Origin of the sequence: Klebsiella sp. 2019SCSN059, assembly GCF_021739525.1 — a bacterium.
GTDB lineage: Bacteria > Pseudomonadota > Gammaproteobacteria > Enterobacterales > Enterobacteriaceae > Klebsiella > Klebsiella quasipneumoniae.
Window position 1 is genome coordinate 1 of sequence record NZ_JAKKOM010000014.1, and the last position, 109,899, is coordinate 109,899.

General features: G+C 56.5%; 123 protein-coding genes, 2 tRNA genes and 5 pseudogenes (1 of these 130 only partly in view). 45 read left to right on the top strand and 85 right to left on the bottom strand.

From position 1 onward, the window contains the following. Positions 1 to 29: 29 nt before the first annotated feature. From L2I46_RS15540 to L2I46_RS15710, 35 genes and pseudogenes are all read right to left on the bottom strand, one after another. Positions 30 to 230: pseudogene (locus tag L2I46_RS15540) on the bottom strand (helix-turn-helix domain-containing protein); the annotation flags it as partial. 77 nt (positions 231 to 307) lie between these two features. Further along, a complete protein-coding gene (locus L2I46_RS15545; RefSeq protein WP_236948001.1) occupies positions 308 to 586 on the bottom strand; it encodes a hypothetical protein in 279 nt (92 codons plus the stop codon). A gap of 10 nt (positions 587 to 596) precedes the next feature. Beyond that, positions 597 to 3,128, bottom strand: a complete 2,532-nt coding sequence (locus L2I46_RS15550; RefSeq protein ID WP_236948002.1) for a right-handed parallel beta-helix repeat-containing protein — start codon at positions 3,126 to 3,128, stop codon at positions 597 to 599. A 23-nt stretch (positions 3,129 to 3,151) separates the two neighbouring features. Beyond that, positions 3,152 to 3,730: a tail fiber assembly protein gene (locus tag L2I46_RS15555; RefSeq protein ID WP_236948003.1), complete on the bottom strand. Its 579-nt coding sequence runs from the start codon at positions 3,728 to 3,730 to the stop codon at positions 3,152 to 3,154. Continuing rightward, positions 3,730 to 4,515 carry a tail fiber protein gene (locus L2I46_RS15560; protein WP_236948004.1) on the bottom strand — a complete coding sequence of 262 codons (786 nt, stop codon included), beginning with the start codon at positions 4,513 to 4,515 and terminating at the stop codon, positions 3,730 to 3,732. The genes L2I46_RS15555 and L2I46_RS15560 overlap by 1 nt, the downstream gene beginning before the upstream one ends. After that, a complete protein-coding gene (locus L2I46_RS15565) occupies positions 4,515 to 5,288 on the bottom strand; it encodes a DUF2612 domain-containing protein (RefSeq protein ID WP_071570708.1) in 774 nt (257 codons plus the stop codon). Before L2I46_RS15565 ends, L2I46_RS15560 begins: the two co-directional genes overlap by 1 nt. Next, positions 5,285 to 6,484: a baseplate J/gp47 family protein gene (locus L2I46_RS15570; RefSeq protein ID WP_236948005.1), complete on the bottom strand. Its 1,200-nt coding sequence runs from the start codon at positions 6,482 to 6,484 to the stop codon at positions 5,285 to 5,287. The genes L2I46_RS15565 and L2I46_RS15570 overlap by 4 nt, the downstream gene beginning before the upstream one ends. Next, positions 6,484 to 6,837 (bottom strand): hypothetical protein, encoded by a 354-nt coding sequence (locus L2I46_RS15575; RefSeq protein ID WP_025269942.1) that lies wholly within the window; start codon positions 6,835 to 6,837, stop codon positions 6,484 to 6,486. The genes L2I46_RS15570 and L2I46_RS15575 overlap by 1 nt, the downstream gene beginning before the upstream one ends. 1 nt (position 6,838) lies before the next feature. Beyond that, on the bottom strand, positions 6,839 to 7,492 hold the full coding sequence (locus L2I46_RS15580; RefSeq protein WP_236948006.1) for a Gp138 family membrane-puncturing spike protein: 654 nt from the start codon (positions 7,490 to 7,492) through the stop codon (positions 6,839 to 6,841). Between the two features lie 51 nt (positions 7,493 to 7,543). Then, positions 7,544 to 8,074 carry a KilA-N domain-containing protein gene (locus L2I46_RS15585; protein ID WP_130970119.1) on the bottom strand — a complete coding sequence of 177 codons (531 nt, stop codon included), beginning with the start codon at positions 8,072 to 8,074 and terminating at the stop codon, positions 7,544 to 7,546. 234 nt (positions 8,075 to 8,308) lie between these two features. Next, positions 8,309 to 8,764: a hypothetical protein gene (locus tag L2I46_RS15590; protein ID WP_236948007.1), complete on the bottom strand. Its 456-nt coding sequence runs from the start codon at positions 8,762 to 8,764 to the stop codon at positions 8,309 to 8,311. A gap of 2 nt (positions 8,765 to 8,766) precedes the next feature. Beyond that, the gene (locus tag L2I46_RS15595; RefSeq protein ID WP_236948008.1) at positions 8,767 to 9,105 is read right to left on the bottom strand and encodes a hypothetical protein; all 339 of its coding nucleotides are present in this window, start codon (positions 9,103 to 9,105) and stop codon (positions 8,767 to 8,769) included. Further along, positions 9,105 to 10,169, bottom strand: a complete 1,065-nt coding sequence (locus L2I46_RS15600) for a hypothetical protein (RefSeq protein ID WP_236948009.1) — start codon at positions 10,167 to 10,169, stop codon at positions 9,105 to 9,107. Before L2I46_RS15600 ends, L2I46_RS15595 begins: the two co-directional genes overlap by 1 nt. A 2-nt stretch (positions 10,170 to 10,171) precedes the next feature. Continuing rightward, positions 10,172 to 10,474, bottom strand: a complete 303-nt coding sequence (locus tag L2I46_RS15605) for a phage baseplate plug family protein (RefSeq protein ID WP_088403099.1) — start codon at positions 10,472 to 10,474, stop codon at positions 10,172 to 10,174. After that, complete coding sequence (locus L2I46_RS15610) at positions 10,475 to 11,050, bottom strand: phage baseplate protein (RefSeq protein ID WP_088403098.1); 576 nt, start codon at positions 11,048 to 11,050, stop codon at positions 10,475 to 10,477. Continuing rightward, positions 11,050 to 13,056, bottom strand: coding sequence for a lytic transglycosylase domain-containing protein (locus L2I46_RS15615; RefSeq protein WP_236948010.1), 2,007 nt, complete (start codon positions 13,054 to 13,056; stop codon positions 11,050 to 11,052). Before L2I46_RS15615 ends, L2I46_RS15610 begins: the two co-directional genes overlap by 1 nt. Further along, positions 13,046 to 13,198 (bottom strand): DUF6889 family protein, encoded by a 153-nt coding sequence (locus tag L2I46_RS15620; RefSeq protein ID WP_016244729.1) that lies wholly within the window; start codon positions 13,196 to 13,198, stop codon positions 13,046 to 13,048. The genes L2I46_RS15615 and L2I46_RS15620 overlap by 11 nt, the downstream gene beginning before the upstream one ends. A gap of 41 nt (positions 13,199 to 13,239) precedes the next feature. Next, a complete protein-coding gene (locus L2I46_RS15625) occupies positions 13,240 to 13,659 on the bottom strand; it encodes a phage tail assembly chaperone (RefSeq protein ID WP_110225340.1) in 420 nt (139 codons plus the stop codon). A 3-nt stretch (positions 13,660 to 13,662) separates the two neighbouring features. After that, positions 13,663 to 14,106 carry a DUF3277 family protein gene (locus L2I46_RS15630; RefSeq protein ID WP_023312781.1) on the bottom strand — a complete coding sequence of 148 codons (444 nt, stop codon included), beginning with the start codon at positions 14,104 to 14,106 and terminating at the stop codon, positions 13,663 to 13,665. Positions 14,107 to 14,115: 9 nt separating this feature from the next. Beyond that, positions 14,116 to 15,261: a DUF3383 family protein gene (locus L2I46_RS15635; protein ID WP_236948011.1), complete on the bottom strand. Its 1,146-nt coding sequence runs from the start codon at positions 15,259 to 15,261 to the stop codon at positions 14,116 to 14,118. Between the two features lie 3 nt (positions 15,262 to 15,264). Continuing rightward, the gene (locus L2I46_RS15640) at positions 15,265 to 15,807 is read right to left on the bottom strand and encodes a phage neck terminator protein (protein WP_023158904.1); all 543 of its coding nucleotides are present in this window, start codon (positions 15,805 to 15,807) and stop codon (positions 15,265 to 15,267) included. Continuing rightward, on the bottom strand, positions 15,800 to 16,186 hold the full coding sequence (locus L2I46_RS15645; RefSeq protein WP_236948012.1) for a head-tail adaptor: 387 nt from the start codon (positions 16,184 to 16,186) through the stop codon (positions 15,800 to 15,802). Before L2I46_RS15645 ends, L2I46_RS15640 begins: the two co-directional genes overlap by 8 nt. Next, positions 16,186 to 16,692 carry a hypothetical protein gene (locus L2I46_RS15650; protein WP_021312707.1) on the bottom strand — a complete coding sequence of 169 codons (507 nt, stop codon included), beginning with the start codon at positions 16,690 to 16,692 and terminating at the stop codon, positions 16,186 to 16,188. Before L2I46_RS15650 ends, L2I46_RS15645 begins: the two co-directional genes overlap by 1 nt. Beyond that, the gene (locus L2I46_RS15655) at positions 16,689 to 17,108 is read right to left on the bottom strand and encodes a DUF4054 domain-containing protein (RefSeq protein WP_236948013.1); all 420 of its coding nucleotides are present in this window, start codon (positions 17,106 to 17,108) and stop codon (positions 16,689 to 16,691) included. Before L2I46_RS15655 ends, L2I46_RS15650 begins: the two co-directional genes overlap by 4 nt. After that, positions 17,077 to 17,358 (bottom strand): STY1053 family phage-associated protein, encoded by a 282-nt coding sequence (locus L2I46_RS15660; protein WP_236948014.1) that lies wholly within the window; start codon positions 17,356 to 17,358, stop codon positions 17,077 to 17,079. Before L2I46_RS15660 ends, L2I46_RS15655 begins: the two co-directional genes overlap by 32 nt. Before the next feature lie 39 nt (positions 17,359 to 17,397). After that, on the bottom strand, positions 17,398 to 18,339 hold the full coding sequence (locus L2I46_RS15665) for a DUF2184 domain-containing protein (RefSeq protein WP_038435199.1): 942 nt from the start codon (positions 18,337 to 18,339) through the stop codon (positions 17,398 to 17,400). A gap of 11 nt (positions 18,340 to 18,350) precedes the next feature. Next, positions 18,351 to 18,845, bottom strand: coding sequence for a structural cement protein Gp24 (locus L2I46_RS15670; RefSeq protein ID WP_000528476.1), 495 nt, complete (start codon positions 18,843 to 18,845; stop codon positions 18,351 to 18,353). A gap of 3 nt (positions 18,846 to 18,848) precedes the next feature. Further along, the gene (locus tag L2I46_RS15675; protein ID WP_236948015.1) at positions 18,849 to 20,051 is read right to left on the bottom strand and encodes a DUF2213 domain-containing protein; all 1,203 of its coding nucleotides are present in this window, start codon (positions 20,049 to 20,051) and stop codon (positions 18,849 to 18,851) included. A 51-nt stretch (positions 20,052 to 20,102) separates the two neighbouring features. Then, positions 20,103 to 20,675, bottom strand: a complete 573-nt coding sequence (locus L2I46_RS15680; protein WP_236948039.1) for a phage minor head protein — start codon at positions 20,673 to 20,675, stop codon at positions 20,103 to 20,105. Between the two features lie 55 nt (positions 20,676 to 20,730). After that, on the bottom strand, positions 20,731 to 22,182 hold the full coding sequence (locus L2I46_RS15685; RefSeq protein WP_087653643.1) for a DUF1073 domain-containing protein: 1,452 nt from the start codon (positions 22,180 to 22,182) through the stop codon (positions 20,731 to 20,733). Positions 22,183 to 22,419: 237 nt separating this feature from the next. After that, positions 22,420 to 23,820, bottom strand: coding sequence for a PBSX family phage terminase large subunit (locus tag L2I46_RS15690; protein WP_021312714.1), 1,401 nt, complete (start codon positions 23,818 to 23,820; stop codon positions 22,420 to 22,422). Further along, on the bottom strand, positions 23,771 to 24,259 hold the full coding sequence (locus tag L2I46_RS29645; protein WP_021441335.1) for a hypothetical protein: 489 nt from the start codon (positions 24,257 to 24,259) through the stop codon (positions 23,771 to 23,773). The genes L2I46_RS15690 and L2I46_RS29645 overlap by 50 nt, the downstream gene beginning before the upstream one ends. Before the next feature lie 345 nt (positions 24,260 to 24,604). After that, the gene (locus L2I46_RS15700; RefSeq protein ID WP_236948016.1) at positions 24,605 to 25,072 is read right to left on the bottom strand and encodes a lysis protein; all 468 of its coding nucleotides are present in this window, start codon (positions 25,070 to 25,072) and stop codon (positions 24,605 to 24,607) included. Continuing rightward, positions 25,069 to 25,599 carry a lysozyme gene (locus tag L2I46_RS15705; protein WP_236948017.1) on the bottom strand — a complete coding sequence of 177 codons (531 nt, stop codon included), beginning with the start codon at positions 25,597 to 25,599 and terminating at the stop codon, positions 25,069 to 25,071. Before L2I46_RS15705 ends, L2I46_RS15700 begins: the two co-directional genes overlap by 4 nt. 2 nt (positions 25,600 to 25,601) lie before the next feature. Continuing rightward, entirely contained in the window at positions 25,602 to 25,850 is a 249-nt protein-coding gene (locus tag L2I46_RS15710) for a phage holin (protein ID WP_004146526.1), read from the bottom strand. A gap of 349 nt (positions 25,851 to 26,199) precedes the next feature. Between L2I46_RS15710 and L2I46_RS15715 the strand changes: the two genes are divergently transcribed. Then, positions 26,200 to 26,724 carry a hypothetical protein gene (locus L2I46_RS15715; RefSeq protein WP_219193103.1) on the top strand — a complete coding sequence of 175 codons (525 nt, stop codon included), beginning with the start codon at positions 26,200 to 26,202 and terminating at the stop codon, positions 26,722 to 26,724. Between the two features lie 467 nt (positions 26,725 to 27,191). On the opposite strand, the gene L2I46_RS15720 is transcribed toward L2I46_RS15715, so the two are convergent. The 19 genes and pseudogenes from L2I46_RS15720 to L2I46_RS15805 all read right to left on the bottom strand — a co-directional run bounded on the left by L2I46_RS15720 (position 27,192) and on the right by L2I46_RS15805 (position 35,297). Then, positions 27,192 to 27,267 (bottom strand) — tRNA-Phe (locus L2I46_RS15720). Between the two features lie 9 nt (positions 27,268 to 27,276). Next, a tRNA-Asn gene (locus L2I46_RS15725) sits at positions 27,277 to 27,348 on the bottom strand. 627 nt (positions 27,349 to 27,975) lie between these two features. Then, positions 27,976 to 28,575, bottom strand: coding sequence for a hypothetical protein (locus tag L2I46_RS15730; protein ID WP_236948018.1), 600 nt, complete (start codon positions 28,573 to 28,575; stop codon positions 27,976 to 27,978). Positions 28,576 to 28,586: 11 nt separating this feature from the next. Further along, a pseudogene (locus L2I46_RS15735) lies at positions 28,587 to 29,216 on the bottom strand (phage N-6-adenine-methyltransferase); the annotation flags it as partial. Then, positions 29,209 to 29,517 carry a Ref family recombination enhancement nuclease gene (locus tag L2I46_RS15740; RefSeq protein WP_236948020.1) on the bottom strand — a complete coding sequence of 103 codons (309 nt, stop codon included), beginning with the start codon at positions 29,515 to 29,517 and terminating at the stop codon, positions 29,209 to 29,211. The pseudogene L2I46_RS15735 and the gene L2I46_RS15740, both read right to left, overlap by 8 nt. 166 nt (positions 29,518 to 29,683) lie before the next feature. Further along, positions 29,684 to 29,866, bottom strand: coding sequence for a hypothetical protein (locus L2I46_RS15745; protein WP_032430154.1), 183 nt, complete (start codon positions 29,864 to 29,866; stop codon positions 29,684 to 29,686). A gap of 382 nt (positions 29,867 to 30,248) precedes the next feature. After that, on the bottom strand, positions 30,249 to 30,518 hold the full coding sequence (locus L2I46_RS15750; RefSeq protein WP_032430153.1) for a hypothetical protein: 270 nt from the start codon (positions 30,516 to 30,518) through the stop codon (positions 30,249 to 30,251). A 46-nt stretch (positions 30,519 to 30,564) separates the two neighbouring features. Then, positions 30,565 to 30,753 carry a DUF551 domain-containing protein gene (locus L2I46_RS29750; RefSeq protein ID WP_442910095.1) on the bottom strand — a complete coding sequence of 63 codons (189 nt, stop codon included), beginning with the start codon at positions 30,751 to 30,753 and terminating at the stop codon, positions 30,565 to 30,567. Then, a pseudogene (locus tag L2I46_RS29755) lies at positions 30,726 to 30,804 on the bottom strand (DUF551 domain-containing protein); the annotation flags it as partial. The gene L2I46_RS29750 and the pseudogene L2I46_RS29755, both read right to left, overlap by 28 nt. 230 nt (positions 30,805 to 31,034) lie before the next feature. Next, entirely contained in the window at positions 31,035 to 31,247 is a 213-nt protein-coding gene (locus tag L2I46_RS15760) for a hypothetical protein (protein ID WP_004141386.1), read from the bottom strand. Then, complete coding sequence (locus tag L2I46_RS15765; protein ID WP_336886846.1) at positions 31,247 to 31,750, bottom strand: ead/Ea22-like family protein; 504 nt, start codon at positions 31,748 to 31,750, stop codon at positions 31,247 to 31,249. Before L2I46_RS15765 ends, L2I46_RS15760 begins: the two co-directional genes overlap by 1 nt. 18 nt (positions 31,751 to 31,768) lie before the next feature. Next, complete coding sequence (locus tag L2I46_RS15770; protein ID WP_236948022.1) at positions 31,769 to 31,927, bottom strand: ead/Ea22-like family protein; 159 nt, start codon at positions 31,925 to 31,927, stop codon at positions 31,769 to 31,771. Continuing rightward, on the bottom strand, positions 31,920 to 32,711 hold the full coding sequence (locus L2I46_RS15775) for a ParB/RepB/Spo0J family partition protein (protein WP_236948023.1): 792 nt from the start codon (positions 32,709 to 32,711) through the stop codon (positions 31,920 to 31,922). Before L2I46_RS15775 ends, L2I46_RS15770 begins: the two co-directional genes overlap by 8 nt. Further along, a complete protein-coding gene (locus L2I46_RS15780) occupies positions 32,704 to 32,925 on the bottom strand; it encodes a hypothetical protein (protein ID WP_023158880.1) in 222 nt (73 codons plus the stop codon). The genes L2I46_RS15775 and L2I46_RS15780 overlap by 8 nt, the downstream gene beginning before the upstream one ends. After that, the gene (locus L2I46_RS15785) at positions 32,925 to 33,320 is read right to left on the bottom strand and encodes a hypothetical protein (protein WP_048334528.1); all 396 of its coding nucleotides are present in this window, start codon (positions 33,318 to 33,320) and stop codon (positions 32,925 to 32,927) included. Before L2I46_RS15785 ends, L2I46_RS15780 begins: the two co-directional genes overlap by 1 nt. A gap of 26 nt (positions 33,321 to 33,346) precedes the next feature. Continuing rightward, positions 33,347 to 34,396 carry a hypothetical protein gene (locus tag L2I46_RS15790; protein ID WP_048334526.1) on the bottom strand — a complete coding sequence of 350 codons (1,050 nt, stop codon included), beginning with the start codon at positions 34,394 to 34,396 and terminating at the stop codon, positions 33,347 to 33,349. Further along, positions 34,393 to 34,647, bottom strand: a complete 255-nt coding sequence (locus L2I46_RS15795) for a hypothetical protein (protein WP_064169005.1) — start codon at positions 34,645 to 34,647, stop codon at positions 34,393 to 34,395. The genes L2I46_RS15790 and L2I46_RS15795 overlap by 4 nt, the downstream gene beginning before the upstream one ends. Positions 34,648 to 34,660: 13 nt before the next feature. Then, positions 34,661 to 35,086 (bottom strand): toxin YdaT family protein, encoded by a 426-nt coding sequence (locus tag L2I46_RS15800; protein WP_048334524.1) that lies wholly within the window; start codon positions 35,084 to 35,086, stop codon positions 34,661 to 34,663. Next, complete coding sequence (locus L2I46_RS15805) at positions 35,070 to 35,297, bottom strand: Cro/CI family transcriptional regulator (RefSeq protein WP_023158876.1); 228 nt, start codon at positions 35,295 to 35,297, stop codon at positions 35,070 to 35,072. The genes L2I46_RS15800 and L2I46_RS15805 overlap by 17 nt, the downstream gene beginning before the upstream one ends. 79 nt (positions 35,298 to 35,376) lie before the next feature. Between L2I46_RS15805 and L2I46_RS15810 the strand changes: the two genes are divergently transcribed. Together L2I46_RS15810 and L2I46_RS15815 are read left to right on the top strand one after the other, a co-directional pair. Then, the gene (locus L2I46_RS15810; RefSeq protein ID WP_032430161.1) at positions 35,377 to 35,781 is read left to right on the top strand and encodes a helix-turn-helix domain-containing protein; all 405 of its coding nucleotides are present in this window, start codon (positions 35,377 to 35,379) and stop codon (positions 35,779 to 35,781) included. Positions 35,782 to 35,984: 203 nt separating this feature from the next. Next, positions 35,985 to 36,203 (top strand): hypothetical protein, encoded by a 219-nt coding sequence (locus L2I46_RS15815; protein WP_236948024.1) that lies wholly within the window; start codon positions 35,985 to 35,987, stop codon positions 36,201 to 36,203. On the opposite strand, the gene L2I46_RS15820 is transcribed toward L2I46_RS15815, so the two are convergent. Beyond that, positions 36,169 to 36,363, bottom strand: a complete 195-nt coding sequence (locus L2I46_RS15820) for a hypothetical protein (RefSeq protein ID WP_071844745.1) — start codon at positions 36,361 to 36,363, stop codon at positions 36,169 to 36,171. The genes L2I46_RS15815 and L2I46_RS15820 overlap by 35 nt on opposite strands. A gap of 473 nt (positions 36,364 to 36,836) precedes the next feature. On the opposite strand from L2I46_RS15820, the gene kil reads away from it, so the two are divergent. From kil to L2I46_RS15860, 9 genes are all read left to right on the top strand, one after another. After that, complete coding sequence (gene kil, locus L2I46_RS15825; protein WP_087849213.1) at positions 36,837 to 37,130, top strand: host cell division inhibitory peptide Kil; 294 nt, start codon at positions 36,837 to 36,839, stop codon at positions 37,128 to 37,130. A 72-nt stretch (positions 37,131 to 37,202) separates the two neighbouring features. Further along, complete coding sequence (locus L2I46_RS15830) at positions 37,203 to 37,424, top strand: hypothetical protein (RefSeq protein WP_123640128.1); 222 nt, start codon at positions 37,203 to 37,205, stop codon at positions 37,422 to 37,424. Between the two features lie 7 nt (positions 37,425 to 37,431). Continuing rightward, positions 37,432 to 37,659, top strand: coding sequence for a ParE family toxin-like protein (locus tag L2I46_RS29760; RefSeq protein WP_023158871.1), 228 nt, complete (start codon positions 37,432 to 37,434; stop codon positions 37,657 to 37,659). Continuing rightward, positions 37,656 to 37,880 carry a hypothetical protein gene (locus L2I46_RS15835; protein WP_023312753.1) on the top strand — a complete coding sequence of 75 codons (225 nt, stop codon included), beginning with the start codon at positions 37,656 to 37,658 and terminating at the stop codon, positions 37,878 to 37,880. Before L2I46_RS29760 ends, L2I46_RS15835 begins: the two co-directional genes overlap by 4 nt. After that, positions 37,877 to 38,233 carry a hypothetical protein gene (locus L2I46_RS15840; protein WP_087849212.1) on the top strand — a complete coding sequence of 119 codons (357 nt, stop codon included), beginning with the start codon at positions 37,877 to 37,879 and terminating at the stop codon, positions 38,231 to 38,233. Before L2I46_RS15835 ends, L2I46_RS15840 begins: the two co-directional genes overlap by 4 nt. Beyond that, the gene (locus L2I46_RS15845; protein WP_236948025.1) at positions 38,230 to 38,616 is read left to right on the top strand and encodes a hypothetical protein; all 387 of its coding nucleotides are present in this window, start codon (positions 38,230 to 38,232) and stop codon (positions 38,614 to 38,616) included. Before L2I46_RS15840 ends, L2I46_RS15845 begins: the two co-directional genes overlap by 4 nt. 65 nt (positions 38,617 to 38,681) lie before the next feature. After that, positions 38,682 to 38,897 (top strand): excisionase family protein, encoded by a 216-nt coding sequence (gene xisR / locus L2I46_RS15850; RefSeq protein ID WP_023297262.1) that lies wholly within the window; start codon positions 38,682 to 38,684, stop codon positions 38,895 to 38,897. After that, positions 38,897 to 40,183, top strand: coding sequence for a site-specific integrase (locus L2I46_RS15855; RefSeq protein ID WP_236948026.1), 1,287 nt, complete (start codon positions 38,897 to 38,899; stop codon positions 40,181 to 40,183). Before xisR ends, L2I46_RS15855 begins: the two co-directional genes overlap by 1 nt. Before the next feature lie 97 nt (positions 40,184 to 40,280). Continuing rightward, a complete protein-coding gene (locus L2I46_RS15860) occupies positions 40,281 to 40,907 on the top strand; it encodes a glutathione S-transferase family protein (RefSeq protein WP_032455238.1) in 627 nt (208 codons plus the stop codon). A gap of 2 nt (positions 40,908 to 40,909) precedes the next feature. Here L2I46_RS15860 and L2I46_RS15865 read toward each other — a convergent pair whose 3' ends face one another. Continuing rightward, on the bottom strand, positions 40,910 to 42,019 hold the full coding sequence (locus L2I46_RS15865) for a PQQ-dependent sugar dehydrogenase (RefSeq protein WP_236948027.1): 1,110 nt from the start codon (positions 42,017 to 42,019) through the stop codon (positions 40,910 to 40,912). A gap of 115 nt (positions 42,020 to 42,134) precedes the next feature. After that, positions 42,135 to 42,518: a biofilm formation regulator BssR gene (bssR, locus tag L2I46_RS15870; RefSeq protein ID WP_023288972.1), complete on the bottom strand. Its 384-nt coding sequence runs from the start codon at positions 42,516 to 42,518 to the stop codon at positions 42,135 to 42,137. A gap of 371 nt (positions 42,519 to 42,889) precedes the next feature. Between bssR and L2I46_RS15875 the strand changes: the two are divergent. Both L2I46_RS15875 and rimO read left to right on the top strand, forming a co-directional pair. After that, positions 42,890 to 44,131 (top strand): annotated as a pseudogene (locus L2I46_RS15875) (oligosaccharide MFS transporter). 235 nt (positions 44,132 to 44,366) lie between these two features. Beyond that, positions 44,367 to 45,692 (top strand): 30S ribosomal protein S12 methylthiotransferase RimO, encoded by a 1,326-nt coding sequence (rimO, locus tag L2I46_RS15880; protein ID WP_117132614.1) that lies wholly within the window; start codon positions 44,367 to 44,369, stop codon positions 45,690 to 45,692. A 1,035-nt stretch (positions 45,693 to 46,727) separates the two neighbouring features. On the opposite strand, the gene gsiD is transcribed toward rimO, so the two are convergent. From gsiD to iaaA, 5 genes are all read right to left on the bottom strand, one after another. Beyond that, on the bottom strand, positions 46,728 to 47,639 hold the full coding sequence (gsiD, locus tag L2I46_RS15885) for a glutathione ABC transporter permease GsiD (protein ID WP_023288969.1): 912 nt from the start codon (positions 47,637 to 47,639) through the stop codon (positions 46,728 to 46,730). Position 47,640: 1 nt separating this feature from the next. Continuing rightward, entirely contained in the window at positions 47,641 to 48,561 is a 921-nt protein-coding gene (gene gsiC / locus L2I46_RS15890; RefSeq protein ID WP_004886274.1) for a glutathione ABC transporter permease GsiC, read from the bottom strand. 72 nt (positions 48,562 to 48,633) lie between these two features. Then, positions 48,634 to 50,175 carry a glutathione ABC transporter substrate-binding protein GsiB gene (gene gsiB / locus L2I46_RS15895; protein WP_236948028.1) on the bottom strand — a complete coding sequence of 514 codons (1,542 nt, stop codon included), beginning with the start codon at positions 50,173 to 50,175 and terminating at the stop codon, positions 48,634 to 48,636. A gap of 32 nt (positions 50,176 to 50,207) precedes the next feature. Continuing rightward, positions 50,208 to 52,067 (bottom strand): glutathione ABC transporter ATP-binding protein GsiA, encoded by a 1,860-nt coding sequence (gene gsiA, locus L2I46_RS15900; RefSeq protein ID WP_236948029.1) that lies wholly within the window; start codon positions 52,065 to 52,067, stop codon positions 50,208 to 50,210. 16 nt (positions 52,068 to 52,083) lie between these two features. Further along, positions 52,084 to 53,025, bottom strand: coding sequence for a beta-aspartyl-peptidase (gene iaaA / locus L2I46_RS15905; protein ID WP_060592325.1), 942 nt, complete (start codon positions 53,023 to 53,025; stop codon positions 52,084 to 52,086). A gap of 235 nt (positions 53,026 to 53,260) precedes the next feature. Between iaaA and moeA the strand changes: the two genes are divergently transcribed. The 6 genes from moeA to L2I46_RS15935 all read left to right on the top strand — a co-directional run bounded on the left by moeA (position 53,261) and on the right by L2I46_RS15935 (position 61,146). After that, positions 53,261 to 54,496 carry a molybdopterin molybdotransferase MoeA gene (gene moeA, locus L2I46_RS15910; protein WP_050532939.1) on the top strand — a complete coding sequence of 412 codons (1,236 nt, stop codon included), beginning with the start codon at positions 53,261 to 53,263 and terminating at the stop codon, positions 54,494 to 54,496. Beyond that, the gene (gene moeB / locus L2I46_RS15915; RefSeq protein WP_023288964.1) at positions 54,496 to 55,251 is read left to right on the top strand and encodes a molybdopterin-synthase adenylyltransferase MoeB; all 756 of its coding nucleotides are present in this window, start codon (positions 54,496 to 54,498) and stop codon (positions 55,249 to 55,251) included. The genes moeA and moeB overlap by 1 nt, the downstream gene beginning before the upstream one ends. A 156-nt stretch (positions 55,252 to 55,407) precedes the next feature. Beyond that, positions 55,408 to 56,307 carry a glycyl-radical enzyme activating protein gene (locus L2I46_RS15920; protein WP_032455231.1) on the top strand — a complete coding sequence of 300 codons (900 nt, stop codon included), beginning with the start codon at positions 55,408 to 55,410 and terminating at the stop codon, positions 56,305 to 56,307. 5 nt (positions 56,308 to 56,312) lie between these two features. After that, on the top strand, positions 56,313 to 58,745 hold the full coding sequence (locus tag L2I46_RS15925; protein WP_048334507.1) for a formate C-acetyltransferase/glycerol dehydratase family glycyl radical enzyme: 2,433 nt from the start codon (positions 56,313 to 56,315) through the stop codon (positions 58,743 to 58,745). Between the two features lie 179 nt (positions 58,746 to 58,924). After that, a complete protein-coding gene (locus L2I46_RS15930) occupies positions 58,925 to 59,740 on the top strand; it encodes a Cof-type HAD-IIB family hydrolase (protein ID WP_236948030.1) in 816 nt (271 codons plus the stop codon). Positions 59,741 to 59,880: 140 nt separating this feature from the next. Next, positions 59,881 to 61,146, top strand: coding sequence for a DUF1479 domain-containing protein (locus L2I46_RS15935; protein WP_044521849.1), 1,266 nt, complete (start codon positions 59,881 to 59,883; stop codon positions 61,144 to 61,146). Here L2I46_RS15935 and L2I46_RS15940 read toward each other — a convergent pair. After that, positions 61,143 to 62,216, bottom strand: coding sequence for a LacI family DNA-binding transcriptional regulator (locus L2I46_RS15940; protein WP_050533138.1), 1,074 nt, complete (start codon positions 62,214 to 62,216; stop codon positions 61,143 to 61,145). The genes L2I46_RS15935 and L2I46_RS15940 overlap by 4 nt on opposite strands. Positions 62,217 to 62,516: 300 nt before the next feature. Here L2I46_RS15940 and L2I46_RS15945 point away from each other — a divergent pair, with 300 nt between their 5' ends. Together L2I46_RS15945 and L2I46_RS15950 are read left to right on the top strand one after the other, a co-directional pair. Beyond that, entirely contained in the window at positions 62,517 to 63,818 is a 1,302-nt protein-coding gene (locus tag L2I46_RS15945) for an MFS transporter (RefSeq protein WP_004886240.1), read from the top strand. Positions 63,819 to 63,833: 15 nt separating this feature from the next. Beyond that, the gene (locus tag L2I46_RS15950) at positions 63,834 to 66,197 is read left to right on the top strand and encodes a glycoside hydrolase family 31 protein (RefSeq protein WP_048297124.1); all 2,364 of its coding nucleotides are present in this window, start codon (positions 63,834 to 63,836) and stop codon (positions 66,195 to 66,197) included. Positions 66,198 to 66,572: 375 nt separating this feature from the next. Here the strand turns inward: L2I46_RS15950 and L2I46_RS15955 are convergent, their stop codons facing one another. Then, positions 66,573 to 68,165, bottom strand: coding sequence for an ABC-F family ATPase (locus L2I46_RS15955; protein ID WP_023288955.1), 1,593 nt, complete (start codon positions 68,163 to 68,165; stop codon positions 66,573 to 66,575). A gap of 48 nt (positions 68,166 to 68,213) precedes the next feature. Here L2I46_RS15955 and L2I46_RS15960 point away from each other — a divergent pair. Both L2I46_RS15960 and ldtB read left to right on the top strand, forming a co-directional pair. Further along, positions 68,214 to 69,129: pseudogene (locus tag L2I46_RS15960) on the top strand (tyrosine-protein phosphatase). 177 nt (positions 69,130 to 69,306) lie between these two features. Continuing rightward, positions 69,307 to 70,221 carry a L,D-transpeptidase gene (gene ldtB, locus L2I46_RS15965; protein WP_032428696.1) on the top strand — a complete coding sequence of 305 codons (915 nt, stop codon included), beginning with the start codon at positions 69,307 to 69,309 and terminating at the stop codon, positions 70,219 to 70,221. A 147-nt stretch (positions 70,222 to 70,368) separates the two neighbouring features. On the opposite strand, the gene L2I46_RS15970 is transcribed toward ldtB, so the two are convergent. The 4 genes from L2I46_RS15970 to mntR all read right to left on the bottom strand — a co-directional run bounded on the left by L2I46_RS15970 (position 70,369) and on the right by mntR (position 74,284). Then, positions 70,369 to 71,085 (bottom strand): GntR family transcriptional regulator, encoded by a 717-nt coding sequence (locus L2I46_RS15970; RefSeq protein ID WP_032455224.1) that lies wholly within the window; start codon positions 71,083 to 71,085, stop codon positions 70,369 to 70,371. A 68-nt stretch (positions 71,086 to 71,153) separates the two neighbouring features. Beyond that, complete coding sequence (locus L2I46_RS15975; protein WP_023288951.1) at positions 71,154 to 72,530, bottom strand: glycoside hydrolase family 1 protein; 1,377 nt, start codon at positions 72,528 to 72,530, stop codon at positions 71,154 to 71,156. Between the two features lie 171 nt (positions 72,531 to 72,701). Next, entirely contained in the window at positions 72,702 to 73,814 is a 1,113-nt protein-coding gene (locus L2I46_RS15980; RefSeq protein ID WP_102002249.1) for an anion transporter, read from the bottom strand. Beyond that, the gene (gene mntR / locus L2I46_RS15985) at positions 73,811 to 74,284 is read right to left on the bottom strand and encodes a manganese-binding transcriptional regulator MntR (protein WP_004886216.1); all 474 of its coding nucleotides are present in this window, start codon (positions 74,282 to 74,284) and stop codon (positions 73,811 to 73,813) included. Before mntR ends, L2I46_RS15980 begins: the two co-directional genes overlap by 4 nt. A gap of 185 nt (positions 74,285 to 74,469) precedes the next feature. On the opposite strand from mntR, the gene mntS reads away from it, so the two are divergent. Continuing rightward, on the top strand, positions 74,470 to 74,595 hold the full coding sequence (mntS, locus tag L2I46_RS15990) for a manganase accumulation protein MntS (protein ID WP_023288948.1): 126 nt from the start codon (positions 74,470 to 74,472) through the stop codon (positions 74,593 to 74,595). Positions 74,596 to 74,863: 268 nt separating this feature from the next. Next, complete coding sequence (locus L2I46_RS15995; RefSeq protein WP_048334498.1) at positions 74,864 to 76,444, top strand: phosphoethanolamine transferase; 1,581 nt, start codon at positions 74,864 to 74,866, stop codon at positions 76,442 to 76,444. A 96-nt stretch (positions 76,445 to 76,540) separates the two neighbouring features. Here L2I46_RS15995 and ompX read toward each other — a convergent pair whose 3' ends face one another. Continuing rightward, complete coding sequence (gene ompX, locus L2I46_RS16000; protein ID WP_004886207.1) at positions 76,541 to 77,053, bottom strand: outer membrane protein OmpX; 513 nt, start codon at positions 77,051 to 77,053, stop codon at positions 76,541 to 76,543. Between the two features lie 351 nt (positions 77,054 to 77,404). On the opposite strand from ompX, the gene rhtA reads away from it, so the two are divergent. The 6 genes from rhtA (at position 77,405) to ybiO (ending at position 84,006) form a co-directional block, all read left to right on the top strand. Next, complete coding sequence (gene rhtA / locus L2I46_RS16005; protein ID WP_023288946.1) at positions 77,405 to 78,292, top strand: threonine/homoserine exporter RhtA; 888 nt, start codon at positions 77,405 to 77,407, stop codon at positions 78,290 to 78,292. Between the two features lie 237 nt (positions 78,293 to 78,529). Continuing rightward, positions 78,530 to 79,033 carry a DNA starvation/stationary phase protection protein Dps gene (gene dps / locus L2I46_RS16010; protein WP_004886200.1) on the top strand — a complete coding sequence of 168 codons (504 nt, stop codon included), beginning with the start codon at positions 78,530 to 78,532 and terminating at the stop codon, positions 79,031 to 79,033. Positions 79,034 to 79,449: 416 nt separating this feature from the next. Beyond that, positions 79,450 to 80,196 carry a glutamine ABC transporter substrate-binding protein GlnH gene (gene glnH / locus L2I46_RS16015; protein WP_004886198.1) on the top strand — a complete coding sequence of 249 codons (747 nt, stop codon included), beginning with the start codon at positions 79,450 to 79,452 and terminating at the stop codon, positions 80,194 to 80,196. Between the two features lie 125 nt (positions 80,197 to 80,321). Beyond that, entirely contained in the window at positions 80,322 to 80,981 is a 660-nt protein-coding gene (gene glnP / locus L2I46_RS16020) for a glutamine ABC transporter permease GlnP (RefSeq protein ID WP_002895837.1), read from the top strand. Continuing rightward, a complete protein-coding gene (glnQ, locus tag L2I46_RS16025; protein ID WP_004212183.1) occupies positions 80,978 to 81,700 on the top strand; it encodes a glutamine ABC transporter ATP-binding protein GlnQ in 723 nt (240 codons plus the stop codon). Before glnP ends, glnQ begins: the two co-directional genes overlap by 4 nt. 110 nt (positions 81,701 to 81,810) lie before the next feature. After that, positions 81,811 to 84,006 carry a mechanosensitive channel protein gene (gene ybiO, locus L2I46_RS16030; RefSeq protein WP_236948031.1) on the top strand — a complete coding sequence of 732 codons (2,196 nt, stop codon included), beginning with the start codon at positions 81,811 to 81,813 and terminating at the stop codon, positions 84,004 to 84,006. Here the strand turns inward: ybiO and rlmF are convergent, their stop codons facing one another. Further along, positions 84,007 to 84,921: a 23S rRNA (adenine(1618)-N(6))-methyltransferase RlmF gene (rlmF, locus tag L2I46_RS16035; RefSeq protein WP_072421347.1), complete on the bottom strand. Its 915-nt coding sequence runs from the start codon at positions 84,919 to 84,921 to the stop codon at positions 84,007 to 84,009. It abuts the gene before it with no gap. 96 nt (positions 84,922 to 85,017) lie between these two features. Between rlmF and L2I46_RS16040 the strand changes: the two genes are divergently transcribed. From L2I46_RS16040 to ybiJ, 4 genes are all read left to right on the top strand, one after another. Beyond that, complete coding sequence (locus L2I46_RS16040; RefSeq protein WP_023288943.1) at positions 85,018 to 85,632, top strand: flavin reductase family protein; 615 nt, start codon at positions 85,018 to 85,020, stop codon at positions 85,630 to 85,632. Between the two features lie 141 nt (positions 85,633 to 85,773). Next, positions 85,774 to 86,034, top strand: a complete 261-nt coding sequence (locus L2I46_RS16045) for a DUF1471 domain-containing protein (RefSeq protein ID WP_032455234.1) — start codon at positions 85,774 to 85,776, stop codon at positions 86,032 to 86,034. A gap of 21 nt (positions 86,035 to 86,055) precedes the next feature. After that, entirely contained in the window at positions 86,056 to 86,322 is a 267-nt protein-coding gene (locus L2I46_RS16050; RefSeq protein ID WP_023288941.1) for a DksA/TraR family C4-type zinc finger protein, read from the top strand. A 285-nt stretch (positions 86,323 to 86,607) separates the two neighbouring features. Beyond that, the gene (ybiJ, locus tag L2I46_RS16055; RefSeq protein WP_004176772.1) at positions 86,608 to 86,868 is read left to right on the top strand and encodes a DUF1471 family protein YbiJ; all 261 of its coding nucleotides are present in this window, start codon (positions 86,608 to 86,610) and stop codon (positions 86,866 to 86,868) included. Positions 86,869 to 86,977: 109 nt separating this feature from the next. Here the strand turns inward: ybiJ and ybiB are convergent, their stop codons facing one another. The 8 genes from ybiB to L2I46_RS16095 form a co-directional block, all read right to left on the bottom strand. Then, positions 86,978 to 87,946 (bottom strand): DNA-binding protein YbiB, encoded by a 969-nt coding sequence (ybiB, locus tag L2I46_RS16060; protein WP_032455217.1) that lies wholly within the window; start codon positions 87,944 to 87,946, stop codon positions 86,978 to 86,980. 29 nt (positions 87,947 to 87,975) lie between these two features. Further along, entirely contained in the window at positions 87,976 to 90,132 is a 2,157-nt protein-coding gene (gene dinG / locus L2I46_RS16065; protein WP_048334490.1) for an ATP-dependent DNA helicase DinG, read from the bottom strand. Positions 90,133 to 90,324: 192 nt separating this feature from the next. Further along, on the bottom strand, positions 90,325 to 91,674 hold the full coding sequence (rhlE, locus tag L2I46_RS16070; RefSeq protein WP_023288938.1) for an ATP-dependent RNA helicase RhlE: 1,350 nt from the start codon (positions 91,672 to 91,674) through the stop codon (positions 90,325 to 90,327). 215 nt (positions 91,675 to 91,889) lie between these two features. Next, positions 91,890 to 92,882 (bottom strand): transketolase family protein, encoded by a 993-nt coding sequence (locus L2I46_RS16075; RefSeq protein WP_117132620.1) that lies wholly within the window; start codon positions 92,880 to 92,882, stop codon positions 91,890 to 91,892. Continuing rightward, positions 92,882 to 93,727 carry a transketolase gene (locus L2I46_RS16080; protein ID WP_048334488.1) on the bottom strand — a complete coding sequence of 282 codons (846 nt, stop codon included), beginning with the start codon at positions 93,725 to 93,727 and terminating at the stop codon, positions 92,882 to 92,884. The genes L2I46_RS16075 and L2I46_RS16080 overlap by 1 nt, the downstream gene beginning before the upstream one ends. Before the next feature lie 13 nt (positions 93,728 to 93,740). Further along, positions 93,741 to 94,490, bottom strand: coding sequence for an SDR family NAD(P)-dependent oxidoreductase (locus L2I46_RS16085; protein ID WP_072421942.1), 750 nt, complete (start codon positions 94,488 to 94,490; stop codon positions 93,741 to 93,743). 50 nt (positions 94,491 to 94,540) lie between these two features. Continuing rightward, complete coding sequence (locus tag L2I46_RS16090; protein WP_236948032.1) at positions 94,541 to 95,875, bottom strand: MFS transporter; 1,335 nt, start codon at positions 95,873 to 95,875, stop codon at positions 94,541 to 94,543. Positions 95,876 to 96,163: 288 nt separating this feature from the next. Then, positions 96,164 to 96,301, bottom strand: a complete 138-nt coding sequence (locus L2I46_RS16095) for a hypothetical protein (RefSeq protein ID WP_032428692.1) — start codon at positions 96,299 to 96,301, stop codon at positions 96,164 to 96,166. On the opposite strand from L2I46_RS16095, the gene L2I46_RS16100 reads away from it, so the two are divergent. From L2I46_RS16100 to L2I46_RS16125, 6 genes are all read left to right on the top strand, one after another. Then, positions 96,293 to 97,216 carry a LysR substrate-binding domain-containing protein gene (locus tag L2I46_RS16100; RefSeq protein ID WP_065804727.1) on the top strand — a complete coding sequence of 308 codons (924 nt, stop codon included), beginning with the start codon at positions 96,293 to 96,295 and terminating at the stop codon, positions 97,214 to 97,216. The two genes, L2I46_RS16095 and L2I46_RS16100, sit on opposite strands and share 9 nt — an antisense overlap. Before the next feature lie 73 nt (positions 97,217 to 97,289). Further along, positions 97,290 to 97,949 carry a transcriptional regulator CecR gene (gene cecR, locus L2I46_RS16105; protein WP_236948033.1) on the top strand — a complete coding sequence of 220 codons (660 nt, stop codon included), beginning with the start codon at positions 97,290 to 97,292 and terminating at the stop codon, positions 97,947 to 97,949. Then, positions 97,949 to 98,944, top strand: a complete 996-nt coding sequence (gene hlyD, locus L2I46_RS16110; RefSeq protein WP_023288931.1) for a secretion protein HlyD — start codon at positions 97,949 to 97,951, stop codon at positions 98,942 to 98,944. Before cecR ends, hlyD begins: the two co-directional genes overlap by 1 nt. After that, positions 98,937 to 100,676, top strand: a complete 1,740-nt coding sequence (locus L2I46_RS16115; protein WP_236948034.1) for an ATP-binding cassette domain-containing protein — start codon at positions 98,937 to 98,939, stop codon at positions 100,674 to 100,676. The genes hlyD and L2I46_RS16115 overlap by 8 nt, the downstream gene beginning before the upstream one ends. Beyond that, positions 100,666 to 101,799, top strand: a complete 1,134-nt coding sequence (locus L2I46_RS16120) for an ABC transporter permease (protein ID WP_065804724.1) — start codon at positions 100,666 to 100,668, stop codon at positions 101,797 to 101,799. Before L2I46_RS16115 ends, L2I46_RS16120 begins: the two co-directional genes overlap by 11 nt. A gap of 129 nt (positions 101,800 to 101,928) precedes the next feature. After that, positions 101,929 to 103,035, top strand: coding sequence for an ABC transporter permease (locus L2I46_RS16125; RefSeq protein WP_023288928.1), 1,107 nt, complete (start codon positions 101,929 to 101,931; stop codon positions 103,033 to 103,035). Here L2I46_RS16125 and L2I46_RS16130 read toward each other — a convergent pair. After that, a complete protein-coding gene (locus L2I46_RS16130) occupies positions 102,997 to 103,407 on the bottom strand; it encodes a YbhQ family protein (RefSeq protein ID WP_012542390.1) in 411 nt (136 codons plus the stop codon). The genes L2I46_RS16125 and L2I46_RS16130 overlap by 39 nt on opposite strands. Positions 103,408 to 103,538: 131 nt before the next feature. On the opposite strand from L2I46_RS16130, the gene L2I46_RS16135 reads away from it, so the two are divergent. From L2I46_RS16135 to L2I46_RS16145, 3 genes are read left to right on the top strand one after another with little or no spacing between them, the layout of a single operon-like run. Next, entirely contained in the window at positions 103,539 to 104,300 is a 762-nt protein-coding gene (locus tag L2I46_RS16135) for an endonuclease/exonuclease/phosphatase family protein (RefSeq protein ID WP_023288927.1), read from the top strand. Then, positions 104,297 to 105,541: a cardiolipin synthase ClsB gene (gene clsB / locus L2I46_RS16140; RefSeq protein ID WP_023288926.1), complete on the top strand. Its 1,245-nt coding sequence runs from the start codon at positions 104,297 to 104,299 to the stop codon at positions 105,539 to 105,541. Before L2I46_RS16135 ends, clsB begins: the two co-directional genes overlap by 4 nt. Beyond that, positions 105,538 to 106,503, top strand: coding sequence for a lysylphosphatidylglycerol synthase domain-containing protein (locus tag L2I46_RS16145; RefSeq protein WP_023288925.1), 966 nt, complete (start codon positions 105,538 to 105,540; stop codon positions 106,501 to 106,503). Before clsB ends, L2I46_RS16145 begins: the two co-directional genes overlap by 4 nt. 789 nt (positions 106,504 to 107,292) lie before the next feature. Here the strand turns inward: L2I46_RS16145 and L2I46_RS16150 are convergent. The 6 genes in view from L2I46_RS16150 to moaA are tightly spaced (at most 45 nt apart) and all read right to left on the bottom strand, a layout consistent with a single transcriptional unit that may run on beyond the window. Continuing rightward, a complete protein-coding gene (locus tag L2I46_RS16150) occupies positions 107,293 to 107,997 on the bottom strand; it encodes a Bax inhibitor-1/YccA family protein (RefSeq protein ID WP_236948035.1) in 705 nt (234 codons plus the stop codon). Between the two features lie 45 nt (positions 107,998 to 108,042). Next, positions 108,043 to 108,495, bottom strand: coding sequence for a molybdopterin synthase catalytic subunit MoaE (gene moaE / locus L2I46_RS16155; protein ID WP_101861841.1), 453 nt, complete (start codon positions 108,493 to 108,495; stop codon positions 108,043 to 108,045). Position 108,496: 1 nt separating this feature from the next. After that, positions 108,497 to 108,745, bottom strand: coding sequence for a molybdopterin synthase sulfur carrier subunit (gene moaD, locus L2I46_RS16160; RefSeq protein WP_032455202.1), 249 nt, complete (start codon positions 108,743 to 108,745; stop codon positions 108,497 to 108,499). Next, complete coding sequence (moaC, locus tag L2I46_RS16165; protein WP_004886142.1) at positions 108,738 to 109,226, bottom strand: cyclic pyranopterin monophosphate synthase MoaC; 489 nt, start codon at positions 109,224 to 109,226, stop codon at positions 108,738 to 108,740. The genes moaD and moaC overlap by 8 nt, the downstream gene beginning before the upstream one ends. A 3-nt stretch (positions 109,227 to 109,229) precedes the next feature. Beyond that, the gene (gene moaB, locus L2I46_RS16170; protein ID WP_023288921.1) at positions 109,230 to 109,742 is read right to left on the bottom strand and encodes a molybdenum cofactor biosynthesis protein B; all 513 of its coding nucleotides are present in this window, start codon (positions 109,740 to 109,742) and stop codon (positions 109,230 to 109,232) included. Positions 109,743 to 109,765: 23 nt separating this feature from the next. After that, positions 109,766 to 109,899: the 3' end of a GTP 3',8-cyclase MoaA gene (gene moaA, locus L2I46_RS16175; protein ID WP_032455201.1), read on the bottom strand. Its footprint extends 856 nt past the window's final position; 134 of the gene's 990 nt are visible here — the last part of the coding sequence; its start codon lies beyond the right edge, outside the window; it ends in the stop codon at positions 109,766 to 109,768.

Below are 109,899 nucleotides of genomic sequence, written 5' to 3' on the forward strand. Positions count from 1 at the left end.
TGTAGTATTTTCCCCTTGAGTGTGCCTGCTCAAGGGGATTTTTTATCGCCGTATTGTACTGGCAAATATTTGTAAATCGTCTTCACTCCCACGCCTGTCACATCAGCCACCTGCTGCCGGGTTGCGCCGTTCTCCAGCATCCGTCTCGCACGATCGACAACCTCCGGTGTCATTACCCGCCGTCGCCCGCCTATGCGCCCCTGCTCTCTCGCCGCAGCCAGGCCAGCGCGGCAGTTACGGTAATTTCCATTACTGGAGCCGGGACGATAACGCCCCGGCTTCAGGCTTGATGAATTTTTTAGCGGGATTAACTGGCATTTTCCAGTGATTGCTGCAGAGAGGTTTCCCCTTCATCCAGAGGACTGCCCGTGCCGGAGTAAGTGAATGCATGCTCGCCGTATCCGGGCATCTCTCCGCCAGGAACAGCGATGCTGTAGCGTATCGTACAGCGGTCTGCACTCAGCGATATAATTGATACCGCTGAGTACGTTACGTCGATGCTCTCCTGAGCGATTTGCAGCGCTGCGCCGCCCAGTGACGGATACGTTTTTAATGGCGTGACGGTTTTTGATAGCGTAAAACCCATAGTTATTACCTCACACAAAATGTATTTCGATTGAATAGGCTGTATACAGCGAATTGTTATTACTGGAATTTAAATAAATCGCGTGTTCGCCTGCTGACAACTGCGCAATATGCTCCATATAATTCGATGCATCTGTTGCGGTATTCACTGAATCCGCAGTCAGCCACGCTATCAGGTAGTCCGCCGTGGTGCCGTCCGCAGTGACCAACATATTCCCCGTCTGACTCAGGCCAATTGTTCTGACCAGAACCTTGCTGACCCGCATGGTTTTTGGCAGCAATATTTTGCTGGCGTAATTTGGGTTTGAGACGCTGGCGCGTGCTGTTAGCGAGTTCACCCTGACTATCTGTGTTGGCTCGAATGCGGCGGCAAAATATTTAGCATTCGCCACCTGGACATATGACGTGGCGCCGTCATTATATTTGTTCCCGGCCACTTTATATCCGTAGGTTGACCGGTTGAAATCAAACCAGACCGCGGCTCCCGTTATTGAGTTATCCAGATATTTTTCGTGGGCATCGCCGTTCGCAGCTGTGGCGTATGTCGTCGTCGTTTTCAGGGCGGTATTAATCCCCGTAATGACGTTTTTTGAAATCTCCACTCCGTCACAGGAACCCACGACGGTACTGTCAGAAACCCTGACTCCCTGGCAACTGGATTTGGTAAACGCCGTCCCGGTGTGGATTAAATCGTACTGTTCAACCCCCGTCAGAGCTTTGTCAACCGTAACAACCAGAACCCCTCTCTGCTGTGTATCACGATACACGCCCCACCGGGTAACTGATGTATCCAGGGCGATACTCGTTATCGTATATAACACCCCATTAATATAGAACGTACTGCCAGCCGACAATGAAGCAAAACGGTTAAACGCGTAGGTATAAAATTGCTTATCTGCCACAACCTGCAACACGATATCCCACGGGTCATACTGAATGTCCTGCGTAAATTCATCATCGACGACTAAGGTGTTGAAGGCCCCGAGGTAGCCCTGAACCGAATCTGCAGGTAGCGATTGCACACAATTGTAAATTTCATTGTGTGCAATGAAATTCCCTGACTGATTGCCATATACCGTATTCCTGTTAACGCCGTATATTCCTCGATAACAGTTGTAAATCTTATTATCCATTATCTGCGTATTGGATATATTCCATGCCAGAACAATGCCGACCCCTGATTTTTTTATAACATTATATGAAACAATATTATTATCACCGATCACATCGGCGAATCCATTCTCGCATTCAACACCATCTAAACAGATGTCTTCAATCTCACAGTGAACAACCTTGCAATGACTACTCTTACGAAAAATGTTAATACCACTCTGGCGAGCTACATCACGCACTGTTGAATACTGCACCGTACCATTTGTACAACTCTCACCATGTATTCCGTAATCCCAGGTGTGTAAGACGTTCACATTGTTCAGTAGATAGGTATCAGTATTATAAATCAGGATACCCTTATCCCCAGGCTCTGTACGACCAACCTCATCTACTGTCTGGTCGTTCATTTTGGAGCCGATAACTCTAACACCATCGACAGTTAAATTATCGCAATTATCAAACCAAACTACAGCATTATACCAGCGGCTGTAGATTTCCCAGTCATCACGACGCTCTTTAGCGGAGATGGTAAACCCGTCATGAGAATTGATAGTCAGATTTGCCGTATCACTTTTATGGATAGCACCAGTGACCTGATGATACCCATATCCCTCCAGGGTGAAACCGTCCTCCAGTACGTCAAATAACGCACGCATCCTTTCAGTGACGTCAGCCCCATCCCCACCAGTCAGGCCCGCATCATGGGTTGACAGGGTTTTATTTTTTATTTTTCGGCACCACCCGTTAAAAATAGTCACGCCATTATTAACTGCTGACAACGAACTGACGTAATAGAATTCTCCGCCGCCCAGAGGTTCGTCATTAGCCGTTAATTCATAATAGGAATCCAGTAAGACCCTCTCACCATCATTACCTGGGAGGGCCGCCAGTGCTGCAACGCTGCTAACCTGACCAACCAGTTTAAAGCCGTCGCCTGAACCCAGGTTTTGGCGAAGCGTATCGCCATCCATCAGAACGAAGTGAGTCACATCATTCGCAAAGCTGGTTGCGTCGGTGCCGGTCGTCGTAAATCCGACATCTGTAGTGGCATTCAGGCGGTAGTACTGATCGTTATACCGGATGTACTGGTTACGGGCACTGAACTGAAACGGTCCGTCTTCATAGTCGCCCAGGAACACGTAACCGGAGCTATCAAGAAAAGCCTGGAATCGGTTTTCTTTATCAGCCTGGGAGGCATCAAAAGTGGTTTCCTGTTCGACTATCTGGGTGGAAAAACGAGACTCAAAGTCACTCAGTTTTACCGTAAACGCAGACTCCAGTCCGAACCATGACATACGGCTACGACCGAGCCGATCACTCCAGAAAGAGGATGTAATATCGTTCAGGGCAAGGTCCAGATTCTGAGCGTTATCAAAAACGTTGCGCATGTCTGCCGACGGGACCGGATCCCGCGTTAAATAAAATGGCATAGGGGTATTACCTCAGAAACAGATCAGGCAGGAATTTCAGGCCAGGCGATATCGGGAGCGGTAGATGTATCAATGCGGCTTAAAGCGACGCGGTATTTTTTCCACGCAGTCAGCTGCATGACTTCTTCATTGGTCTGGATACCAAGCTCTACAGCGTCGTTTAGAGGGGCTATTTTTGCGTTTGCCTCTCGCATCAACTCGGTTAACAGATCAATAGCACTACTCACTTCAGCCTGGTGTTTAGCTTCCGCGTCGTTAACCCAGTTTTCTCCATCCCATTTTTGATAGCTGCCAGTAGGGGCTTTCGTCGTTACCCCTTCTGGCAGTTCTCCGAGTGCTGAAATCTCAATAGATTCTCCAGATACTGTGCTGTATACGGTTTTTCCGCGATGGTCCTCAATAAGAGACCACAGCCCAGCAGCTATATTGAAAACCGCTGCTTCTCCGGGCCCTATTTCTGGCGGTGTTATTTGGGTGCAGCAGGCTGGCAATCCAGTGTGAGGCGGGATTGACAACTCTTCAAAGCCCGCCAACTCCCCCGTGTCGTCACTGATATGATAAACGGTTACAACCTGAGTTTTATCCGACATTTCAAAAGTCATTATGCGAGCCTCACGATGTAGTTGAATGCGATGTTTTTAACGGTGTTTTCTGCATTACCAGTAGCATCGACAGTGATGGTATGTGAGTGGGCCCCAATTACTACAGAGTGTGTATGTGCGCCTGCAGTAGATGTCACACCAAAATTATTCCCACTATTATTGCCAACCTCCTGATCACTTCCCCCCTGTTTCTGCATAGCAGATCCCCACGTGTGGGAGTGGTCACCGTTACTACTCGTGACTTTAGTTCCAAGATCTGTTGATGAGGCAGATGCTGTGTGCGAGTGGGATTTAACACCATCTTGCTCCTGTGATAGCACCGCACGCCCGGTAGCTGGTTTCCCTTTAATGGTCCAGTTACGCATGTCTGGAATGACACCTGACGGGTAAGCTGTAGCCAGTAACGGATATGCCGTCGGACTAAATGTTTGCCCCTGCATAAATGCGAAGTTTCCCTCTGCGGGTAGACTATCTGAGGGCCAAGGGATGGGGGTTCCAACTGGAAGCGCACTCCGCGCAACAGAATTAACTGACATGGTAATCAGGGATACAAGCTTTGCTGTGTCACCATCATCAAGCACATCCTCTCCGGTTGTCTCAGCCATGAACTGAGCTAAGACGCTCGCCATAACGGTCCCCTGCCGCAGGGCTTTATTAATCTGGGCGGCCCTGGCCAGCCCTGCAGTAAATCCTGTAGAAAGGGCGATCAAACCTTCCCATTCCGTCTGTGATGTCACATTTGAGCCAGATGCAATGGCAAATGGTTTAAAGTTGTTAACTGGCATCAGAAATTTTCTCCCCATGCACCGGACTCAAATCCAGCGATATAGTCGTTTTCGACATCAAAACCAAAGAATTTATATCCATTAGAGGGCGTAACCGTTTCTCTAACTCTTACTCCGGCCGCTTTTACCGTAAGGAGGCCAGCACGAACCACAAAAACAAACTCAGCGGGAAGTTTATCTATTGGGTTAATGTCATATCGCGATGGTGTGTAATCATCAGGAAGAGAAATAAAGGGACCACGATTCATACCTGAATCAAATATCAACCGGTCTGTTACAGACATTAAATATTCAGAATCAATGACGATGAGCACTGAGATCGTCATATCCTGATTATCGAGGATGATCATTTTAATCCCAGTACCAGCGAGCGCTGTTTCCAGAATGTCTGGCAGCGTTCCGTTCTGACCATTCCAGTTATTAATACCCACCCTGGCCTTTAACACGACCCGGTACACGTCATCACTCAGGTATGTTATTGCGTCAGAAGACTGGTACGGACCAAGCCAGATCCCCTGGTCCCAGCCCACTCGTTCTTTGTCCCATTCAAGGAAAACACCAGATATCGGCGCGGCAACAGTCCGGGCTACTCCAATCCATTTACCAAGAATATCAAGTTGTGCCCCTACGCCAGTATCTATGTCGAACGCAGAGATAAGACCGGACACTGAACCAGACACATCAATTAGCGGCCTTGTCGACAGGTCAACATGTTTTAAAAATTTTGGTTTTCCTGCATGGTAGTTGGAAATAAGTTCGGTGTATTTGCTCATGCTGTCACCGTTATCTCTATATTTTCCACGCTACATGAAACAGCCTCGTCATATACGACTGTGACATTAGCTGCTGCGACGGACTCAGCCGACCGGCCTATTAACAGCTCCATAATGTCGTAATATCGCGCATTCCCACCGCTTACTACGCCGAGATTCGCCGGGGAATAAACCCTGCTCAGCAGCACACCATCACCAATGGCGAGAGAGTTAATGTACGAAGCCACAGCGGCTTTCATTTCATCGCCAATGTCGGAGGTGTAGCCAGTTAACGCCTTCAGGGTAATTGACACGTATACCGGAACATCTACTGGGCGAGAGAAGCGAATGGTATAAGGGTTTCCATACTTATCTGTGACTACCACGGCAGTCGTGCCGTAGGTGGAAACTCCCTGCCCCTTCACGCTTCGGATGGTATTGGCAATTTCTGTTGCATCCCCACCCTCAACGACAGCAGAGATAGAATGCTCTGGTAACCCGTTAGCGTCCGTTGTCTCGGTATCATTCTCAAACAGCTTGTGACGGGTTACGCCTTCAACGTTAGCAATCGCACCATCGACCGCGTCAAACGGCGTGAGAGAGGCCAGCGCGACGCTTTGCGACTGCCTTAAGCGTAGCTGCGCATCCGTCTCTGCAGCAACACCTACCGTGGCCGCCAGCGGGTTAGTCACCGAAGACCATCCGCGCGTCGGCGTATTGATTCCGTTTACCGATCCCGCCACCGCAGCTACTGCACCAGCATTCGCACACGTGGCCGTCGCCACCACAGTGCCATCAGAGCCAATAACCACCGTTGCAGGCAGATTCCACACCACGCTGTTTGTGTCGCGTACCGAGCCATTGGTAATGGTTGTGCCGATAGTGCCGGTCAGCAGCAGATCGACAGTTGAGTTAGTCGCTGCACGCCGGGTGATGCCGTTAATTTTAACGTTGCTCGTCAGTGCGTCACCCAGGGCCGTCGCCGGCGAGAATGACCTGTAAACCGAGATGGCCGTGTTATTGGCGTCGTGAATGGCCAGCGCAACCAGCGCTACCATCTGGCCGTCTTTGCTGTCCGGGTCGAGATAGGCATCACTGCCATAAATCTGCTGAAAATAGCCGGTGATGGTGTCCAGAACGGTCTGATAGTCGGGCGCACTTATCCCCTCAGCGGTTACCGTTGCCGATAAGCCGAGTGTGTCGAGGTCCAAAGACATTACGCCTCCGAAGTTACTGTGGTTGTCCCGTAGATGGTTTCCACCGTTGCTGTGAACGTTATACGGCGCGTGGTACCGTCAACGGTGGTGTTAAATGCAGTGATTGAGCTAACCCCCTGCGTTTCGAGGATCCGCTTACGGATAGCGAGGTTGTAGGTATCCGGCTTTTGCTTACCCAGAACGGACTGAATCCACGGGGTTCCCTCCGTGGTATCGAGGAACCACTGCCCGTACCAAAGCAGAAAGCGCGTTTTAATGGCCTGCGCGACAGCCTCGGGGGAGTTAACCAGCCAGGTATCATCACCCTGACCGAAGGTATAATCCCCATCATCATCTTCTCGACGGTATCGCATATCATCCTCCCAGTGGTGCTGTACTGCTGCCACCAGGCTCAACGCCACCATGCGTATGCTTATCAACGATTGAGCCATCCACCAGCTGCAGGCGGCCGTCCGAAAGGACTTTAAGCCCGTTCAGGTTAAAACCTCCCGGCGCCGTGCCGTTGATAGCTCCGCTGGCAGGATTAAGACTCAACTTTGTTTCCCCGTCATCACTGCGCAGCTCTACTGCGCTGGTGCTGATGCCGCCGATTTTCTTCGCCTGCGACTGCGGACCAACAATGCAGAAGGCATCGGATAAATCATGCATGCGCTCGTCTACTGGCTCCTGAATACCTCCGCTTTGCCACCAGAAATCAATACAGCGGTCTGCAAAGATAACAAGGCATTCATCACCAGCCTTAACAGGAAAAGTCAGCGTGCAGCCTCCGCCGCGAGGGAATACAACAGGAACATCCACCAACAACGGATAATCCTTGGTACTTTTGTTTCCGTCGTTATCTCGCTCGATGTAGCGGATCGCCGGCTGCACTACGGCGGTCACTGCGTCAGGTTCAAAAGACTGGATGATGCCGGGCATTGCAACGCGAAGCTGTTCGTTGAGCGTCCTTCTCTCTGACGCCAGAACCTCCGCCAGCGCACCACTGCGGGTTTTATCAGATACTGCCATTCGGTTTACTCCAGGAAATAAAAAAGCCCACATAGGTGGGCTATTCCAAAATTATGCTATGCCTGGCAAATACAACTGCACTTCATCAGCTGCTCGATCACGCGCTGCGTGGAGTAATTTCTTGCGACCACCAACGCCCCATTTAGCCATCTGGCTGGCGCACTGGCTAATCGCCTTGGTTTCGGTATTGATAATGTGGTCGATTTTATTCAGACGGGACATTGCGCCGATCCCCATACGGACGACGGTTCGAAATACCTCGTACACTTCAATTTCGAACTCCGGCTTAATCCATGCAGCGTAGCGAATGGCGAGCAGTTCGACACCCCACGCACCGGTACTATCACCACCCTTCATTACCTTAAGTGGTTGATTTTGTTCCGAAGCACTTTTTAGTGCTTTGGCCTGTAGCGCCTTAATAAAGCGTTTAATTTGAGCGCTTCGGAGAAACACGCTGGGGCGCTGAGACTCTGTTGCCTCTCCGTTGGCCACGGCGGCTGCATGGAGATCATTGAGACTGTAGCGACCTTCGTCGTCAACACGAACGGAAACGCCGTTTACTGATACGGTTGGATATTTCATCGTATTTACCTTTCTGTGGTGCGAGCCTGCTCGCGTAGACGTGGGCGGCCAAGAGCGGAACGATGAATCCACCGCCCTGTCTCAGACTCACACTACGGAAAGCTCTTGCGGGAAGACGCACGCGAGTGCGTTGGTTTGTTGCGGGCATTAAAAAACCCGCCGAAGCGGGTTGAGGAGTTAGAGAAAATGGTTAACAAAAAAGCCCATCTAAGTGGGCTTCTATCATATGATTTATTAACGTCGTCTGGGCTCCGGGATTATCACCTCAGCCCAACAGCGGCAGTAGCCATTTGGGCATAATTTACCCTCTCCAGGGTGTCCGGTCTTTGGTGGGTTGGACCAAGCGTATGTTTTACCATCCTGCTTGTCACACGATGGACAACAGTCAGATCCCCGCCAGACGTATCTTTTAGAACCAACCCTTTCAGCTTGAATCTGCGTGGCTTTTGCCATTTTCCTAAAATCTTCACCTATCAATTTTTGATACGCATTTCCATCAGCAAGCATCTCCTCCTTGCTTCTCCGGCGACCATTCTTCGGCTTTGATTTCACTTCAGGCCGTCTGTATGAATAGTCTATGCTTTGAAGGAATTTATCTTCGTCCTTTCGTTTTTTTTGTTTCTTATAATTACTCCATCTGGCAATGACAGCTATTGCCAGAAAGAAAATAATAATTGCGAAAAATTCCATGGTCACTTCACCTTAACGCAAGGGAAGGAACCGATCACCTTCGGCGCGTCCATGCTGGCTTGCAGGAGCTGGACGTTCAGGAAAGATTTCCCGTTACGCTTCACAAACTCAAAGCCATAATTGTTGCCGTCACGCGCAGGCATCAGTCCCATATTCCACACAGCTTTAGATTCATCACCTTGAGCGCCGAGGTATTTCACTTTTTGGCTTGTGACTAATTCGCCATTAATACGCACAAGGCCTTCAGCATCCGATAATGTCATCTTATAGCCGCCGCACTGGAAAGCTGCGAAAGAAGGTAACGAAACCAATAGCCCAACCAGCAACGCATACTTTCTCATCACCCACCCCGGTTAAAAGCTTCCTGAGTTTTAATATCCACCGCACCACGCGCTTCACACATCATATCCATGTACCACGCCTGGCCCCTTGTGTCGCCAGTGTACATAATGCCGATGACTTTATAAACGCCGTCAGTCGCAATGCTCGCTGGCTGAGCCGTCGTACCCTCAACGGTGATATTGCCATTGTTGTTCTGGTCTGTGATCCGCCCCCGCGTCATGGCAATATCGTTGTTACCCAGAGCGGTACGATATACAGACTCCTGATCCAGTTCTATCAACCCGTTAACCCGGATGTTGGGGTTAATCAGGCAGCGGACGTTAACGCCGCTGCCGATGGTCTGCTGTGGCATGCCGATCATACCTGTCTCGCTATTCAGCTTGATAGCATCGTGCATTACCTCATCCTTCGCGACCATTTCCCGCTTACCATCGACAAACATCCAGGTAGCCTTGCATTGTTCAGCGACGTTATCCATGAGGTTTCGCGTCATACCAAACAGAACCCTACCTCGCGGATAGACCGTGGAGGGCATCACTGGTGTATTGCCTTCCGTCACCCCGTTAGCGTTAAAGTCCTTCATAAGAACGCGGTTCATATCGGCAGCAGTGTAACCAGCTGCCAGCGTCTGCGCGGTCATGGTGGTAACGAAAGCCCGATGGGAGTCAGCCGCCTGGATCAGCACGAAGCTGTCGATAGGGTTATCTTTCCCAGTGATGGTATAGCGAATCTCACCGTCAAATAGTAGGCCATAGTTCCGCCCATCCATCTGACCTACATCATCAGGGTTTACCCTTCTCGCTACGCCGACCTGGCTGGCGGATACATCTGCTGCGATACCATCATAACCAGCGATAACCCTGATCCGGGTAAACTCTTTCCCAACAATTTTGTTAACTGTGTTGGCAGACAGGTTGTAGATTTTGAAGGTACCTACGCGGGTTTCGCTACTCAGGTTAAACCAGTCAATATTAAACGTGACCTTAAAACTACCGAAGTCAGTAGCATTGCCATTCGAGTCAACAAGTTGCAGCTCAAAATGTCGCATCCAGTTCTGTGACATGGTTACTCCGTCACTACGTAAAGGTGGCTGTTAATCCCGAGATCGGCTTCAGTAGGGTTTTCGTTCGCCGGGTTGTCACAGCCGACATAAAGCGAAAACCCCAGCCCAAGATAATCGTACTGCGCCAGCAGGTCAGCGCCGGTGATAAGCGGTACGCCTTTAATCAGGTCGGCACCACTGCTGTCCATGATGTCCAGACACCAGAACGCCGCCCGCCAGGTTACAGCCATCTGAAAGCTCTGACCTGCCAGCGATATAGAGAACTGCTGATTTTCCGGAGAGAGCGGAATTTCGCTGATTGCCATTTATCCCCCTGTCAGCTTCACAAAGATTGACTGATCTTTTTGCACTGGAGTCTTCACCCCTGAGTTCTGCACGGCTGACGTATTGGCGCCTGTCTTCATATCAGCTTTATCCGCTACTTGCTTGGTAGTGGTACTGGTCATAATGACCTCACGCAACGTAAGGACGACAGATAGAACATTCTCTGATGTGCGATCAGTTGTCACCTCCATCGCCCGGATCAGCATGTTGCTGTAAACCCTTTTCCCCGTTACCACATCGAACGGCATCCGGCTGTTCTGAAGGTCAAGGAGGTTCTGATAGACCTCTTTCGGGCTCAGTCCGGCACTTATCCCGTAGGAGGTTGTATCCAGCAAATCCAGCAATGAACCACCACCGGCAAAGCCAACCTGCATTACCACTTCCGATGGCCTTCGGTAGGCATGATCGGAAATTGCAGCACCGACCTCCACCGGATGTTCGGTAATTTCCAGTGTGTCATTATGCTTTTCAGAAATAACCACACTCGGAACAATCAGGTTTGTATTTGGGCCAAGTCGCCGTTTCTGCTGGTGAAACAAGGTAGAGAGAATATCCATTAACCCATCCCCGCTTGATTTCTGCTTAACGCCAACGCTTTTTCATCAACCTGCCGGCTAACCTCCCTCCCTATCTCCTGAGCACTTCCGCCATAGATGTTGTAGGTGTTCTGCTGTTGAAATTGCCCCCCACCACCCGGCATATTGCTCAGCACCCGGGGTATGTAGTTTCTGGTCTCCTGTGGCATCAGCGCCATGCCGTATTTCTGCACATTACCGATGCCCCAGTTATAGGAGGCCAGTGCTTTACCCAGATCCCCGCCATTCTTCTGCAGGAGCATTGAGAGATACCGCGCTGCCGCTTCCGCCGCCTTCATCGGGTCAAACACGTCATTACCGCGCAGTCCCATATCGCGGGCGGTGCCAGGCATAAACTGAAACATTCCCTGTGCGCCAGCGCCAGACACAGCAAACTGATTACCATTTGACTCGGCGAGAGCAACACTACGGAGCAGGCCCGCAGGGAGGTTATACAACGCCTCCAGTTTACCCATCATCGGAGCCATCCAGCCCAGCAGTTTAGCGCCTGCTTTAGTGGCCTGAGGTCGTTTGACAGACTGCCCATATTGGGTGGCATCACCACCAAATAGATCACTGACGTAACCAGTGGCTTTATCCCATAACCCCTGTCCGACCGATGCAGCCCCTTGAATTATTGGGCTTTCACTCCACGCCGCTGCTGCGCCTTTTAACGAGTCCCAGGCACCGGAGAAATCACCACTAATAACCTTGCGCAGAGCATCCACCAGCGAACCGAGGATTTTGATTGAGCTGCGGACGCTTTCGATAATCTGATCAAACAGCCATTTGCCATTAAATTTCGATGTATCGATGTTAATGAATTCAAGGAATCGCTTACCCAGATCGAGAATGGCAGACCCGAGGTCTCTCACCTTCAGGTAAATGCCGCCAAAGTCTTTACTGAGGCTGGCAAAAGCCTTCTGGGCATATTTGATACCCGGATCCCATTTCCCCCAGTCTATGAGCGACTGCCCGCCTTCTTTCCACGTACGGTAATCGTCGTAGAGACCTATCAGCGCAGCACCCAGCATAATGACGCGCCCAATAGGCGACATCGCAAAGGCACTATTCAGGAGACGCCAGGCAATCATTAGCGCCCCAAACACCTCGATAACCTGTCTGGTTTCGGTACTGAGTGATTTCCACCAGTTGATAATGTCCCCGGTGAGCTGTATCAACCGATAAACCACCCGGCCAATGATTTCACCAAACCACAGGACACCTTTGACACCAGCAGTGATAGCCCCTTCAATTTTCGGGAAGTTTTCCAGTATCTGGCGGCGCAGCCTGTCCAGAGAGCCAGCAAGGCCATCAGCGAGGCTGGAGCCTATTTTATCCCGCGCCATGCCTGCCATCAGCCCAAAGGAGCGCAGCGAGGTCATGAATTTATTAGAGCTGACGGCGGCCACATCGGCGTTATAGCCGATCGCCTTCGCCATCGCGGTGTATTCGCCACTAAACTGGCCGATACCGCGACGCATTGCCATCAGGGTGTTTTCATCCAGACCCAGCATCTGAGCGTACTGGTTCGCGCGGTAATACGGCATGCTGCTAAGACGCTGGCCGACGCCGGTAAAGATCGTCGCCATATCCCGCATGTTGCCGCTGGCATCACGCGTTTGAACCCCCAGCCGGTTCAGGAAACCCTCAGCGCCGGGATTGTTACGCATGAACCGGGCAAGATTTTCGAGAGAGCCGCGGGCACCGTCGACACTGCCGCCAACCTGACTAACCGCATACCCAATCTGCTTAATGCCCTCCACCGTCGCGCCTGTGCGCTGAGATGCCCAGTACAGGTCGTCGAGACCGCTGGCAATTTTCGCGGTGAATGCAACGACGGAAAGCGCCGCCGCCTCAACTTTGACGCCCAGCTCAATCGCTTTAAGCGTTGTCCCGGCAACGACGGCATCGAATTTTCTGGCGCCAGCCTCATCTACTTTGAACCCAAGCGAGATCAGAAAGTCCTTGAGCGTTTCAGCGTTCATTAGCCTCTCTCCATTTCGCTATACGGTTTTCGTTATCGGCTTTCAGGTCCAGCCAGTCATTCATACGGGCGATATCAGCCAGGTCTACTGATCCATCTTTCAGAGCGGTGTAGGGGATGAGCCCGGCATCCACCGGGCGCATCAGGAAATCCTCGCCTTCTGGCATGGATTCCAGGGCTGGACCTATGGCTGGGTAGGCGTCCCGCTGCCCGGGAGTTCTTTCAAAAAATTTCCCAGGCTGTCGGCGACCACCCGCGCCACCAGCTGCAGCATCGTGAACAGGTCGATATCGTCGAACATCAGCGCGCCCTGATCGAAGACTTTCGCCCAGCCCTTTTCGTGCTGGCGGGAAACGACGCTCAGACACGGATGAATCACCGCGTTAACGTCCTCGTCCGGCAGCGCGGCCAGCGTATCGGCAATTTTCGGCAGCACGCTTTCCAGCACTGCACCAGAGTTACCCGCAGCGGCCTGCGCTTTCAGCGTGGAAAATTCGCTAACCAGCCCGGCCAGCACCGGCAGCAGCTTACGGCTTACCTTCAGTTGCTGGAATACGTCGAGTTTGGCGGTTCGATAATTAACGCCCTTAATTTCAAATTCCATCGATTAAAACTCCCCCAGCAGTTGGTCAATCTTACCGGCGTCAAATACCCACGACACCGTATTGCCAACCTTGGCGTTAGCGTGATCCGGCTGCTTCTGGAATGCGCAGCTACGCGCGGTGGTGATATCGCCTGACACCTTGTTTCGGATGACAATCACGTTATTACCCCAGGTCGCCGAGGACTGGCTCTGCGCGTTATACATCAGGGACAGTTTTTTGTTCACCGGGGACGTTTTCAGCAGGGTAACTGTGATAGTGCCACTCTTACCGGCGTGCAGGCTGTGCATCACCTCACCATCGGCGCCGACGGTCATGGTATTCTTTGCCTCGGTCATCGCAACCGTAATACCTTCTTCGGAGTTCGCCGAGCCGTAGCCCAGATCGATACTGCCGGTTGGGCCCGTCAGGGATGCCGAGACGTCAATAAAACTATAGGTTCCGCTCATGGTCGCTCCTTATCGCACCACATTGATCTGCACGTCGGCATAGTGAATGGCACCCGCCAGTTTGATCGCCGCCTGAATCACCGGCGACTTACGCGCTTCCCTGTCGGACTGCGCCTGGTTATCTACTGAATCGGCGTAGACGTAGTAACCCTTGGTCAGTGTGTCACCTGATTCAATCTGGCCGATCGGGCCGCCATTCCATACACCCGGAGCAATAAGGCCGTTATTTACCGCCTGATCCAGTGAGGCTTCGACGTTGGTCATTAACCGGGTTACGCCCGCGTCGGTTTGCGGAATTTTGGTATTCGAGGTGTACAGCAGGTTGTAAAGGTTGGTCTGAACGTAGTTCTGCAGCCAGTCCAGGCCGTGGCGCTCATCAAAGAAGTCTCCGTTCGCCATGACACCCTGCTGGATAATCGCTGTATCGTTGGCGTAGTAGACGTAGACGTTACCGTTAATGGCATCAATAGCGGACGCCTGCGCGGTCGTGAGCGTTTCGTACGTCACGCCAGGCTCGGTTTTGAATTTCAGGGTGATCGTGGTGTTGTTGCCGGTGAAATTCACCGTAAACGCACGGCCAAATGCCGAGATAGCGGCGTATTTGCTGCTGGAGCTGTACTGCCAGAACGTACGGCTGTAGCTGGCGGCTTTCAGCTTATAGCCGATGTTGTCGGTATTTCCCGAGACCAGCACATTCACATCATCAGTGGTAACGGCCAGAATGCGACTCAGGCTGGATGCCTCGATCGCCGCAGCAACCGAAATCACGTCAGCCTCAACCAGATCGGCGCTGTCGGCAATCGCCAGCCCGTACCAGTTGGTATATTGCAGGGAGGCATTAACCGCCTGCAGCAGCGTTTCAACTGTGCCCTCTTCACCTTCCGCCAGCGTCTTCGCCCAGCGGCCGATATAGACCAGCGTCGGTTTTGGTGATTGTGAAAAGAAGATGGTCGCTGCTTCGTATTCCGGGGAGTCAACGCCAAAATCATCGCCGATATCTTCAATGGCCGAATACTGGCGAATGCGCTCGGTAACCGGAATAACGGTAGAGGTTCCCAGAATGAGGAGCGCACCGAAGTTTCGCCCCGTTGCCGCTACCGGTGACATGATGACGTCAACGTTAACGACATTGGAAACAGGTAAGCCCTGTGCCATGTTTTAATCTCCAAAAAATTGCACTGGCGCGTCGACCAGCGATTGAATGCCGTACTGGCGGATGATTTTGCGGCGCAGGTCAACGCTGATATCGTACCGGCGCACCCACTGGTTATTGATGAGTTCGGGCAGATTGAGGATCCGCCCATGCTGCAGAAATGTCAGGCCTGAGCGGTTGAGCTCGTCATTGTTCTGCGAGACCAGCAGACCGTCACGAAAGCGCGTGGCCATTGCCAGCCCCTGCGGGCCATAGAAGCACAAGATCAGGCTCACGGTCTCATGCGACCACTGTTCGGTGTTCTCTTCGCCCTGCACGTACGCCGGGTTGAAGTCCTCCTGAATGCCAGTGATACCGAACGCGCACCAGGTGGTGCCGTTTTTGGGTATCTGCTTTTGCGGGTCAGTCCAGCGTGGGTAAACCAGCGTGGCAGCCAGCCCTGTCACACCCCGTATCCAGCGGCTGATTAGCCGTTCCAGATCCTCATCGTAGGGCGGTGAATCACCGATGGGGGTCAGATATCCCGCCGTTGTGCTGTCGTTACTCAATCGGCGTTCCCCCGTCAAATTCCAGCAGCTCGCAATGCGCCTGAACGAACCCGGCACCGTACGCTGTATACGGGTCGACAAACGTCACACGATAATCTCGCCAGCGGTAGGTTACGATATCTGCATCTAATCCGGGTTGCCCCTGAGTTAGCCTGAACTGGGTAACAATGAGGATGGCGCCATTGATGTTTTGCCCGGCAGCCATTCGCTTAGCCTCAAGCGAGCGATCGACGGTTACGACACCAGAGAACGGAATAGCCTGCGCGGTATTGGTCGGAAAATTATCTTCGTCCACCGTCTGCACCTGCCGATAACACACCAGAGACAGGTCGACAAAGTCCGGATCAAGCAGAACATCAGTCACATCGAGAAACGGCATTATTTTTTCCTCACGACATACTGAATCGCTCTGAAAAGGAATCCGCGGGCCCTCAACGGCTTGTCGCCAGGGATAGGCGGTTTCATTTCTCTGCGCTTCTTGATGGTCTTTTCAGATAGTGGGGTCAGACGATCGCCTGCCTCAATGACAGCCTTTGAGGCATCACGCGCAATCTGGCCTGCGGCTTCAAGATGCATCGACGCCACATCTGCCTTACCTTCAAGCGCAGACTGAGCGGCCAGCTTTAAACGCTCGGTCGTTTTATCCCGGGAATCCTCAATGCCCATGTCCAGAAATGGCCTTGGCGGCAGAGTAACGGTCTCCCCGTCTATCTCTACGGTTGCCCCGGTGGACTGGAGATACCCCAGCTCAGCGTTACTCAGCGGAGCATCATCGCGCGGAGGACCTGCCGGGATACCAACCAGCACATCAGTGCCTGACAGTTGTTTCAGCGCATCCAGAACGACACTGTAATTGTCTTCCCGAATTGTGAGCCCGCTTTTCATTCCGGCGTCCCCAGTTGAACCGCTCCGGCACCAAACATCATCAGGTATTCCCAGAACTCCGATCCGTACCGGGAGTTGTTCCAGAAACCGGCATTAGGGTCCAGGGTTGCGCTTGCGTCATAACTGGCTGAAACCTTATCCACTGATTTCGCGGTCTGTATTCCGCTATTTACACCACCAGCAGTACCCACAGCCATACCACGCATATCGGCGGCGTAAAGGTACATGTAGTGCGCAACATACAGCCCGACGATGTAGGGAAAGATATCCACACCAAAGCGCGACTCACTCAGCAGGGCATCAGCAAGATTCAGTCGAGCCCGGATCATTGGCGTGGGGTACTTTGTTTCGTCAGCGAACTGCGGAAAGGTTGCCCTGAACTGCTCAGGCGTCGGCAGACTTTGATTTCTTGCCATTATCGGTAGTCTCCGGCAATTGCGCTTCGAGTTCAGCAATACGCGCGTCTTTCTCGGCGATTTTTGCTTCCAGCTCAGCAATTCGCGGGTCTTCTGCGACCGCTGGCGCTTCGCCATCAGGCGAGCAGTGCGCTTTTACGAACCAGTGATCAGCAACCGTGTCATCAACGTCGTGGAAGCCAACCGGGAAATTCTTTTGCTCTTTGCCGTCGTTGAAGTTAAACGGGGAGAGTACGTAAATCTTTTTCATTGCAAGTCCTCATGAGCGGCCCTTTCGGGCCGCCGCAGGTTAGATGCCGTCGACGTAGGCCAGAGTTTCCGGATAAACCGGCTCTACTGCACCCAGCTTGCCGTAATAGGTTACGAGCTGATACAGGCCACGATACTGGATCGGCACGCTCATCAGCGGAACCATCGGGAAGCGAACGTATTTCTTGTCGTTGGTGTAGAACATCATGCGATCAGAGTTCGACACGCCACGACCTTTCGCCCATTTCACCGGACGGATGTTCAGAGGACGCCCGTTCTGGTGGTATGCGATGGTGTTGGTTTCCAGATAGGTCAGCAGGGACTGGTTACCAGCGCTGGATACGATGGTGCTTGCCAGCAGAGAGAACTGCTCCGGCGGGATCAGCAGGTCCGTCGGTACCATGGAGTAAGCCGAGTTGGCCCACGCTGCACTCAGCCCGGCATTAATGCTCGCCCGGATTTCGTCAGCGGTGGAGGTCGCCCAGGTCTTCGCGGCGTTGGTCGGCGTCACCTGCGTCAGGTTCATCAGGCCTTTAACGTTCAGACCAGAATCGCCGATATAAACCTGCTCGTCCGTGTCCATGTTCCACTTCAGTTGCATGCCGTCGTACTTCTGCGTGTCGATCGGGCGACCAACCTGCGCAGCTGCCTGCAATTCAGGAACGGTCCAGCCAAGCTCCATACCCCACAGTGTGAGCGGGAAGCCAGTTTTTGCGATGTCGACGTTAAGTCCAGCCATCGCGGTCGCGGCTTTGCTCAGCCAGTTTTTACCGTTGGCATTCGGTGTACCGGCAGCGGCAAAGGTGGTGTTAGTGAAAGAGCTAATCTCATCAGCAATAGACACGTCTTCACGCAACTGGATATCGCGCGACCAGGTGAAATTCACCAGCGGCAGATTCAGTGTCTGATCGAGACGCTCCAGCTCATGGACAAGAAAGGCACCAGTGCCGTCGACTGTCGCCTGGTCAAATGTCATTGGCATTTGCGATTTCCTTAAATATTGAAGGCCAGCTCAATGTTGCCGCTGGTGTCGCCAGGGCCATTGAAGTAAGCGTTAGTGATCTGGACGGTATTCGAGCCATCAGCGGCGGCAAGGAACGCGCCGAGAGGGCTTGAGGCGGATGGTGTGGCCACTCGCATGTAGACCGGGCCATGCAGCGCAACGCTGGATGCATCCGCGCCGATGTTTACCGTGACGTAACCACGTACCAGGCAATCGCCGGTGAAGTTTTTACCGCTGCCTACCTGCTGGACTTTATCCGGCTGGCTGGCGGTCGGATACGGACGAACGTAGATGCCCACCAGCACCGACGCTGTATCGCTCGCAGCGATTGGCACAAATTTCCCGGAGGAAATCTTACCGCCAAGGCCGTAAGCGGGAAAAAGGTTGGAGGAGTCCAGCAGTTGAGGTTCAACCGTCAGATCCTGCGGACGAGAAATTGCCCCGGCGATGCCCGCAGGCATCCGGTAAAGAAATGTATTACCCATTGGTTAGCCTCGTTTAGACCAGAATTCCTGCGCGGCCTGATTCATACCGGCAATGGTTTTAACAGTGGTGGCAGTCTGCGTTTGCAGGCTGTCGGCGGTTTTGGTATTGCGGTTTTTAGCCAGCTCAGAAACAGCTGTGAAAGCCATATCCACCGTGGCTTTTTTCAGCTTGCTGATATCGGCATCACCGACAATAGAGCGCACCAGAGATTGATCGGCAGAGGCGAGCACCTGGCGCTTGAATGCTGTCGGCTTCGCCTTTTCTGGCAACTGGATGCCTGGCTGAATCAGATCGGCACGGTAAGCGGCGTCGCCGGTAAGCTTACCCTCCTCTTCCTTTTTCTCCTCTTCATCCTCGGCATCGCCGGTACCAGGAGCAGCTGCCGCAGGCGTGAGTTTGGCCACCGCCTCAATCAGCGCCTTACCCCATGCAGGAATTTCTTCCTCACCATCTCCGGTACCAGGCAATGCCGGGCCGGGAAGCGGATTTTGCGGCGCAAGGTTAATGATCACTCCGCCGGGTGTCATAGAGGTCGACACATCGTTATCGCCCGTGACATCATCAGGCGGGTTATCAATGAGACTTGCCATTTCGGCAGCGTCCCCGGTTTTACGGGCCTTCAGGAGCCGGGTAAACCAGTTTTTAGTAGTGCTTGGCATAGAATCCCCTATTGCACAACGGAAACCGGCCCGCCCGTTAGGGACAAGGGCCAGATGGTTAGCGGTAATCGCAGATTGCTTTGCGAGACCAGGTGAAATCTGTTCGTAATCGGCGTCGTACCCGCAGCTGACCTCATCATCACCATCATCAATGGCCTGCAGGGCTTCCGGGGTTTTGACGATGACATCAGCCAGCAGCAGATCGGTCTTATCGTCCGTGCCGCGCCGTACGTTCTGGATGTGGCCGTGAGCCAGCTGGCGCCAGTTATCAGGGGTAACAAAGATGATCTGCCCGTCAAAATCTCGCGGATGTCCGATAGTGACCGCCATTCCTTCGAATGACGCCATGGCTCGCTCGCTGAACACCTCTTCTGGTGCCCGGCGTACGATGACCTTCCCCCTGTCGTTTGGGACAAGCTCAGGCCGCTCTGTGGCGTCGTACTCCTGCTCGCCAGTCCTTGCGATCGGGACGTCCTTAAACAGGACTGACCCATCAGCAAGTTGAAAGCGAGTATTGCCCAGGCGGGTTTTAAAGAAATATTTCATGGGTTACCTGCTGAATTGCGGGCATTGAAAAGGCCGCTCATTGGCGGCCTGTTATTTTTTTGGTTCGGGGATCTGCACTTCTGGCCAGCAATCGCAGTTCGGCAGGCATCCGGCGTGTCCGGTCATGCCGTCAAGCGTTGGCGGGTTATCCCAGCGCACAAATCCTCGCCCATATACAGGGTCAACGACATCTTTCATCTTGCGATGCGATGTCCTGGTACCAGCCCCCTTGATGCGCCACCAGTACCCCTCAGAACCAACGGACAGTGCCCGAGCCTGAGTTAATGCGCCAGTGGCGCGGCCTATCTCAGTGCGGGCTATCATCCGCGCCCTGCTGGCCGCCACGTCGCCGGACTGCATGATCATCTCGTAAAGCTGATCGGGGCGCTCACCATGGATGACAGCCTGTATTGCACGCCCCTGAATTTCCCTGACACGTCCGGCCGCCTCTAATGGCAGAGACTTCATGTAGCGAATCTGTCGGTAAACGATGTCTTGTGCCACCATGCCGACAGGAGTGTTACCAATCACGTCACGCAGACCAGCAGATATTTCTTCCGAAACAGAACGCCACTGATTCCACTCTTCACGCTCCACCTGGGCAAACATCTTTCGACCGACCATTTCGGCCCAGTCGTCGATCACCCCGGAGTAGTCAACAAGCGATTTAGCAATGCTCTCAGCGCTTGCCTGTGAACCATCGTAGGAACCCGTGACGATTTGATTTATCTGGTCGACTATCGCCAGTAGGCTTTTCTGATACTGGACCTCCGATCGGCGGCGGAGGGCTGGTTTCAGATTCAGTCTCCTGCCACTGTTTCGCCGCATTCTGAATATCCTCATCGCTAATTGAAGCACCGATGCCGGTAACGTCAGACAGTTCGCGCAAATCGGTCAGCGCAGCAGCCGGCGACATTCCCAAATCACGCACAGCGGTTGCAAGAGCGGTAGTCGTGTTGGTCGCCACCGTGGAGCGATCGGTGTCGCTCATCTGCCACAGGGGGTTAAACTCAAAGGTGAAATCTTGCGGCAACGGGTCGCCAAACTCTGAGCGATGCAGTACATCGAATAACAGACGGATGTGAGGCCGTAAATCTCGCTCCTGAAGCGTTCCCACGTCGTCGTAGTAGTTAGCGAGGTCCGCGTCACCGGTTGAAAAACCCTTCGGTGACTGGCGGAACAGACGGACAAGAGGAATACCAACAGCACCCGCGATATCCTCTTTAAACTCGCTAAGCAGGTCAGACAGGCCCGCGAAAGAATAGGAATGTGTTTCAAATTCGTCCTCCGAATCAAACAGGGACATACCCTCGTTCGTCTGGTACTGGCGGACCATTTCCATATTCTTGATAAGCGCTTCAAACGCCTTACCGCCCGTGGCGATAATTTCACGCAGCTTTTTAATCTTTGCCGTTCGCAGATGTGCCTTGTAGGCAAGCTGGGCGGCGCCGACGCTGGTGCTATCGTAGGAAGTCAGGCGATCGAAGATGCGCTCAACAATGGACATCCCCCATTCGTTTTCGGTGATTTTCTGCTGATACGGCAGTTTCACACCATCCATGCGGATCAGGCGGCTGTGGTGAACAGTCCAAGGAGGAAGCCCCTGCGCCGTTGTCACGATTTCATAGAATTCAGGCTTGCCGAGGTTAGGGCCAAGTGCCTTAATGCGCCTGGTGAGCTGCGGGTTAATCATCCAGCGGTCAAGTACAGCCAGACCTTTAAAACTGCCCTTGCCAACTTTATCCAGTACCAGCGGGGTCAGCGGTGCCTGACCTTCAATCAGAATCAGCGCCACCGCCCCGCCATACAGCCGGGACCATTTCAGCGTCTCGTTGATGCAATCCCAAAGCTGAAGCTCATCGAACCGCGATTCCAGAATGCCACGACGTTTCGGGTCAATCTCACTGGTGATCCGCACGCCCTTTTTGGTCATATCGTCCGCTTTAGAATCGACTGCGGCGCCAATAATCCAGGAGGAACGATAAGCCCACTCGATGAGCAGGCGGTTGCGGCTGGTATAGTTCGCCCTGTAGGTCGATGCGGCATGCTGGTTAGGCTGCTGCATACCGACACGGGCAACAAAGTTATCGTACGAATCCGCCGTGGCGACTCGTCCTGTTTTCTTCGCCATGGTGACTATTCTCCGGCTTTTTCGGTACTCGTGGCGGATAGGATAATTTGTTAAAAAATGACCCGATTTAACATAATGACTGTTACCCGCACCAGCCGGATCCCTCCCATGATGAAATGTCCGCTAAAGGATTATTTATCGGGGTTAAGTGGCTAAAAGCGCGTGAATAAAACATGCATAAACAGGGTCGAAAATTGAATAGCGTGAATTTTGCGTGAAACGGTTATTTCCGGGTATTTAGCTGTTTCCCAGCGCTTCCCAGATATCCATTGCCGTATCAGTAGGAGCGAACGCCATGATAAAAGCGTCGGCCACGTTCGGCGATGGCACATCACGCTTGGCAAGGTCTTTTTTGCTTTCCACCATCACACGCCCGTTTTTGTCAAAATCGCGGTGTGGGGTGGTAAGTTCCAGCTTGAGCTTTTCCAGCAGCGGGCAGGATGAGTCGATGCTTATCAGCTCATCTACCGGGTACTGCTCACCGTTCTTAACCGCGTTGAAGGTATTACGGAAACGATCCGCTACCAGCCACCAGGCTTGCGCTTTGAGGTTGGCGAAAAAATCCTTGTTCGGGATGCCAATGTATTCGTAGTCTGGCTCATTCACACCAGCGCCTGCATTAAATCGCTGATAGTTGATGCGGGATGCGTTCATGTTTTCGCGCTTACGATCCTCATTAATTTCTGAGAATTTCGCGCCAGCAGATGCCCCAACGCCGATTGAGTCGTAGACGATATCAGCATCACGCTCCAGTGCCGCCTGATACGTACGCTGGCAGCTCTTCAGCAATTCGTCTTCTTTCGCCTTCCACTCATCCGCCCAATACACGACGGAGCCGTGGCGATAGACGTTAGCGCACTTATCGGCGCCGCTATCGGCAACGTCGAAGCCAATACGCTTGCGCCCGCTCGGCTCGAAATTAAGGACTTTATGGGCATCAACAGCCGCCTCAATCCATGACAGCTTGATAATGGCCGCATCATCATCCGACTCTGGCACGCCTTCGTAGACATGCTTAAACCCATCCGGATCCCGCCGCTTAGCGGCTTCGATAACCTTCAGCATGGTGTCGGACAAAAAGGGGTTTTCATCGTAGTTGATTTTGCGTATCAGCGTATCTTCTGGCGGGTCGACCACAAAGTTACGCCACACGAAATCAGTCACCAGCCCGGGGTTAAAGATAAACCAGCACTCTGATCCCTCTTTACGGATGGTAGGCTCCAGTATCTTCCACTGGTATTCTGTCAGCGCGTGAGCCTCTTCAAGCCACAGAACGCTGATACCTTCCAGAGACTTAATCTCTTCAATGTTGCGCCAGAGCCCATAAAACACGAATTCAGACCCGGTGACCCGGTTAATGATTTTGTTGTTCAGAATGCGGAAACGATGCCGCAGGCCAAAGCGGTCAATCTGAATTTTGAGCAGGGTATACACCGACTCTTCAATTTTATTCTGGATCTGACGTGCACAACAAAAGCGCAGGCTGTATTTATTCGACAGAAATATGGCTATGCCAGCGGCATCCCACGATTTTGACGATGAACGGCCACCATAAAGCACTTTGTTACGCGCCTGCGTCGTCCAGAAGCTACGCAGGACCGGATTCAGCGTCGGTTTGGATGTCAGAGTAGAAGTCATTGAGGTCACGCTCTCCGTTGCCATCATCAATACCTGCATCACGGCGAAGACGATCGGCCTCCAGCGACACCTTATCAGTAGCAGCCTTGCGATAGTCTGTATCAGCAAATATTTTGCCTACCGTCGCAAGCGTCCCAACGATGGACTCAATACGAACGGTATTGCGCATCATCGCCTTCTCGGCGGCGCTGATATTTTCCATCAGCACCTTTCTTTCCTGGTCCCCTTCAGCATCTTCCAGCTTGGTCAACCACCGGCCAATATTCTCTGCGGCGACAAGGTTGTTAGCCCGAAGGCGAAATAATTCGTCTTCGAGTGTCAACGCTTTCGCGTCTTCAATGACCTCATCTTTAAGCAGAAGGCGGCGGGCGTAACCACCATGCTTTAACGCCTGCTGGTTACCGGGTTGGAAAGGGTTGGTCGGCGGATCGGTACGCACCCCGCGTATCGGTTTCGTATCTGGTGGAGGTTCGGCTTTTGGTTGCGTACTTTTTTGCGTACGGCCAGCGCTGGCAGGCTTTTCGCTGGTACGCGCCTTACTCTTTTGCGTACCACTTTGCGTACCATTTTTGCGTACCTGCGTACTGGCCTTGCGTACCCAATCAAACTTTTTAGCCCTCTTCCTGATAGCCCCTTCAGTAACGCCGTATTTATCGCCTATATCACGGAGACTAAGGACTCCGGCCCGGTATGCCGATTCGATGGCCTCCCAGTCCGGTGTTGCCATAATTTTGTCCTCGCCTTGACATTATCGAGCCACCTCTGGAAGTGGCTCTGTAATGCCTTACTTCAGGCACTGCGTGGTGATGTATTCCTGCAGCGCCCTCAGGGCTGTTTGGTCGCTGAGGATTCCGGATCGGATACCGAGAACGTTTCGTCCAGCAACTGCAGAGAGTTCGACGGTGGCATCATCGCCCACGCTGGCGGCGCCGGTGGCTTGGGTTGCGGCTGGCACTGGACACTTGCCTTTGACGAGCACCCGACCACCATTATCAAGCTTGCGCTGCAGAGTATCATTTTTAGCTTTTTCATCGGCTAATTCCTTCGTGTATTTGGCATCGAGCGCAGCGACGTCTCTCTGGCGGGTCTGCATGTCAGCAATGGTGTCGTTCGCCAGGCTGAGCTGCTCAGTCACTTTGTCCAACTGCCTTTTGAGCTCGGTGGCGTTGCTGTGGTAGTGACTGGCCAGCCAGCCGAGGCAAACAACCAAGCAAATCACAATGGCGCTGATAATGGCGGTTAACCTGCTCATTCATCTATCTCCCAACATGCCAGTGCGCTTTCCTGATCACGACGAGAGACCTGGCCGTAACAATTGTTGGAACGCACGCGGCAATCTTTTCCCCCATCAAAAATCCACCGGCGAATTTCAGCGCAGGCGCCTTTCCGGTCACCGGCATTCAGCTTGCGGTAGAAAGTGGAAGGAAAGCACTTACCGGGCCCGATGTTATAGGGGCAGAAACTGGCAATTCCGACCTTTTGAGGAGGCGTAAGGTGAACCCGCACATTCTGATCAACCCATGCCAGCGCCTTATTGCGCTCGACGGCATTTACCTGATCGCATTTGGCCTGGGTTAACTTCATCCCCTGCGTTACAGGTCTTCCATCTACCCGGGTCGCTCCACGACATATCGTCCAGATACCGGCGCCATCGCGGTATGACGTGAGGCTATTGCCCTCTTTCTCGTTCAGGAACTGATCCATGAGAACGGGAGCAGATGCGCCAGCGGCGATAAGCGCCAGCATGGCCGCACTGAGTTTCGTTTTCAGGTTAGCCATCGCTACTCATCCTGCGGTGGCGGGCCACCATAACCACGATCGAGGGATTGCTGATACATCTTCGTCCAGCGGCGCTTAAAGTAGAGATTGGTCAGGTAGGTAGCTACACCGATTATCACGCCACTGGCCAGGGCAATAAAATTCCAGTCAAGGCCATGAAACCAGTCATAGGTCCTTGCCAGCCCGGTGCATATCAGGCCGCCTGACGAGCAGTACGAGGCCGCCGAAAAGATTTTGTCAGGCATTTTCATAGTCTCCACCTCCGATAATGTTCGGGGTGCTATCTGTAGTCTGTAAAAGGTTCAGGGCCGTCGGGCTGATTTACCAACAAAGCGTCGAGGGTGATTCCCGCGACCCTGAAAATAAAAAACCCGCTCAAGGCGGGAAGAAATACCAAGGGTAAAAGCGACGGCGCGGTAGCCGTAATGGTCCCAAGGTAGAGGGATTGGGTTGTGGTGGCCGGTGCTGATCTCCGGCTATCTAGCGCATAAGCCTGCGCATTCACCACAAAAGTGACATTCGCCATTTGCCGAAATTTTGTCCTCATGCGATATTGAGTTGTCGAGATTCAAGTAACGCAATCAACAAGGAGTTCAAACAGTGGAGAATTTCATTAAAGCAATTGAAATGTCTATCGAGGGTAAGAATTGGTACTCGGTATTATTTATTTCCCTAACCCTCCCAGACATCTGCGGAAAGATAGATACCCCTGCAAGTAAAAGCTCTAAAGAAAGAACCATCGAGTGGTGCGATAAATATTTAACCCCACTATACACGTCTCGCATTGGTAGGGACCAGCAAGAGCATATTTTCCTGTGTGGCTCTGACTTTTACGCTCTCCGTTGTGCATATTTACATGAGGGTAGTGACGACATAACCACACAAAAGGCAAGAGAGCGCCTTGATAATTTTAAATTTATCCAGCCACTAACTGGTGGGATGTACATTCATAGGAACCAAATCAATAATACGCTGCAACTTCAGGTTGATGAGTTCGGAAAGGATGTAATTAAAGCAGTGCGTAATTGGCTTGCTGACATTAAGGACGACCCAGTGAAAAAAGCTGAGGTAAACTCTCTGCTCAGTATTGAAATGATTGATATCTCTAAGGGATTTTCTTTGTAAAGTGCCTACCTCACCCTCCCACCAAACCGATACATGGGAGGCTACGCGACCATAAGGTTTCTGCTTTAAGCGTCATCAGGCGTAGTGTGTACCGGCTTGGGCATCTACTTAGTAGGCGATGATGCCGTAAGACCTGTAATAAAAGCCCCACTGCGTTAATGTGGGGCTTAAATTTTTTGCTTCGGAACGACTGAACGGATTCCCAGCGTTAGAGATGAATCTAACCAGTTTTTCCGGGAATCGCAATAGACAATTTCCACAAAAATCTAATTTTGTAGAAATTACTCATTATTTTGTCACTCTTGAGAGAATGACATCCGCGTATGACTCCTGCTTGTGACATTCGGATACCAGCTCCTCGAAGAAAGGTTTCAGTTGCTCATAAGCTGCCGTTTTCTTAATACTTGAACCGCTACCCATTCGCTTACAAGGCGACTGCTCTACCATTGGAGCTAAGCCGGCTAATTTGGTGGAACCCGATGGAATCGAACCATCTCCTGATACTCTTCAGGCATCCGCGCGAACCATCTACGCCAGAGTTCCAAAATTTTGCGGGACAGGAAGGATTCGAACCTTCGACCATTCGGTTAACAGCCGAACGCACAACCGCTGTGCTTCTGACCCTGAAATGAAAAAGGCCGCGAAATAGCGCAGCCCTTAATGCTTTATGGTTTTGCCTGAATTAGGCGAAAAAAAGCCCGCTCAGAGGGGCGGGCAGAAGGTAGGAAATACTGATTCTTCAACGGCTCGAGGCGCACCTAATAGTCCGAGCTTCCGATTTACCAGGAGAGCGCTCGTTTTCCGTTACTACCTTTTAAACATAGCTGGAGAAGCCGAAACGGCAACCCCACTATCAAATAGCTTATGTAGCATTGCATTATGGTGCCGGGTGCCTCCCGGTGAGCATGTCCCAGTCGACATGGCCCGCGCTGCATTTACAGATCACTGTAAGTGACTGGTCGCCCCTCCGCATAGGGGGATTCACCACACCAAAAATTTAACATCTGATGAAACTCGTTTCAATGCTCTACGACGATGTGACAGGGGTACTGATGCAATGCATCTCGCGAATACCCCTATCGTATCGCCGGAAAGCAAAAACCCCGCAAGGGCGGGGCTTTCGTCATGTTTAAATTGTCGCTTCTCATCGCTGCCATCGCGGCACAGCTCTGCCAAGCATGAATGAATTATCTAAACTTCTGGGTGAAAATCAATGTTAATTTCAATCAAGAGCACAAAAAGCTAAAACAGCTAACTTCTCAGGTTTTTGCGGGCGGCTAAAAATGCCTTACCCTGAAATATCTTGAGGCACCATTTCACACGCTCTCTCGACTGGTCCGCCGTCAGCCAGGGCGCCAGCTTCTGAAGCTCTCTGGTTATGTCCGATATTTTTTTTCTGGTTGTGTAGTAATTCATTCCGACGATGTAAATCGGGTCGGTAACCTCAAAAGCATCCAGTACGCACTTCTCCATAAAGTCAGCGTCATCGTTACTGATGGCGGTATCTATCACGCTGCTCTCATTCTTAGGCCAGAGAATTACCTGAGCACGCTTCAGAGCATTGGGCCCACGAAAGCCCTCCGCCCTTGCCTGCTCAATTGCCGCGGTAAAGCGCTCTAACGCTTTATCTGACCATCTTTCCCCCTTAACTGACCACCAGCATGAGTGTGACGTGGGCTTACGCGGGTATACCTCCCCTCTCTGGCTTTCCCCCCATACAGTAAGAAGTGACTTAATCCAGGCTGACTGGATGCCAGTCAATAACTCAGGGCGCCCAAGGTATCGTTTGTGCGTGGCGATCGCGACCTCTGACATAGCGGTGTTTTGTCTGCGGCGTTGAAGTGGTGTCATGCAATATCTCCCTTACCAGCAGCAAACTGCGCCAGTGACATAAATGCGCGGCCCTTATCTTCAAGCACCGCTCGATTGATGTAACTAAACCGCTCGCCAGACCATGACTTATCAAACACGACAATGGCGCCAGCGAAAAACGCACTAGTCGGCCTTTGTTTGTCATCGGCTGGCTTAAACCACTCGGGCAGATCGAAGCCAATTCGCCCACGAATAAAGCAGACGTGATCCGCATTTTCCGGCCACCACGTTTCGCTTGTTGCTGACTTCACCAGGAAGACATAGCGACCGCCCTTCTCTCGTTGCGCAGCTGCATAGTTCATGATGTGCGTCATGCCAGTGATAGCTTGCTTTTCGTGGTACTGAGAGCGGCTGTAAGGCGGGTTTCCGTAAGCTGCGCCGCCGAGTTCAGCCAGACGCCCTGACCAGTCCTGTATCAGCGCGTTATCTTCTGCGGTAAACCAGACGGGGCATTTTGCATTGCTGTCGTCTGCGAACAGGTCCAGCATCAGCGGGCCAAACATTGCGTTAATTCCCCAGAACAGCAGATCCGGAGTCCGCCACTGGTCGCCGACTTCTTTTAAATAGTGATGGGGTGCTGAACGCAGCGCCGTAAGGGCTTCACAGTAAAAATTAGTCATTCACGCTCTCCCCTAACTCCTGGAGTACCTGACTCAATAACTCAGCCTCTGTACCGAACTTTTCTTCCCATGACTTACGGCCAGCATGAATAGCAACGCCGTAGCCACCAGTACGGTGATGGGCATGGCATAGCGGAATGACATGGAAGTTATCAGCACGGACAGACAAGCCAGTCCCAGAACTGCAGTGATGGATTTCAGCAGGTGATTCGCCATAATTGAGGTTCCGGCATACGATGCAACGCAGCGCAGCTACGCGGCTCAGATGGAGCTTTTCAGCCTTGGTTTTGGATTTGCTCATATCGCACCGCCCTGGTGCGACAGACAAGCAGAAACACCAGCGTTAGTGATAGCCGGTGTCAGGGGGTAAATCTTTTGAGGGTGTTTCTTCTGCGCCATCGGTTTTTCTCCGTGGCACAGCAACTGACAAGAAGGGTTGTTCAGACCCATAATTAATATAGCTAATTTTAGTCCTGACTTACAGGTGGTAACCCTGCTTTTTTGTAAGCCTCATCAAGGGATTTAAGGGAGGTAACAAACTCATCCTGCCGGAGCGGGAATCCCTTCTCTGCAGCTCCATTCTTAAGATAAATAAGTACAGGCCCAGTATGACCCTTTAGCCCCGGAAATAAATCGTCTGGGATATGCATGGCTATCTCCTGTGCAAAACTCACATCTGATAGAATTACAATCGCATATTTAAATCGTCCATCAACCCCCTATTTTCACGAGCTAGAAAGAAAACCAAAAAACAGAATAAATTAATAAAATTCAATATGTTAAAAAAATTCATTATAGCCAGAAAAGTCATTCACATTTTTTCTCTGGTGCAACCCCCTATTTCACTCAGATAGAAGAATTTAGCCAATTTCAGGATTTAATTAATTACATGGAAAATGGAGCAGCAGAAAACACTACCGCGACAAAGAATGCACATTTTGCGTAGGGCGCAACCCCCTATTTGATCGCAGAAGGAATAGAAACATTCAGCAGCGCCTGGTTTACCAAACAAAACCCCGCCAAAGCGGGGTCTTATTCAGGAGTTTTTTCGGCGACCTTGTTGTGAACTTCCCACAGGCTAATGCCGCAGCTCGCGCAGAAGTTGGCAAGATAGTCCAGACCAGACCACTCGCGAATCCCTCCGCGAGCAGCCTCCACAAACACGGCTATATCTTTACCCCGCCATAAGCCGAACAATCGCCAGCCTCCGCCATCAGGGCTTTTTACGGCGGCGATGCGAGTCAGTACGCCAGTCTGATACAGCTCAGTGAAGGCAGGTTTCTTTCTGGTTATCATTCGCATAAATACAAACCTGTGATTTGTTGATAACAAATAGCGTGTTTGCGTTTTATGGTTTCACCCCCTGCGGGGCGCATGGAGGCGGCATCCAGTGGGTTATCTCGTTTTCGATAGCATCGCCGCAATGATAAAAAGTCTGTGTTTTATGGCTGTAGTGACCGCTTGTTACTTCTCCAATTTCAGCATCCCATAGGATTACCTGCTTGCGGTCTTCCGGTATCCGCTCGCTTACCGGAATCCATTTACCCGGCACGGTAGCGGGTTCACTGCCGGGTGACTGCGGGGCGGCGTAGACCGGCATAACATCATCATGACCCTTGTTACTTTCATCCGTCAGAGACCAGAACAACCGTCCTGCTGGATGCTTGAAGATGTACGCCACCGGCTCGCTGTCCATTGCGGACAGCCTGAATGCAGCCAACTCCCTGACGATTAGATTACCAAAATCAATTCCCGCAACAGCCTCGCCACTACTGATTCTCTGAAGCAACTCTCTGTTGTCGATGCTAAATTTGCTGGTCATTGGTTTGCTCCCCGTGAAATTTTGTGGCCCGGCGCATAGCAGCGCTGACGGTCTTTGCTGATGCGCCAGCCAGCTTTGCGCGCCTGTTGAGAAATGTCGGTCATATTCCGGCCGATGAAATCAGCCTGCCCCTGCGGATAGATTTTCCCTGACTGACAACCATCACAGTCGCAGTAGAGGTCCGCGCAGAATCCTTCAGTGATAGCCATCACTCAACCTCCACCTTGATGCCAGCGGCACGGTCGATACGCTCAATTTCGGCCAAAATTAACGCGCCAGCCTTAACCAGATCGCGGCGAGCGCCCGTAGGCCTCCACCACGATGGGTCCCATGGCCATTGCTTCGGTACGGGATGGCTATCGTATGGAATGCCATTATCTTCCAAATCCCATGACGCAGCGGCGGCATGGAACGCATAGCAGGACGCAGCAAAAGCCAGTTCGGTGTTTTTATATTGGTCATCATGCTTAGGACTCCACCCCTCTGCCGTAACCTGCCGCTGGCGCTCAGCCAGTACGTCAGCGGCGGCTGCGGTGACGGTGCGGGACTCCATCTCTGCCAACCGGCGCTCAGCCAATTCCGCGCGAGCATCGAGCGTCACGTTAGCAGCACAGAGTTTTTGCTCAGCTTCTTCCAACTCGGCGATGCGCTGCTGCGCCTTCTCCAGCGCCTCTACCAGCGCGAGAACGTTGGCAGGGTTAGCTAGGGCAATGAATTCAGCGTCACGCTTCTAAGAGGTGTTAGCTATGTGAGGTTTGTTACCCTGCTCCATTGGATTAGCTATATCGGTAATGCCATTGAATCGCACGCTTGATCGCTGCCAAGGGCCAGGAGTCGCCTTCTCTGCTGCCGCTTTCAGGCTCTGCGCCAGTTCGGTGATATCAGTCATGGCTGGCCTCCCCAAGCACCCAGCGCAGAGCCGCAGCATAATCGTCAGTGGCACCTTCGAGGGCTTTTGTGATTTCTTTGCGTGATTTGAGACGAGGCTTAGTTTCGCCAAGCACAGCGCGTTGACGTCGAGCTTTTTCATGGCCCGTAGTGCCAGCTGTCGCCAGCTCGATTTCTGCCACTTTTGCCCGCTGCTCTTCCGGGGGAAGCGTGCCAAGCTGACGCGCCTGGGTAACGGTAACTGTGCCAGCCTCCACCGCTTCCCTGACGGCCTGGGTAGCATCGAGGAGGGAGAGCGTTGCACGAACGGTCTGAACGCTGCAGCCAAACAACACCGCAATGTCGTCCTCATCGAGCCCGCGGTCGAGCGCATCTGACATTTTTTTAGCCCGACCCAGCGGGGTATCAGGTCTGCGAATTTCGTTTTCGCTGACCATGTATTTAGCCATCTGATTTGCGGATCCGCGCTTAACGACTCCAGGAACAAGCAGCGGGTCCTTACCCTCTTTCAAAAGAAGCTTATTTGCCTCCAGAGTATGTTTAACGCGCTGACGGCCAACCACCACGCAGGTGAGACCTGTTTCAGGGTCTTTCCAGACGATGATAGGCTCCAGTACACCCAGCTCCTTGATGTTCATAACCATCCCTTCGTCGATCGGCAGGTTGATACGTTCATCGTAGAGAAGATGGTTTTTGTCGGTAACAAGGTGCAGCTTTTCCGGTTCGAACATCAGAACGTTGGTTTTGCCGCTGGCGCCATACGCGTCGATCGAGTTTTTAGCCATTTTTCACTTCACCTTTTTTCTGTTCCACCTGCTGAGACCATTTTTCAATCAGCCGGATTTTCGATTTACTCTTGCCACCAGCCCAGTAGCTATCCTGTACGCGGAGATGTCCGTAAGGGCATCGCAGGGCCCCGGAACAGGCGCCAGCCTGGTAATCCCGAAAATAAAACTCAGCAGCGGAACCACAGACCGGGCAATCAGGTATCTCTCTCATCACCGGGTCACCTCGCGGATTTTCTGGAATTTAGTGCCGTGGTGCGGATTGCCAGGGTTAGTAACCTTCGAATTCATAAACCCCGCGGCCACCAGACGCTCGCAGCGGTAGCGAGGGCGATCAACGAAGCCAGCCAGGGACTGCCACTCAAACCAGACTCCAACCGGCACCAACTGGAGCAGTTTGATATCCAGTTCTGTGAGTTTGCTGGTTACCGCTACGGGCTCGGTGCTTCCACCCGGCATCCAGTAGCCATTCAGGTTTTGCGCTTTGCCTTCGCGCTCCAGCACCATCAGGCGGGCCAGCATTTCAGGCGCTGTCAGGTCGAAATAAACAGCCAGCTCACGGCAGGTGACCTTCTCCAGCTCTTTCAGCACGTCAGTAATTTTTTCCATCAGAGATATCCTCACGGTTAAATTTGTTAGCCCCGGAAACCTTTCGGGATGTCGGTATCCAGTTTGCTGCTCACACCGAACGAGCTGCCGGTAGACAGGTTTGCCGGACAAAGGCTCAGCACCAGCTCAGGCCATTTTCGGCGCAGGGTAGCCATGTTCTGAATCTTCTCGCACCACCACTGATGGCGTTGGATTCGCTCAATCATGGTTCGGATATGGTCATGGCTGCAGCCATGCTCCTGGCGCAGCAAACGAATTTCGTTTGCCCAGGCGACAAAGTTCGGTTCTCTCGGTTTTGCAAGGCAGCCATCAAACTCGGCTGCTCGCTCGTACATCTCGACGATGGTCGACCAGAACCACATAGCGAGGTCAAAGTCGTCATCGGTAGCCAGGTTGCTGTCTTCGGTTACGTCAGGAATAACTGCTTCCGGGATGACGGTTTTCTGAGCAGCTTCAGAAAAGTTATCCACAGGGAGAGGACGCCCCTCTTGTTTTTTAAGATCTGTTTTAAGATCTGTATTTTTAAGATCTGTATAGAGATAGGATTCGGCGTTTGTGCCGTTTCCATTCGGCGTTTGTGCCGAATCCTGGATATGGCGTTTATGCCGAATGCATTCGGCGTTTGTGCCGTTTGCATTCGGCGTTTGTGCCGAATCCAATTCTTTCAATGACTTATTCCGATTCGGCGTTTGTGCCGAATCCAGTATTGCCGGGAAAATCTTGTGCATCAGTTCTTCCTGGTCGATGCGGTAGTGCTTCTTCGGTGTACCGTTCACCTGACGGGTATCTTCCTGAATAACGCCGGGCAAATATTGCTCAGTGATTTTGTAGATAGCCCTTCTAACAACATCACCTTCAAGAACACGAACCTCTTTCGCGAGCGCCGCATGCTCCTTGTAAAACCAGCCATCATCCAGACTCGACTTACCCGACCAGAACACCAGCTGATTGAGAATCGCTGCCAGCAAATGCTGCTGCCTGTCTCCTGCAAAGAAATCCAGATACGGGCCGGGAATCGTTATGCAGTTCCCCTGCCCTGACATGGCCTGAACAATTTCAAAGACCTGATTGCTCATACCAAAACCTCATTGTGTAGCCGTAAAAACTCACGTAACCCCATCCAGCCAACTTTCCCGCAGGCTTTCCGGTAGGAAACATCTTTCTCTGTCGCAGTGAGAACCGTCACCATGTGCCCCTTGTGTCTGTGCTGAAAGCGGGAGCCGGCCTTAGGGAAACCATTACAGGCAATATCCCCTTCGGACGGCTCATACACCGGATAAGCACGTTTCAGACGAGCAATCAACTCAGCAGCAGACTGGTTACACATGGTTGAACCTCGCTTAGTGAATCAGCGTGTTACCGGAAGGACCGCCATCAGCAATCCGGTCAGAGATAGCAATCATTGCGCCGAACAGCGCTTCCATTTCGTCGTCCACCCGTTGTTTGCGGTGAAGAAGTTCACGGAAAGTTTCGGAGTAATAACTACGCACCCGCGCCAGCAGCAACGGCGGCATAGCCCGTTCAATCGCCGGGAGAAGCTGCGCAATCTTTTCGATTGATGCAGGTGAATCACTTTCAACCCAGCGGTAAATCTTCTGGATATTGCGGCTCAGTGCGTCAGGGTGGCTTTCGTCGTACAACTCTGGTGCTGTCATCCCCAGGGAGAAGTACGCTTCGACAATCGCCGATACAGGCGTTTTGCGGCCACCTGGATAAAGCGCCCAGGCATTCATGGCCTCGCGAATGCGTTCATGCCTGATTTTCATGATTCACCTCACCAGAACGTTTTGCTTTAGCATGTTGATCGTAAACTTCAGGGTCGTATTGCAGGACTCCCCCAGAAGCTAGTTGCAGTCTCATCGCATTTTTTTCAGGAACGAGTTCCCCCCAAACGGAAACTGACGCGGGGGCTACGCCCGCAGCTTTGGCTAATTTCGACTTGCTGCCGAAGTAATTGATTGCATCTTGTTTAAACACAGGCTCATCTCCTTAGGTTTTCCTAAGGATATTTGATCGTAGAGAAACTTAAGTCAAGAAAATTTAGAATTCTCTAATGATGGAAAATAAAACCTTTGGCTCACGCCTTCTTGAAAGGCGAAAACAGTTGAAACTCTCTCAGTCCGCTCTTGCTAAGTTGGTCAAGGTTTCGCACGTCACGATCTCCCAGTGGGAAAGGGATGAAACCCAGCCAGCTGGTAAAAGGCTGTTTGCTTTGAGCAGTGGTCTGCAATGCAGTCCAACATGGTTACTTTATGGTGATGATGACCAGGTCCCTGGCGAGCCTATTCCGCGCCAGGAAAAAGAGTTGTCGGAGGAACAGCAAGAACTTCTCGGGCTTTTTGATGCCCTTCCTGATTCTGATCGAGAAGGATTTCTCAATGAATTGCGAGCGCGAGTAGAGATGAACAACCAGCGATTCGAAGAATTACTGAAAGTCAGAAAGCGCGCCTCGAGAAAGTAACCTCATTCCAAATTTAAAGTAATCCATTTTAATCAATGGGTTACTTTCTTACGCTTCTAAATTTAAGTTTTTCTACAAAATAACTCTTGATTGAAAACTTAAGTTATTCTAAGTTTATCCCATCCAAACCAATCACCGCACAGTGACTGGCAAGAAGAAAATGTTCCGCTACCCGGCGATAAGGGCTAACTAACGAGGTGAATATGGAAAGCAAAGATCTGGTGGTGATTAACGGCCAACTGTGCAACAAAGACGTTGCCATGCTGATTATTGAGAAGGTTTTACCTACCGTTCTTGTGGTGGTGGCTGAAAAGGTGAGGGACAGGCAAACCAAGGATGAAGTGAAAGAAGCAGCCACAACCGTAGTTGAAGCCGCTATATCGGCAATTAGTTTGAAGAGCCTAGTTGCTCCCAAGTCTTGATCGCTTTCGCACTTTCCTCTTCCTCACGCTTTGTAAGCAGGGAGAGAAAATCAACCTCAGAGCGGTCGACTTCATAAAGGAACTCTTCAGGGGTGATTTCTTTGGGTTGAGTTGATGCGTAAACAACGGCCAAAAGCCAAGCCTTGTCATCTTTATTCATGATTTACCTTTGCTGGTTGTGTGAGAACTCCAGCATACCACCGAGCCTGAAGTGGTGAAAAGACAGGCAAATAACAGACCTTGCAATGCAGTGAATGCGGCTATGCGCACGCGGTTCAGTTAAAGCAGTACCACTTGTTTCCCGAAGTGGGGTGGAAAGAAAGCTGCCGATACCAGTTGTTAACTGGCTGGTATCACCGGGAGGCACCCGGCACTGCATTGCAAGGTCTGTTGGTACTCAAATTCACATGACAGTGAGGGTAGCAAATGATCCGCGAACATGAAGTTCCTGCATGGCACCGGTTCTGTATAAAGGTTGCCTTGTTTTTGGCTGTAGTTGTCGTTATCAGCTTCCCATTCTGGAGTAACAAATGAGCAAAAACGGCATTCGTTCCTTGGTAATCGCGCTGGCCATCGGATTAGTTTTCTGGGGTGGGCTGGCTGTCGAAATTATGTATATCAAAGGGGTGTTCCATGGCTAATTTATTACATGGCAACCCAGCTTTTAAAGCAGCACAAAGCAAGCTGGCTATTGCGCAATTTATTGGCAATGGTGAAATGTGGGCCGAAGCTTTTTCGTCTATGAAAGATATTTTTGAGAAAGCAAAGCACGCAGAAGATTTTATGTTTTGCAGTCGCGAAGAATCTCTCTCAGCCCTGAAATTCAACGATGTTATTTTGAATTATGACATGTATGGCGATTTGGTTTCTGTTAACGCAGATTCTGGCAATGCACGTTACAAAATAAACACCGAAGTTTCTTACTAATACCAGCACCTTTTATTTAATGCCTTGACTGGCAGGTATTATCACACATTAAATTTAACCGGAGATAGATAAATGGAAGAATTAAAGTTGCACTGTCATGGTTGCGGCGGTTCTTTTGCTCGCGATGAGTTGCAATACCGCCCCTCTGGAAGAGGTGCTTATCGGAGAGACTTTTATTTCTGCCCGGTATGCAATGAGAAAGAAAAGCAGAAAATCGCCCTCTCCGCTGCTGCTTCCTCGTTTCGTAAAACCTTGCCGTCACGCCCAGGACACCTTGCACACAAGCGCTGGTAGGTGACGGATGATAATCACATCCAACCGTATTCCATCGCATGTAAATGAAAAGGCATCGCATGTTCTGAGCTTGTACAGCAAGGGTGATATAAAGCCATGCCGAATCAAATGCGGGAATTTAAGTTTAAAGATTGGCAGAAAATGGCGCTTATTATCCCGCAATAACGGTACCTGCTGGGAAATTATGAGCCATGAAAAATACAACCAACTTAAAGACAGGAAAGCACAATCATGAAAATAGAATTCAATGATCAAGGGTCGGATTCAGTCATCACATTAACAAGCACTGTATTTGAATTCCGTCTTCATAACCGCGTTGTTGATACAGCGCTATTTCTTGCCCCTTCCGTTCGTGCTAAGCGTAGCGGTTTCTTTGTTTTAAAAACAGTTATTACCGGTAAAACTTCTCACGTACTGCGTGCGTATAAAGCGATTAAAGCGGAGGCATCACGATGAGCTGCGGATATCAAGGTTATGAGTTTGGTGCGCATTACCCGGATAGCCTTTGCTGTGATGGCTACCTGTGGGATTGCGACGCATACGAAGATGGCATGTTGACGAATGGTGGTGACATTCCTTGCCCTGTCTGTAATCGCAAGCAGTGGCTGTCCTTCTACCGCGATCACATCATTGAGTGCGGAATGATGCAGTCAGAGCGCAAGCATGGGCCTAAAACTGTGAAATACGGGGGTTTCCCTGAGCCCGTGCGTGGTGATGCAAAGGCTATGCGTACTATCCGTCGCTGGCTGCGTCGCGGTTGGTATCAGGGCCGGAAGTTCGATGCGGAAGCGCACAAGGTGACGGCATGAATCTCACCGAACTTACCCCGGAGGTTGCCAGAGAGTCCGGCAGCATCCTGATTATCGTCGCCGCACGCCTGGTACGTCGCGAGTTTTTCACTCCGCTGCATAACCTCTGCGAAACGGGAAAGCGTGTTGTAAGCACCCGCGAACTGCGTAATGCAGTAGAGCAGGTAGAAGAATACATGAACCGAGAGGCTCTGAAGATCGTTGATGGACATGACAGGCTGACCAAAAACATCAAAGAGGCTGAGGCCCGTATTGCGGAACTGGAACTAAGGCACCGTCAGCGTGACCGCGACGACTTCATCAATGCAATTAACCACCCTAACTCTCTGTATACCGCCGATGAAGCTATGGAAGCGATCGCTGAATACGACCGTACACACTGAATGATTTCCAATAATCAACATTAAGCCGGGACACTGATTATAGTTTCCCGGCCATGAGGTTATTTATGGCCGATATTACTCAAGAAGATGAATGGGTGATGGAAAAGGGAATTGTAGCGAAGATGTATATGACTCCCCGGCAAATTAAATCTTACCGGGAGGGGAGATGGATTGAGGGGGTTCATTATAAGAAGCACTCACCTGACCCCGAAGCTTCAGAAGGAAGGGTGACTCTTCTCTACAACTACACCAGGATTAATAGGCTTGTCGGGGAAACATAATGAATATGCCAGCTGGCGTAGAGCTGCATGGGAAGGGAATAAGAATTAGCTTTCTATATCGCGGCATACGGTGCCGCGAAGTTTTGCGGGGCTGGACTGTATCAAATAGCAATATACGAAAGGCTGGTAACCTCCGTGCTTTAATAGTAAGTGAGATTCAGCAGGGGAAGTTTGACTATGCAGAGCATTTTCCTGAATCAAAAGCGATTAAAAAATTTACCACGACACAAAAAGTTAAAGCCTTTGGTGAATTATGCAAAGTTTATCTTGATGCCAAAAAGCTTGAGGTTTCAGCAGCATCATACAGAGGTGCAGAATCACGAATAGCAACACTTTGCGCTATCGTCGGAAGTAATACGCATATTGCAGATATTCAGCATACCGATCTGTTGAATTACAGAAACTTGCTGTTGACGGGAAACACCTTTAGCGATCATGCGCCCTGGTTAAAAAGAAAAGGTCGGGCTGTATCCACGGTCAACGGCCTGATGAACAACCTGACTGCGTTGCTCAAACTGGCTAACCTGAGCGGTTTTATCGAGCATACCCCGCACGAAGGTATAAAGATGCTCAAGCGCTCCAGGAGAGACCCGGATCCGCTTCTCCAGAGTGAGTTCGAAGGTTTTATAAAAGCGCTATCTCCTCGTTATGTTTTACTCTGGACTACAGCTATCTTTACCGGCCTTCGGCATGGAGAGCTTACAGCTTTAGCCTGGGAAGATGTGGACCTTGATAAGGGTGAACTTCACGTTAGGCGTAATCAGACTAACGAGGGACTGTTTGTGCCACCTAAAACCGAAGCGGGGATCAGAACTGTAACCCTGCTTGAGCCTGCGCTGAACGCTTTACGTGAGCAATTCAAGCTAACTGGCGCATTAAGCAAAACCGAAATCACCTTCCATCACCGCGAACATGGTTTAACTGAACAACAAAAACTGCGGTTCGTGTTTATCCCGCCCAAAAACTGGCGCGGGGAAACGAAGTATTACGGATCTCAGTCTCTGGGGTATAGTTGGGAGGCAGGATTAAAGAAGGCAGGTATCAGGAACAGGCGCCCTTACCAGTCGCGCCACACTTTTGCGTGCTGGTTATTAACTGCCGGTGCTAACCCGTCGTTTATCGCCGGACAGATGGGTCACGAAAACGCGAAGATGGTTTATGAGATTTACTCGAAGTGGATCGGAGAGATGGACCGCAACCAGGTGGAGATGCTGAATAGCAGTTTTTCTGACGTTGTGTCCCAAGGGTGCCCCAAACGCAAGGTAGTTGGTATAAAAAACGTTTGATTTCAGCAAAATAAAAAAGCTTGCCGGAATATTAACTTTATCCCAACATGATCGCCGATCGCGCTGCAACGGCAGTGAAACAAACTCAGGAGCGAAAATGATTACACTGTGGGGACGTAATAACTCGACCAACGTGAAGAAAGTGCGCTGGGTGCTGGAGGAGCTGGATCTGCCGTATGAGCAGATCCTCGCCGGGCTGGAGTTTGGTCTCAATCATGACCCGGAATATCTGGCGATGAACCCCAACGGGCTGGTGCCGCTGTTAAAGGACGATGCCACCGGGGTGGTGTTGTGGGAATCAAATACGATTATTCGCTACCTTGCCGCCCAGTATGGCGCTGACCGTCTGTGGCTGGCCGCGCCGGCGCAGCGCGCGCAAGGCGATAAGTGGATGGACTGGTCCAACGGCACGCTCTCTCCCGCCCATCGCCCGGTATTAATGGGCCTGGTGAGGACGCCGCCGGAGCAACGCGACCCGGCGGCCATCGCCGCGGGGATCAGCGCCTGCGAAGCGCTGTTCGCCATGCTGGATGACGAGCTGGCGAAAACGCCGTGGCTCTCCGGCGAGCAGTTCGGCCTTGGCGATATTGCCGTCGCCCCCTTCGTCTACAACCTGCTGTCGATCCTCGACAGCTGGCAACCGCGTCCCCATCTGCAGCGCTGGTATCAGCAGATTAGCCAGCGTCCGGCCTGGCGCGAAGTGGTGCAGATCCCGGTCACCTGAAATTAACTCTCCGGACTCAGCCGCAATAGCTCGCCGTTAGACTCGTCGGTTAACACATACAGATAGCCGTCGGGTCCCACGCGGACGTCGCGGATCCGTTTCCCGCGCGCCTCCAGCAGGCGCCCCTCCTCATGGACCTGATTGCCGTCCACCGCCAGAACAATCAGCGATGTCTCCTTCAGCGCGCCGATAAACAGCTTATGTTGCCACTGGGGAAAGGTCTGCGCCGCGTAAAAGGCCATCCCGCTCACTCCCGGTGAGACCGGCCAGACATACAGGGGAGGCTCGGTCCCCGGCACCGTCTTGCCCCTGGCCTCCGGAATGGGCAGGCCGCTGTAGTTAATGCCGTGCGTCGCCAGTGGCCAGCCATAGTTTTTTCCCGCCTGTGGGATATTAATTTCATCCCCGCCGCGCGGGCCATGCTCGTTCAGCCACAGCGCCCCGCTCCACGGATTCATCGCCATACCCTGCGGATTGCGGATGCCGTATGCCCAGATCTCCGGCCTCACGTCGGCCCGGCCACCAAAGGGATTATCCGGCGGAACGCCCCCGGTCTCCGTCAGACGGACCACTTTTCCCTGCAGCTTGCCAAGATCCTGAGCGGTGGGACGCTGATTGTTCTCCCCGAGGCCAATAAACAGATGCCCTTTGCCGTCGAACACCAGCCGGCCGCCAAAATGATTGCCGACGGAGAGTTTCGGCTGCTGGCGAAACACCACGGTGAAGTTCGTCAGCTGCGTGGCATCCTGGCTCAACTGCCCGTAGCCCACCGCGGTGCCCGCTTTGCCGCTGGCGTCGCTCTCCGCATAGCTTAGCCACACCCGCCGCGACTGCGCGAAATCCGGGGCCAGCGCCACGTCCAGTAAGCCTCCCTGGCCGTTGGCCCACACCTGCGGCACGCCGGCTATCGCCGCCGACAGGCCTTTACCCGGCTGCCAGCGCTTGAGCTCGCCGCCGCGCAGAGTAATCAACATGCCCTGGTCGCCGGGGAGAAACGCCAGGCTCCACGGATGGGCCAGCCGGTTCTGCAATACTTCCACCCGCACCGCGGCCTGGCTCAGGGCCGGCAGCGACAGGGTGCTCAATAGCAACAGCAGCGGGATCGGACGCATGGCATTCTCCTTTCGTGAGCTCTGCGCTAAAGGGTAGCCAGCGGGGAAATTTGCGCGGGGATTTTTACATAACCTTTAACAGGGGAAGCGTCCACTTCCCCTGGGTTTCAGCCGATCAGGCATGAGGGATTGGCGACAATTTATTCAATTTATGAATATTTGAAGTCAATCCTGTCAGACAGCGTTCTAGCTTCTCTACGTTAACAGCGATGTACAGCGGACAATCATGATGTCCGCTCATCAGGCATACTGCAGCGGCGGCGACGGACTCGCCGGCCAAACGAAGGGCATCCCTCTCCTCCGGTGAAATGACATTCTGCAGGCGCGGCGCCTGGGCACGCATTTCACGGCAAAGCTCAAACAAGTTTTCACGCAGATGGTCATTTTCGCTGACTGACATGTAGCCTTTGGCCTTTCGCAGCTGCAGATAGGCGTCAATATCGATATTGGCGTTAATGAGCTTCTGCAAAAGGTGGCGGTATAGTCTGTCAACGGTCATCACGGTTCCTCCTCTGTCGTCCTTTACCTCATCCATAATACGGTTATTTTTTGTACAAAATGATGCGCCAGGTCAATTATTCCCAAGCCTTTAACACCCTTTACAATGTAACAACCTTGCCGCTTTGTTAGGTATATAACAAAGATTATGTTATACGATCACATTTAATTTCAAAAAGAAATTAATTCGCATTCGCCGCTATAAAAAGGCCAAAATAGTGCTGCAATGATCACATTATATTGCTGGCGCTATTGCACGATCGCCAGTCAGGATGCCATAACAAATCATTAATGTAATACGTATAACATTTAATAAAAACAGCGACCGCGGTTCGCTGATAATCTCTCTGCCCATTTGCAAGGAACTGAACCATGACGCCCGGTAAAAGAAACTACCTTCTGTTGAGTCTTTTCGATTTCCTCTACCTGTTCGCCTGGTCGTCGACCATGGCTTTCTTTGTCATCTGGACCACCCAGCATCTTGGCATCAGCGCCACGAAAACCGGCCTGCTCTATTCGGTCAACGCCTTTATCGCCCTGCTGATGCAGCCTTTCTTCGGCTTTATCTCCGACAAGTTCGGCCTGAAAAAACGCCTTATCTGGCTGCTGGTGGCGCTGCTCCTGCCGGTAGGCCCCTTCTTTATCTACGTTTACGCGCCGCTGCTGATGCACAGCTTCTGGATTGGCGCGCTGCTGGGAGGCATCTATCTGGGGATCATCTTTAACTCCGGCTGCGGGGTGATCGACTCTTATATCGATAAGATTTCCCGCCGCTACCAGTTCGAATACGGTCGGGTGCGGATGTGGGGCTCGTTAGGCTGGGCGGCCGCGGCCTGGATCGTCGGTAAATATATCGACAGTAATCCCAATCTGGCCTTCTGGCTCGCCAGCCTCGCCATCGTCATCGCCGCCGTCTGCTTTATGCTGACCAAAATCGAATTAACTGACGCCGATGTGGCGTGAAGCGAATCGCTGAAGGTCTCCCATGCCCTTGAGCTGGCGAAGAACAGCCAGTTCTGGATGCTGCTGATTTTTACCCTGTTCGTCACGCAGATTTATGACACCTACGATCAGCAATTTGCCCAGTACTTCTCGCTGCAATTCCCGACGCCGGAGGAAGGCAACCGCTGGTATGGGATCCTCGCCTCCATTCAGGTGTGCGGCGAAACGCTGTTCTTATGCCTGATGCCGTGGTTTGTTAACCGGACCGGCGCCAAATGGGCGGTGATCATTGCCGGGCTGATCATGTCGGTACGTATTGCTGGCTCGGCGGTGCCTCTCGGCCCGGTGTGGATTGGCGCAGTAAAAATGATGCATGCCCTGGAGAAACCGTTAATTCTGGTGTCGGTCTTTAAATTCATCGCCGCCAACTTCGACCACAAGCTCTCTTCAACAGTCTATTTACTGGTGCTGTTTGTCGCCTCGATCGCCACCGCCATCTACTCGCCGCTGGCAGGCTATCTGTACGATACCATTGGCTTCGCCGACACCTATTTGATCCTCGGCGGCATCGCCGGGCTCTTTACTCTGATCTCTGTCTTCACGCTGCAGGATAAGCGCGAGCCGAAAAAGCCCGGCGTCGCCCCCTCCGGAGCCGTCACCCCGGCGCAATAAGTCTCTGCCCGGCAGCAACGCCGGGCATGAATCGCCGCCCGCGCGCACGGCGTGCCGGAAGCGTTTCCCGCACCTCTGCCCCGGGGCGTGCGGGATCCGCTGTAGCGGCAGGGGCGTGAAAGGCAGGGTTGGGTGCGCTTTTTCACCATTAACCGTGACGGAGCTATACTCTTTTTCACAAAGATCTGTAGAATTCCTGCCCTGACCATTCCAATAATTGAACACTTTTTAAGCTATGAGCAATGTCACGCACCAGCCGAAAATCGGCTTCGTCTCCCTGGGCTGCCCGAAAAACCTCGTGGACTCAGAGCGTATCCTGACCGAACTGCGCACCGAAGGTTATGACGTCGTACCTACCTACGACAACGCCGATATGGTGATCGTTAACACCTGCGGCTTTATCGACAGCGCTGTGCAGGAATCGCTGGAAGCGATCGGCGAAGCGTTGAAAGAGAACGGCAAGGTGATCGTCACCGGCTGTCTCGGCGCAAAAGAGGATCAGATCCGCGAAGTGCACCCGAAGGTGCTGGAGATCACCGGTCCGCACAGCTATGAGCAGGTGCTGGAGCACGTCCACCACTATACGCCAAAGCCGAAGCACAACCCGTTCCTGAGCCTGGTGCCGGAACAGGGCGTGAAGCTGACGCCGCGCCACTACGCCTACTTAAAAATTTCCGAAGGCTGCAACCATCGCTGCACCTTCTGCATTATTCCGTCCATGCGCGGCGATCTGGTGAGCCGTCCGATTGGCGAAGTGCTGGCGGAAGCCAAACGCCTCGCTGACGCTGGCGTGAAAGAGCTGCTGGTGATTTCGCAGGACACCTCCGCCTACGGCGTCGACGTCAAGCACCGCACCGGTTTCCACAACGGTATGCCGGTGAAGACCAGCATGGTCAGCCTGTGCGAAGAGCTGGCGAAGCTCGGCATCTGGGTGCGCCTGCACTATGTCTACCCGTACCCGCACGTCGACGATGTGATCCCGCTGATGGCGGAAGGCAAAATTCTGCCGTACCTCGATATTCCGCTGCAGCACGCCAGCCCGCGTATCCTGAAGCTGATGAAGCGTCCAGGATCCGCGGACCGTCAGCTGGCGCGCATCAAGCAGTGGCGTGAAATCTGCCCGGATCTGACCCTGCGCTCCACCTTTATCGTGGGCTTCCCGGGCGAAACGGAAGATGATTTCCAGATGCTGCTCGACTTCCTGAAAGAGGCGCGTCTCGACCGCGTCGGCTGCTTCAAGTACAGCCCGGTTGAAGGCGCCACCGCCAATGAGCTGGCGGACCAGGTGCCGGAAGAGGTGAAAGAGGAGCGCTGGAACCGCTTTATGCAGCTGCAGCAGCAGATCTCTGCCGAGCGTCTGCAGGAAAAAGTGGGCCGCGAAATCCTGGTGCTGGTGGATGAAGTGGATGAAGAAGGCGCCATTGGCCGCAGCATGGCCGACGCCCCGGAAATCGACGGCGCGGTCTACCTGAACGGCGAAACCCGCGTTAAGCCTGGCGACGTGGTGCGGGTGAAAGTCGAGCACGCCGACGAATACGATCTGTGGGGAACCCGGATCTAGTCCAGCTTCCCGGATAGCGGCTTATCGCATTCCCCTGCCTGGGGGGTCCTCCCGTAGGCTCCCCCCCAGGCCCGGCAAGCGCAGCGCCGATTACCTTCCAGCCAACCCTGTGGCACCGTTATTTTGCCGGGTGACGGCTACGCCTTACCCGGCCTACGGGGTCCTCTCACAGGCATATACCTCGCAGGCCCGGCAAGCGCAGCATTGATTACCTTCCAGGCAATCCTGTTGCGCCGTTATTTTGCCGGGTGGCGGCTACGCCTTATCCGGCCTGGAGGGTCCTCTCACAGGCTGACACATCGTAGGCCCGGTAAGCGCAGCGCCACCGGGCGATGACAGCAGGCACGGAGCCACTTTTATGCCGGGTGGCGGCTCCGCCTTACCCGGCCTACGGGGTCCTCTTACAGGCTCATACCTCGTAGGCCAGTAAGCACAGCGCCACCGGGCGATGACAGCAGGCACGGAGCCAGTTTTATGCCGGGTGGCGGCTCCGCCTTACCCGGCCTACAGTTCCCTCTCACAGGCTCATACCTCGTAGGCCCGGTAAGCGCAGCGCCACCGGGCGATGACAGCGGGCACGGAGCCGTTTTTATGCCGGGTGGCGGCTGCGCCTGACCCGGCCTGGGGTTCGTGCGACCTGTCGTTAATTTATTCACCAGCCTTGCTGAAACTGCCGGTGCTGGCGGCCTCAAAATCGCTGAGACGTTCCCGGAAGGCCGGGGCAGCCCGCATGGATGCGGGCTGAGGGCCGTGTTTTGCACGGACGCTGCCTCGGCCCGACCCGAAGCCTGCAGGGATAAGTCGAAGGGACCACACAGTGGCGATTTTGCTGGCCGGAGCCCGGGGGTACAGGGGGCGGCGGCGACTGGCCGCCCCCTGTGCGCTCCCTGCACCGTAAGAGACATAACGCAGAAAATTAACCGGGAGCGCAATATGCGCTGACGCCACACGTGATAAACGCTTTTCCCGGATGAGAAAGTGGCAACCGATGCAGCTTATCCCCCTGTCGTGCGCCAGACCGTCCCCCGACGTCCCCTACCCCTTTAACTTCGGATCCAGCGCATCGCGCAGGCCATCTCCCAGCAGATTAAACGCCAGCACGGTCAAGAAAATCGCCACCGCCGGAAACAGCGCCACATGCGGAGACATCACCATATCCGCCCGCGCCTCGTTGAGCATGGCCCCCCACTCCGGCGTGGGCGGCTGCGCGCCGAGACCGAGAAACGACAGACTGGCCGCCGAAATAATCGATACCCCAATGCGCATGGTGAAATAAACCACGATTGACGACACCGTCCCCGGCAGGATGTGGTGGAAGAGGATGGTGGCATCGCTGGCGCCAATGCTGCGCGCCGATTCAATAAAGGTCTGCTGCTTTAATACCAGGGTGTTGCCGCGCACCAGCCGGGCGAACGCCGGGATCGAGAAGATCGCCACGGCGATAATCACGTTGGCCATCCCGCTGCCCATGACGGCGACCACCGCGATCGCCAGCAGGATCCCCGGAAAGGCGAACAGCACGTCGCACAGACGCATAATCAGCCGGTCCCACCAGCCCTCATAGTAGCCGGCCAGCAGCCCAAGCACCGTACCGATGGCCGCGCCAATCAGCACCGCCAGCACCCCGGCGGCCAGCGAGATCTGCGCGCCCACCAGCACCCGGCTGAAAATATCACGCCCCAGCGAGTCGACGCCGAACCAGTGCACCAGCGAAGGCCCCTCGTTAAGCCGGTCATAGTCAAAATAATTTTCCGCATCGTACGGCGCTATCCATGGGGCGACGATGGCCACCGCAATCAGCAACAGCACAAAAATACCGGCGCCCATGGCCACCGGCTGACGCCGAAAGCGCCGCCAGAACTCATGCCAGGGGGTATGGATCTCGCCGGGCCTGATGCCCGGCATGGCGTTCAGCGCCGCCTGCCTTCTCCAGTTAAGCAATCGCACCTTACTTATACCTGATAGCCGGGTTTATGGCCGCGTACAGCACATCCACCACTAAATTGATAAGAATAAACTCCAGCGAAAAGAGCAGCACTTCCGCCTGAATCACCGGGTAATCGCGCATTTCTACCGAATCGACCAGCAGTCGTCCCAGCCCCGGCCAGTTGAAGACCTTCTCCACGACGATCGAGCCGCCGAGCAGAAAGCCGAACTGCAGCCCCATCATGGTGACGACCGGGATCATCGCATTGCGCAGACCATGCTTGAGCACCACCCGCGTTTCGCTCACCCCTTTCGCCCGGGCGGTACGCATATAGTCTTCATGCAGCACATCGACGAACGACGCGCGGGTAAAGCGCGCCATCACCGCCGCCACCGCCGCGCCAAGGGTCAACGACGGCAAAATATAGTGCCGCCAGCTGTCGGCGCCCACCGTCGGCAGCCAGCCCAGCTCAACCGAAAACACCTGCATCAGCAGCATACCGAGGGCAAAGGCCGGAAACGAAATGCCGCTCACCGCCAGCGCCATTCCCAGACGGTCAGGCCAGCGATTGCGCCACACCGCCGCCGCGATCCCCGCCGCCATGCCAAACAGCACCGCCCAGCTCATGCTGGCCAGCGTCAGCCACAGGGTGGGCATAAAGCGGCTGGCTATCTCACTGGCAACGGGACGCCGCGAGGCCATGGACATGCCAAAATCGCCGCGCAGCACGTTGGTGATGTAGTGCCAAAACTGGACATGCAGCGGCTGGTCAAGCCCCAGCTGCTGGCGCACCATCGCCACCACCTGGGCGTCGGCTTCCGGTCCGGCAATCAGCCGCGCCGGATCGCCGGGCAGCATATGGACGAAGAGAAATACCAGCACCGCGACGATTAGCAGGGTGGGGATCAGCCCCAGCAGGCGCTTAATCACATAGTTGAGCATCGTACCTCCACCACCCGCCCCGCGGAAAAACCGCCCTCCTCCCACCCGTGCCGGAGGGCATCATCTCGACCTTCACGGTGTTAAATCTGCCTGTTCGAAGCTAAAGCCGGTGTCCCGCTGGATATAGAAGCCGGTGAGATTCTTGCTGTGGGCAGAGACCAGTTTCTCCACCACCAGCGGCACCCACGGCGACTCTTTCCAGATAATATCCTGCGCCGCTTTATAGAGTTTGGTTTTCTCTTGCGGATCGGTGGTTTTCAGCGCCTCGCTCAGCGCGCTATCCACCTGCGGGTTGCTGTAAAAGGCGGTGTTGAACAGAGTCGGCGGCCAGTTTTGGGAAGCAAACAGCGGCGACAGCGCCCAGTCGGCTTCGCCAGTGGAGGCGGACCAGCCGGTATAGAACATCCGTACCCCGCTCTCTTTCTGCCCTTTACCTTCCACTTCCGCCGCCCGCTGACCGGCGTCCATCGCCGTCACCTGCGCCTTAATGCCCACCTGCGCCAGCTGCTGCTGGGTAAACTGCAGCACTTTCTGCGCGGTGCTGTGGTTATGTGACGACCACAGCGTCGTGCTAAACCCGTTGGGGTAGCCGGCCTCTTTCAGCAGCTGGCGCGCTTTCGCCGGATCGTAAGGCCACGCGGGGTAGCTCTGGGCGTAGGCAATCGACGGCGGCACCACGCCGGTCGCCGGGGTGGCATAGCCGGCAAACGCCACCTTGACCAGCGCCTGGCGGTTGATGGCGTAGTTGATCGCTTCGCGCACCTTCGGATTATCGAACGGCTTCTGCGTCACGTTCATGCTGATGTAACGCTGCATGATCGACGGACTGGCCACCAGCTCCAGTTTGCTGTTTTTCGCCAGCAGCGGCGCCTGCTCATAGGGGATCGGGAAGGCGAACTGCGCCTCGCCGGTCTGCAGCATCGCCGCCCGGGTATTGTTATCGACCACCGGTCGCCAGGTAATGGAATCCAGCTTCGGCAGCCCCGGCTGCCAGTAGCCATCGAACTTGCTGACCTTCACGAAGTCGGTCTGGTTCCAGGTATCGAGCTTATACGGCCCGGTGCCCACCGGGTGGAAGCCGATATCTTTGCCATATTTTTTCAGCGCCGCCGGCGAAATCATCGCCGTCGCCGGATGGGCGAGAATATTAATAAACGCCGAGAACGGCTGCTTGAGGGTAATTTTCACCGTGGTCGGATCGACCGCCTCGGTGCTGGCGATATTTTTATACAGGTTATAGCGCTTAAGATGGTTTTCCGGGTTGCTGGCGCGGTCGAGGTTAGCCTTGACCGCCTCGGCGTTAAAGTCGGTGCCATCCTGGAATTTCACCCCACTGTGCAGCTTGATGGTGTACACCAGGCCATCCGGCGACACGGTGTAGCTCTCGGCAAGGACATTTTGCAGCTTCATCTCTTTATCAAGGCCGAACAGGCCTTGATAAAAGGACTTCGCCACCGCCTGCGACAGGGTATCGTTGGCATCATAGGGGTCGAGCGTCGTGAAGTTAGACCCGACCGCCACCACCACATCTTTGGCGGCAAAAGCGGGGGCGCTCGCCAGGGCCGCCGCGATACTCAGCGCCAGCCACCATTTGCGTGAAACAGGTTGTGTCATCGTGTTCTCCTGAAAAGGTGCGTTATGTGTTGTTATGCTCTGCCCAGCACATCGGCGGCGTCGCGGGCGACGAAGTGGCCCGGCCCAACCTGCTGCAATGGCGGGCTGGCGATCTCCTCGCCCCGCTTATAAATATTGCCCGGAACGTCATCTGACAGCAGGACCCGTTGCGGATGACGGTAGGCCGGGTCGGCCACCGGTACGGCGGCCATGAGCTTACGGGTATAGGGGTGCTGCGGGTTTTCAAACACCGCGCGGCGCGGGCCGATTTCGACAATCCGGCCGCGATACATCACCGCCACGCGGTGGCTGATGCGCTCCACCACCGCCATATCATGGGAAATAAACAGAAACGCGATGCCCATTTCGCGCTGCAGGTCGAGCATCAGATTGATAATCTGCGCCCGAATGGAGACATCCAGGGCCGACACCGACTCATCGGCAATCACCACCTTCGGATTAAGCGCCAGCGCGCGGGCAATGCAGATCCGCTGCCGCTGGCCGCCGGAAAAGGCGTGGGGGTAGCGCCAGGCATGCTCCGGCTGCAGCCCCACGCGCTTTAGCAGCCAGGCGACCCGCTCGCGCGCCGCCTCCCTGTCCAGCAGGCCATGCACCCGCAGCGGCTCCATAATCGAATCGCCGACCGTCTGGCGCGGATCGAGCGAGGCGTAAGGGTCCTGAAAAATAAACTGAATATTGCGCCGCAGGGACTGCAGCTTGCTGCCGGAGAGGGTATCGATCCGCTGACCATCGAAGGTAATGGTGCCCCCCTGGGTCTCAACCAGCCTCAGCAGCGCCCGGCCGGTGGTCGACTTGCCGCAGCCGGACTCGCCCACCAGCGACAGGGTCTCTCCCGGCCAGAGATCAAAACTCACCTTCTCCACCGCATGCACTTCGCGCGTCACGCGATTGAGCAGTCCGCCGCGCACCGGGAAACGGGCCACCAGATCGCGCACCTGCAGAATAGGCTCCCCCGCCACCACCGTGTCTGGCGTGTCTGTCTCCGCCAGCGGCTGCCCCGGTAGCGGAAAGCGGCGAGGCAGATCCTGACCGCGCATCTCCCCCAGCCGGGGGACCGCCGCCAACAGCGACTGCGTATAAGGGTGCTGCGGGGAACGGAAAATCTCCTCGACGCTGCCGGTCTCCACCGCCTCGCCGCGATACATGACCAGCACCCGATCGGCGATATCGGCCACCACCCCCATGTCGTGGGTGATAAAGATTACCCCCATCGCCATCTCCTTTTGCAGGACGGCGATAAGTTGCAAAATTTGCGCCTGAATGGTGACATCCAGCGCCGTGGTCGGCTCGTCGGCAATCAGCACCGCCGGCCGACAGGAGAGCGCCATGGCGATCATCACCCGCTGGCGCATGCCGCCGGAGAGCTGGTGCGGATAGCGTGAGAGCATCTCTTCCGCCTGGGGAATACGCACCTGGTCGAGCATCTTTTTCGCCGCGCGCAGCGCCTCTTCGCGCCCCAGCCCCTGGTGCAGGCGCAGGGATTCGGCGATCTGCTCGCCGATGGTGAATACCGGGTTCAGCGAGGTCATCGGCTCCTGAAAAATCATCGCCAGATCCGCGCCGCGTACCCGGCGCATTTCGGCCTCCGATTGCTCATTGAGCGCGATCACCTGCCGGTTGCGCCGTCGCAGCCACAGCCCCTCGCTGCTCACCTCGCTGCTGGCGGCGTCAAGCAGACGCATCAGCGCCAGCGCGGTGACCGATTTTCCCGAACCGGACTCCCCGACAATCGCCAGCGTCTCGCTGCGGCGCAGGCTGAAGGAAAGCTGACGCACGGCCTGCACCTCTGGCGCATCCTGCTGGCGGAACGCCACGTTCAGGTTGCGCACCACCAGTACTTCGCAGGTATCCGTTTCGTGAGTTTGCGGCACTCTCCTCTCCCTTGTTCTATTCGCGATAAATGCCAATGGTCGGCGTATCGCCGGCATAGCACCAGGCGCGGTACATGCCTTCGCTGTTAAACGGTAAAACGACGTTGCCTTCGCGATCGACGGCAATCAGCCCGCCGCTGCCGCCGAGGGCCGGCAGCTTCTCCATCACCACCCGCTCGCAGGCGGAATAGAGACTGAGCTGACCGTACTCCATCAGGGCGGCGATATCGTAGGCCGCCAGGGTACGCATAAAGACTTCGCCGGTGCCGGTGCAGGAGACCGCCACGCTGGCGTTGTTGGCGTAGCACCCCGCGCCCGGCAGCGGGCTGTCGCCGACGCGTCCGGGCAGTTTGTTGGTCATGCCGCCGGTGGAGGTCGCCGCCGCCAGATTGCCGGCCAGATCGAGCGCCACCGCCCCGACGGTGCCCATTTTCTGCCGTTCGTCGAGCGGAGCGGCGTGATGGTCAAGGATGATCTCCCCGCCCGCTTTCGCCTCCTGCAGCTGCAGCAGACGCTCGGGGGTGGAAAAGAGATCGTTATCGACGCGCGCCATTCCGTGGGAGAAGGCGAAATTTTCCGCCCCCTCGCCGATCAGCAGCACGTGCGGGCTCTTCTCCAGCACCAGACGCGCCGCCAGCACCGGATTACGTAGATGTTTGACCCCGGCCACCGCCCCCGCCTGCAGGCTGTAGCCGTCCATCACGCAGGCGTCCAGCTCGTGGGTTTGATCGTGGGTAAATACCGAGCCCATCCCGGCGTTAAACAGCGGACACTCCTCCAGCAGACGGACGGCCTCGGTCACGGCATCCAGCGCACTGGCGCCTGCAGCCAACATTTTCTGCCCGCTTTCGACGATAGCCGACAGCGCCGCCACGTACTCCCGCTCCCGCTCCGGCGTCATCTGCGCGCGAGAAATCGCCCCTGCGCCACCGTGAATTGCTATAACCGCCTTGCCCATTTCGCCAGTCCTTAACGATGAAGTGGATAGCCCTCGCCCTGTCGTACCGCGTCGCGGCGCCGGTCACGTCAGGAATAAGGGTATTGATATCATTATATTGCTGAATGCCTTATACAATTTTTGAATATAGAAAGAGCGGCGGTCGATGTAAAGCCTCGTACCCAGGTGGCATACAGCCCGCGCCGCTTTTCTGCCATAATAGGCGTTTTCGCCGTTTTGCCCGCAGGAGTGACCCATGGATTTTACCGCCGGACTGATGCCGCTCGACACAGCCCTCACCCAGATGCTCGATCGTATTACGCCGCTGAGCGCGACGGAAACTGTACCGCTGTTGCAGGCCTTCGCGCGCGTCACCGCCCATGACATTATCTCCCCGCTGGATGTCCCCGGCTTTGATAACGCGGCGATGGATGGCTATGCCGTCCGGTTGAGCGACCTCAACGACGGCGCGGCCCTGCCGGTCGCCGGGAAGGCCTTTGCCGGCCAACCGTTTCACGACGCCTGGCCCACCGGCACCTGTATCCGCATCATGACCGGCGCGCCGGTGCCTGCAGGCTGCGACGCGGTGGTCATGCAGGAAGAGACCGAACAGACCGACGTCGGCGTGCGCTTTACCGCGCCGGTGAAAGCCGGGCAGCATATTCGCCGCCGCGGGGAAGATATCGCCCACGGCGCGGTGGTCTTCCCGGCGGGAACGCCGCTGACGGTAGCCGAGCTGCCGGTGCTGGCCTCGCTGGGCATTGCCGACGTCGAGGTGGTGCGCAAGGTTCGCGTCGCGGTCTTCTCGACCGGCGATGAGCTGCAGCTGCCGGGTCAACCGCTCGGCGACGGCCAGATTTACGATACCAACCGCCTGGCGGTGCATCTGATGCTCGAACAGCTGGGCTGCGAGGTCATTAACCTCGGCATTATTCCTGACGATCCGACGCAACTGCGTGAGGCCTTTATCGCCGCCGACCAGCAGGCCGACGTGGTCATCAGCTCCGGTGGCGTCTCGGTGGGCGAAGCCGACTACACCAAAACCATTCTTGAAGAGCTGGGGGAGATCGGCTTCTGGAAGCTGGCGATCAAGCCGGGCAAACCCTTCGCCTTCGGCAAGCTCAGCAGCAGCTGGTTCTGCGGCCTGCCGGGCAACCCGGTTTCCGCCACCGTCACCTTCTGTCAGCTGGTACAGCCGCTGCTGGCGAAGCTCTCCGGTAAGCACGGCCCGCTTCAGGCGACCCGCCTGCGGGTGCGGGCCGCCGCGCGGCTGAAAAAGTCCCCGGGCCGCCTCGATTTTCAGCGCGGTATTCTGCAGCGCAACCCGGACGGCGAGCTGGTGGTGACCACCACCGGTCATCAGGGCTCGCACATTTTCAGCTCTTTCAGCCTCGGCAACTGCTTTATCGTGCTGGAGCGCGAACGCGGCCACGTTGAAGCAGGCGAATGGGTCGACGTCGAACCGTTCAGCCATCTGTTTGGGGGGCTGTAATGGCCGTGGAGCTGAGCGATGAAGAGATGCTGCGCTATAACCGGCAGATTGTTTTGCGCGGTTTTGATTTTGACGGCCAGGAGCGGCTAAAGGCCGCTCGCGTGCTGGTGGTCGGCCTCGGCGGACTTGGCTGCGCCGCCGCGCAATATCTGGCCGCTGCCGGGGTGGGGCAGCTCACCCTGCTCGATTTCGACACCGTCTCGCTCTCTAATCTGCAGCGCCAGACGCTGCACAGCGACGCCGCCATCGGCCAGCCGAAGGTGGACTCCGCCCGCGAGGCGCTGGCGCGCATTAATCCGCACGTTCATCTGGTGCCGCTCAATGCCTTACTGGACGAAGCGGCGCTGGCGGGGCAGATTGCCGGGCACGATCTGGTGCTCGACTGCACCGACAACGTCGCCATTCGTAACCAGCTCAACGCTGGCTGCTTCCGCCACCAAACCCCGCTGGTTTCCGGGGCGGCGATCCGTATGGAGGGGCAGATCAGCGTCTTCACGTATCAGGAGGGCGAACCCTGCTACCGCTGCCTGAGCCGCCTGTTTGGCGAAAACGCCCTCACCTGCGTCGAAGCCGGCGTGATGGCCCCGCTGGTGGGCACTATCGGTTCCCTGCAGGCGATGGAGGCCATTAAGCTGTTGACCGGCTACGGCACGCCCGCCAGCGGGAAAATCGTGATGTACGACGCCATGACCTGCCAGTTTCGTGAAATGAAGCTGATGCGCCACCCGCAGTGCGAGGTATGCGGTACGCGCTAACGTTTAGCCGCCGGCGAGAGCCGTCGCCGGTGAAGTTGTGACCTCTGCCGTTATTCTATCCCCTGGCGATTATCGCCATCCCGCTTGTTGATTTGTGTCAATATAACTTTCATTCGAAAGTGTTTTTATGTTCATACGCAAACAAGAGGGTAAGCCATGATCTTCAATATCCAGCGCTATTCCACCCATGACGGCCCAGGGATCCGCACCGTCGTCTTCCTGAAAGGCTGCTCGCTGGGCTGCCGCTGGTGCCAGAACCCGGAGAGCCGCGCCCGCAGCGAAGATCTGCTGTATGACCCGCGCCTGTGCCTGGCCGGCTGCGAGCTGTGCCAGCAGGCGGCGCCGGCGGTTATCACCCGCACCCTCGAGGGTCTGATCATTCACCGGCAACACGTTAACGACAGCCATATCGCCGCGCTGCGCGACTGCTGCCCCACCACCGCGCTCACGGTGTGCGGCGAGGAGAAGAGCGTCGAGGAGATCATGGCGACGGTGCTGCGCGATAAACCCTTTTACGATCGCAGCGGCGGCGGCATCACCCTTTCCGGCGGCGAACCCTTTATGAACCCGGCCCTGGCGCAGGCGCTGTTGGAGGCCAGCCATCAGGCGGGTATCCATACCGCGGTGGAAACCTGCCTGCACGTACCGTGGAAATACATTGAGCCGGCTTTACCCTTCATCGACCTGTTTCTCGCCGACCTGAAGCACGTCGACGAGGCCGTTTTCCGGCAGTGGACCGACGGCAGCGCCCGCCGGGTGCTGGACAACCTGCAGCGCCTGGCGCAGGCGGGGAAAAACATCATTATTCGCGTGCCGTTAATCCAGGGATTCAACGCCAGCGAAGCCGACATTACCGCCATCACTGATTTTGCCGCCGACCGCCTGCGGGTCAGCGAAATCCATTTCCTGCCCTACCACACGCTGGGAATGAATAAATACCAGTTACTCAGTCAGCCCTACACCGCACCGGACAAACCGCTGGATGCTCCCGAGCTGCTCGCCTTTGCGCAGGATTATGCGCGGAGCAAGGGGCTAACGGCGATCTTACGAGGATAACCCCTATGACTACCCTGAAACTCAACACCCTCAGCGCCCGTATCCAGGCCCATAAAATGGCGCTGGTGCATATCGTCAAGCCGCCGGTCTGTACCGAACGCGCCCGCCACTATACCGAGATGTATCAGCAGCATCTTGATAAGCCGATCCCGGTGCGCCGCGCCCTGGCCCTGGCTCACCACCTGGCCGAGCGCACCATCTGGATCAAGCACGATGAGCTGATCGTCGGCAACCAGGCCAGCGAAGTGCGCGCCGCGCCGATCTTCCCGGAATACACCGTCAGCTGGATCGAGAAAGAGATCGACGATCTCGCCGACCGCCCCGGCGCCGGCTTCGCGGTCAGCGAAGAGAACAAGCGCGTACTGCACGAAGTGTGCCCGTGGTGGCGCGGCCAGACCGTGCAGGACCGCTGCTACGGCATGTTTACCGATGAGCAGAAAGCGCTCCTCGCCACCGGCATTATTAAGGCCGAGGGCAACATGACCTCCGGCGACGCCCACCTGGCGGTCAACTACCCGCTGCTGCTGGAGAAAGGACTGGACGGCATGCGCGCGAAAGTCGCCGAACGCCGGTCGCGCATCAACCTGACGGTGCTGGAAGACCTGCACGGCGAACAGTTCCTGAAAGCGATTGATATTGTGCTGGCGGCGGTCAGCGACCACAGCAAACGCTTTGCCGCGCTGGCGCGCGAGATGGCGACGGCAGAATCCCGTGACGCACGCCGCGATGAGCTGCTGGCGATTGCCGAAAACTGCGACATCATCGCCCATGAGCCGCCGAAGACCTTCTGGCAGGCGCTGCAGCTGTGCTACTTCATTCAGCTGATCCTGCAGATTGAATCCAATGGCCACTCGGTCTCCTTTGGCCGCATGGACCAGTACCTCTATCCGTACTACCGCCGCGACGTTGAGCTGCAGCAATCGTTGGATCGCGAACAGGCCATTGAGCTGCTGCACAGCTGCTGGCTGAAGCTGCTGGAGGTCAACAAGATCCGCTCTGGCTCGCACTCCAAGGCCTCGGCCGGCAGCCCGCTGTACCAGAACGTCACCATCGGCGGCCAGAACCTGGTGGACGGCCAGCCACAGGACGCGGTCAACCCGCTGTCGTACGCCATTCTGGAATCCTGCGGTCGTCTGCGCTCGACCCAGCCGAACCTCAGCGTGCGCTACCACGCCGGAATGAGCAACGACTTCCTCGACGCCTGCGTTCAGGTGATCCGCTGCGGCTTCGGCATGCCGGCGTTTAATAACGACGAGATCGTGATCCCGGAATTTATCAAGCTGGGAATCGAGCCGCAGGATGCCTACGATTATGCGGCCATCGGCTGCATCGAAACCGCGGTCGGCGGCAAGTGGGGTTATCGCTGCACCGGCATGAGCTTTATCAACTTCGCGCGGGTGATGCTGGCGACGCTGGAAGGCGGCCGCGATGCCACCAGCGGCCAGGTGTTCCTGCCACAGGAGCACGCCCTGTCGAAAGGCAACTTCGCTAACTTCGACGAGGTGCTGGCAGACTGGGACCGCCAGATCCGCTACTACACCCGTAAGTCGATTGAGATTGAGTATGTGGTCGATACTATGCTGGAAGAGAACGTCCACGATATTCTCTGTTCGGCGCTGGTGGACGACTGCATCGAACGGGCGAAGAGCATTAAGCAGGGCGGCGCTAAGTATGACTGGGTGTCCGGCCTGCAGGTGGGCATCGCCAACCTCGGCAACAGCCTGGCGGCGGTGAAAAAGCTGGTTTTCGATCAGGGCGTTATCGGCCAGCAGGAACTGGCGAAGGCGCTGGCGGAAGATTTTGACGGCCTGACCCACGAGCAGCTGCGCCAGCGGTTGATCAACGGCGCGCCGAAGTACGGTAACGATGATGACAGCGTGGACGCGTTGCTGGCGCGGGCCTACCAGACCTATATCGACGAGCTGAAGCAGTATCACAACCCGCGCTATGGCCGCGGCCCGATCGGCGGCAACTATTACGCCGGCACGTCCTCTATCTCCGCCAACGTTCCGTTCGGCGCGCAGACCATGGCGACGCCGGATGGCCGTAAAGCGCACACTCCGCTGGCGGAAGGGGCCAGCCCGGCCTCCGGAACCGACCATCTGGGGCCGACGGCGGTCATCAGTTCGGTAGGTAAACTGCCCACCGGGGCGATCCTCGGCGGCGTTCTGCTAAACCAGAAGCTGAATCCGTCCACCCTGGAAAACGCGTCCGACAAGCAGAAGCTGATGGTGCTGCTGCGCACCTTCTTCGAGGTGCATAAAGGCTGGCATATCCAGTACAACATTGTCTCGCGCGACACGCTGCTGGAGGCGAAGAAACATCCTGATCAGTACCGTGATTTGGTGGTGCGCGTCGCCGGGTACTCGGCGTTCTTTACCGCTCTGTCGCCGGATACCCAGGACGATATCATCGCCCGTACCGAGCATACGCTGTAGCCCTTCAGGCCCGCTGGCGCGACGCTTAGCGGGCCTCCCCTGTCCTGCTGGCCGGGAAAGGCAATGCCGCCTCCCGGCATTTTCTGAATGCGTGAACTTTCATTCGAAATAAATTTGTGCTCCCCATCACATTGTAATTAGAATGTTACTGGTCGAAGTTAAGCCAGGAGCATCCCCTTATGACCGTTAAAGTTATCGTCACCGATATTGACGGAACTTTTCTCAATGACGCCAAAACCTACGACCGCTCGCGGTTTCTGGCGCAATTCGCCCAGCTGCAGCAGCGCGGCATTGAATTCGTTGTCGCCAGCGGCAACCAGTACTATCAGCTGATCTCCTTCTTCCCGGAGATCCGCGAGCAGATCTCGTTCGTCGCCGAAAACGGCGCGCTGGTCTTTGAGCATGGTAAGCAGCTGTTCCACGGCGAACTGACCCGCCACGAATCGCAGGTGGTGATTGGCGAATTACTCAAAGATCCGCAGCTGAACTTCGTCGCCTGCGGCCTGCACAGCGCCTACGTGAGCGATAACGCCCCGGACGCCTTCGTCGACCTGATGTCAAAGCACTACCACCGTCTGCAGCGGGTAAGCGACTATCACGCCATCGACGATACGCTGTTCAAATTCTCTCTGAACCTGCCGGACAGCGAGATCCCGCAGCTGATCGATAAACTGCACGTCTCGCTCGACGGCATTATGAAGCCGGTCACCAGCGGCTTTGGCTTTGTCGATTTGATTATTCCCGGTCTGCATAAAGCCAACGGCATCAGCCGCCTGCTCAAGCGCTGGAACCTGTCGCCGCAGCAGTGCGTGGCCATCGGCGACAGCGGCAACGACGCCGAAATGCTGAAGCTGGTGAAATACGCTTTCGCCATGGGTAACGCCGCCGACAGCATCAAAGCTATCGCCGGATACGCGACCGAAGATAATAATCATGACGGCGCGCTGAACGTCATTCAGGCCGTCCTCGATAACCGCGCTCCCTTCAACGCCTGACCGCTCTCCGGGGCTGCGCGCCCCGGCTTGTCCATTTTGTGCGCCGCAGCAAGATTTTAAACTTGCATTAACTCCATTTTAACTTAAATTAACGTTTGTAAGATTTAACACTTTCGAATGAAAGATACAGCGAGGTTATTATGGCTGCTCTCCCGACCCACGAAACACTCCCCGCCGACCACAAAGCGGCGATTCGCCAGATGAAGCAGGCGCTGCGGGCGCAAATCGGCGACGTCCAGGCGGTGTTCGATAAGCTCTCAGCGCGCATCAGCGAGCGCCTGCAGGAGATTGAGACGCTGAAAGCCGCAGGCCAGGAGGTCTGGCCAACCATTCCGTTCCGCGATATCGCCGAGGGAACCGTGAGCGATGCCCAGCGCGCGGCCATTAAGCGCCGGGGCTGCGCGGTGATCAAAGGCCACTTTCCGCGCGAACAGGCGCTGGCCTGGGATACCGCGATGCTGGAATATCTGGATCTGAACCATTTCGACGAGGTCTACAAAGGGCCAGGCGACAGCTTCTTCGGTACGCTTGAGGCTTCGCGGCCGGAAATCTATCCCATCTACTGGTCGCCCTCGCAAATGCAGGCCCGCCAGAGCGATGAAATGGCGGCGGCGCAGTCCTTCCTTAACCGCCTGTGGCGCTTTGAGCAGGACGGCAAGCGCTGGTTCGATCCGGACGTCAGCGTCATTTACCCCGACCGCATTCGCCGCCGTCCGCCGGGAACCACCTCGAAAGGGCTGGGCGCGCATACCGATTCCGGTGCGCTGGAGCGCTGGCTACTCCCCGCCTACCAGCAGGTCTTCGCCAACGTCTTTAACGGTCATGTCGACGCTTACGATCCGTGGGACGCCGCGCACCGTACTGAAGTGGAAGAGTACACTGTCGACAACACCACCAAGTGCTCGGTGTTCCGCACTTTCCAGGGCTGGACCGCGCTGTCGGATATGATCCCGGGTCAGGGACTGCTGCACGTGGTGCCGATCCCCGAGGCGATGGCCTATGTGCTGCTGCGCCCGCTGCTTGACGATGTGCCGGAGGATGAGCTGTGCGGCGTCGCGCCGGGCAGAGTGCTGCCGATCTCTGAGCAGTGGCACCCGCTGCTGATCAAAGCCCTCAGTTCGATCCCGGCGCTGAACGCTGGCGATTCCGTCTGGTGGCACTGCGACGTCATTCACTCGGTGGCGCCGGTGGAAAATCAGCAGGGCTGGGGCAATGTGATGTACATTCCGGCGGCGCCGATGTGCGAGAAGAACCTCGCCTACGCGCAGAAAGTGAAAATCGCTCTGGAAAAAGGGGCCTCGCCGGGTGATTTCCCGCGCGAGGACTATGAGGCCAGCTGGCAGGGGCGCTTCACCCTGGAGGATCTGAACATCCACGGCAAACGGGCGCTGGGTATCGCGGTTTAATCGTCATACAGCCCCTGCGGCTCCACGGCGGTATGGCCTTTGCCCGGCCGGATCCGCCGTACCGAATCACGCACCACCAGCGTGCCGTGCAGCAGCAGCGAACCGTGCGGCGCCTCCGGGCGCAGCAGGCGCTGCTGCAGGAGGTGCACCGCCTCGCTGCCCAGCTCATCCCGCGGCACATGCACTGCGGTCAGCGGCACCTCCTGGATCGCCGCCAGATTAAACCCGTCGATGCTCATCACCGAGACATCCTGCGGCACCCGCAGGCCGCGCTTTTGCAATGCGCTGACCGTGCCGGCGGCCATAAAATCGCCGCCCACCAGGAAAGCGGTGGGCAACGGCTTGCCCTGTAAGCCATCAAGCCAGGCCCCCACCTGCTCTTCGGTCTCTCTGGCGCTAAAGTTGGCGACGCTGATGAGATCCCGGCTGGCGGTAAAGCGCAAATTGCGCGCGCGCCACGCCTCCTGGATCCCCCCCAGCCGCAGCTCCATGGTATAGCGGCGCAGGCACATGACGTTCATCACCACGCGATGCCCCATATCAAACAGATAGCGGGCGGCGCACAGGCCAATCAGACGATGATCGGGGGCAATGGACGGCAGCCGCATCCCTTCATCCCGACAGTTGATCAATACGCAGGGTTTGCCCAGGTCCGCCGCCAGGCCATGAATATGCGGATCGTCGATCCCCAGCAGCACCGCGGCCTGGGTCTCCGCTTCGTTCATGCGGGCAAGAAACAGATTGGCGTCGCTGTCGTTCTCGTCCAGCGCGCAGTAGCGCAGGCGCACTTCATGCGCCGCCAGCGCGTTATTGATGCTCTGGATCACCCGGTAGTAGAAGATATCCGACCGCTCATCGAAGGCGCGCTGTGGGGCAAACACCAGCAGATTATTGAGCAACAGACGTCCGGCGGCCAGCCCCTGCATGACCCCCAGCTCGCGGGCGCACTCCAGCACCGCCCGGCGCGCCTTGTCGCTGGTATTCGCCTTCCCGGCCAGGACGCGCGAAACGGTACTGGCCGACAGCCCGGTGCGGGCGGCGATTTCGGCGACGCGCAGCTTTTTATCCATTTTGTGATCCAGCTCCGATTGGAAAATGAAAGAATTTTCATAATCGCCAAAGCGCTACCTGTAAGCAAATGACAGCGCAAAATTTGAGATCCCGGTCATTTCATGAAAAAACTTGCATAAATAGCGCTTTGCCCGACGTTTTTTCTCCCTTAGCCTGAATTGGTCCAACATCTCCCATACTAGTTATACCAATGGTGTTGAGATAAAAAAATAGACTATTCAAATAGTTAACAACACTACGTGACCGCTCACGGATTGAGAACGTCACTTTCCCCCTACTAACGTCATGTGGAGTGTGCTATGAGTCAAGGCCTCAACAATGATATCGCGGTCAGCAAAACGCGCCGGGTGGTAAAAAACCTGCGCTGGTGGGTGCTGGTCCTGTTTTTACTTGGCGTCACTGTCAACTACATCACACGCAACTCGCTGGGGATTATCGCCCCGGAACTGAAAGCGACGCTCGGTATCACCACCGAACAATATTCCTGGATCGTCGGCGCGTTTCAGTTGGCTTACACGATTTTCCAACCGCTCTGTGGCTGGCTTATCGACGTCATCGGCCTGAAGCTCGGGTTTATGATCTGCGCCACCCTGTGGGCGCTGGCCTGCATCGCCCACGCCGGGGCCGGCAGCTGGCTGCACCTGGCTATATTGCGCTTCTTTATGGGCGGGGCCGAGGCGGCCGCCACCCCGGCCAACGCCAAGACCATCGGCGAGTGGTTCCCGAAGTCTGAACGGCCAATCGCCGCCGGCTGGGCTGGCGTCGGGTTCTCCATCGGCGCCATGCTCGCCCCGCCGATCATCTACTTCGCCCATGCCTCCTTCGGCTGGCAGGGGGCGTTTATGTTTACCGGCGCGCTGGCCCTGCTGTGGGTGGTGCTGTGGTGGGCCTTCTATCAGAACCCGGAAAAGCACCCCAATCTCAGCAAAAGCGAGCTCGAGTACATCAAGCAGGATAACGAAGCGCCGCCGGTGAAACAGCCCTTCTTTACCGCACTCAAAACCGTCTCGAAGAATAAACGTTTCTACGGGATCGCCATTCCCGCGTTTATGGCCGAGCCCGCCTGGGCGGTGCTGAGCTTCTGGGTACCGCTGTACCTGGCCAAAGAGCACGGCATGGATCTCAAGCAGATTGCCATGTTCGCCTGGCTGCCGTTCCTTGCCGCCGACCTCGGCAGCGTGGTCAGCGGCTACCTCACCCGCCTGTACGTTCGCTGGTTCGGCTGTACGCGAGTCAACTCGGTGATCGCCAGCTCGGTGACCGGCGCGTTTTTGATGATCTCCCTGGCCCTCGTCGCTATCACCCGCGATCCCTATATCACCATCGTCCTGATCTCCATTGGCGGCTTCGGGCATCAGATCATCTCCTGCATGCTCAGCGCGCTGGTGGTGGAGTCGTTCGACAAGGGACAAATGGCGACGGTGAACGGTATGCGCGGATCCGCGGCGTGGATCGCCAGCTTCCTGTTCTCGTTATTAATCGGGGTGACCGCCGACAAAATTGGCTTCAACCCGCTGTTCATCGCCATGGGTTTCTTTGACCTGATTGGCGCCGTTTTCCTGGTGGCATTTATTGCTGAACGTCGCGCCAAGCGCGCCTGAGAGTGGATGTAAGATATGAAGACGTTGAAACACTGGAGTTTACATCAACAGCTGGAGCATCACGTTGAACTGACGGTCGATGGCCAGCACACCCTGTGCCTGTACGTACTGGAAGAGAATCTATTCCGCGTGCTGCTGAAACGCCAGGGCCAGCTGGCGCTGGATCGCACCTGGAGCATCGCTCCGCAGCAGGATGTGCCGTGGGAAGGCCGCGCCCGGGATGACCTCAGCGGTTTTAGTCTCCCGGCCTGGCAGCTGACCCAGGAGGGCGATACGCTGACCATCGCCACCCGCCAGCTGCGCGTCACCGTCCATCAGCCGCTGTGGCTGGAGTGGAGCTATCGCGACGATGCCGGGGAATGGCAGCAGCTTGCCAACGACCGTCCCACCAGCGCCTATCTGGCCAATGCCCACGGCGACGGCGTCGCCCACTATCTGAGCCGCCGCAAAGACGAGCGTTTCTATGGCCTGGGCGAAAAGGCCGGCGACCTGCAGCGCACCGGTAAGCGTTATGAAATGCGCAACCTTGATGCCATGGGCTACAACGCCGCCAGCACCGACCCGCTGTATAAACATATTCCGTTCACCATCACGCAACGCAGCGACGTTAGCTATGGCCTGTTTTACGACAACCTGAGCAGCTGCTGGCTGGATTTGGGTAACGAAATCGACAACTATCATACCGCCTATCGCCGCTGGCAGGCGGAAGCCGGCGATATCGATTACTACCTGTTCACCGGTAAACAGGTGCTGGATGTGACCAAAGCCTTCGTCCGTCTGACCGGTAAAACCCTGTTCGGGCCCAAATGGAGCCTCGGCTACAGCGGCTCGACCATGCACTATACCGACGCGCCGGATGCGCAAAATCAGCTGATGAACTTCATCCGCCTGTGCGATGAGCACGCTATTCCGTGCGATTCGTTCCAGCTCTCTTCCGGCTATACCTCGATTAACGGCAAGCGCTACGTCTTTAACTGGAACCACGACAAGGTGCCGCAGCCGAAAGTGATGAGTCAGTCGTTCCACGACGCCGGGCTGAAGCTGGCCGCCAATATCAAACCCTGCCTGCTGCAGGACCATCCGCGCTATGGCGAAGTGGCGGAGCGCGGTCTCTTCGTGCGCGATTCGCAAACCGACGCTCCGGAGCGTTCCAGCTTCTGGGACGATGAAGGATCGCATCTCGACTTTACCAATCCGCAAACCGTGGCCTGGTGGCAGGAAGGGGTCACCAGCCAGCTGCTGGAGATGGGCATTGATTCGACCTGGAACGATAATAACGAGTATGAGGTGTGGGACGGCGAAGCGCGCTGCTACGGCTTTGGCCGCGAAATCGCCATCAAGCATATTCGCCCGGTGATGCCGCTGCTGATGATGCGCGCCTCGATGGAGGCCCAGCAGCGCTTTGCGCCGCAAAAGCGCCCGTATCTCATCTCCCGCTCCGGCTGCGCCGGGATGCAGCGCTACGTCCAGACCTGGAGCGGCGATAACCGCACCAACTGGGATACGCTGCGCTATAACATCCGCATGGGGCTGGGCATGAGCCTTTCCGGGCTGTTTAACGTCGGCCACGACGTCGGCGGTTTCTCCGGCGATAAACCGGAGCCGGAGCTGTTCGTGCGCTGGGTACAAAACGGCGTGATGCACCCGCGCTTTACTATTCATTCGTGGAATGACGACCAGACGGTCAACGAAGCCTGGATGTATCCGGCCGTCACCCCGGCCATTCGTTCCGCTATTGAGCTGCGCTACCGCCTGCTGCCCTATTTGTACACCCTGCTGTGGCAGGCGCATGCTGACGACGAGCCGATGCTGCGCCCGACCTTCCTCGATCATCAGCACGACGCGCAGACCTTCGCCGAATGCGATGACTTCCTGCTGGGGCGCGATCTGCTGGTGGCCAGCGTGGTCGAGCCTGGCGCCCGCCAGCGTGAGGTGTGGCTGCCGGATAATCAGGCCGGATGGTACGATTTCTACAGCCACCAGTGGTTCGCCGGCGGCCAGTGGGTCACCCTCGACGCGCCGCTGGAAACGCTGCCGCTGCTGGTACGCGCCGGGGCCGGACTGCCGCTCAGCGAGCGCATCCGTCATGTTGCTGCGCAACAGGACGATCGCCGCGAACTGCAGCTGTTCCCGCTGAAAGGCGTCGGGACCACTTCGGGTCTGCTGTTTGAGGATGACGGCGAAAGCTGGGGCTATAAACAGGGCGATGCGCTGTGGCTGGAGTGGGAAATGGCGTGCGACAGCAGCACTATCAACCTGAAGGTCAACGCCCGCGGCAATTATCGCCCGGCGTGGAAAGCGCTGAAGCTGTCATTACCGGCGGGAGAAAAACGCAAACTGCTGGTGAATGGCGTCGAAGGAACGGAGTGGAGGCTCTGAGCATATGCCGGGCGGCGGCTTACGCCTCGCCCGGCCTGGATTTAATAATGTTCCCGGATGGCGCTACGCTAATCCGGGCTACAAACTGGTGGCCTCAAAATCCCCGGTGGCGCTACCGCTTACCGGGGCTACAGCACTGTGCGGTTTGGTAGCCCGGGTAACGGACAGTTTCAGTAACCATGGGTACAAGATAGAGCTCTTAAGCTCACAATGGCACGGACCGTAGGCCGGATAAGGCGCAGCCGCCATCCGGCGCGAAAGTGGCTCTTTACCCGCGGTTATTGCCCGGCGGCGCTACGCTTGCGCGGGCCTACAGATCACATGCCAGGCGTAGCCCGGGTAAGGCGTAGCCGCAACCCGGGTAACTAAGCGGGATTACTCGATACCTTTGCTGCGCAGGTAGTCTTCGTAGTTGCCGCTGAAGTCGATCACCCGTTCCGGGGTAATCTCCAGCACGCGGGTGGCCAGCGAGCTGACGAACTCACGGTCGTGGGAGACGAAGATCAGGGTACCCTGATACATCTCCAGCGCCATGTTCAGCGATTCGATGGATTCCATATCCAGGTGGTTGGTCGGTTCATCCATTATCAGGATGTTTGGCTTCTGCATCATCAGCTTACCAAACAGCATGCGGCCCTTCTCACCACCGGACAATACTTTCGCCGGCTTCTTGATGTCATCCTGGCTAAACAGCAGTCGACCAAGGATACTGCGCACCGCCTGCTCGTCGTCGCCTTCCTGTTTCCACTGGCTCATCCACTCGAAGACCGTCAGGTCGTTTTCGAACTCGTACTCATGATCCTGCGCGTAGTAGCCGAGTTGCGCATTTTCAGACCATTTCACGGTGCCGTTGTCCGGCTGCAGTTCACCCACCAGGGTTTTCAGCATCGTGGATTTACCCACGCCGTTGGCGCCCAGAATGGCAATCTTCTCACCCACTTCCAGCAGCAGGTTGACGTTTTTGAACAGCGGACCGTCTTCAAAGCCTTTGGTGAGGGCTTCCACTTCCAGCGCGTTACGGAACAGTTTCTTGTCCTGCTCGAAGCGGATAAACGGGTTCTGACGGCTGGAGGCTTTAACCTCTTCCAGCTTGATTTTGTCAATCTGACGCGCGCGCGAGGTGGCCTGACGCGATTTAGAGGCGTTGGCGCTGAAGCGGCTAACGAAGGACTGCAGGTCGGCAATCTGCGCTTTTTTCTTGGCGTTGTCCGCCAGCAGACGTTCACGCGCCTGGGTGGCCGCCGTCATGTATTCATCGTAGTTGCCCGGATAGACGCGCAGCTCGCCGTAGTCCAGATCCGCCATGTGGGTGCAAACCATGTTCAGGAAGTGACGGTCGTGCGAGATGATAATCATGGTGCTGTCGCGGTCGTTCAGCGTCTGCTCCAGCCAGCGAATGGTGTCGATGTCCAGGTTGTTGGTCGGTTCATCGAGCAGCAGAATGTCCGGGTTAGAGAACAGCGCCTGCGCCAGCAGGACGCGCAGCTTCCAGCCTGGGGCGACTTCGCTCATCGGGCCGTAATGCTGTTCAACCGGAATGCCCACGCCCAGCAGCAGTTCGCCCGCGCGCGCTTCAGCAGAGTAGCCATCCATTTCGCCATATTTCACTTCCAGGTCGGCCACTTTATAGCCATCTTCTTCGCTCATCTCGGCGAGGGAGTAGATGCGATCGCGCTCCTGCTTCACTTCCCACAGCTCGCCGTGGCCCATGATGACCGTATCCAGCACGGTGAACGCTTCAAAGGCGAACTGATCCTGACGCAGCTTACCGATGCGCTCGTTCGGGTCGAGAGAAACGTTGCCCAGCGTCGGTTCGAGATCGCCGCCGAGGATCTTCATAAAGGTCGATTTACCGCTGCCGTTGGCGCCGATCAGACCATAACGGTTGCCGCCGCCAAATTTAACGGAGATATTTTCGAACAGCGGCTTACTGCCAAACTGCATGGTAACGTTGCTGGATACTAGCACGGGGATATCCTGAAAAAAGAGTATGAGGGGTGTGATACAGCAGACATTATGCCAGCAAATGACGCACTTTTCACGGTCTGCGGTAAATTCCGCCGCGGCGCTTGTGCTAAGGTCTTTGTCAGATGCGCCAGAGACCTGCGCGCAAACCGTTATTCTGTACGTGATGATGAGGAGTCCCATGACCACCAGCCAACCGCGACATCCGGCCTTTTTATCCCTGCAGGGCGGCATTAATTTTCGCGACCTGGGCGGCCAGCGCGCCGCCGACGGACGCCGGGTACGCAGCGGCAAGCTGCTACGCTCCGGTGCGCTAAACCGGCTAACGGCAGAGGATCTCGACCACCTGGATACCCTGCCGCTCAGCCGGGTGCTCGACTACCGCGACCCCGGTGAAGTACAGCGCACGCCGGACAAACTGAGCCCGCTCACTCACTATCTCAACGCGCCGGCCAATCCGCCGATCGGCGAGGTCAACGCGAAGGTCACCGAGCTGAATGCCGCCACCCTTAATGCGCTGAACGGCGAGCAGTTTATGCTGCAACTCTATCGCCAGCTGCCGTTTAACAATCCGGCCTATCGCCAGCTCGCCGCATGGCTGACGACCCCTTTCGACGGCGCCTTGCTGCAACACTGCGCGGTCGGTAAAGATCGCACCGGCGTCGGCTGCGCGTTAACCCTGTTCGCCGTCGGATGCGACAGCGAGACGGTGATGGAGGAGTATCTCCTTACCCATGGCATGCTGACGCAGGTGGAGGCCTGGATGCTGGAGATGCTCGGCAACGACCTGACGGCCCAGGGGCGCCAGAGCCTGGCGGACATCCTGACGGTGAAAGAGTCCTATCTCGCCGCCGCGCTGTCGGCTATTCAGCAGCGCTATGGCAATGTCGACGCCTGGCTGGCGGAAGAGTACCAGCTTACCGCCCCGGTCCGCGCGGCGCTGCAGGCCCGGCTGCTGGAAGACTAACCCTCGTCGCCCCGAACGCCAGGGCGCGGCAGCCGAGGCGACAGGGAAAAAAATGTGATTTCGTACACATCTGATTTACCTGTTCAGCGGAATGCACATATAATGCGCTCCCATCTACTGTCTCAATCATTAACAAAGGCCTGTGTGGCGTTGATTTCGCACACGACATTAAAAACTATGAAATTATCTACACTCTTAGCGGCAGCCTTCGCCATCGTAGGCTTTTGCAATACAGCGTCTGCTGTCACCTATCCTTTGCCAACCGATGGCAGCCGTTTGGTTGGTCAGAACCAGGTCATCACCATTCCGGATGATAACAAGCAGCCGCTGGAATACTTCGCGGCGAAATATCAGATGGGGCTTTCCAACATGCTGGAAGCCAACCCGGGGGTGGATACCTATCTGCCGAAGGGCGGTAGCGTCCTGAACATCCCTCAGCAGCTGATCCTGCCGGATACCGTCCATGAAGGGATCATCATCAACAGCGCCGAAATGCGTCTGTACTACTACCCGAAAGGCACCAACACCGTGATTGTTCTGCCGATCGGTATCGGCCAGTTAGGCAAAGACACGCCAATCAACTGGACCACCAAAGTCGAACGTAAGAAGGCTGGCCCGACCTGGACGCCGACCGCCAAGATGCATGCGGAATACGCTGCCGCCGGCAACCCGCTGCCAGCCGTCGTACCGGCCGGTCCGGATAACCCGATGGGCCTGTACGCGCTGTATATCGGCCGTCTGTACGCCATCCACGGTACCAACGCTAACTTCGGTATCGGCCTGCGCGTGAGCCATGGCTGCGTACGTCTGCGCAACGATGACATCAAATTCCTGTTTGAGAACGTGCCGGTCGGCACCCGCGTGCAGTTTATCGATGAGCCGGTAAAAGCGACCACCGAGCCGGACGGCAGCCGTTACATCGAGGTTCACAACCCGCTGTCGACCACCGAAGCGCAGTTCCAGGGCGGCGAGATCGTGCCGATCACCCTGACTCAGCCGGTACAGGCGATCACCAGCCAGTCTGATGTCGATCAGAACGTGGTCGAGCAGGCTATCCAGAACCGCTCCGGTATGCCGGTGCGTCTGAACTAAGTTCTGCATGACAATAAAAACGGCGGGCCTGATGCCCGCCGTTTTTTTTATCGGTGTTGTGCCGGGCTGCGGCTGACGCCTTGCCTGGCGACTGAACCTGACAACACCCTGGCCCTGCTAAGCGCTGCGCCAACCGGGGCCCCCGGTCTAGCCGTTATTCACCAGAATAATCCCGCCGTGGTCGTAGCGATAGTGGCAGTGGGCGTACTCCAGCGGCGTGCCGTCTTCCAGATAGATAACCTGCTCCACCTCCAGCACCGGATCGGTGGGCTCGCAGTGAAGATGTAATTTATCCAGTTCATCCGGCTTCATCGCCCGCACCACGCGGTAAGATCCCATCAGCTTCAGCCCCAGCGTCTCCTGGATATAGCGAAACACCGAGCTTTCCAGATGGCTTTTATTGAGCCCCGGCACCAGCCCCACCGGCATGACCGTCAGATCCAGCGACACCGGTTCCCCGTTGAGCAACCGCAGGCGAACAAAGTCATACACCGGGGCATCGGCGTCGATCAGCAGCGAACTCTGCTCCTTGTCAGTGGGAAAACGCACCTCAAAGCGCACCACTTCGCTTTGTACCTCGCCAAGATGCTCCCAGGTTTTGGTGGCGCCGAAATAGTCGCTGCCGGGCAGCTCCCACTGCGACAGCTGAAGGAAATTTTTCCGCACAAAGGTGCCCTGCCCTTTGCGGGTATAGATCAGCCCTTCGACGATTAACTGGCGCATCGCCTGCTGGATGGTCATCCGGCTGGTGCTGAACTCTGCCGCCAGCGCAAACTGGTCAGGTAACGGCGCGCTGGCAGGATACTGCTGGCTGATGATCCGTTTTTTTATTTCCCGCGCGATTTGCAGATACTTCGCCGTCATTCCCCGGTCCTTATACATTCAGTGAGTGGCTGGCGGGCAGGATCCACGGCCTGACCGCCTGCACACCATTACATCACGTCGCCATTGCTGTGGATCACCTGCTTCAGCCACGCATAGCTCTTCTTCGGCACCCGCCGCAGATCCTTGAGGTCATGGTTCTCGCGATTGACGTAGACCACGCCGTAGCGCTTACGCATATCGCCCTGCGAGCTGAGGATGTCGATTAATCCCCAGCCGAGATAGCCGATCACCTGCGCCCCATCCTCAAACATGGCCGCTTTCATGGCGTTGATATGGTCGCGATGGTAGGCGATGCGGTAATCGTCGGCAACCGGATGTTCACCGTCCCACGACTCAATCACCCCGATGCCGTTTTCAATCGGGAAAACCGGCAGGCGCCAGTCGTTATAATAGCGGGTGATGATGGTCCGGAAGCCCAGCGGATCGATCTGCCAGTTCCATTCTGTCGCGTTCAGGAACGGGTTATCCTGATTGCCAAACAGCATATAGTTGTTGACCGCCGTTCCCGGCGGGATCGCGTCGCTGTTCAGCGTCCGGCTGGCGTAATAGCTGAACGCCAGATAATCGACCTTCACCGTCGCCATCAGCGCGAGATCCTCCGGACGATAGATATCATCGAACCCTTCGGTGGCGACAAAATGCATCACCTCCGGGCTGTAGCCCTCCCCGGCGTAAGCCCGCAGCAGGTTCTGGTTTAAAAACTCGTCCAGCTGCTGGGCGCACAGGATATCGCGTGGTTTGCAGGTCGCCGGATAAACCAGGGCGTGGGCCAGCATCCCGCCCATCAGACACTGCGGCTTCGTCTGATGCAGGTGATCGGTCAGATGGACGTGCGCCATCATCACATGATGCTGGATCAGGTACAGCTCGCGCAGGGTCTTCTCCCCCTCCAGGTAGCCGGAAATCAGAAACGCTTCCGGCGAATGGTACAGATTCTGTTCATTAAAGGTGAGCCAGTATTTCACCTTGTCGCCATAGCAGGCGATCATCTTCTGGCCATAGCGAATAAAGGCGTCCATCACCCGGCGGTCGGTAAATCCGTTGTAGCGCTCCGCCAGCGAGAGCGGCATATCGAAGTGGTACAGACAGATCATCGGCTCGATGCCGCGGGCGATCAGTTCATCAATAAACTGATGGTAGAAGGCGATGCCCTCTTCATTGAACTCGCCGTCTCCCTCAGGGCACACCCGGCTCCAGGCGATCTGAAAACGGTAGCAGTTCATGCCCAGATCCTGCATCAGATCGAAATCTTCCCTAAAGCGATGATAGGAGTCGGTCGCCACCTTCCAGTCGGAAGCGAATTCTGCCGGTTGCCGGATATCGTACACCGACATCCCCTTGCCGCCCTCGTTCCACGCCCCCTCCGTCTGCATGCTGGAGACGGAATTACCCCATAAGAAATCTGCCGGTAGTCTGTTGTTCATCCTGCGCCTCGATATATGACTAGTCATTTAAATTTCATGACTAGTCATATATCGAAAAGCGAACGGATGCGCAAAGCCAGGGATCGTTTTCTGTGAGCCGGGCAAAAAAAAAGATCGCCCCGGGGGGCGATCCTGTCGAACGACGTGGAGGGCGGCAGACTGCTGCGGAAATCAGGCGCAGAGTTTGAAGAGCCAATAGCCGGTGAGGGCCGCCCACAGCAGCATGGGAATGGAGTAGAGATGGAAACGCCACCAGATCCGCCGATCGCCAGCCATGCGCAGGGCGATGATATTGGCCAGCGAGCCCGGCAGCAGACCAAAGCCCCCCACGTTAACCGCCCAGGCGAGCAGGATCGACGGTGGGACATAGTTGAGCAGCAGAATGGTCGAGGGCACATTGCTGATCACCTGCGACAGGCCGATGGCGGTCAGCCACAGTCCACCGCCGGAGAGCGTCCCGACCCCACTCAGCACCTGGTGCAGCGCCGGAAGCTGGGTCAGCAGATGGACGTCGATAAACATCACCATAAACACCAGCAGCAGCGACCAGTCAACATGGACGATCACCGCCCGGGCCAGCGCCAGAAAGCCCAGCAGCACCAGCGCCAGTCCCCACAGCGCCTGATCCATCTCCAGCGCCGTCAGGAACACCAGATAGAGCCCCAGACAGCTCCAGACGAGCTTAGGCTGCCACGATGGCGCCATATCGCTGCTCTGGTAGGTAAGCCGCTTTGCCGGGAAACAGAACCAGCACAGCGCCAGCAGGGTCAGCATCATTGCCGCCGCCAGGGGCATCATCTGGCCGATAAACCCGGGGAAAGAGAGACCGGAGCGTCCCCACAGCAAGATGTTCTGCGGGTTGCCGATCGGCGTCAGCAGCGACCCGGCGTTCACCGCCAGCGCTTCGAAAATAATCAGCCGGTTTACCGGGATGGCGCACCACTTCTTCAGGGTCAGGGTCAGGGGCACCACAATAAACAGCGCGACGTCGTTGGTGAGGAAGGTGGACAGCAGCGCCGCCGCCAGCACCATAAACATAGCCAGCTGACGCTCGGTGACAAAGCGGCGGGCCATTTTACGCCCCAGCACGTCAAAATAGCCGCTCAGTTCAATCCCCTTGGTCAACAGCATCAGGCCGCTGAGGGTGATGATGGTATGCCAGTCAATGGCCGCCGGCCAGCTTGCCGGGACAAACGGCACCATCACGCTGAGCACGCAGGCGATAATCAGCAGCAGATGGAGAAAACGATCGCGCAGCAGCGACTGGACGAAGGGAAGAGTCATGCTTCCTGAGATCCCTGTGTTTGGGTAAATTTCAGGAACATCGCCAGCGTCTCTTCGCTCACGTGATGCTCCATCCCTTCGGCATCACGACGGGCGATCTCCGGACTGACGCCGATCGCCAGCAGGAAGTTCTCCACGATTTGATGGCGCTCGCGGCTCTCCTGGGCCAGCTTCTCACCCTCCGCGGTTAAGAATATGCCGCGCCACGGGATCTGTTCGATAAGGCCGACGCTGGCCAGCCGTTTGAGCATCTTGGCGACGGTGGGCTGCGAGACTCCCAGCCGGGCGGCCATATCCACCTGACGCGCCTCGCCCACCTCGCGGATGAGGTCGGAAATCAGTTCAACATAGTCGTCAATCAGCTCGCGCCGATGCGCTTCCCGCACCTGGCGGAACCCTTCAACGTGCTCTTCAACATTTACTAACTGCGTCACTTTTTTTGTTATTGGCTTACCTGCGCGACGGTTCATTGTGCTTCCTCATTCGTGTGACGCGTCAAGCATCATATAAAAAGATCCACATTGTAATGGATTGCGCCAAGAGCACAAAAATTTAACGTTTTAGCCATAGCTATAAAATATAGCCTGTGCTATATCTGTATATAATGCAAACATCCATCAGGGAATGATGGAGCGAACAGGCAGGAGGAGAGCAGATGAACGAATTCAAGAGGTGCTTAAACGTGTTCAGCCATTCACCCTTTAAAGTACGCTTAATGCTGCTCGGTATGCTGTGCGAGATGATCAACGGTAAACCGCAGCAGGACAAACCCCATCGCTAAGGCGGCGTCGCGGTACGCCGCTTCATTTTTCCGTCATCATCTGCCGCTAAACTGACCGGTTTATCCCGTTTCCCCCACCTTTTTTCAAGTTTTGTAAGCGTCCTCGCAAAACAATCTGTTATGTCTGGTTGACCTTACCATTTACAAGCCCTATCTTTGCACAGCCCTGCCACATTCGCGGCTCGCAGAGACCCTCTTCACGCACTGTCCAGCAGGTTTTACCCCTTGAAGCCAGGGGATGCGCATGGCCTCTTTTTGATTGTTTACTATGAATGTCACCACCCTGAAAGATACGCTGGTCGCCCGCCGACTGGCACTGAACCCATGGACAGGATTCTACTTTTTACAATCGCTGTTGATTAACCTGGCGCTGGGCTATGAATTTAGCCTGCTCTATACCGTGGCATTTACCTGCGTGTTACATCTTCTGTGGCGTGCCTTTCCGCGCGTGCAGAAAGCAGTGGTCGGCGCTTATTCTCTGCTGGCGGCCCTCTACTACCCGTTTGGCCAGGCTTACGGCGCGCCCAACTTCAATACCTTGCTGGCGCTGCACGCCACCAACGTGGAAGAGTCCACGGAAATCCTCACCATCTTCCCGTGGTACAACTATCTGCTGGCGGTATTTATCTTCGCGCTGGGGATCATCGCGGTCCGCCGCAGGATCGTCGAGCAGACCCGCTGGGGAAAAATGGAGACCCTGGGCCTGCTGTTCAGCATCGGGATCTTCTTTCTTCAGCCGGTGCAAAATCTCGCCTGGGGCGGTGTATTCAAGGTGATCGATACTGGTTACCCGGCCTTCCGTTTTGTCAAAGACGTGGTGGTGAATAATAACGAGGTGCTGGACGAGCAGGCGCGGATGGCGCAGCTGGCCGGCATGAAAGATAGCTGGCACGTGCTGGCGGTGAAGCCGAAGTACCATCTTTATGTGGTGGTGATCGGTGAAAGCGCCCGCCGCGACGCCCTCGGCGCCTTCGGCGGCCACTGGGACAACACGCCGTTTGCCAGCTCGGTGAACGGGTATCTGTTTAACAATTACGTCGCCGCCAGCGGCTCGACGCAAAAATCCCTCGGCCTGACCCTTAACCGGGTGGTCGATGGCAAACCGCAGTTTCAGGATAACTTTGTCACCCTCGCCAACCGCGCCGGTTTCCAGACCTGGTGGTTCTCCAACCAGGGGCAGATCGGCGAGTACGACACCGCTATCGCCAGTATCGCCAAACGGGCGGATGAAGTGCAGTTCCTGAAAAACGGCGATTTCGAAGCCAATAAAAACACCCAGGACGAGCAGTTACTGAAGCTGACCGAGCAGGTGCTCTCCACCCAGCGCACCCAGCCGCAGCTGATTGTTCTGCATCTGATGGGCTCGCACCCGCAGGCCTGCGACCGGACCAAAGGCAAATATACGGTTTTCGTCCAGTCGAAAGAGACCTCCTGCTATCTCTACAGCATGACGCAAACCGATACCCTGCTGGCTAAGCTCTACAGCCAGTTGCAAAATTCCGGCGACACCTTTTCCCTGACCTACTTTTCCGATCATGGTCTGGCGTTCAAGGAGCGAGGCAAAGAGGTGCAGTATCTGGCGCACGACGATAAGTTCCAGCAGAACTTCCAGGTGCCGTTTATGGTGCTCTCCAGCGATGACAAAGCGCATAAAGTCATTAAGGCGCAGCGCTCGGCGAATGATTTCCTCAGCTTCTTCTCGCAATGGACCGGCATCAAGGCGGCGGAAATCGCCCCGCGCTATCGGTTTATCTCTGAGCAGAAGGCCGGCCCGGTGTATATCACCAACTTCCAGCTGCAGAAGGTGGACTATTCACACCTCGGCAGCGATGAGTTCACCATCAACTAAAACGACGCGGTCAGCGCCGGCCAACCGGCCGGGCTGGCGGTCAGCAGGCAAAAAAAATCCGCCCCAGGAGGCGGATTTTTTATATCACCGGAGTGATTAGAAGCGGTAACCCACGCCAGCGATCCAGGTGCCGACGTCAACGTTACGAATACGAGACTGCTCGTAGGAGAAGTCCAGGGCAACGTTTTCGATCGGGTTGAACTGCAGACCAGCACCGTAGGAGAAACCGTAGTCGCTCATATCGGATTTATTAGGGAAGTTGTTGTTCTGGAATTTACCGTAACCAACACCCACTACGCCGTAGATGCTTGCCCAGTCGTTCAGACGGTAAGCCGGACCAGCGGTGATGCCGTAGTACTGACCTTTGTTGTAAGTACCGTTGCTGTTATTATCCTTTTCGGTGTAGGTGAAGGAACCGATAACGCCCAGCGGGTTGTTATCTTGCTCGTAACGGTATTTCAGGTTGAAACCGCCAGCTTTGTTCGCTTTACCCTGCATGTCGCTCTGCGCGTAACCGCCGGTTACGGTAGAAGTTGCAGCAAATGCAGTAGTACCTACGGATGCAGCCAGAACAACGGCCAGTGCTGAAAGACGTGCAATTTTATTCATAACCACCTCAAATGTGTTTCTAATAAGTCCTAAGCCTTAAATATATCAAAAACTTTTGGGAAACTCTTTGGAGTTTACATTGTCTAACATACTTTTTCATGTAACCAAAAGTTTCCATATTTCTATAACAATATGGAAAACAACAGTTTTTGGCGTTAACTTACAGTTTAACGCTCATTAAGAAATTCGCAAGCATCCAGATTAATCCTAATCACCTGGTGAATTTCTCAGCAACTTTCGCCATTGTACTGTTTTTGCCCCTGTTTTTTTCAACATTAGCTCAACCGCCAGCAGCTAATTCCAGTACACTGGAACTTTTACCCCTTTTGACAAAAATTGACAGGAGAAAGGATGCCCGGTCCATCCCGAAAAGCGGCGGCATGGTTGCCGATAGTGGTGATTTTAATCGCTATGACCTCGATTCAGAGCGGCGCATCGCTCGCCAAATCGCTGTTCCCGGTGGTCGGCGCCCCGGGAGTTACCGCCCTGCGCCTGGCGCTCGGGACGCTGATCCTGGTGGTGGTGTTCAAGCCCTGGCGGCTACGTTTCTCTCCGGCGCAGCGCGTGCCGCTGCTGCTGTACGGCCTGGCGCTCGGGGCGATGAACTATCTGTTTTATTTATCCCTGCAGCGTATTCCGCTCGGCGTGGCGGTGGCCCTCGAGTTTACCGGCCCGCTGGCGGTGGCGCTTTTCGGCTCGCGCCGCCCGCTGGATTTTGTCTGGGTGGCGCTGGCGATCCTCGGGCTGTGGTATCTCCTGCCGCTGGGGCAGAACGTGGCGCAGGTGGATTTAACCGGCGCGCTGTTCGCTCTCGGCGCCGGGGCCTGTTGGGCGGTCTATATTCTGACCGGCCAGCGCGCGGGCGAGGAGCATGGTCCAGCCACGGTGGCGATGGGGTCGCTTATCGCCTCGCTGGTCTTTGTCCCGTTAGGTATGGCGCAAGCCACCGATACGCTGTGGCAATGGTCGCTGCTGCCCCTGGGGCTGGGGATTGCCATTCTCTCCACCGCACTCCCCTACTCCCTGGAGATGATGGCCCTGACGCGCCTGCCGACGCGCACCTTCGGTACGCTGATGAGCCTCGAGCCGGCGCTAGCCGCCCTGTCCGGTATGATCTTCCTTGGCGAAACCCTGAACCTCTCCCAGACCCTGGCGCTGGGCGCCATTATCATCGCCTCAATGGGCGCCACGCTGACCATGCAGCGGCAGAGCAAAATCAAGCAAGTCGATATCAATTAACATTCTGTTACGGCGGCGGCCCGCGCCAGCTGCGGGCCTGCCAGCCTTCGCTAACCTTCTGATTGGACTTGTTTTTTCAAATAGCCAACCACTTTGCGCTATCGGAGTGATATGGCCTGCCGATGCCTCATACTTTAAAACCCTTGCTATACTTAGTCCCGAAGTTACCTGGGACAACGCTCCACATCATTCAGTTTTGAAGTGTGACGAGCATCAATATCAAGAGGATATGAAACGATGAGTACCGCTAAACTGGTTAAATCAAAAGCATCTAATCTGGTCTATACCCGCAACGATGTCGCTGACAGCGAAAAGAAAGCGACCATTGAGCTGTTGAATCGCCAGGTGATCCAGTTCATTGACCTGTCCCTTATCACCAAGCAGGCACACTGGAATATGCGCGGTGCGAACTTTATCGCCGTGCACGAAATGCTGGACGGTTTCCGTACTGCGCTCACTGAGCATCTGGATACCATGGCGGAGCGCGCCGTGCAGCTGGGCGGCGTCGCCCTGGGCACCACTCAGGTGATCAACAGCAAAACCCCGCTGCAGAGCTACCCACTGGATATCCATCATGTTCAGGATCACCTGAAAGCGCTGGCTGACCGCTACGCAGTAGTGGCTAACGATGTGCGCAAAGCGATCGGCGAAGCTAAAGACGAAGATACCGCAGATATCTTCACCGCCGCTTCCCGCGACCTGGATAAATTCCTGTGGTTTATTGAAGCGAATATCGAGTAAGGCTTTGCCGTCGGCCGCAGCGCGGTCGACGGCGCCTTTGCTTTCCCCACCCAGCCCTTGTTGTTTTTCCCTCCTCCGTTTTCCCTCACCCGTTGGCCTTGCACCATTTCAGGGCGTCAAATTGATGAAAATGCGCACAAAAGTAAAACAATTGTAATAATCACCTCACACAATCGTTACGGCGAGATTGTTTTCCCATCAGGGTTTGCGCTAAAAATGGGCTCGTTATTCAGCGACCTCAGGATGCACCAAAATAACGCCCCGTTATGGTGCACTCCTTGCCTGAAACGATCGATATTGTGCAACGGCTACCGCTTCGTTTGTTGAAAAACAACAGCTTGTAAAAGTGGCACGATTTTTTCATTAGGCTAGTCGTTCTCGCAGGGGATCGTCCCGTGGATATAAAAGGAAATGCTATGAAGTCTGTATTTAAAGTTTCACTGGCTGCACTGACCCTGGCTTTTGCGGTTTCTTCCCATGCCGCCAATAAGACCCTGGTTGTCGCCACCGATACGGCGTTCGTCCCGTTCGAATTTAAGCAAGGCGATAAGTATGTGGGTTTTGACGTTGACCTGTGGGCGGCCATCGCCAAAGAGCTGAAGCTCGACTACACCCTGAAGCCAATGGACTTCAGCGGCATTATCCCGGCGCTGCAAACCAAAAATATCGATCTGGCGCTGGCGGGGATCACCATTACCGACGAGCGTAAAAAAGCCATCGACTTCTCTGACGGCTACTACAAGAGCGGCCTGCTGGTGATGGTCAACGCCAATAATAACGACATCAAAGATGTGAAAGATCTGAACGGCAAAGTGGTCGCGGTGAAGAGCGGCACCGGCTCCGTTGACTACGCGAAAGCCAATATCAAAACCAAAGATCTGCGTCAGTTCCCGAATATCGATAACGCCTACATGGAGCTGGGTACCGGCCGCGCGGATGCGGTCCTGCACGATACGCCGAACATTCTCTACTTCATCAAAACCGCGGGCAACGGCAAATTCAAAGCGGTAGGTGAATCACTGGAAGCGCAAAACTACGGTATCGCCTTCCCGAAAGGCAGCGACGAACTGCGTGAGAAAGTGAACGGTGCGCTGAAAACGCTGCGCGAGAACGGCACCTACAACGAAATTTATAAAAAATGGTTCGGCACTGAACCAAAATAATAAAAACGTACATCGCCGGGCGCAGTCCCGGCGACATCACAACGGTCTTCCGGCACAGACGTTGCGGGAGACAGTATTTTGGCGGAGGCTTTCCTCTGCTCTCGACACGGTAACAGGAACGTATTATGCAGTTTGACTGGAGTGCCATCTGGCCTGCCATTCCGATTTTGTTGGAAGGCGCCAAAATGACGCTGTGGATTTCCGTCCTCGGCCTGGCCGGCGGCCTGATCATCGGTCTGGTGGCCGGTTTCGCCCGCTGCTTCGGCGGCTGGATCGCCAACCACATCGCGCTGGTGTTTATTGAAATCATTCGCGGCACCCCGATTGTGGTGCAGGTTATGTTCATCTACTTTGCGCTGCCGATGGCCTTTAGCGATCTGCGCATTGACCCCTTCTCCGCGGCGGTAGTGACCATCATGATTAACTCAGGCGCCTATATCGCGGAAATTACCCGCGGCGCGGTGCTCTCCATTCATAAAGGCTTCCGCGAAGCGGGCCTGGCGCTGGGCCTGTCGCGTCGCGAAACCATTCGCCACGTGATCCTGCCGCTGGCGCTGCGCCGCATGCTGCCGCCGCTGGGCAACCAGTGGATCATCAGCATCAAGGACACCTCGCTGTTCATCGTCATCGGCGTCGCCGAACTGACCCGTCAGGGACAGGAGATCATCGCCGGCAACTTCCGCGCGCTGGAAATCTGGAGCGCCGTTGCCGTGATCTACCTGATCATCACCCTGGTCCTGAGCTTTATTCTGCGTCGTCTTGAAAGAAGGATGAAAATCCTGTGATTGAATTTAAAAACGTCTCCAAGCACTTTGGCCCGACCCAGGTGCTGCACGATATCTCTCTGAAAATCAATCAGGGTGAAGTGGTGGTCATTATCGGCCCGTCCGGCTCCGGTAAATCGACGATGCTGCGCTGCATCAATAAACTGGAAGAGATCACCAGCGGCGATCTGATTGTCGATGGCCTGAAGGTCAACGATCCGAAGGTGGACGAACGTCTGATTCGTCAGGAAGCCGGGATGGTGTTCCAGCAGTTTTACCTGTTCCCGCACCTCACGGCGCTGGAAAACGTGATGTTTGGCCCGCTGCGGGTACGCGGCGCCAGCAAGCAGGCGGCGGAGAAGCTGGCGAAAGATCTGCTGGCGAAAGTCGGTCTGGCAGAGCGCGCGCATCACTATCCGTCTGAACTCTCCGGCGGCCAGCAGCAGCGTGTGGCCATCGCCCGCGCGCTGGCGGTGAAGCCGAAGATGATGCTGTTTGATGAGCCCACCTCCGCGCTCGACCCGGAACTGCGTCATGAAGTGCTCAAGGTGATGCAGGATCTGGCGGAAGAGGGCATGACGATGGTGATTGTGACCCACGAAATCGGCTTTGCCGAAAAAGTGGCCTCGCGACTGATCTTTATCGACAAGGGACGAATTGCCGAAGACGGCAACCCACAGGAGCTGGTGAACAACCCGCCAAGCCCGCGTCTGCGGGAATTCCTGCAGCACGTCGCCTGACCCACAACGGCTCTCTCCGTCGCGGAGAGAGCCGCTTTCCAGATTCCTCTTCCCTCCCCTTCCGCCATCGGCTTCTATACTTACCCGTTTACGTTGCAACGGAGGTGCCCATGCCGTGGATCCTGCTTTTGCTCGCTGCGCTGTTTACTCCCCCGCTTTCCGCCGCCGCCCTGCCCGGCGTGCCGACCGCTAATGCCGATAAAACCAGCGCCAGCGAACCCGATGTAGAACAGAAAAGAGCGGCCTATGCCGCGCTGGCCGACGTGCTGGCCAACGACTCCGCCCGCCAGGAGCTCATTGACCAGCTGCGTAAAGCGGCCGCCACGCCGCCGCCCGACAGCACCCCGACGCTGACGCCGCCGGCGGTGAAAGAAGAGACCACGGTGCTGGAGAACGTCACGCAGATCAGCCGGGAATATGGCGATGAGTTCTCATCGCGCTTCTCCCAGCTGTGGCGCAATATTACCGGCTCGCCGCATAAGCCCTTTAATCCGCAAACCTTTACCAGCGCCGCCTGGCATTTTTTACTGCTGGCCGGGCTGGTGTTTGCCTTCTGGTGGCTGGTACGCCTCGCGGCGCTGCCGCTGTATCGTAAAATGGGCGAATGGGGACGGCATAAAAACCGCGATCGCGGAAACTGGCTCCAGCTGCCGTTGACCATCGCCGGGGCGTTTATCATCGATCTGCTGCTGCTGGCGCTGGCCCTGTTTATCGGTCAGCTGTTGAGCGATCGCCTGAATGGCGACAACCCTACTATCGCCTTCCAGCAGAGCCTTTTCCTCAACGCCTTCGCGCTGATCGAATTCTTTAAAGCCATCCTGCGGCTCATTTTCTGCCCGCGCATCCCGGCGCTCAGGCCCTTTAACCTCAGCGACGAGGCCGCCTCCTACTGGAGCCTGCGCCTGAGCGCCCTCAGCAGCCTGATCGGCTACGGCCTGATCGTCGCGGTGCCGATTATCTCCAACCAGGTGAATGTTCAGGTCGGCGCGCTGGCTAACGTCGTCATCATGCTGTGCATTACGCTGTGGGCGCTGTATCTGATTTTTCATAACAAAGCGGTGATTACGCAGGGGCTGATCCATCTGGCTGACCGCTCGCTCTCCTTCTTTAGCCTGTTTATCCGCGCCTTCGCTCTGATCTGGCACTGGCTGGCCTGCGCCTACTTTGTGGTGCTCTTTTTCTTTTCCCTGTTCGACCCAGGCAACAGCCTGAAATTTATGATGGGCGCCACCCTGCGCAGCCTGGCGATTATCGGCGGCGCGGCGCTGGTGTCCGGCATTCTGTCGCGCTGGATAGCCAAAACCATCACCCTCTCCCCTGCCACTCAGCGCAACTATCCTGAGCTGCAAAAGCGGCTGAACGGCTGGATCTCCGCGTCGCTGAAGGCAGCGCGTATTCTCACCGTCTGCGTCGCCATCATGCTGCTCCTGAGCGCCTGGGGGCTGTTTGACTTCCGCGAATGGCTGCACAACGATGCCGGGCAAAAAACGGTGGATGTGCTGATCCGTATCGCCCTTATCCTCTTCTTCTCCGCTATCGGCTGGACGGTGCTGGCCAGCCTGATCGAAAACCGGCTGGCCTCGGATATCCATGGCCGCCCGCTGCCCAGCGCGCGGGCCCGGACGCTGCTGACGCTGTTTCGCAACGCGCTGGCGGTGGTGATCAGCACCATCACGGTGATGATTTTGCTCTCGGAGATTGGGGTCAATATCGCGCCGCTGCTGGCCGGCGCCGGGGCGTTGGGGCTGGCCATCTCGTTTGGCGCGCAAACCCTGGTCAAAGACATTATCACCGGCATTTTTATCCAGTTTGAGAACGGGATGAATACCGGCGATCTGGTCACCATCGGTCCCTTGACCGGCACGGTGGAACGGATGTCGATTCGCTCAGTGGGGGTGCGCCAGGATACCGGCGCTTATCACATTATCCCCTGGTCCTCGATCACCACCTTTGCCAACTTCGTGCGCGGCATTGGCTCGGTGGTGGCCAACTATGACGTCGACCGCCATGAGGATCTGGATAAAGCCAGTCAGGCGCTGAAGGCGGCGGTGGACGATCTGCTGGCCCAGGAGGAGATCCGCGGCCTGATCATTGGCGAACCGTCGTTCGCCGGGCTGGTGGGGCTGAGCAATACCGCCTTTACGCTGCGCGTCAGCTTCACCACCCTGCCGCTGAAGCAGTGGACGGTGCGTTTTGCCCTCGACACCCAGGTGAAAAAGCACTTCGACCGCGCCGGGGTTCGCGCCCCGGTACAAACCTGGCAGCAGCTGCCGATGCCGGGCGCCGACAGCCCGGCCGCGGAGTAGTTAGAACGGACGGCGGCGTTTGGCGTCGTCCATAAAGCTCCAGGCAATAAAGCGGCTCTGCTTTTGCCCCTGGGCCATCTCTTTTTTCACCACTTTCACTGCCCCGACCTCGGTCAGCAAGCGGTAGAGCGGCGGCAGATTGTCGCCGCGCGACACCAGCGAGGTAAACCATTTCACCTGGCGGGCGAAGGCCTGACTTTCGCGGATCATCTGCGAGATAAAGGCCACTTCGCCCCCTTCGCACCACAGCTCCTGCTGCTGACCGCCAAAGTTAAGCCCGCTGTCGGCGCCGAGTCCGAGATTGCGGCGCTTGCGCTCACCGCCCGCCCGGGCGCTCTCTGCGGAGTCATGGAACGGCGGATTACACAGCGTGGCGTCATAGGTCTCGTTTTTGTGGATCACGCCGTGGAAGATAGCCTGGCTCTCTTTTTGCCGACGCAGACGGATCTGCCGGGTCAACCCCGGGTTGCCATTGACAATCGCCTGCGCGCTGGCGAAGGCTTCCGGACTGATTTCGCTGCCGGTAAAGCGCCAGCCGTACTCGTGAACGCCGATCAGGGGATAAATGAGGTTGGCGCCGGTGCCAATATCGAGGATTGTGGCTTGCTTCGGCACTTCGCCGCTGTCCCCGGCCAGCAGATCCCCCAGATGATGAATATAGTCGGCCCGCCCGGGCACCGGCGGACAGAGAAAACCATCAGGAATGTCCCAGTGTTTGACCGCGTAGAAATGCGCCAGCAGCGCTTTATTCAACGCCTTTACCGCCTGCGGATTGGCAAAATCAATGGTCTGCTCACCCAGCGGATTGAGCGTAATGTATCCCTGCAGGTCAGGATGCGCCTGGCAGAGCGCGGGCAGGTCGTAGCGTTGATGGTGGCGGTTACGCGGGTGTAACCCCGGTTTCTGGGCTTTCATGACAATCTCCTTTGAACAGCCGCGTAAGATACCCGTTGACGGCCGCTCGGTAAATAAGGGAGTCTGGATATCTCCTTTATCCGTGACAGGTGCAGCATGTACTTTTATCAACCTTCGCAGGGCCACGGCCTGCCGCATGACCCGCTCAACGCAATAATCGGGCCTCGCCCGATAGGCTGGATCGCCTCGCAGGACGCCGAGGGCCAGCGTAATCTGGCGCCATACAGCTTTTTTAACTGCTTTAACTATCGCCCGCCGATCATTGGTTTCGCCAGCAGCGGCTGGAAAGACAGCGTGCGAAATATCGTCGAAACGAAGGAGTTCGTCTGGAACCTGGCGACGCGCCCGCTGGCCGCCGCGATGAACGAAACCTCCGCCTCGATCCCGCACCATGAGGATGAATTCGTGCGCGCCGGACTCACCGCCGCCGCCAGCCGCCTGGTCAAGGCCCCCCGGGTGGCGGAGAGCCCGGTGAACTTTGAGTGCCGCCTGTCGCAATGTATTCAGCTCACCACCGCCGACGGCAACCTTGTCGATACATGGCTGGTGCTCGGCGAAGTGGTCGCCGTGCATATCGATGAATCACTGCTGGAGAACGGCATCTATCAAACCGCCCGCGCTCAGCCGATCCTGCGTGCCGGGGGGCCGAGCGCCTATTACAGTATTGATGACAGCCTGCGTTTTGACATGATCCGCCCGGATGCCCGCTAAATAATATCCCTGGCGCGGGGACCGCTACCCTGCGCCGGTTGCGGGCTAAACGCCTTGTTTTTGCATAAAAAATTCCCTACCGCGCGGTCTGGAAAGGCCTACACTTAAGCTATGTCCCATGCTGTTTATGAGGATATGCTGATGAAAATCACCTCGCTGCTGTTTGCCGCTGCGCTTGCCGCTCAGGCCGACGCGGCCTCTTCCCTGCCGCCGCCCCCCGTACTGCCCTATGACGGGCCGCTGCGTCCTGTCGGCACCGTCTCCGCCTCCGGCGCCCGCACCCTTGACGACCTGGTGGCCGCCCTCGCGGATAAGGCCCACCGTCGTGGGGCGATAGCCTGGCGGGTCAATGCCGCCAGCAGCGGTAACCGGCTGTACGGTTCAGCTATAATTTATCAATAATCTTTTTACAGGAGGCAGACAATGGCATCAGGTTGGGCAGGCGACGGCGCCGTACAGGATCAGATCGACAGCACCATTGACGATGCGGTGGCTCGCGCCCGCCGCGAGCTTCCGCACGGCGAAAGCAACAAATTTTGTGATGAATGCGGAGAGCCGATTCCGGAGGCGCGTCGACAGGCGATACCCGGGGTGAGATACTGCGTGAAGTGCCAGCAGGAGAAAGATTTACATAACAATACATTTTCAGGATATAATCGCCGCGGTTCCAAGGATAGCCAGCTACGCTGACTTTCCTTTACCGTTCATGACAGCCTTTCGCATTATCTTTTCGCGCACACTTTTTGGCGATAAATGTCGCAATATGTGCCCTTAAGCGTGCCGGTCTCCCTCGCTCCGCCATCAGACGAAAAGAATGAGAAATAATTTATTAATAATCAGTAAATTATTAATCATTCAAAAAATTAGATGAAGACTGTGAATTTCCTTCGATTTTATCTCCCGCAAAAAAGCGTGATACTTATCACATCGACGGAACATCGTCCCCTGAACAGAACAACCTGCGAGAGATTAACTATGAAAAACATCAAATATGCTGCCGCTGCCATCGCTCTGACCGCCCTTTCCTTCGGCGCCTTTGCCGCCGAGCCGGTTACCCCCGCTCAGGCTGAAAGCATGAATAAGATCGGCGTGGTGTCTGCGCAAGGCGCAACCACGTTAGATGGTCTGGAAGCGAAACTGGCTGCTAAAGCCGAAGCCGCTGGCGCAACCGGCTATAGCATCACTTCCGCTAACACCAACAACAAACTGAGCGGTACCGCGGTTATCTATAAATAATCGCAGCTCAACCCTGTAAGCCACTGAATTAACCCTGAAAAGACCTTTAATACCCTTGCCTTGCCCGTCCGAGCCACCGGACGGGCTTTTTTTTATTCTGCCGAGCCAATCACCAGCAGTCGTTGACGCGGCTGAGCCCCTGCTCCAGGGTTGAGACCTCCCCGCAGGCCAGCAGACAGCAGGCAAGCTGGATCTTCAGCGAGTGGGGTACCGGTTCGACGCCGGCGACGCAGCGCTCGATCCAGCGCGCGGTCACTTCGGGATCTTTCGAGGCCGGCAGAATGACTTCCTCCGCCGCGGCCTCGGTCTGACGATCGCACAGCGCCCGCACGCCCTGGTCATCGATCAGGCTGATCTGCGGGCAGCGCTGCGGGTTGGCGTACACTTCGCCTTCGGTACCGTGCATCAGCAGCGCGCGGCCACCGGTCTCGCGAAAGAAGCTCGCCACCCTGGGAACATATTCCGGATGCGATACGCTGGAGAGACGTAACGCCTCCCCTTCGCCAAACGGCGTGGCCAGTTTGGCCAACGTATGGGCGCTGTTGCGCACGCCCATCCGCCAGCGCATCGCCAGCTGTTTCTCCAGCGGCGGGCAGAAGGCGCCCACCGGGATATATACCGGTTCATGCCCCTCCAGCTGCGCCTGAGCCTGGCCGGCATGCCGGGTAGCCGGAATGTCCAGCAGGGTAAAAATGGTCTCGGTCAGCACCCGGGTCGGATCGTGACTGACGCCGTGAACCACGACCGGAAACCCCAGCTTGTGCAGGAGCATCGCCAGCAGCGGCGTCAGGTTCGCCTGCTTGCGCGCGCCGTTGTAGCTGGGGATAACGATCGGCATCGGCTTGCCTGCCGGCGGGGTCAGGCGCAGAGTATGCTGCTGCATCGCGGCGTAAAAGCCTTTCATCTCCGCTTCGCCTTCGCCTTTGATGCGCAGGGCGATTAATATTCCCCCCAGCTCCAGCTCCGGCACCTCGCCGTTCAGCATCCGCGCGTAGAGCGCACGGGCGGTCTCTTCATCCAGGTCGCGGGCATGATTCTTACCGCGGCCCACCTCTTTTATAATTTTGCTGTACTCCATGGCTCCCCCTGTTGCGTCACGCGCCGGCGTCAACGACGTTTGCGGCCTGTCTGTTTTGCTGTCTGTTTTGCTTTACGTTTTACTATAACCTCCGGGACGCCCGGCTGCTCTATGGGAAAAACAGGTAACGCGTTCAGTAGACGCGCGCCGTAGTTTTTGGTCAACAGACGCTTATCGTAAATCACCACCTCTCCCCAGCAGTGATGGCTACGGATCAGACGCCCCACCTGCTGAATAAGATTAAAGGAGGCGCTGGGCAAACTCTGTACCTCGAAGGGATAACGATTGAGGCTTTTCAGCCATTCGCCTTCGGTGATCACTACCGGGCTGTCGATGGGCGGAAAGGCGATTTTATGGATATGCACCTGGCTTAACAGATCGCCTTTTAAATCGAGACCTTCGGCAAAGGACTGCAGGCCCACCAGCACGCTGCGCTCGCCGCTTTCCACCCGTTTACGATGCAGCTCCACCAGCCGGTAGCGCGGCTGGTCGCCCTGCACCAGCAGCATCAGGCGCAGATCGGTCACATGCTCCAGGAAGCGATTCATTGCTCGCCCGCTGGCGAACAGCACCAGCATCCCGAGATGTTTCTTGCTCTCCACCTGCTGGCGAAAATAGGCCGCCATCTCGGCGATGTGCTGCTCTTCGTTATCCATCAGCGGTTCATAGCGCATTTGAGGAATAATAATTTTCCCCTGCTCTACGTGGTTGAACGGCGAATCCAGCGCCACGAAGCGGTCGCCCGCTTTCTCCTTCAGGCCGCTCATCTCCTGCAGGCGCGAGAAGCTGTTTAGAGAGCGCAGCGTCGCTGACGTCACCACGATATGCGGCACGCTGCGCCACAGCAGTCGTTCAAGCTGATCGCTGACGCGGATGCCGACGCAGTGGAACCAGACGTGGATCTGGCCGTCGCGCACCACCCGCGTCGCCCATTTGGTCACCGGCGCGCCAGAGGACTGCGCCAGCGACGCCAGACGCCACAGCTTGCTTTGGCTTTCAAACATGCCGAGGGCGCGGTTCATCTGCAGCAGCACCCGATGCAGGCGCACCACGTCATGGCTGCCGGTCTTTTCGCTGAGATCGTTAAGGAACAGCTCCGCCAGCCCGCGCAGCGTCTCGGTGAGCTTCGCCAGCCGCTGGCAGATCTCCATCACCTCCTGCGGCAGTTCGCCCATCGGGAAGCGATGCTCCGCTTCCTGACCGGCGGGCATATAGAGATTGAGAATATTATTCAACGACGCAATTAGCTCGAACAGCTCTTCGCAATGGCCAGCGAGCCGCTCCGCATTGGCCAGCGGCGGCGTGGTTTTCGGGCGGAACTGCTCCATGCAGGTAGCCACCAGCTTGCAGAACAGATCCAGCTGCAGGCGAAACCAGGGGGCGGTGATCTCGGCGCTCATCTCCAGCGCGTCGCGGGCGACGTCCGGCAGATGATGGCCTTCATCGAGGACCAGCAGCAGGTTTTTCGGCTCCGGCAGCACCGCCTCGCTCTCCATCGCCGCCATCACCAGCGCATGGTTGGCCACCACCACTTCCGCCTCCTGAATTTCCCGCCGCGCCACAAAGAACGGACACTCCCGATAGTAGTGGCAGTTGCGGTTCAGGCAGCTGGCCTTATCGGTGCTCAGCCGGCTCCACAGCCCATCGTCGATGGCTTTGTCGGTATGGTCGCGCAGGCCGTCCCAGCGGTAGCTGTCGAGATCCTGCTTCAGCGTCGCGCACAGCTTCTGCTCGGCCTGGTTGTTCGGGGTGAGATCGTCGTCGAGGAAGGCCAGCAGATCCTGCTGCGTCGGCTCGGTGCTGGCCAGCGCCGTCAGATTGCGCGGGCAGACGTAGCGTCCGCGACCGAAGGCGGCGGTGAAGCGCAGGTCGGGGATAATCTTGCGCAGCAGCGGCAGGTCTTTACTGTAGATTTGATCCTGCAGGGCGACGTTGGCGGTGCTGACCACCAGCGTTTTTTGTTCCTCACGGGCGATGGCAATGCCGGGGATCAGATATGACAGCGTTTTACCAACGCCGGTCGGCGCTTCGATAGCCAGATGCCGGCCCTCATCCCCGGCGAGGGTTTTCGCCACATCAGCGATCATCTGCCGCTGCGGGGGGCGGGGAATAAAGTCCGGGATCTGTTCCTGAAGCGCCTTATACCAGGCGGCGATTTGCGCTTTCAGCGCAGCGGTCAAAGCCATGAGAAAACCTGAATACTGTATAAACAGCCACTATTGTGCCATTTTTGCCCGCCCGGAGGTATTGCTTTCTGCTCAGTGTGGAAGCGTGCTCGACAAATAGTGTAATGGAAAGAAAAAGGCCCGCCGCCGCGTAGCGGACAGACGGGCCTGAGCCGTGCTTAACCGCATTCTCGCGGTCCGGGCATCAGCCTGTTATTCGCCAGCCGGTTTACGCGGGCGACGGCGGCGCGGCGGTTTGCCGTCCTGAGTGCGCGCTTTCGGCGCCTCGCCGTCCTGACGACGCGGGGCGCTGCTCTGGCTGCGCGGCTGTCCGCTGCGCCCCTGGCCTTGGCCGCCGCGTCCCTGACCACGACCGCCGCCGCGCTGCTGGCGACCGTTCTGGATAGGTTCGGCTTTAATGGACGGATCCGGCTCATAGCCGGCAATCGCGATGCGCGGGATCTCTTTCTTCAGCAGGCGCTCGATATCGCGCAGCAGCTTGTGCTCATCCACGCACACCAGCGACAAGGCTTCGCCAGTGGCCGCGGCGCGACCGGTACGGCCGATACGGTGGACATAATCTTCCGGCACGTTCGGCAGCTCGTAGTTCACCACGTGCGGCAGCTCTTCGATATCCAGACCGCGGGCGGCGATATCGGTCGCCACCAGCACGCGAATGCCGCCGGATTTAAAGTCGGCCAGCGCGCGGGTACGCGCCCCCTGGCTCTTGTTGCCATGGATCGCCGCGCTGCGGATGCCGTCTTTGTTGAGCTGCTCCGCGAGGTGGTTGGCGCCATGCTTGGTGCGGGTAAAGACCAGCACCTGCTGCCAGTTGCCTTCGCCGATAAGCTGCGACAGCAGCTCGCGCTTACGGTTTTTGTCAACAAAATGGACGTGCTGGGTGATCTGCTCGGAGGCCGTGTTGCGACGCGCCACTTCCACTTCCAGCGGGTTGTGCAGCAGTTTCTCAGCCAGGCCTTTGATCTCGTCGGAGAAGGTCGCCGAGAACAGCAGGTTCTGCCGACGCGGCGGCAGTTTAGCCAGTACGCGGCGGATGTCATGGATAAAGCCCATATCCAGCATGCGGTCCGCTTCATCCAGTACGAGGATTTCCACTTTATCGAGGCTGACGGCGTTCTGGTGTTCCAGGTCCAGCAGACGGCCCGGGGTGGCGACGAGGATATCGACGCCGCCACGCAGCTTCATCATCTGCGGGTTGATGCTCACGCCGCCGAACACCACCAGCGAGCGAACATTCAGATATTTGCTGTAATCCCGCACGTTCTCGCCCACCTGCGCCGCCAGCTCGCGGGTCGGGGTCAGGATCAGCGCGCGCACCGGGCGACGACCCTTCGCGTGCGGCTCGTTCTGGATCAGGCGCTGCAGCAGCGGCAGAGTAAAGCCCGCCGTTTTACCGGTGCCGGTCTGGGCGCTGGCCATCAGGTCGCGGCCCTGCAGTACCGCCGGGATCGCCTGCTGCTGGATAGGGGTCGGCTCAACGTAGCCCTGCTCAGCGACAGCGCGCAGGATATCGGGATTCAGGCCAAGGGAATCAAAAGACATAACAACTCCGAACCGCCCCGGCCCGGTGAAGGGCGTAGTTTTCAGGGAGATTATTGCGATAAGAGATGGCAAAAACCACAATGCCATGAAGGGGCGCAGTCTAGCAGATTTTGTGACAGGCCGCATAAAATCTGCAAAAGAATGCCGCCCCTGGCTGGCGGGGGGAAGAAGGCCGCTGAGGGCGCTCAGCGGCCAGGCGGGTCGCCGCAGCGCGGTTAACGCAGACGATACTTAATTTTTTCGACGATCTTCGCGGTGGAGATGCCGTAGCGATCGTGGAGGGTCGGCAGCGCGCCGGCTAACAGGAACGCGTCAGGCAGCCCTACGGTATCCAGCTCGCAGCGAACCCCTTTGCGCATCAGCAGGGCGGCCACCGCCTCTCCTAACCCGCCGACCGCGGTGTGGTTTTCGGCGGTGACCACCAGGCGACCCGGCTTCGACACCTGTTCAATAATCGCTTGTTCATCCAGCGGTTTGATGGTCGGCACGTGCAGGACCGCCACGCTGATATTATCGTCCCGCAGCTTTTCAACCGCCTCCAGCGCGCGCATGGTCATTAGCCCGGAGGAGATAATCAACACGTCGTTGCCGTCCTCCAGCAGCTTCGCTTTGCCCAGTTCGAACTGATAGTCGTATTTATCCAGCACCAGCGGCACTTTCCCGCGCAGCAGGCGCATATAAACCGGGCCATGGTGATCGGCAATGGCCGGTACCGCCTGCTCAATCTCCAGCGCATCGCAGGGATCGACGATGACCATTCCGGGGATACCACGCATGATCGCCAGATCTTCGGTGGCCTGATGACTGGGGCCATAGCCGGTCGTCAGGCCCGGTAGCGCCGCGCAAATCTTGACGTTCAGATGCTCTTCAGCGATCACCTGATGAATAAAATCATAGGCGCGACGGGTCGCAAAGGCGGCATAGGTGGTGGCGAAGGGAATAAATCCCTCCTTCGCCATGCCTCCCGCCGCCGCCATCAGCAGTTGCTCCGCCATTCCCATCTGGAAAAAGCGATCCGGGAAGGCCTGGGCGAAAATATGCAGGTCAGTATATTTTGACAGGTCCGCTGTCATACCGACGATCGCCGGGCGCTGCGCCGCGAGTTTCGACAGCGCGACGCCGAAGGGCGCAGAGACGGTGGCCTGGCCTTCATCGGCAATCGAAGCGATCATCGCCGACGTTTTTAAACGAGGTTTACTCTGGCTCATTACAACACTCCTTCCGGTTTGTTAGCGTCCAGCACCGCAATCGCTTTTTGCCATTCGTCGGCATCGACGCGAATAAAATGGTTCTTATCGCGGGTTTCGAGGAACGGCACCCCTTTGCCCATCAGCGTGTCGCACAAAATGACCCGCGGCTGGTTGCCGGAAAAACTTTTCGCGTTGTCAAAGGCGGCCATCACCGCCGGCAGATCGTTACCGTCTACGCGCTGCACGTACCAGCCGAAGGCGGCCCATTTATCCTGCAGCGGCTCAAAGCCGAGGATTTTGCGTGAATCGCCGTCGGCCTGCTGTTTGTTGACGTCGACAAGGTTAATCAGGTTAGTCAGGCCATAGTGAGCCGCCGACATCGCCGCTTCCCAGGTCGAACCTTCATCCAGCTCCCCATCGGACATCGAGTTATAGACCCAGGCCTTGCTCTGTTTCTGCCGCAGGCCGAGCGCCATGCCGACGGCGATAGACAGCCCCTGCCCCAGCGAGCCGCCGGACATCTCCATCCCCGGGGTGTAGGTCGCCATGCCGGACATCGGCAGGCGGCTGTCGTCGGAGCCGTAGGTTTCCAGTTCCGCTTCCGGAATAATGCCCGCCTCCAGCAACGCGGCATAATAAGCGATAGCGTAATGGCCATGAGAAAGCAGGAAGCGATCGCGCCCCTCCCACTCAGGATCTTCCGGGCGATAGGTCATGGCGTAACTGAAGGCGGTAGCCAGCACATCGGCATACCCCAGCGCCTGGCCAATATAGCCCTGCCCCTGAACTTCTCCCATTTGCAGGGCATAGCGGCGGATACGCCACGCCGCCGCGGCGACTTTTTGTGATTCGGTGATGTTCATCTCTGTGCCTCGCTTAGTGAATTAACATGCCGCCGTTAACGTCCAGGGTGATACCGGTGGAGTAGGAAGAGAGGTCGCTGCCGAGGAACAGCGCGGCGCGGGCGATGTCCACCGCGTCGCCGAGGCGGTTCATCGGAATGCCGGCAAGAATATTGGCCGTCATGTCGTCCGTCAGCTTGCCGGCGGTAATGTCGGTCTGAATTAGCCCCGGGGTGATGCAGTTAACGCGGACGTTGTCCGGGCCAAGCTCGCGCGCCATCGCCCGCGCCAGGCCGAGCACGCCGGCTTTTGCCGCGCTGTAGTGCGGACCGCCGAAGATACCGCCGCCGCGCTGGGCGGAAACGGACGAGATGCAGACGATGCTGCCGGATTTTTGCGACCGCATCGTGGGGATCACCGCCTGTGACATCAGCAGCGTGCCGCGCAGGCTGACATCGAGCACCGCGTCATAGTTGGCGCGCTTGATGTCCATTAGCTTCAGCGGCTGGGTGATGCCGGCGTTATTGACCAGCACATCGACCCGGCCGTATTTCGCCAGAATCTGTTCGATGGCCGCCTGCACCTGCACTTCGTCGGCGACGTTCGCCGCCAGGCCGAGATGGCCTTCGCCCAGCGCCGCCGCGGCGGTTTTACTGGCTTCGCCATTGAGATCGATAATGACCACTTTCGCGCCGTTTTCGGCGAATAATTTCGCGGTCGCAAAACCCAAACCGCGTGCGGAGGCCGCGCCAGTAATAATGGCGACTTTATCTTTTAATAACATAGTTTCACTCCATGACATTACGTCATATTAATTAACAGGATCTATTTTCGTTATTGTGGCTCATCGAGGAAAAGAATCACCACCAAACCGATTGCGGCGCAGATACCAAAATAGGTAAAGACAGAATTAAAGCTCCCCGTTTTATCCAGTAAGAAACCGGCCACCATCGGCGCCACAAATCCGCCGAGGTTGCCGCCGCTATTAATAATGGAAGAGGCGATCGGATAGGTTTTGCTGTCCGAAACGGCCATACCGTAGGCGGTAAAAGCCGGCCAGCCGATATTCAAACAGAAACCGACAAAGAATAAACCAATACAGACCGCCAGGGTGCTTGCCGGTATATTCAGCATAATTAACATCATGACTACGGTTGATACCGCTGTGAATATCATGGTTGGTTTACGCCGACGGCCTAATAATTTATCCGAAATCCATCCGCCGCCAATCGCGCCAATAAAGCCGCCGATGCACGGCATACTGGCCACGAACCCCATACTCATCACATCGAAACCGCGCTCTTTCACTAAATACAGCGGGATCCAGGTTAATAATCCATATAACACGCTGACCATCATAAAATATGCGAGGCAGTCTCCGAGAATATTTTTTGAGGTAAATAATCCCTTCGCCGTATCCACAGGCGGCATTTTTTTCACCCGGATAATTTTATCCAGCCAGGTGAAGCGATCGGCGATTAATATATTTTCACGTACACCGTCATTATGATGGATGTCCCGCCCGGCATTAATCTCTGCCAGTTCGCTTGGAGATACGAATCCGCTTTCCGCGGGCTTTGACTTCACCAACAGGTACCACGCTATCGCTGCTACGATCCCGGGAATAGCAAAGGAGAAAAAGACCCACCGCCAGCCCCAGGTCACCGCAATCCACACCGCCAGCGGCGGCACGATAATCGGGGCAAACATGGTCGCCGCGATGTAAACGCCGGTTGCCGTGGCTTTCTCTTTCGGCGGAAACCAGTTGTTTATCGTCGACGCCAGCCCCACCGGGCAGGGACCTTCGCTTAGTCCCAAGCCCAGCCGCACCAGCTTCAGGCCAAATACGGAGCTCACCGTGCCCATCAGCCAGGTAAAAGCGGAGAAGCCGAAAATAGATAGCGAAACCAGCCCTCGAGTGCCGCGTCTGGCGATGAAAAAGCCTGCCGGGATCTGGCTGACCGCATAGCCGAGGAAAAACATACTGGCAATCGCTCCGGCCTCAAAATTATTGATATGGAATTCATCAATGATAAACGGCAGTACCGCGCCGATATTCGTTCTGTCGGCGTAATTGATGGCATACACCAGGAAAATCATCGTCAAAACCACAAAACGATATTTTGTTTTCCTGGCGTCAGTACAGACCAGCGTATCTATACGTGACATAGGGTTTCCTCATCTTATACCTCATCCACTTCGCCGTAGGTTGCCGCCTGGGTTCGCCGCGTTTCACGCGCCCTGGCGCAACAAGAGAGACATGTCTTTTCGCACAGCGAAACAGGTGGTTAGGTGTTTTATTATTGCGACCCAAGCGCATCGCAGTTTGTGATCAGGCCTGTGAGGGGAATATAACAACCCAAAAATGAAAAGGTATTCAAAAAAGCTCAATTATGATTGAGAAAAATTGAGTTAGTGACCCCCCGCAAATTTTAGCGTTTACTGAGAGGCGCGATTTTAACGAGATAAATTGTTAAGCCCATCACAAATTAAAAGGTTATTTTCGCTTTTCCCTATGCTGTTCATCACGGCTGCGCCACGCTGTTCGCCATTTTCTTTTATTCGCGCCCCGCGCAGGATGCCGCCATGAGTCAACCGCTGCCCAATAAAAATCTGCCGATGCCCTCTTTACGCAATATCCAGGCTTTTATTGAAGTCGCCGCAACCGGCAGCCTCAACCTGGCCGCAGAGAACCTCAACATTACCGCCTCGGCGGTCAGCCACCAGATAGCCAGTCTGGAGCACTTGCTGGGAAAAAAACTGTTCTCCCGCAGCAGCAAAGGCGTGATGTTAACCGCAGTGGGAGAAAAATATCTCAAAGAGGTCTCCGGAGCGCTGAATATGATTGGCCAGGCCACCAGCCAGGTGATCAACGATATTCATCAGGATTATTTACGCATTCACTCAGCGCCGAGCTTCGGCCTGCTGTGGCTGATGCCGCGGCTGGATAAATTCCGTCAGGCATGGCCGGAGCTAAAAATTAGCCTGACCTGCTCTTACGAAAGCATTCAGTTCTCCCGGGATAATATTGATATCGATATTCGCCACGGGCTGTCGCAGTGGCCGACGCTGCTGGTCAGGACCATTAAAAATGAGTGCGTCCTGCCCTACAGCGCCTCCTCTTATTTAGCCCGCCATGCGGTTCGCGCCCCGGAAGATCTGCTGGCCTGCGATCTGATCCATTCCGACAGCACCTTAATTAACTGGAGCAACTGGCTGTCGTGGCACAAGGTCCGCGGCTGGCACAAAAACTTTATCTTTAATTTCGACCGGTCGTACATGAGCATCGAGGCGGCCCGGATGGGGATGGGGGTGATCCTGGAAAGCAATCTGCTGGCCGGCGGCCACGTGCGTCAGGGGCAGCTGACGCCGGTGTTTGCCGACGAGCGGAGTATGTCGGTCGGCGCGCACCACTTCGTCCTTCCCCACGCCAATGAACAGAAGGAAAAGGTCCAGCGCTTCTTCGCCTGGGTCGCCGGGGAGCTACAGGAAGACGGTTTTCATATTTAGTCCCGGCAGGTGGACAAACCGCCAGTCGGCGCCTAAAGTTAATCAATCGATTGATTAATTTTTTCAGAGCGCGATGACCAGTAAAGGCGAACAGGCAAAAAGCCAGCTTATCGCGGCCGCTATCGCCCAGTTTGGCGAGTACGGCCAGCATGCCACCACCCGCGATATTGCCGCCCAGGCCGGGCAGAATATCGCCGCTATCACCTACTATTTTGGCTCGAAAGACGACCTGTATCTCACCTGCGGCCAGTGGATCGCCGATTTTATCGGTGACAATTTTCGCCCGCACGCCGAAGCGGCGGAGGCCGTGCTCGCCGGAGAGTCGCCGGATCGCCAGGCGATCCGCGCCCTCATCCTCAGCGCCTGCCATAACATGATCCTGCTGCTGACCCAGGATGATACGGTCAACTTGAGCAAATTTATTTCCCGGGAACAGCTGGCGCCCACCGCCGCGTACCATCTTATCCACCAGCAGGTGATCGCCCCCCTGCACCACTATCTCACCCGGCTGATCGCCGCCTGGACAGGTCGCGATGCCGGTGATACGCAAATGATCCTCCATACCCACGCCCTGCTGGGCGAGGTGCTCGCTTTCCGTCTCGGGCGTGAAACCATCCTGCTGCGCACCGGCTGGACGCAGTTTGACGCGCAAAAAACCGAACAGATTTTTGAGGTCATTACCTGTCATATCGATTTCATTCTGCATGGGTTATCGCAAAGGAGTTTGGGCTGATGAAAAAACCCGTCGTCGTCATTCTGCTGATCGTGATTCTTCTCGCCGCGCTGGGCGGCGGCTGGTGGTGGTACCAGAGCAGCCGGCAGCAGCCGCTGACTCTGTATGGCAATGTCGATATCCGCACCGTCAATATGAGCTTTCGTGTCGGCGGCAGACTGGCCTCGCTGACCGTCGACGAAGGCGACAGCATCCGCGCGGGGCAAACCCTCGGCGAGCTTGACCGTGCCCCCTATGAAAACGCCCTGCTGCAGGCGCAGGCCAACGTCTCCACCGCCCAGGCGCAGTATGACCTGATGATGGCCGGCTACCGCTCGGAAGAGATTGCCCAGGCCGCGGCGGCAGTGAATCAGGCGCAGGCCGCTTACGACTACGCGCAAAACTTTTATCAGCGCCAGCTGGGTTTACGCGCCAGCAGCGCCATTTCCGCCAACGATCTGGAGAACGCCCGCTCCTCGCGCGACCAGGCGCAGGCAACGCTGAAGTCAGCGCAGGATAAACTGCGTCAATACCGCGCCGGCAATCGTCCGCAGGAGATAGCCCAGGCCAAAGCCAGCCTCGAACAGGCGCAGGCGGCGCTGGCCCAGGCTAAACTGGACCTGCACGATACCGTGCTGACCGCCCCTTCCGACGGCACGCTGATGACCCGCGCCGTCGAGCCCGGCACTATGCTCAACGCCGGCGGCACCGTGCTAACCCTCTCCCTGACCCATCCAGTATGGGTCCGCGCCTACGTTGACGAGAAAAACCTCGGCCAGGCGCAGCCGGGACAAGCAGTGCTGCTCTATACCGACAGCCGGCCGGATAAGCCCTATCACGGCAAAATCGGCTTTGTCTCGCCGAGCGCTGAGTTCACGCCGAAGACTGTCGAGACGCCGGACCTGCGCACCGATCTGGTCTACCGTCTGCGCATCGTGGTAACCGACGCCGACGGCGCGCTGCGCCAGGGGATGCCGGTGACCGTCTCCTTTGACAACGGGAACGGACATGAGTGAGGCCGTCATCGCCTTAAACGGCCTGAGCCGCCGTTTCCCCGGGATGGACAGGCCAGCGGTGGCCCCGCTGACCTGTACGATCCGCGCCGGCTACGTCACGGGGCTGGTGGGCCCCGACGGCGCAGGGAAAACCACCCTCATGCGGATGCTCGCCGGGTTGCTTAAGCCTGATGAGGGCAGCACCAGGGTGATTGGCTTTGATCCGCTAAAAGACGACAGCGCTCTGCACGCGGTGCTCGGCTATATGCCGCAAAAGTTCGGCCTGTATGAAGATCTGACGGTGATGGAAAACCTCACCCTGTACGCCGATTTACGCAGCGTCACCGGCGAGGCGCGGAAGAAAATTTTCGACCGCCTGCTGGAATTCACCGCCCTTGGCCCGTTCACCGGGCGGCTGGCGGGCAAGCTCTCCGGCGGCATGAAGCAAAAGCTGGGGCTCGCCTGTACCCTGGTGGGTGACCCGAAGGTGCTGCTGCTGGATGAGCCCGGCGTCGGCGTCGACCCGATCTCCCGCCGCGAGCTATGGCAGATGGTGCACGAGCTGGCCGGCGACGGCATGCTGATCCTGTGGAGCACCTCTTATCTCGATGAAGCCGAGCAGTGTCGCGATGTGCTGCTGATGAACGAAGGTAAACTGCTCTATCAAGGGGAGCCGACGGCCCTGACGCAAACCATGGCCGGGCGCAGCTTTCTGGTCTCCAGCCCGCAGGAGAACAACCGCCGCCTGCTGCAGCGGGCGCTGAAGCTGCCGCAGGTTAGCGACGGCGTGATTCAGGGCAAATCGGTGCGTCTGATCCTGAAAAAGGAGGCGCGCATCGATGAGGTTCAGCAACATGACGATATGCCGTCGCTGCAGGTGACCGACACCGCGCCGCGCTTTGAAGACGCCTTTATCGACCTGCTCGGCGGCGCCGGGACCGCCGAATCGCCGCTGGGGGCAATTATCCATCGCGTTGACGGCAGCAAAGACGAAACGGTGATTGAGGCGCAGTCGCTGACTAAAAAATTTGGCGATTTCGCCGCCACCGACCACGTCGATTTCCAGGTCAAGCGCGGCGAGATCTTCGGCCTGCTCGGCCCCAACGGCGCAGGGAAATCCACCACCTTCAAAATGATGTGCGGCCTGCTGGTGCCCACCTCCGGCAAAGCGCTGGTGCTGGGGATGGATCTCAAGGTCAGCTCCGGCAAGGCGCGTCAGCATCTGGGCTATATGGCGCAAAAATTTTCGCTGTACGGCAACCTCAGCGTCGAACAGAACCTGCGCTTTTTCTCCGGGGTCTACGGCCTGCGCGGCCGGGCGCAAAATGACAAAATTGCCCGCATGAGCGATGCCTTCGGTCTGAACGGCATCGCCCGCCACGCCGCCGACGAGCTGCCGCTCGGCTATAAGCAGCGGCTGGCGCTGGCCTGCTCCTTGATGCATGAACCCGACATTCTTTTTCTCGACGAACCCACCTCCGGGGTCGATCCCCTCACCCGTCGCGAGTTCTGGCTGCATATCAACAGCATGGTGGATAAAGGGGTGACGGTGATGGTCACCACTCACTTTATGGATGAGGCGGAGTATTGCGACCGCATTGGGCTGGTCTATCACGGCAAGCTTATCGCCAGCGGCACCCCGGACGCGCTGAAGGCCCAGGCGGCGGATGACAACCAGACGGACCCGACCATGGAGCAGGCGTTTATTACCCTGATTAACCGTTGGGATAAGGAGAATGACCATGAGCAGTAATCTCCTCTCCTGGCGGCGGGTCCGCGCCCTGTGCGTCAAAGAGACCCGGCAGATCGTCCGCGATCCCAGCAGCTGGCTGATTGCGGTGGTGATCCCTCTGCTGCTGCTGTTTATCTTCGGCTACGGCATTAACCTCGACTCCAGCAAGCTGCGGGTGGGGGTTCTGCTGGAGCAGCAGAGCGAAGAGGCGCTGGACTTCGTCCATACCATGACCGGCTCGCCCTATATCGACGCCACCATCAGTGACAATCGCCAGCGGCTAATTGAGCTGATGCAGGCCGGTCGCATCCGCGCGATGGTGGTCATTCCGGTGGACTTCGACCGCCAGATGGCCCGCCCCGGCGCCACTGCGCCGCTCCAGCTCATCACCGACGGCAGCGAGCCCAATACCGCTAACTTCGCCCAGGGCTACGTGGAGGGTATCTGGCAGATCTGGCAGCAGCAGCGGGCGGAAGACCGCGGCGAGACCTTTGAACCGCTGATCGACGTGCAGATGCGCTACTGGTTTAACCCGGCGGCCATCAGCCAGCACTTTATTATCCCCGGGGCGATCACCATTATCATGACCGTGGTCGGCGCGATACTGACCTCGCTGGTGGTGGCCCGCGAATGGGAGCGCGGCACCATGGAGGCGCTGCTGTCGACGGAGATCACCCGCGCTGAACTGCTGCTGTGCAAGCTCATCCCCTATTACTTCCTCGGCATGCTGGCGATGCTGCTGTGTATGCTGGTGTCGGTGTTTATTCTCGGCGTGCCCTATCGCGGTTCGCTGCCGATCCTGTTTGTCATCACCAGTCTGTTTTTGCTCAGCACCCTGGGGATGGGACTGCTGATCTCGACGATCACCCGCAACCAGTTTAACGCCGCGCAGGTGGCGCTGAACGCCGCCTTTTTACCGTCGATAATGCTGTCCGGGTTTATTTTCCAGATAGACAGCATGCCGGCGGTGATCCGCGCGGTGACCTATGTGATCCCGGCGCGCTATTTCGTCAATACCCTGCAAAGCCTGTTTCTGGCGGGCAATATTCCGGTGGTGCTGCTGGTGAATGTGCTGTTTTTGATTGCTTCGGCGGTGATGTTTATCGGCCTGACGTGGCTGAAAACCAAACGGCGTCTGGATTAGGTTTTGCCCGGTGGCGCTGCGCTGACCGGGCCTACGGTTTAACCAACATCGATTATACGGTTCGCCGAACCCGTACGCCGGGCGAACGCAGTACCGCCCGGCGTTGTTGAATGGGCCAAAGGAGCTAATATGTTTCACCGTTTATGGACATTGATCCGCAAAGAGCTGCAGTCGCTGCTGCGCGAACCGCAGACGCGGGCGATTTTAATCATGCCCGTGCTGATTCAGGTGCTGCTGTTTCCCTTTGCCGCGACGCTGGAGGTGACCAACGCCACCATCGCCATCTATAACGAGGACAGCGGTCGCCACGCGGTGGAACTCACTCAGCGCTTTGCCCGCGCCAAAGCCTTTACCCACGTCCTGCTGCTGAAAAGTCCGCAGGCGATCCAGCCGACCATCGATGAACAAAAAGCCCTGCTGGTGGTGCGCTTCCCGGCGGATTTCTCACGCAACCTCGACAACTATCAAACCGCCCCGCTGCAGCTCCTGCTCGACGGGCGCAACTCCAACAGCGCGCAAATCGCCGCCAACTATCTGCAGCAGGTCGTGAAAAATTACCAGCAGGAACTGCTGGAGGACAAAGCGAAGCCGAACAATAGCGAACTGGTGGTGCGCAACTGGTATAACCCGAATCTCGACTACAAGTGGTTCGTGGTGCCGTCGCTCATCGCCATGATCACCACCATCGGAGTGATGATCGTCACCTCGCTGTCGGTGGCCCGCGAGCGCGAGCAGGGCACCCTCGATCAGCTGCTGGTCTCGCCTCTCGCCACCTGGCAAATCTTTGTCGGTAAAGCGGTGCCGGCGCTGATCGTCGCCACCCTGCAGGCGACTATCGTGCTGGCGATTGGTATCTGGGCCTATCAGATCCCGTTTGCCGGCTCGCTGCTGCTGTTCTATTTCACCATGGTGATTTACGGTCTATCGCTGGTGGGCTTTGGCTTATTGATCTCATCGCTGTGCGCCACGCAGCAGCAGGCGTTTATCGGCGTATTCGTCTTTATGATGCCGGCGATTCTTCTCTCCGGCTACGTTTCACCGGTGGAAAACATGCCGCAGTGGCTGCAGGATCTGACGTGGATAAACCCGATCCGCCACTTTACCGATATCACCAAGCAAATTTATCTGAAGGATGCGAGTCTGGAGATTGTGTGGGGAAGTTTGTGGCCGCTACTGGTCATAGCGGCCACCACCGGCTCAGCGGCGTATGCGATGTTCCGAAGAAAGATTGCGTAATTTTTTATCTTTCGCCAGCAGCGAGACCACCGCCGGGCCTGCCAGTATCACCAGCCCGGCGAGGGCCAGCAGCAGGTTGTTGTGCAGCACGCGCGACAGCAGCCACAGCGCTATCATGGCGGCGCCGAAGTACCAGGTGGTGGTGAGCTCCTCAAGGAAGTCTCCCACATCGCGCCAGCGCGCCTCGTGATGACGCTGCAGAAACAGCATCGCCAGCAGCGTGACGCTGTAGAGGACGCACAGCCCTAATCCGACGCGCACCAGCGCGCCGCTCATCCATCCCATCACCAGCACTGCCACGACCAGTAGATGCAACATAATCTGCCAGCAACTAAGACCTGTTGCGACGCGTACACGTTGTTGCCACTTCATGGCTTCTCTCCTGAAGGATTTTTCTCTGCTACTCAGAGTACCGCACTTTACGGAAAATTCCGTAACACCGCATCTTTTTGTGACGTCTACTACACTATTTTATTCAGGAAAGTGACATTTACTGGAGAATTATGGCTGAGCCAACGTCGGGATTTTCGTTGAACGTGCTGACAATTAACACCCATAAAGGCTTTACGGCGTTTAATCGGCGTTTTATTTTGCCCGAGCTGCGCGAAGCCGTTCGCAGCGTCAGCGCTGACATAGTTTGCCTGCAGGAAGTGATGGGCGCTCACGAAGTTCACCCGCTGCATATCGAAAACTGGCCAGATACGACCCATTACGAATTTCTCGCCGACACCATGTGGAGCGACTACGCCTATGGGCGCAACGCGGTCTATCCGGAAGGTCACCATGGCAATGCCGTGCTGTCGCGCTTCCCGATTGAATACTATGAGAATCGCGATATCTCGGTCGGCAACGGGGAGAAACGCGGCCTGCTGTACTGCCGCATCGTGCCGCCTCAGAGCGGCGTCACGATTCACGTCATTTGCGTCCATCTCGGACTGCGTGCCGACCAGCGGCAGGCGCAGCTGGGGATGCTGACGGAATGGGTCAACACCCTGCCCGCCGGCGAGCCGGTGGTGGTGGCCGGGGATTTTAACGACTGGCGTCAGCAGGCTAACCAGCCGTTAAAAGCCCAGGCGGGGCTGGAAGAGATTTTTACCCGCGCCCGCGGACGCCCGGCGCGCACCTTTCCGGTCAGTTTTCCGCTGCTGCGCCTCGATCGCATTTACGTCAAGAACGCCCACGCCAGCCGCCCGAAGGCGCTGGCCCTCAAACAGTGGCGGCATCTGTCCGATCATGCACCCCTTAGCGTGGAGATTCATTTGTGAAATGTCGTTGGCAGGAAGGCAACCGCATTACGCTACTGGAGAACGGCGACCAGTACTATCCGGCGCTGTTTGCGGCCATCGGTCGCGCCAGCCGGCGGGTGATCCTCGAATCCTTTATCTGGTTTGAAGATGAGGTCGGCCGACAGCTGCACGCGGTTCTGCTGAAGGCCGCCCGCCGCGGCATCCAGGTGGAAGTGCTGCTTGACGGCTACGGCTCGCCGGATCTTAGCGATGAGTTTGTCGGCGAACTGACCGCCGCCGGGGTGATTTTCCGCTATTACGACCCGCGCCCTAAGCTGATGGGAATGCGCACTAACCTGTTCCGTCGCATGCACCGTAAAATCGTGGTGATCGACGACACCACCGCCTTTGTCGGCGGCATCAACTACTCCGCAGAACATATGAGCGACTATGGCCCGGAGGCGAAACAGGATTACACGGTGCAGGTCGAGGGGCCGGTGGTGCTGGATATTCTGCAGTTCGAACTGGAGAATCTGCCCAACAGCGAAACCGCCCGCCGCTGGTGGCGCCGTCGTCGCCATCAGCCGGAGATCAACCAGACCCCCGGCGAGGCGCAGGCGCTGTTCGTCTGGCGCGATAATCAGGATCACCGCGACGATATCGAACGCCACTACCTGAAGATGCTGACCAGCGCCCGCCGGGAGGTGATAATCGCGAACGCCTATTTTTTCCCCGGCTATCGTCTGCTGCATGCGATGCGCAATGCCGCGCGGCGCGGGGTGCGGGTGAAGCTGATCGTCCAGGGCGAACCGGATATTCCAATTGTGAAATTTGGCGCCCACCTGCTCTATCACTACCTCGTCAAAGGCGGCGTGCAGATCTACGAATATCGCCGCCGTCCGCTGCATGGCAAAGTCGCCCTGGCGGACGACCACTGGGCCACCGTCGGGTCGAGCAACCTGGATCCGCTCAGCCTGTCGCTGAATCTGGAAGCCAATCTGATCATCCACGACCGGGTGTTTAACCAGACGCTGCGCGATAATCTTAACGGGCTTATCGCCCGGGATTGCCAGCGGATCGATAAAGCAATGCTACCGAAACGCAACTGGTGGCGGCTGGGGGTGAGCGTGATGGCCTTCCACTTTCTGCGCCACTTTCCGGCGTGGGTCGGCTGGCTGCCGGCCCATACTCCGCGGCTGGCCAGAGTCAGCCCGCCGGTGCAGCCGGAGATTGAAACGCAGGATCGCGTCGAGTCACCGACCAGGGATAATCCACTATGAGCAAATCGCACCCGCGCTGGCGGATGGCAAAAAGAGTGCTCACCGTGCTCTTTTTTATCGCCGTGATCGTCCTGCTGGTGATTTACGCGCAGAAGGTCGACTGGCAGGAAGTGTGGAAGGTGATCCGCGGCTACGATCGGCTGGCCTTGTTCAGCGCCATTGCGCTGGTCATCGTCAGCTATCTGATCTATGGCTGCTACGATCTGCTTGGCCGCGCCTGGTGCGGACACAAGCTGGCGAAACGCCAGGTAATGCTGGTGTCGTTTATCTGCTATGCCTTCAACCTGACCCTCAGCACCTGGGTCGGCGGCATCGGCATGCGCTACCGGCTGTACTCCCGGCTGGGGCTGAACAATAGCACCATCACCCGTATTTTTTCCTTAAGCATCACCACCAACTGGCTGGGCTATATCCTGCTCGGTGGGGTGATCTTTACGGCGGATCTGGTGAAGCTGCCGTCGCACTGGTACATCAGCCAGACCACCCTGCGGATTATCGGCGGAGCGATGCTATTTCTCACGCTGTGCTATCTCTTCGGCTGCGCGTTCGCCAAACGCCGTCACCTGACGATCAAAGGCCAGCGGCTGGTGCTGCCCTCCTGGCGATTCGCGCTGCTGCAGATGGGGGTCTCGGCGGCGAACTGGATGGCGATGGGGGCGATCATCTGGCTGCTGTTGGGCAGCGAGATTAACTATTTCCTGGTATTGGGAGTGCTGCTGGTGAGCAGTATCGCCGGGGTGATTATCCACATCCCGGCCGGGATTGGCGTGCTGGAGGCGGTGTTTATCGCCATGCTCTCCGGGGAAGAGATTTCGAAGGGGGCGATCATCGCCGCCCTCCTCGCCTGGCGCGCGCTCTATTATTTCCTGCCGCTGCTGCTGGCGACGGTGGCCTATCTGCTGCTGGAGAGTCGGGCGAAAAAGCTGCGGCAAAAGAACCAGCGCAAGCTGGCCCGCGAGTGAAATCGCCCGGCGGCGCTGCGCTTGCACGGGCCTACGGGGTGTGAGCCTGTGAGGGGGGTCCTCCAGGCCGGGTAAGGCGCAGCCGTCACCCGGCAACATCCCGGGTACCGCGCCTGGCGTCTCGCCCGGCGGCGCTGCGCTTGCGCGGGCCTACGGGGTGTGAGCCTGTGAGAGGGTCCTCCAGGCCGGGTAAGGCGCAGCCGCCACCCGGCAACATCCCGGGTACCGCGCCTGACGTCTCGCCCGGCGGCGCTGCGCTTGCATGGGCCTGAACGCCAGCCGGACTGTTTCCGGGAGAGGGGAAGCACTGCCGTGTGGTTGTTTATGTTATCTGTGGCTTCACCGTAGTTTGCGCTCCCGGCTAGTCTTCTGCGTTATGTCTCTTACGGCGCGGGGAGCGCACAGGGGGCGGCCAGTCGCCGCCGCCCCCTGTACCCCCGGGCTCCGGCCAGCAAAATCGCCGCTACGCGGTACCTTCGACTTATCCCTGCAGGCTTCGGGTCGGGCCGAGGCAGCGTCCGTGCAAAACACGGCCCTCAGCCCGCATCCATGCGGGCTGCCCCGGCCTTCCGGGAACGTCTCAGCGATTTTGAGGCCGTCAGCACCGGCAGTTTCAGCAACAATGGTGAATAAATTAACGGCAGGTCGTACGAACGTAGGCCGGGTCAGGCGCAGCCGCCACCCGGCAAAAAAACGGCGCAAGAGGGTTGCCTGGAAGGTAATCAATGCTTGCCCGGCGGCGTTACGCTTGCCGGGCGTTCTGAGATGCAACCCCTTGATATAAAGAGGTTAGCGGCGATTGCCCATAATACGCAGCAGCATCAGGAACAGGTTGATGAAATCCAGATACAGCGTTAAGGCGCCGAGGATCGAGTATTTACGCAACGTGGCGCTTTCGCGGGTATCAATCTGCTCGCCGATATTTTTCAGCTTCTGGGTGTCGTAGGCGGTCAAGCCGACAAACAGCACCACCCCAATGTAGGTCACGGCCCACATCAGCGCCTCGCTCTTCAGCCACAGGTTTACCAGCGACGCCAGCACGATGCCAATCAGCCCCATAAACAGCATGCTGCCGAAGCCGCTCAGGTCGCGTTTAGTGGTGTAGCCGTAAAGACTCATCGTCCCGAACATCCCGCCAGTGACCACAAAGGTGCTGGCGATGGAGGAGTAGGTATAAGCGATAAAAATGCTCGACAGCGTCAGCCCGGTGAGCGCCGAATAGAGCATAAACAGGGTGGTCGCCATCCCGGCGCTCAGCCGCTGTACCATCCCCGACAGCACAAACACCAGCGCCAGCTGGGCGATGATCAGCCCGAAGAAGGTGATTTTGCTCGAAAAGACGAACATCATCACCGCCGGGGTGTTAGCCGCAAACCACGCGATAAACGCCGTCAGCAGCAGGCCAACCGTCATCCAGCCGTACACCTGCGCCATATAAGTCTGCAGGCCGCTGCGGCCCTGCACTATTGAATCGGAACGCGGATATCTGTCCATGACTCTCTCCTGATTAACAAAGTTTCACTCTGTAAGCGTATCACACTACCAGCGCTCTGCCGCCTGACGATCGCTGTCGCGGGCGTCGACCCAGCGCTCGCCCTCCGGCGTCACCTCGCGTTTCCAGAACGGCGCGCGGGTTTTCAGGTAGTCCATCATAAACTCGCCGGCGGCGAAGGCGCTGCCGCGGTGGGCGCTGGTGACGCCGACAAACACAATCTCTTCCCCCGGCCACATTTCGCCGATGCGATGGATAATGGTCACCCGGCCCAGCGGCCAGCGCTCGCGCGCCTGGTCGACGATCTCCGCCAGCGATTTCTCGGTCATCCCCGGATAGTGCTCGAGGGTCAGCGCTTTCACGCTGTCGCCGAGGTTGTGATTGCGCACTTTGCCGGTGAAGGTGACCACCGCGCCGTCTTCATCGCGTTCGGCCAGCCAGGGATACTCCTCGCCGACGCTAAAGCGCGCCGGGCTAACGACGATACGAGTTTGCGTCATGTCAGCCTCCGGTGACCGGCGGGAAGAACGCCACTTCATCCCCGCTGGTGACAGGATGGTCAAAGGCGGTCAGCGTCTGGTTAACCGCCGCCAGCAGTTTGCCCTCCTCCAGGGCCAGCGCCCAGCGATCGCCGCGAGCGGCAAGCTGCTGACGCACAGCCTCAACGGTGGCCAGGTCGCTGGCGTCGAGAGTCAGCGAATCAGTACCCACCAGCTCGCGCACCTGGGCAAAAAACAGAACCTTAATCATGGCGTTCGTCCACCTTAAAATCGCCGGACTTGCCGCCGCTTTTCGCCAGCAGACGCACCGGGCCAATCACCATATCCTTCTGCACCGCTTTGCACATATCGTAAATGGTCAGCGCGGCAACCGAGGCGGCGGTAAGGGCTTCCATCTCGACGCCGGTTTTGCCGGTCAGGCGGCAGAGCGATTCGATGCGCACCCGGTTATGTTCCGGCTGCGCCTGCAGATTGACTTCCACTTTGCTGAGCATCAGCGGATGGCACAGCGGGATCAGCTCCCAGGTGCGCTTGGCCGCCTGGATCCCGGCGATACGCGCAGTGGCGAAAACGTCGCCTTTATGGTGGCTGCCGTCGATAATCATCGCCAGGGTCGTCGCCTGCATCTCGACATAAGCCTCAGCGCGCGCTTCGCGCACCGTTTCCGCTTTGCCGGAGACATCCACCATATGGGCTTCGCCCGCGGCGTTAATATGGGTCAGTTGTGACATAAATTATTTCTTCAGGTGAGGAATAAAATTACAAGGACGGGTGCGGGCATCCAGCTGCGGGGCAATAATGTTGTCCCACGCGGTGCGGCAGGCTTTCGTCGAGCCCGGCATGGCGAAGATCAGCGTGTGGTTGGCGACGCCGGCCACCGCCCGGGACTGCAGCGTCGAGGTACCGATCTCTTCGAACGACAGCATGCGGAACACTTCGCCAAAACCTTCCACCTCACGGTCAAACAGCGGCAGCAGCGCTTCCGGCGCCTGGTCCCCTTCGGTGAACCCGGTCCCGCCGGTGATCAGCACCACCTGCACCTCATCGCTGGCGATCCACGCCGATACCTGGGCGCGGATGGCGTAGCGGTTCTCTTTGACTATCGCCTTATCGACGACATGGTGCCCCGCCTCCTGCGCCGCCTCACGCAGCCAGTGGCCGGAAGTGTCGTCTTCTTCGCCGCGACGACTGGAAACGGTAAGAATAGCAATACGGGTCGGAATAAACTCAGCGCTAGCCTGGCTCATCTGAATGCTCCTTTCGAAAACGATTATCCGCCAATATAGGACAGGTTCTGCGTAATGCCGGTGTTGCCCTGATGCAGGAAATGGGTCTGCTTTTTGTGGGTTAAGGCTTCGGCGATCCGCGCTTCCAGCGCCGCCTGCTGCCGATCATCGGCCATCA

Bases quoted from the DNA above. Each gene is read 5' to 3' on its own strand.
- L2I46_RS15600 (WP_236948009.1), bottom strand. From the start codon at position 10,169: ATGTCACAGAACTGGATGCGACATTTTGAGCTGCAACTTGTTGACTCG.
- hlyD (WP_023288931.1), top strand. From the start codon at position 97,949: ATGAAAAAACCCGTCGTCGTCATTCTGCTGATCGTGATTCTTCTCGCC.
- dps (WP_004886200.1), top strand. From the start codon at position 78,530: ATGAGTACCGCTAAACTGGTTAAATCAAAAGCATCTAATCTGGTCTAT.
- glnH (WP_004886198.1), top strand. From the start codon at position 79,450: ATGAAGTCTGTATTTAAAGTTTCACTGGCTGCACTGACCCTGGCTTTT.
- L2I46_RS16145 (WP_023288925.1), top strand. From the start codon at position 105,538: ATGAGCAAATCGCACCCGCGCTGGCGGATGGCAAAAAGAGTGCTCACC.
- moaB (WP_023288921.1), bottom strand. From the start codon at position 109,742: ATGAGCCAGGCTAGCGCTGAGTTTATTCCGACCCGTATTGCTATTCTT.
- L2I46_RS15935 (WP_044521849.1), top strand. From the start codon at position 59,881: ATGGCTGCTCTCCCGACCCACGAAACACTCCCCGCCGACCACAAAGCG.
- L2I46_RS15670 (WP_000528476.1), bottom strand. From the start codon at position 18,845: ATGGGTAATACATTTCTTTACCGGATGCCTGCGGGCATCGCCGGGGCA.
- L2I46_RS15635 (WP_236948011.1), bottom strand. From the start codon at position 15,261: ATGGCACAGGGCTTACCTGTTTCCAATGTCGTTAACGTTGACGTCATC.
- L2I46_RS15820 (WP_071844745.1), bottom strand. From the start codon at position 36,363: ATGAATAAAGATGACAAGGCTTGGCTTTTGGCCGTTGTTTACGCATCA.
- L2I46_RS15750 (WP_032430153.1), bottom strand. From the start codon at position 30,518: ATGCGAATGATAACCAGAAAGAAACCTGCCTTCACTGAGCTGTATCAG.
- L2I46_RS15975 (WP_023288951.1), bottom strand. From the start codon at position 72,530: ATGAACAACAGACTACCGGCAGATTTCTTATGGGGTAATTCCGTCTCC.
- L2I46_RS15570 (WP_236948005.1), bottom strand. From the start codon at position 6,484: ATGTCTTTGGACCTCGACACACTCGGCTTATCGGCAACGGTAACCGCT.
- L2I46_RS15660 (WP_236948014.1), bottom strand. From the start codon at position 17,358: ATGAAAAAGATTTACGTACTCTCCCCGTTTAACTTCAACGACGGCAAA.
- L2I46_RS15980 (WP_102002249.1), bottom strand. From the start codon at position 73,814: ATGACTCTTCCCTTCGTCCAGTCGCTGCTGCGCGATCGTTTTCTCCAT.
- L2I46_RS15545 (WP_236948001.1), bottom strand. From the start codon at position 586: ATGGGTTTTACGCTATCAAAAACCGTCACGCCATTAAAAACGTATCCG.
- L2I46_RS15665 (WP_038435199.1), bottom strand. From the start codon at position 18,339: ATGCCAATGACATTTGACCAGGCGACAGTCGACGGCACTGGTGCCTTT.
- L2I46_RS15580 (WP_236948006.1), bottom strand. From the start codon at position 7,492: ATGGCAGTATCTGATAAAACCCGCAGTGGTGCGCTGGCGGAGGTTCTG.
- L2I46_RS15655 (WP_236948013.1), bottom strand. From the start codon at position 17,108: ATGGCAAGAAATCAAAGTCTGCCGACGCCTGAGCAGTTCAGGGCAACC.
- moaD (WP_032455202.1), bottom strand. From the start codon at position 108,745: ATGATTAAGGTTCTGTTTTTTGCCCAGGTGCGCGAGCTGGTGGGTACT.
- L2I46_RS15630 (WP_023312781.1), bottom strand. From the start codon at position 14,106: ATGAGCGGAACCTATAGTTTTATTGACGTCTCGGCATCCCTGACGGGC.
- ybiO (WP_236948031.1), top strand. From the start codon at position 81,811: ATGCCGTGGATCCTGCTTTTGCTCGCTGCGCTGTTTACTCCCCCGCTT.
- L2I46_RS15555 (WP_236948003.1), bottom strand. From the start codon at position 3,730: ATGACTTTTGAAATGTCGGATAAAACTCAGGTTGTAACCGTTTATCAT.
- L2I46_RS15840 (WP_087849212.1), top strand. From the start codon at position 37,877: ATGAGCTGCGGATATCAAGGTTATGAGTTTGGTGCGCATTACCCGGAT.
- L2I46_RS15730 (WP_236948018.1), bottom strand. From the start codon at position 28,575: ATGACACCACTTCAACGCCGCAGACAAAACACCGCTATGTCAGAGGTC.
- L2I46_RS16045 (WP_032455234.1), top strand. From the start codon at position 85,774: ATGAAAATCACCTCGCTGCTGTTTGCCGCTGCGCTTGCCGCTCAGGCC.
- iaaA (WP_060592325.1), bottom strand. From the start codon at position 53,025: ATGGGCAAGGCGGTTATAGCAATTCACGGTGGCGCAGGGGCGATTTCT.
- L2I46_RS15845 (WP_236948025.1), top strand. From the start codon at position 38,230: ATGAATCTCACCGAACTTACCCCGGAGGTTGCCAGAGAGTCCGGCAGC.
- L2I46_RS16135 (WP_023288927.1), top strand. From the start codon at position 103,539: ATGGCTGAGCCAACGTCGGGATTTTCGTTGAACGTGCTGACAATTAAC.
- L2I46_RS16125 (WP_023288928.1), top strand. From the start codon at position 101,929: ATGTTTCACCGTTTATGGACATTGATCCGCAAAGAGCTGCAGTCGCTG.
- mntS (WP_023288948.1), top strand. From the start codon at position 74,470: ATGAACGAATTCAAGAGGTGCTTAAACGTGTTCAGCCATTCACCCTTT.
- L2I46_RS15745 (WP_032430154.1), bottom strand. From the start codon at position 29,866: ATGCATATCCCAGACGATTTATTTCCGGGGCTAAAGGGTCATACTGGG.
- L2I46_RS15550 (WP_236948002.1), bottom strand. From the start codon at position 3,128: ATGCCATTTTATTTAACGCGGGATCCGGTCCCGTCGGCAGACATGCGC.
- L2I46_RS15620 (WP_016244729.1), bottom strand. From the start codon at position 13,198: ATGCGCCCGGTGGATGCCGGGCTCATCCCCTACACCGCTCTGAAAGAT.
- L2I46_RS15770 (WP_236948022.1), bottom strand. From the start codon at position 31,927: ATGACTGATATCACCGAACTGGCGCAGAGCCTGAAAGCGGCAGCAGAG.
- L2I46_RS15925 (WP_048334507.1), top strand. From the start codon at position 56,313: ATGACTACCCTGAAACTCAACACCCTCAGCGCCCGTATCCAGGCCCAT.
- xisR (WP_023297262.1), top strand. From the start codon at position 38,682: ATGGCCGATATTACTCAAGAAGATGAATGGGTGATGGAAAAGGGAATT.
- ybiJ (WP_004176772.1), top strand. From the start codon at position 86,608: ATGAAAAACATCAAATATGCTGCCGCTGCCATCGCTCTGACCGCCCTT.
- L2I46_RS15675 (WP_236948015.1), bottom strand. From the start codon at position 20,051: ATGAAATATTTCTTTAAAACCCGCCTGGGCAATACTCGCTTTCAACTT.
- L2I46_RS16090 (WP_236948032.1), bottom strand. From the start codon at position 95,875: ATGTCACGTATAGATACGCTGGTCTGTACTGACGCCAGGAAAACAAAA.
- L2I46_RS15700 (WP_236948016.1), bottom strand. From the start codon at position 25,072: ATGAGCAGGTTAACCGCCATTATCAGCGCCATTGTGATTTGCTTGGTT.
- mntR (WP_004886216.1), bottom strand. From the start codon at position 74,284: ATGAACCGTCGCGCAGGTAAGCCAATAACAAAAAAAGTGACGCAGTTA.
- L2I46_RS15865 (WP_236948027.1), bottom strand. From the start codon at position 42,019: ATGCGTCCGATCCCGCTGCTGTTGCTATTGAGCACCCTGTCGCTGCCG.
- L2I46_RS15685 (WP_087653643.1), bottom strand. From the start codon at position 22,182: ATGGCGAAGAAAACAGGACGAGTCGCCACGGCGGATTCGTACGATAAC.
- L2I46_RS16150 (WP_236948035.1), bottom strand. From the start codon at position 107,997: ATGGACAGATATCCGCGTTCCGATTCAATAGTGCAGGGCCGCAGCGGC.
- L2I46_RS16115 (WP_236948034.1), top strand. From the start codon at position 98,937: ATGAGTGAGGCCGTCATCGCCTTAAACGGCCTGAGCCGCCGTTTCCCC.
- L2I46_RS16130 (WP_012542390.1), bottom strand. From the start codon at position 103,407: ATGAAGTGGCAACAACGTGTACGCGTCGCAACAGGTCTTAGTTGCTGG.
- L2I46_RS15740 (WP_236948020.1), bottom strand. From the start codon at position 29,517: ATGAGCAAATCCAAAACCAAGGCTGAAAAGCTCCATCTGAGCCGCGTA.
- L2I46_RS15930 (WP_236948030.1), top strand. From the start codon at position 58,925: ATGACCGTTAAAGTTATCGTCACCGATATTGACGGAACTTTTCTCAAT.
- L2I46_RS15650 (WP_021312707.1), bottom strand. From the start codon at position 16,692: ATGAAAAGCGGGCTCACAATTCGGGAAGACAATTACAGTGTCGTTCTG.
- cecR (WP_236948033.1), top strand. From the start codon at position 97,290: ATGACCAGTAAAGGCGAACAGGCAAAAAGCCAGCTTATCGCGGCCGCT.
- L2I46_RS15815 (WP_236948024.1), top strand. From the start codon at position 35,985: ATGGAAAGCAAAGATCTGGTGGTGATTAACGGCCAACTGTGCAACAAA.
- L2I46_RS15590 (WP_236948007.1), bottom strand. From the start codon at position 8,764: ATGGAATTTTTCGCAATTATTATTTTCTTTCTGGCAATAGCTGTCATT.
- L2I46_RS15785 (WP_048334528.1), bottom strand. From the start codon at position 33,320: ATGGAAAAAATTACTGACGTGCTGAAAGAGCTGGAGAAGGTCACCTGC.
- L2I46_RS29760 (WP_023158871.1), top strand. From the start codon at position 37,432: ATGATAATCACATCCAACCGTATTCCATCGCATGTAAATGAAAAGGCA.
- dinG (WP_048334490.1), bottom strand. From the start codon at position 90,132: ATGGCTTTGACCGCTGCGCTGAAAGCGCAAATCGCCGCCTGGTATAAG.
- gsiB (WP_236948028.1), bottom strand. From the start codon at position 50,175: ATGACACAACCTGTTTCACGCAAATGGTGGCTGGCGCTGAGTATCGCG.
- L2I46_RS15945 (WP_004886240.1), top strand. From the start codon at position 62,517: ATGAGTCAAGGCCTCAACAATGATATCGCGGTCAGCAAAACGCGCCGG.
- L2I46_RS15760 (WP_004141386.1), bottom strand. From the start codon at position 31,247: ATGGCTATCACTGAAGGATTCTGCGCGGACCTCTACTGCGACTGTGAT.
- L2I46_RS15705 (WP_236948017.1), bottom strand. From the start codon at position 25,599: ATGGCTAACCTGAAAACGAAACTCAGTGCGGCCATGCTGGCGCTTATC.
- L2I46_RS16085 (WP_072421942.1), bottom strand. From the start codon at position 94,490: ATGTTATTAAAAGATAAAGTCGCCATTATTACTGGCGCGGCCTCCGCA.
- moeA (WP_050532939.1), top strand. From the start codon at position 53,261: ATGGATTTTACCGCCGGACTGATGCCGCTCGACACAGCCCTCACCCAG.
- rlmF (WP_072421347.1), bottom strand. From the start codon at position 84,921: ATGAAAGCCCAGAAACCGGGGTTACACCCGCGTAACCGCCACCATCAA.
- L2I46_RS15645 (WP_236948012.1), bottom strand. From the start codon at position 16,186: ATGCCGTTTCTCGATGTGACTGATGTTCTGCTTGATCCGGACTTTGTC.
- L2I46_RS16040 (WP_023288943.1), top strand. From the start codon at position 85,018: ATGTACTTTTATCAACCTTCGCAGGGCCACGGCCTGCCGCATGACCCG.
- L2I46_RS15860 (WP_032455238.1), top strand. From the start codon at position 40,281: ATGATTACACTGTGGGGACGTAATAACTCGACCAACGTGAAGAAAGTG.
- L2I46_RS15970 (WP_032455224.1), bottom strand. From the start codon at position 71,085: ATGACGGCGAAGTATCTGCAAATCGCGCGGGAAATAAAAAAACGGATC.
- L2I46_RS15920 (WP_032455231.1), top strand. From the start codon at position 55,408: ATGATCTTCAATATCCAGCGCTATTCCACCCATGACGGCCCAGGGATC.
- L2I46_RS15775 (WP_236948023.1), bottom strand. From the start codon at position 32,711: ATGGCTAAAAACTCGATCGACGCGTATGGCGCCAGCGGCAAAACCAAC.
- L2I46_RS15830 (WP_123640128.1), top strand. From the start codon at position 37,203: ATGGAAGAATTAAAGTTGCACTGTCATGGTTGCGGCGGTTCTTTTGCT.
- L2I46_RS15790 (WP_048334526.1), bottom strand. From the start codon at position 34,396: ATGAGCAATCAGGTCTTTGAAATTGTTCAGGCCATGTCAGGGCAGGGG.
- L2I46_RS15690 (WP_021312714.1), bottom strand. From the start codon at position 23,820: ATGACTTCTACTCTGACATCCAAACCGACGCTGAATCCGGTCCTGCGT.
- kil (WP_087849213.1), top strand. From the start codon at position 36,837: ATGGCTAATTTATTACATGGCAACCCAGCTTTTAAAGCAGCACAAAGC.
- rhlE (WP_023288938.1), bottom strand. From the start codon at position 91,674: ATGTCTTTTGATTCCCTTGGCCTGAATCCCGATATCCTGCGCGCTGTC.
- moaC (WP_004886142.1), bottom strand. From the start codon at position 109,226: ATGTCACAACTGACCCATATTAACGCCGCGGGCGAAGCCCATATGGTG.
- glnP (WP_002895837.1), top strand. From the start codon at position 80,322: ATGCAGTTTGACTGGAGTGCCATCTGGCCTGCCATTCCGATTTTGTTG.
- L2I46_RS16075 (WP_117132620.1), bottom strand. From the start codon at position 92,882: ATGAGCCAGAGTAAACCTCGTTTAAAAACGTCGGCGATGATCGCTTCG.
- L2I46_RS15835 (WP_023312753.1), top strand. From the start codon at position 37,656: ATGAAAATAGAATTCAATGATCAAGGGTCGGATTCAGTCATCACATTA.
- ompX (WP_004886207.1), bottom strand. From the start codon at position 77,053: ATGAATAAAATTGCACGTCTTTCAGCACTGGCCGTTGTTCTGGCTGCA.
- gsiC (WP_004886274.1), bottom strand. From the start codon at position 48,561: ATGCTCAACTATGTGATTAAGCGCCTGCTGGGGCTGATCCCCACCCTG.
- L2I46_RS15615 (WP_236948010.1), bottom strand. From the start codon at position 13,056: ATGAACGCTGAAACGCTCAAGGACTTTCTGATCTCGCTTGGGTTCAAA.
- L2I46_RS16050 (WP_023288941.1), top strand. From the start codon at position 86,056: ATGGCATCAGGTTGGGCAGGCGACGGCGCCGTACAGGATCAGATCGAC.
- ldtB (WP_032428696.1), top strand. From the start codon at position 69,307: ATGAAATTATCTACACTCTTAGCGGCAGCCTTCGCCATCGTAGGCTTT.
- L2I46_RS15585 (WP_130970119.1), bottom strand. From the start codon at position 8,074: ATGAAATATCCAACCGTATCAGTAAACGGCGTTTCCGTTCGTGTTGAC.
- L2I46_RS15575 (WP_025269942.1), bottom strand. From the start codon at position 6,837: ATGCGATACCGTCGAGAAGATGATGATGGGGATTATACCTTCGGTCAG.
- moeB (WP_023288964.1), top strand. From the start codon at position 54,496: ATGGCCGTGGAGCTGAGCGATGAAGAGATGCTGCGCTATAACCGGCAG.
- L2I46_RS15855 (WP_236948026.1), top strand. From the start codon at position 38,897: ATGAATATGCCAGCTGGCGTAGAGCTGCATGGGAAGGGAATAAGAATT.
- L2I46_RS15625 (WP_110225340.1), bottom strand. From the start codon at position 13,659: ATGGAATTTGAAATTAAGGGCGTTAATTATCGAACCGCCAAACTCGAC.
- L2I46_RS16100 (WP_065804727.1), top strand. From the start codon at position 96,293: ATGAGTCAACCGCTGCCCAATAAAAATCTGCCGATGCCCTCTTTACGC.
- L2I46_RS15800 (WP_048334524.1), bottom strand. From the start codon at position 35,086: ATGAAAATCAGGCATGAACGCATTCGCGAGGCCATGAATGCCTGGGCG.
- L2I46_RS15710 (WP_004146526.1), bottom strand. From the start codon at position 25,850: ATGAAAATGCCTGACAAAATCTTTTCGGCGGCCTCGTACTGCTCGTCA.
- L2I46_RS15560 (WP_236948004.1), bottom strand. From the start codon at position 4,515: ATGCCAGTTAACAACTTTAAACCATTTGCCATTGCATCTGGCTCAAAT.
- rhtA (WP_023288946.1), top strand. From the start codon at position 77,405: ATGCCCGGTCCATCCCGAAAAGCGGCGGCATGGTTGCCGATAGTGGTG.
- L2I46_RS15595 (WP_236948008.1), bottom strand. From the start codon at position 9,105: ATGAGAAAGTATGCGTTGCTGGTTGGGCTATTGGTTTCGTTACCTTCT.
- L2I46_RS15565 (WP_071570708.1), bottom strand. From the start codon at position 5,288: ATGAGCAAATACACCGAACTTATTTCCAACTACCATGCAGGAAAACCA.
- bssR (WP_023288972.1), bottom strand. From the start codon at position 42,518: ATGACCGTTGACAGACTATACCGCCACCTTTTGCAGAAGCTCATTAAC.
- L2I46_RS15680 (WP_236948039.1), bottom strand. From the start codon at position 20,675: ATGGTCGGTCGAAAGATGTTTGCCCAGGTGGAGCGTGAAGAGTGGAAT.
- L2I46_RS15995 (WP_048334498.1), top strand. From the start codon at position 74,864: ATGAATGTCACCACCCTGAAAGATACGCTGGTCGCCCGCCGACTGGCA.
- L2I46_RS15795 (WP_064169005.1), bottom strand. From the start codon at position 34,647: ATGTGTAACCAGTCTGCTGCTGAGTTGATTGCTCGTCTGAAACGTGCT.
- L2I46_RS15940 (WP_050533138.1), bottom strand. From the start codon at position 62,216: ATGGATAAAAAGCTGCGCGTCGCCGAAATCGCCGCCCGCACCGGGCTG.
- moaE (WP_101861841.1), bottom strand. From the start codon at position 108,495: ATGACGCAAACTCGTATCGTCGTTAGCCCGGCGCGCTTTAGCGTCGGC.
- L2I46_RS15950 (WP_048297124.1), top strand. From the start codon at position 63,834: ATGAAGACGTTGAAACACTGGAGTTTACATCAACAGCTGGAGCATCAC.
- rimO (WP_117132614.1), top strand. From the start codon at position 44,367: ATGAGCAATGTCACGCACCAGCCGAAAATCGGCTTCGTCTCCCTGGGC.
- ybiB (WP_032455217.1), bottom strand. From the start codon at position 87,946: ATGGAGTACAGCAAAATTATAAAAGAGGTGGGCCGCGGTAAGAATCAT.
- L2I46_RS15605 (WP_088403099.1), bottom strand. From the start codon at position 10,474: ATGGCAATCAGCGAAATTCCGCTCTCTCCGGAAAATCAGCAGTTCTCT.
- L2I46_RS16080 (WP_048334488.1), bottom strand. From the start codon at position 93,727: ATGAACATCACCGAATCACAAAAAGTCGCCGCGGCGGCGTGGCGTATC.
- L2I46_RS15810 (WP_032430161.1), top strand. From the start codon at position 35,377: ATGGAAAATAAAACCTTTGGCTCACGCCTTCTTGAAAGGCGAAAACAG.
- L2I46_RS16120 (WP_065804724.1), top strand. From the start codon at position 100,666: ATGAGCAGTAATCTCCTCTCCTGGCGGCGGGTCCGCGCCCTGTGCGTC.
- L2I46_RS15610 (WP_088403098.1), bottom strand. From the start codon at position 11,050: ATGGATATTCTCTCTACCTTGTTTCACCAGCAGAAACGGCGACTTGGC.
- L2I46_RS15780 (WP_023158880.1), bottom strand. From the start codon at position 32,925: ATGAGAGAGATACCTGATTGCCCGGTCTGTGGTTCCGCTGCTGAGTTT.